This window comes from Nostoc linckia z4 (assembly GCF_002608075.1).
In the GTDB taxonomy this organism is placed as follows: Bacteria; Cyanobacteriota; Cyanobacteriia; order Cyanobacteriales; family Nostocaceae; genus Nostoc; species Nostoc linckia.
The window spans coordinates 57,672-157,694 of record NZ_LAHA01000026.1 but is presented as its reverse complement, the minus strand read 5'-3'; the positions used below and the strand labels follow the sequence as shown (position 1 = coordinate 157,694).

Sequence of the window (100,023 nt, the reverse complement as noted above, 5' to 3'; positions counted from 1 at the left end):
GTATGTAAACGCAATGGAAACCCTCAAGAGGTTGCGGACTTGTTGCGAGGAGTTAAATTAATTCGCCCCGATTTGCGATTACATGGGTTTGGTTTAAAAATGCTAGCTCTAGAGAATACCGAAATTAGGGAACTTCTACACAGCTGTGATTCAATGGCGTGGAGTTATCCTCGCAGATTTCAACCTGTCCCTGAACCGGAGATTCCAGTGGCTCACCGCTACCAGCAGCGTATACACACGGCTGTAACCGATAACGTACAAAATCGCAGACAGCCGCCGCCCACTGCTGGTGCTGGTAATGGGCAGGGCAGAAAGCCCAAGTGGAAATCACCCACCGAATCGGTGCGGATTCCCAAGAAATATATTCCCCGTGTGGTGGAGTTATGCAGGCAGTGGGAAGAGGAATAAAAACGCGTAGGCGCAGCCCGCCGCAGGCATCGCCTTTTTGGTGCAGGAGGGCGATCGCGAAGATTTTGGTTTTAGATAATTTCCAGACTTTCAGCATATTCGCCCTAGCCGGTTTTGTCCTGCCGATCCTTTTTAAAGATTTGTATAATTTTTAGTCTTACCAAATTCAGTACAGACACTCAGCCGGTCAATAATAGGTTTTGCATGAGTTCCGGTTTAACCGTACCACGTGGTTAAACCGGTATATTTTCATGAGCAATTATCAGAGATACTTCTAAAACCCAGTCTTAATAATATTTCCAGTCAGTAAAGACACTTCCGAAATTACATAAAAGAAGAAGATTTACACAAATTTAATTAAGCCATACAACGGATTTATTCACTTCACAAAAATCTAACTTTATGGCAGAGCCAACACTCGCTCAGGTCTTCGGTGAAAATGCCTCTCAAACATCGACTGACCTTATTATCAAAAAATCCGATTTATCGGCGGCAGGCTTAACCGCAGCATCGGAGAATACTGCTGAATCTTTATTCCTGGCTGTTACCTTGACCGCCAAGGAAGGATTGACAGAAGATACCAGGGATACAAATATTGACCAATCAGTCACCCTCACAAACGGTTTTAGCCCTAGTGTTACTACTCGGAATAATTCTATTTACCTGAGAAATACCATCAGTATTGAGGTAGACAAACTGCTAGATGGTGCAGATGTAATCGACCCGGACGACTACTAAAAAATGCAGACATTAACACTACAGCAATTATTTGGTGTTAACGCCGTTCAAACTGCTACTGAATTGGTAATCAAAAAAGCTGATTTAGTAGCAGTTAGTCTAACTCCAGCATCAAATAATCGCGCCGAACAATTATTAGTTGCAATCCTGCTCAAAGCACTAGAGAATTTCCAAGGAAGTATTACTGATGAAGACGGGAATTATGTAACTGACCAAAATAATCTTCCAATAGAGTATGACAATCGAAATCTTTGGGAACTACTGGAAATTATTAAATGGGGTTTGTATGTCCCCGAAAAATATACAGATAGAATACGTCACCAAATAATTATCCATTCATACACCCATGAAGTTTGACCAATATCCTGAACTGACCGAATTAACAGATAATGATTTGTTCTTGGTGTGGGACAAAGAAACGGGGACGTTGCGCCGGATAAAATCATCAACAGCCAAAACTTACGCTGCACCAGCCACGACACCAGTAAAGACTTACAGCCAACTAGTACTCGAAGATCAAAACTGGTCTTACCTTCGATTTAATGAAACATCGGGTACTGCTGCCACAGATGAATCAGGAAATACTAGAAACGGCAATTATCAAGGAGGTTGCATTCTTGGCGTTTCTGGCGCGTTTTCTGATAGCAAAGCCGTAACTTTCAATGGAACAACCGGATATGTTTCCTTTGGTACGAGCATCCCATCTCCTTCACTATTCTGTTTAGAATGCCTTTTTAAAACTTCTAGCACTGGTGGATCTTTATTTGGATTTAGCAGCAATCAGCTAACTGGTGGTGGAAGTTTTGATAAACAATTGTATTTGAGCGCTGGGAAGCTAACAGCAATGGTGTATTCAAGTAGCAATCAAGTGATAACTTCGCCGCTCGCGTATAACAACAATCAATGGCACATTGTTACTTTTAATTGTCTTGGTGGGGCATCTCAGTTGTGGGTAGATGGGTCAATGGTTGCCTCAATGGTTCATGGATTTCCATCACTCTATACAGGATATTGGCATATAGGATATAGCGTCACGGGGGGCTATTTCAGCGGCTCAATTGATGAGCCGTCGATACTTATTAATGCTTCATTGCCCTCACAGCAAATAAAAGCGAGGCACAAGGCTTTTTTAGGATGACATCATTAATGGGGAATGTTTGGTATGTCTTATTGCAATGAGAAAAATCAAGCGATTGTTAGCTACCTCAAAAATAAGAAAATCACCAAATTTAATACTAACCAAGTGCCAATTGAAGTGGAAATTATTAGCAAAAAAGATGGGAGTTATAGATTTTATGGCATCGGAGACGATAGTCTCTTTTATGAATTTATAGCAAGTGGCATAAATCCAGGATACGCCATTAATAGCGGTTTTAATAATCGTGGCGTCACTCCCACGATGAATGGCGTTTTTCTGAAATCGCAATCTTATTATTATGTTTCAGGTTATGGCATTGAAACTTTGGTTGAACCTATTAATGAATGTCAAATAAAAGTTACCACTCCCAGCCAAATTTTTACTGACTCTATAGATTGCCCAGGTGTTTTTGAAGTTTCGTGTGACGATGATTGTCCGACAGGACATCACAAATGTAAGCACAATAAATATCCAGGATATTGCTGTGTGCCGTGTAAAAAAGTGGGGAATCGCATTAAAAATATAGCTTCTAAAGTGAGGGGCTAAATGGCAGAAGTTTGCAAGGATATTGATGCTGGTTTGGCTGCTTTGAATGCTGCCATTAATCGGCTGAATAAAAGGCTGGACAATTTAGAGCGAAAGCAGAATGAATGTTGTGATAACAAAGATAAACCAACAGATTTGTCTGCACTTCTCAAAAGATTAGAGAAAGCTGAAAAAGATATTCTCGAACTCGGTGGAGTTGTAAAAACTGTTATTGATGACATCAAAGATATCTTAGATTCCTTGGGCGAACACAACGAAAACGCTAAGGAGTCTCAAAATATATTTTCAGCTATTGTCAACTTCTTTATCGATGAATAATGACTATATCTCAGCAGATATCACCCAGCGCTTTGAGGGCTTACAAGTTGTCAAAGTACGCCAATGGTCAGCCAGGTAAATTACTTTTAGAGGCTAGAAAAGCAAGAAGAATTACTTCTCAATTCATGTCTAAAAGTGGCGCTAAGGAAGCTGCTAAAAAAATGAAAGCTTTGAAGCAAACTGCCGCAGCCACAAAAAAAGCGTCTGACCTTACCGAAAAGATACACAAAGCTCTATTTTCAAAAATACCTGGCAGTAATTTTTTAGATTCAGCATCAAGAGTTGGGGGAATACTTGGAATTCTATCTGCAATTGGTCTAGTTGCTCTCACTAAATTACAAGAGTTTATTACTGATAGAACATTTGATAATTTAGATGCTATTAGTAATGACTTGACAAAAACTAATCAAATAGCAGTACAGAATGGATTGAAATTGAAGCAGATCCAATCAAAGGTTGATAAGTTTGAGAAGGAGTTAAATATCAATGCTAAAGACTATGCACGGCTAAATAAACAGACGGAGACTATAGGACAGCAAGTAACTGCTGCTAAAAAACAAGCTAATGATGCCCTTTACGAAACTCGTGAAGGGCGAAAAATAGTAACTGGATTAGCTGAAGCCGCGAGAAAGTTAGCTAACGATGCTTTGTATGAAGCCCGCCAAAATAAAGTAAGTATTGAAGCCAGAATCAACGAACAGCGTATTAGTTTTGATGCAAAAATTCAGTCTATCAACGCTCAAATATCGAAGTTTAATAATAGTGTTGGAGACACTTTTCAAAGGTCTGTCAACGCCACAATATCAAAATTGCAATCAGACCTAGCAGCAACGAAAGCCCAGGTATCGGCTAAGCCACAGAATGTTGATACAAATAGCATCACAGCTAATGCTATTGCAGCAGCCAAATCTGTAGTTGCTCCATTGCAATCACAAATAGCGAATACAAACAACATCGTCAATGGACTTCAAGCACAAGTCGCACAAATACCAGTGTTAGCCAATGCTGTAAGCAGTTTGGGTAAAAATCTCAACCTTGTAGATAACAAGGCTGATGCAGCGATGAATGAGGCGCGTAATAAAGGTGTGCCCAACCTTGCGCCAATTCAACAACAGTTGGATGATAAATTCAACCGTTTTGTTGCTGACAATAACAAGGCGTTAGGGATTAGAGACCTACAAATATCCGACCTCAGTAAAGATTTTGATAAAAAACTAGCCGATTTCAATCGACTTAATAACTTGACATCAGAACAGAGATTTCAAGAGTTCAAGAAAGAAAATGATAAAGCTCTGGCAATTCGGGACTTACAACAATCGAATCTATCTAAGGAATTTGACCAAAGATTTGCTGATTTCAAACGTCAAAATGAGTTGACATCTGAACAGCGTTTTGAGGAATTTGAACGTGAAAACAGGCAGTCTTTAGGCTTGTTAAAGGGTGACGTACAACAAATTAACAGGGATATTAACACCACGAAATCAGATATTACAAAAATCGATACAAGATTGAAGGATCAAGAAAAGGTGAACAGTGCAGCATTACCAAAATTAGACCAGATACTTGATAAACTCCCTTTCATTCCGGCATTGTCCGCAGCCGCAATTAGACCAGATATTCCGACAATCCCCCAAATCGAGCAAGCAGCCGCAACAGGAACATGTCGCACTACCCAACCGGGCGGCTGCATGAGGAGAGCTTTGGATGATAATGCAGCGAATATCATAATCAACAACAACACTAACGCAGCCAATCTTTTAAATGCTTACAACGCAGGTGCTAACACTGCACTACTGCAAGGGCAGGCAACAATTCTAGAAAGACTTGGCGCTCAACTCCCCGGAGGTATCGGGGGAAAGCTAGGTCGCCTATCAAAATGGCTGTTACTAGATAGAGTATTGAATATTCTGACTTGGTGGCAAACGCTTCACAATGCAGCGATGTTGAGCAACAACATTGTTCAAACATTGGCATCTGGTGTCAACAATGTCCTGGCATTTATAGGTGTAAAAGATGATGACGATAACCCTATAGATGTAGGGCAAATATTAGGACAAGCTTATACAAGTGCGATTAAATCTGCACTTGGTGAAGAAACATACAACAACCTTAATAAAGCTTTTAACGCCGCTAATCGTATTTATCAATCAGCCGCTAATGTTGCGTTCATCATTCAATCGATTCAACAATCAATCCTAACTGCTTTAGAAGTAATTGGCAGTGGAGTAGCTAAGATTGCTAACGGATTAAAAGCTGCTGGCAAAGTGTTTGATCGTGCATACGAATGGATGAATCCTAATCCTAATTTTGATAATGCATTATTTAGAACCTTAGAAGGCGCTCAGCAAATCGCATCTAATATCGAGCTTGTCAGTCAAACTCCTTTAGATGTTCAGACTTCACTTAACAGCCTCAAAGAAGAACGTGAAAATATGAAACAGGCGCTTAAAGATGGAGAAAATGCACTTAAAGGATTGGGGATTATTGAGTCTGATAACGAGAAAAATTCAGCTACTCAACGGAAAGAAATTTCTGCTGGGCAGGATTTAGAAAACAGTGACAAGTTGGAGGCTGATGACTAATGGCTTTACCTCCAAATTTTGGACATTGGGAACACCTTCAAGACACTATCCGCCGCGAACAGAACAAAGTAGTAGCGCGGTATTTTCGAGATTTGGGCGGCATTGATTGGGAGCCAGATATCAGTGACCCACGAAAAGCATTGAGAACTGCTTGCCGAATCGATGATCAGGATACAGATGTAATGACATTAATTCGACTGTACTTGTTTTATGAGGTATTAGGCTACGGGAAAAAGCGACTGGGTGTTTTTTATGGGATGCCTGCTCTAGATTTTCAGGAGAGCTTTGAAGGCAGACCACAAGTATTTCTATTTTTTTCTCAAGACCGAGCATCTACACCTGATGACTTGACACCAATTACAGCTGAAATTAGTTTTCGCCTAATGGATGAAACCGCAGAATCCATCACTCCAGCGAAAGCCCTCAGCCTAGCCAACAAAATTAAGGCAGAAATGAGCGACGGCGGCAAAGAAATCTATTTCAACAAGGGCAAGAATATCGTCAATTACAATGACCGCAAGCACGGACTAGCACTTCAGATTTACTCCACCAATGAAGCTGAGGGAGAGAAGATGATTAAAAAAATTTTGGCGATTCGCGGTGTAACTTTTGATTCGACCAAACAGAGTGTCTCTGTTCCCAAGCGCAACTCAGAAAACCTCCCCAAAGGTACAACAACGGTATATGGAAAATCTCGCAAAAAACGCCGATGGCGGCCAAATGGACGGGTGATATTCCGTTATGCCTACTTGTATGTACATGGGTTAAACGAGGTTGTACCGTTAGTTGATGCTACCAGCCAATGGGTAGACGCACTAGTCCATATTTAACTAAAGTTGAGTTGCGTTTCGGATCGCGGAACCCTTAAAGGGTTCCATTGTGATGGAAGTACCCCAAACCCAGACTAGGATAGTGGTTGAAGCAATTGACACACCCAATATACACACATGGCTACGGCACAAACGAGAAAACGCACCACGTATCAGGTAGAACTCCCGCAAAACAAGATCGTTCTGGTCAAGGGCATCAAGTCAAGCATCGGAGACATCGCAAGTAGCCTTGGTTATACAGAGGATACAGACGGAGAAGTTCCTCAAGGTAAAACCTTGGTAGGCGAAGGAACGGAAGATGCGTTGCTTAACGGCTGCTTCCCTATTGCAATTTATTACCTCAAAAACAAGCAAAAACGTAGAGCGGTTCTTTTGGTTTCTCCAACCAAAGCTGACACTATAGCTCAGGATTTAAAAACCAAAAAATACGCTGGTTGCAACATTGTTAAGGTTACTCCAGTTCGCCGTCGCAAGTTCACTTACTAAGCCGCAAGTTCATTTACTGACTAGTTTTCAAGTTTCAATTATTAATTATTAATTCAGGAGAATACTCAAATGGCAGCAGGATTTGTTGTTGTTACTTTAGACGATGAGGGCGACCCCGCTGAATATTGGGATGGTACAGCTTTTCAAGCAGATGTTGACCTTGCTGATTTCATCACCACTAAAACAGAAGCTCGATACGTAGCAGGTTCTAATCAAGCTGTCAGAACTGATGTTGACGTAGTTTATAAAGCCGCAACACAAGACATCTCACTGGTTTAATTAATGGACTGGGTTAAAGTCTACGACAAAGCCTTTAATCTGCATACTAACCCAAGACCCCGAATTGTTATTATTCGCTCATTTCAATCACGAATACTGAGCATACAAACTAGTAAATTCGGGTCTTGGGATTATTCATTTATTGGCTGGATTGTGCCAATTCTAAACGCTCCATCTGGAGTTTCCGAAGGTAGGTATACACGTCTTTATTTGGGTAATCAATCCCATATCTTACAACCCCACGATTTAGTGGGGAATTTAGAAATCAAGCCTCGGCTTTGGATTCCCGATCTCACAGTTCGGATCTGGGAACTGCAAGGCTATTCGACCCCTGAGCAAGTTGCTCTCACTAATTTTGAGCGTATTGAGTCTAAAATTGATGGACTAATTAATGAAAGTTGATATTAACAATGCTTTTACCATTGTTTCCTTGTTATTTATGCTGGTTGCTGGCATTTATCGACTAGCACGCATAGAAGCCAGCATTAATGCAAGAATCACTAATGTGCAAACTAATTTGCTAACAGCTATCGATTCTGTTAAGGATGGTCTTGCTGATAAATTGCATATCAATGATAAAAAATTAGATATTCACTTAACCGAATATCAAGGCAGAAACGAGCATTATACCTACTTGATGAATGAATTTGACAAAAAGTTAGGGCATCAAGGAAATAGAATTAAAGACTGGATTGACCAAATCGCTACACACTTACACGAAAAAGGCGGATTTATCATCCGCGATCGCAGACTCTAGACCCAAGCTTTAACTCTCTGGGGATTCACTCTAACAATTAGTCATTGGGCATTGGGCATTGGGGGAAATCTCCATTTCGTCACTTTGGTGGCTGCAATCCTGTAAGTTCGTAGGTCAACTTGTTTCCAGGCTGTTTACGCCCCTGAACATAGCCCTCTTTTCTAAGTCTGTGCAAAGCTGGGTATAAACGATGAAAAGCGATATGCAATGTTTGATGAATTTGCACTGCCCGGAGTGGGCCAGCTTTTAAAAGTAAGTTAAAAATTTCAAATTCATCTTTGTTCATTTGATTCATGAAATGAAATGTTGACCTCTAATGTTAGCTTAGGACTGGCAGACAGCACCTTATTAAATCGTGTGCGGGCAGATGGCTGCCTATCAAGCTTTTTAATTACTCTCTACTAAGCTACAATGCCGTGTTACACGGCAATAGAGAGATTTTGTATGAGCAAGGGTGGCAGAACTTCAACAACCTGGGAAGGCGGTAGTACTTGGCGAAGTGGAAAGACGAAATTGATTCGCGTACCAGAGGCGATCGCGGATGAGGTGATGTGCTGCGCTAGAGCCATCGACGCTGGGAAAGCCGTGTTACACGGCAATAGAGCGGATATAGTCGAAAGCGCGATCGCCCGATATATCGAAATGCGTGGAAAGAATCTTCACCCAAATCAGTATTCTAAGGGCAAGGGGCTTGATACGCGATCGCGTACTTGGGATGAGTTGAGAAGGTTCCAGGAATGGGTCAAGAATCAAGAAAATAAGTAGCATTTCAGTAGCATGAGCAGTGCTGGCACTAACTAAAAACAGGGCATATTACCCTGTTTTAAGTAGCATTTAAGTAGCGGCGAATAAAGAATAAGCTCAAAAGCTTGTAGTGAAAGGATTCAATAAGACTGTTTAATAAAGTTTGTCATATCTTGTAAATCTATTCACTACTGGTTTATTCATTTTTACTTTAGTAACCTTTCCAACATTTTAAAAACCCCACTTTAGTTTAGTGGGGTTTAGCATCAAGTATTCACGATCGTTAATTAGCGATCGCCTTCACAAATTTATCCAACAGGAGGTTAGCCACCTTAGCAATTAACTTGCCTTACAAATGGTTACCAGAGTTATCAGCGGTCGTCTTTAGCATCTAAAAGCCTGGCCGTGGTATCGTTTGTTGGTAGCTTATTTCATTGTGGCGAAATTTCCCGATAAGCTTGCCGACACTGCTCGTAGTTGTCTGGTAAAATCTCGGCATTGCCAAAACATAATTGCTCGTGAGTGGTAATTAAAGTTTCATAAGGCTGGATGGGACTTACAGACGATCGCAATAATTGTAAATATTCTCCATCTGTACGGCTTTTTTTGTGAGGTGCGATGGCTTGCTGATGCAAATGCTGTAACATCGCTAAATAAAGACAACGGCAAGCTTCACGATAGTTAGCTTGGCGATAAAATTGTTGCGATCGCTCCAACAAAAGAGCGATCGATAACTCATTAGATTTATTTTTTACACCTAAATCAGTAAAATTCCCTCTCCTATTCAGCCAAGAATATAAATAGGGGCTAAATTCTCGCCATAACCGCCAAACCACCCAAGCAACAAATAAGCCTAGTATTACCCAAAACAGGAATTTTAGTAACTCACCAACCCAAGGGCTAATGCTCCATCCATCCGGCAAGTCTGGCAAAGACCTTTCCAAGCGGTAAAACTGGTATTCCCACCATTCTCCTACTTGTTGTTGAAATTGAGAAAGCTGCCAATTCCAGTTAGTTTTTTCAAAAGCATCTGTCATATTGGGGAGTGGGGTGATGGGGAGATGGGGCAGGGGGAATAATAACTCGCCAGTCATCAGTCACCAGTCATCAGTCACCAGTCCCCAATTCAATTGAATCTTTTTTTATCATTATCGAGCCAATAACGGCAAGTAGGCTACCGAATGCAAGAAATCCAAGATCCCAAGCTAGTTGATTTGGGCCTGGTTTCACATGATGGATGCCGAGAATTTGATGGTCAATCAATCCTTCAACTACGTCGAATAACCCAGCACCAATAAGTATTGAACCAATAAAGGTTTGTGACGACCAAGGAACATCGTCGCGTCCTCCAGCACGCCAGAGTAGGATTATTCCTGCTACGGTTAACAGCCAATCGAAAGCATGGAATAATCCGTCCCACACCATGTTCAAATCTTCATTAGCAACGTTTGTCAGAGGTCGAATGTTGCTTAACATGTGATGCCACTGGAGTAATTGATGCAGTAAAATTCCATCAACAAATCCTCCAAGACCTAAACCAAGAACGATTCCCGCAATTATTAAGGGTGTCCGTTGATTGAGGGTTGTACTTTTGGCCTCCATCTTTAACCTCAGAAATCGGTTTTTTACCAAAATAGAATTGTTTTGGTCACCATATCTTCTATCCTGAGGCAAGTGCGTAGCTTGCCGCCGAAGGCATCGCTCAAATTAAAATTAGTCAATCTTCGGCTTTAATTTGCATTCCAGCTTGTGCTGGGTCAAAATTTTCAGGAAAATGGGTATTGCGATCGTAGTCTGCTTTTTCCAGGTTTGCTCCTTCGAGGTTGGCTTGATGAAGATTAGCTGACATTAACAACGCTCCCCTTAAATCAGCATTTCTCAAGTTAGCTTCACTCAAATCGGCAAAACTCAAATCAGTTCCCCTGAAATTAGCTCCACTCAAATTCGCTCCACTCAAGTCAGCATAACTGAGGTCAGATCCTCTCAAATTAATATTTTGTAAATCCGCATTACCCAATTCTGCCTTACTAAAGTCTCGTTTTCCTGCTGCATAACTCTCTACAACAGTAGCGGCATTATTAATTGGCTGTTGAGAATTTATTTGAGACATAACAAAAAAGGGTGGGGAGTGTTGACTGTTGACTGATGACTGTTGAGTGATGACTAGTGACTGGCGAGTTATTACTCTCCCCTGCCCTTTTGCCCCTCTGCTCCTCTGCCCAATCTACCTTGTCTCCCCTACCATTTCAATACTTCAATGTTCCTAAATGTAATACATCAGTTCTTTCTGTTGTCGGCTTGTTCTCCGTTCACAAAGGTCTTGAAGTGTATATTTTTCTAGTACGGAGTTAGCAGCTTGACGTGCTTCTTGCCAAACTTCCTGAATTAGCTCAGCTTCTATTGTACTAGGGGGCGGTTCACAAGTGGAAGCAACAGCATCGGAACCTTCCATACAGGTAAAAGCATCCAGCACTGTAATTGTCCTGGGATCTCGTGCTAATACATAGCCGCCTTTGGCTCCGCGTATGCTCTTAATTAAACCTCCACGCCTTAATGTTGCCAAGAGTTGCTCTAAGTAGCGGTTCGGTATGTCTTGCAATGCTGCTATCTCGCGGATTTGCAATGCGTCACCGTTAGGGTAGCAAGTTGCCAACTCTAACAGGGCTAGGAGTGCGTATTCTGATTTGTTAGAGATTACCACAGGCGTAATACTTTAAACTCACACCTAAATATACAAAGTTACTAAATCTATTTCCCTAAGCTATTGCTAAGAAAAACTTGACAATCAACAGATTGTTGACCGGCTAACTCCACTTTAAAGACTTTCTAGCATAAAAACAATTATATTTTTTTTTTAACCCCATAAATAAAAATGATTGATTACAGGGTTTGGGTATTGGGAGTGATGAGTAGAGGGGGAAAGGGAAAAGGGTTTTTATTTTCCCTTTACCCTTTACCCTTTTCCCTACTTCTGCAATAGGGGGGAAAGGGAAAAGGTTAAAGGGAAAAGGGTTTTTATTTGCCCTTTACCCCTTACCCCTTACCCTTTTCCCCACTTCTGCAATAGGGCGGAAAGGGAAAAGGGTTTTTATTTGCCCTTTACCCCTTACCCTTTTCCCCACTTCTGTTACAAGTCTAGTGATGAGTGAGTGTAAATTTTTGTTTAGTAAATACTTCGCCAAGCTTTTACTGTCCCTTTACCAATTTCGCTATCAACAGTTTGACCTCCTTCCAACACTAGTCTGATGTCTAAGTTTTCATCTGGAGCATTTTTCAAGGCAGTGGCTAGTTCTTGGTTAACGACAAACGTGCCTGTTGAACCCTCTAACTGAAAAATTTTTTCCCTGACTTTAATCGAAAGTTTATCTACTTTTTGGGTAGTCACGAATTTCAGGTAATCTGGCCTGGGATACAAACTACCTGCGGTATAGAAAGAAGATTTTACTTGACCAGAATTTACTGTTACGAGTAGTCTAATGCTCTCAGGAGTCCACAAACTAATAACTTGTTTGGAACCGTCGCGGTATAAATAACCACCTAAATAATTGCGGTCAAAAACTCCAAGTAACTCGCCTTCAAAAGGGTCGAGGATTCTCACGGGTTTTGACCAAGGCACATCCATATCTGGAGACAGTCCTACTGATTTGACCAATGGCAAAGTACTTGATGCTTGGCTCAGGTTAGATATCTTTTGAGCGCTGGAAGCAGTGCCAAGTTGCAAAGAAATTGCAGCCAAGCTAGTGATTAAAAGAAGAACTGAAATTGTCGGTGCTAAGTTCATGATGAGCGAGAGATGGAGTTTTTAAATTTAATTTTTAATGACACATTTTTAATCTTGATTTCTTTGTGGTAGCTTTGTTACAACTATTTTAGCTTGTGAATAATCGCATAATTACTATTAATATGGTCTTGATAAGGAATTAGAGTTTATACAAGTGTGAATATATTTGGCGATCGCTATCATCAATAAAGTCTTGATTTTTGATATAAAGATAACAGCAAACATTCCCAAACTAGCCGTGGTTGAACGTAAGCAAGTAAGTACTTACGAGCTTGTTCTAGCTGCTCCATCGCTTGGGCTTGATGCCACTGCTGCCAGTAAAATTGTTGAAGATAATCAACTAACCATAGTTGTGCTTCTGTATCTAAATCTTTATCAATTTTTTTGGCTAATTCTAAAGCATTGCGGTAAGATTTGGGCACTTTTTTCAAATCTTCAACCAATTCAGGGGGAATAGCTTGTAGTTGTTCGTAAGATGCGATCGCACTTCCCGCACTGCCAGCTGCTATATTCAATACTGCCTGATGTTGCAAAATTTCCTGATGACCTGTTTGTGTGAGTACAACAGCTAAAGACTCTCCATCCAAGCGATAAAAAGGAATGCGCTGACAGCGTGACACCAAAGTAGACAACACAGACTCTACTGTCGGTGCAATTAAAATTAACGTTGCTTGTCCCGGTTCTTCTAAAGTTTTTAATAAAGCGTTGGCTGCGGCTTCTGCCATTGTTTGGGCTTCCTCTAGCACTACCACATTCCTTGGGGCTTCTAAAGGCGAGCGACTGAGAAATTCGGTGATTTCTCGAATTTGCTCTAATCGAATTACAGGTGGTGCTTTACGTTTGAGTCCTTTTTCAGCCGCTTGTGCTGCTGTAAATCGTTGTCCTTGGTATTGATAAGTTGGTTGCACCCACAACAAAGCCGGGTGGTTACCTTGACGCAAACGGTTTTGTAAAGCAGTAGTGATTTCCATTCCATCAGAAAATAGCAATTCCACAAAGCACTTGGCTGCTAAACTCCTACCTACACCATCTGGCCCCACAAATAAATAAGCTGGAGCAACCCGGTTTTGTCTAACAGCTTGAGTGAGCAATTCTATGGCTTGCTGTTGTCCTACAAGTGGTGCAAATGGCTTAATAGTCATTGTGAAGAAAGAACAGGGAATAGGGACTTGCAAGTAAAAAAATATTCCATTGCTATTGGTGAGTGTTGACTGTTGACGGTTCACAGTTAACGGTACGCTTTTAGGCTCGTATTCATATCATAAATAAAGTGAAATGCTATTAGAACGCACATTAGTATTGGTAAGTACGGCAAGTACAGCCATCGCCAAAAATAGTAGTTCATGATACCGTAATTTTGTCTGAATATAGAATTCTGTCATCTCGCTAATCATAGAGGAAGTGACAATAGAGACACCCCAAGTCGGCAGTGAACTTCATTATCAACACTTATTACAACCCTTCTTTTGCTCCTTGTCCCCAAATCATATCGTGTCCGATTACAGACCTATCATTTAGACGCCAGGTGAGAATAATAACTCCCCAGTCAACAGTCAACAGTCAACCATCAACAGTCAACAATCAACAGTCAACGCTATTTTCAAGACAGGAGTTTGCTGGAATGTCCACAAAACCAAGTACTCAATTAATTTTGTCAACTTTACTTCCTCATCTGAAAGTAGCAGCAGCCTACGCCCGTTTTATGCAACCAAAAATTGCTGCACTTCCCGCTAAAGAACAAGGAAAAAATTTTTTTGCGGCTGCACTTACCGATGCGGATGTAGCGATTCAAAATCTAGTGGAGGTAGTACTACTGGGTAGTTTTCCAGAGATTCGCTTTTATGGAGAAGAGTATGAAAGTTCTAGAAACACCAAGTATTTTCGTGCTACTGAACTGGGTCTTGAAGGTGATTATTTAGTTACACTCGACCCAATTGATGGCACGAAATTTTACATGGATGGACATTCTAATTATCAAATTATTCTTAGTATTTTAAATGCAGATGATTTTGAGGCAGTGCTGGCAATTTCTCCTGCCCAAAATGTTTATTTTTATGCTTTGAGAGGCGAAGGAACTTTTAAAGGAACGTTGGAAACGAATTTAGAAGGCTGCGTTCCCTTAGAGATTAAATCACCTAAACCTGCTGTATTGTTGGGATGGGGAATGAATGCCATCGCACCTCTATTAAAAGAACGCTATCAAGTAATTGATATTGCCAATGATTATTCTAGTGATATACAAATTCCCAATCTTAATGGCATCCTCACTGGTGATTTGAGTGGAGCAGTAATCAGAGCCGGTAAATTTATTGATGCTGCTGCCCTAGCTTTTTTAGCAAAAGAAGCCGGCTATCTCGTCACTACTCTTGATGGTTCCACTTTGCCGCCACTATATACTTGTAAAAACTACAGTCTCCCTGGATTAATCTTAGCTGCATCAAAATCCATTCATCAACATTTGCTGGAAGCAACTCAAGGTTTAGTTGTGTGAGGATAGGGCATTGGGCATTGGGCAAAAGTGCTTTTTGCACTCTTGTGGTCAAAGGGAATCATGTTAAAGGGGAAAGGGAAAATACCAAACCTTCAGAAGTGGGGAAAAGGTGAGCCAGCGCGGTCTTGGGGGTTTCCCCCATGAGCGACTGGCGAACCCCGAAGGGGTTAAGGGGTAAAGGGGAAAGGGCAAATAAAAACCCTTTTCCCTTTCCCCGCTCTTGTCTCCCATCCCCAACCCCTATTGATGCACTGCTTCAGTTAAAAATGTTTGAATACGATTGACAAATTCTTCGATTTCTGTAATTAACTTAGTTGCAGTTTTATGCTCGTGTTGGAGGGCTTGTTGTTCTAGTTTCTCAACAGCTAGGTACATAGCTGTGGCTCCAATGTTGCTGCTAGCACCTTTGAGGTAATGAGCTTCTCGGACAATTTGTCCAAAATCATAAAGTGCGATCGCACTTTTGACAATCTCTAAACGGGGTTTAATATCTTGAACGAAAATCTGCAAGAGATTTAATTCAAATTGTGTGTCATTATCTGATACTTGATGTAGGTGTTCCCAATTGATTGTTTGGTCAATTTGAGTGTTGTTGATGGGAGAAGCTGTTTGTTCGCCTTCAATTACTATTTGTTGCAAAAGGATGATGTCTGCCCAATGGTCTAGAATTGCGGCTAATTTTTCTTTCAATACTGGCTTGCTTAGATAATCATCCATTCCAGCATTTAAACATTTTTGTTTGTCTTCTTTCATGGCATTAGCTGTCATAGCAATGACCACAGGACGACGACGACTAGCAAATGCACTTTCTTGCCAACGATGAATTTCTCTTGTAGTTTCTAAACCATCCAAAATTGGCATGTGGCAATCCATTAAAATCAAGTCATAAGGAATTTTTTCTAATAATTGTAAAACTTCTTTACCATTAGCAACGACATCAGCTTTATAGCCCAAAGTTTGGAGTTGTTTAAGTGTGACTTTCTGATTGACTAAATTATCTTCAGCTAGCAAAATTCTTAACTTTGATTCAGTGCAAAAATTCGGGTTTGGAGATTCATCAATACGGCAAGAATTGGCAACATTTGAAGTGGTTAGATTTTGGACTTCTTCCCTAGTACCTGGTTCTAATGCTGGCTGAATTTGTAAAATATTGAGGGTCATATCTAAAAGTCGCGAAGCCTTGATGGGTTTGACTAAATAACCAGCAAATCCGATTTTTAAAGCTTGCTGTACTTGATTTCTTTGATTAGTTGAAATGACGATAATTAAAGGTATCTCAGCAGTTGCCGAATTGGCTTTAATCTGTTCTCCTAGTTTGATGCCATCTGTTTCTGGCATTTCCATATCAATTAAGGCAATATTATAGGGATTTCCTTGCTCGCAAGCTTTATGAATAGCTTTGAGTGCTGCGGCTGCGCTGTTGACTCGATCTACTTGCATTCCCCAAGTAGTAGCTTGATTGTGGATCATTTTGCAATTAGTAGAGTTATCGTCTACTACTAAGGCGCGGCAATTAATTAACGGTGGGGACGATTTTAATACAGGCTCAAGTTGGTTGGCGAAAGGTACTTCAAACCAAAACTTAGATCCTTTGCCAATTTGACTTTCTACCCCAATTATTCCTCCCATTAAAGTTACCAGCTGTTTGCAAATGGCTAATCCTAAGCCTGTACCACCATACCTGCGAGTGGTTGAAGCATCGACTTGGGTAAATGGCATAAACAGTCTCGGTTGATCTTCAGGACTAATACCAAGACCTGTGTCTGTAATGGCAAAGTAGATGGTAACTGTGGTGGCGGAAAGGGAACGTAATTGTACTTCCACTACTACTTCACCAACACCGGTAAATTTGATGGCGTTGCTAATTAAATTCATGAGAATTTGCCGCAACCTCCCAGCATCTCCTTGGAGATGGATGGGAACGTTATGTTCAATGAGGGCAGCAATTTCTAATCCTTTATTATGGGCTGAAGGAGCCAATAATTCTAATACTTCTTCAATACAAGTAGATAAGTTAAAATCTAGAGTTTCTAGAGCCATCTCTCCAACTTCTAATTTGGAAAGATCTAAAATTTCATTAATTAAAGTTAATAAAGCTTCTCCACTGATGCGAATTGTTTCAATAAAATCTCGCTGTTCTGGGTCTAAGGGAGTATCTAAAGCTAAACTAGTCATTCCCAATACCGCATTCATAGGAGTACGAATTTCATGACTCATATTGGCTAAAAAAGCACTTTTGGTTTGAGAAGCTAATTCAGCTTGATAACGGGCAATTTCAAGTTCTTGTCGTTGACGAGTTTCTGCTTCTAATAGTTGGGCTTGGGCTATGGCTATACCTACTTGGTCGGCTATTTGGCGTAACAGGAGAGTTTCAAAGTTAGACCATTGATGAGAATAGTCACACTGATGCACTATGAGCAAACCACGAAGTTCTTCTTTGACGAGAATTGGCACAACTAAATTCACTTTCACGCCGAATTGTTGCATTAATTCCAAGTGTTTTTGTTCGAGTTCCAGGAGATCTAAATTAGCCAGCCCTAAAACTCGTCCTTGACGGTACTGTTGGAGATAGTATTGTTGTAAATATTCGGCTTGAAAGTAGGGGGCGGTGGTGTTTTGCTCTTTAATTGCTGGCAAGCCAGAGACTACTGCTTCAATGACGGTGGTTGTGGATTCATCTGGCTGGAGCTGATAAATTAATACTCTGTCAGTTTGGAGGATTTTTTGTACCTCCTTGACAGTAATTTCCAGAATTTCTTCGATTTGCAAAGACTGGCGAATTTTGAGGGTGATTTCAGTAAAAAGTTGCGATCGCAAGTTTTGGCGTTGTAATTCTTCTTCTGCTTGTTTGCGCTGGATAAATTGCCCCACTTGCCTACCAATAAAATTCATGGTTTTCGCTAAGTCTTCGTCTGGTTCCTGGATTTGACGATTAAAGCAGCTAATGACGCCGAGAATTTTGCTATCAGTGCGGAGTGGAAAACCTAAAGCCGCATGTAGTCCTAGTTGAGCTGCGGTTTTAAAGTTAGGGAAATTCAGATCTTTAACCACATCAGCAATCCAAACAGGTTCGGAAGTCAGCCAAACACGTCCAGGTAGCCCGACTCCTGGTGGAAAAGTTGTTTGCTGCTTCAAGGCTACAAAGTCTTGTACTTCTAGAGATGGTTTATGCCAGACATCCAAAAAACGCAGTACATTTGCTTGCTGATCTACCATCCAAATTTCCCCCAAATCCCATCCTAGACTTTCACAAATTCCCTGAAGAATTTGGGGCATAGCTTCGTTAATTGTAGTGGAATTTGCTAAAACATGGGTTGCGGCGTATTGTGCGCTTAAATGTTGTTCAGTTCGTTTGCGCTCAGTAATATCAATACCCGTACAAACAACGTATTCTACAAAACCGTCATCGTTTTTTAAGATGGTATTCGACCAGGTAATTAATCTGTGACTCCCATCTTTCATGAGCCAATAATTTTCGTGTTCTAGAAAACTCTTACCAGTCCGCAGTTCTTCAAAAACTGCTTTCACTGACTCTACTTCTTGAGAAAGTAAAAACAATTTCCAAAAATATTTACCTCTGACTTCGTCGAAGGAATAACCTGTTATTTGCTCGCAAGCTTCATTAAAACGAACAATTTTTCCTTGGGAATCAGTAACTACCACCAAAGCTCCCGCAGTATCCAGGACTGCTGAGATAAAGTTGCGTTCTTGGTTTAAGATTTCTTCTGTGCTTTTACGTTCACAAACTTCACGATAGATTAAATAGTAGACTACAGCCAAAATCAAGAAACTCAAACCAATGGCGATCGCAATTGTCAAAGTTGTTTTCCGAGTCCAAGCTTTTGTAGTTTGTGATAATTGCTGACGCCGCCCTTTTTCTTGGTTCTGGATCTCATAAACCGTTTTATGAATATCGTTCGTGAGATTTTGACCATCATTTGCTAGTAGCACCTGCGATACCGCTTGTAATCCCAGATTCTGGCGCAAATTGATAGTCTGTTTTAGTTGATTCACTTTAGTTGCAACTAAAGATTCAAGGATTAAAATCTGCTTCTGTTCCTGTGGTTCACCTGCGGTTAAATTTTTCAGTTTTATAATTTCTTTGTCTACGTTAGTCAGTGCTTGTTGATAGGCTTTTAAATAAGTTGCTTTTTCAGTCAAGATGTAACCACGCTGCCCAGTCTCAGCGTCCTTTGTCTGTGACAGTACTTTTTCTAAGCTGTTAATTTTCTTATTAAGATTTTTGATGATGCTGCGGTTATTAGTAGATACTTCTGTATTTTGATAAGAGACTGCACCAATGACAACTAAAGTTGCCGATGCTAAAAGAAAGCCCGCCCCAATTGTTTTGAAAAATTGCTTGCGTACTTTCTTCGATGCTTTGCCTTTATCAGCCATAAGTACTAAACTTGCCAAATTACGACGCAATTCTAGTTGCTTCATAACTTGACGACCCAAGGTACGTAATGCTTCTATCTGTTCGGAAGTAAGTTTCCGTGGTATGTAGTCAATGACGCAAAGGGTTCCTAGCGCGTATCCCTCAGCATTAGTTAGAGGTACACCAGCATAAAACCGGATTTTTGGGTTAGAAGTCACCAGTGGATTTGCGGCGAAACGTTCGTCATTTGCCGCATCAGGCACAATCAAAACATCAGGTTGTAGAATCGCATGGGCACAAAACGCCTGGTCTCGATGTGTTTCTGGGATATCCAAACCCACCTGAGCTTTGAACCACTGGCGGTTGATATCAATTAAGCTAATTAAGGCAATTGGAGTCTGACAAATATACGAAGCTAAACGAGTGAGATCGTCAAAGACAGCTTCAGGTTGTGTATCGAGGATTTTGTATTCCAAAAGCATCTCGATTCTCTGTGCTTCGTTATCAGGTAATGGTGCTTTCATCCTTAAGCCTTATCTACGAGGGATTGGGGATTGGGGATTTATGGGGTATGGGGAGAGAAGGGAGACAAGGGAGAAGGGGGAGACAAGGAAGAGGGGGGAGACAAGGAAGAAAAATTGCTACCTTGTCCCCCTTGTTTACCTTAGACTTCTAACAGAAGTGGGGAAAAGGGTAAGGGGTAAAGGGGAAAGGGCAAATAAAAACCCTTTTCCCTTTAACCTTTTCCCTTTCCCCCCTCTTGTCTCCCCATCTCGCCATCTACCTTATATCTCATGCTTCATAACCCATACCCAATTCGATGGACAAACTTTCTTTAATTAATGACAATACTTGAGTTAAAACCGTTAGCGTAATTTCACTGAGTTCAACGTTAGTCCAAAATTAGTCAAATGATTAAGTCGCTGTTGTATTTTTTATGGGCTGGTTTATTTGAAATCACTGGTGGCTATTTGATTTGGTTGTGGTTGCGTGAAGCTAAGCCTTTATGGTACGGGATACTAGGCGGAATTGCTTTAGCTATCTATGGAGTGATTGCAACTTTTCAGCCAGCAAATTTTGCTAGAGTCTATGCGGCTTATGGGGGTGTATTTATTGCAATGACAATGTTTTGGGGTTGGAAGGTAGATGGAGTTAGTCCAGACCGCTACGACTTAATGGGAGCTTGTTTAGCTGTGGTAAGTGTATTAATTATTATGTTTGCACCCCGCAGTTAAGTAATTTTACTAAATTGTTGGCATGATTAGGGTTGGCGAGGAGACGCGGGAATTGTGCAACGCCCAAATTTTGAAATCATTTCGCAATTATGCAATGCTGAAAATAGAAATGTTGAAATTTTCTGAATGCAAATGACATCAGGGCTAAATTAATTTATACAAAAGAAAAAAGATTGGTTTTGACCAGAAGTAGGCACAAGGGACTTGCAAGTCAAAAAATATTTTATTGTTATTGTTGACTGTTGAGTGTTGACTGTTGACGGTTAACAATCAACAGTCAACGTTTATTTTTTGCAGTTCCCCAAAAAACAATATGTCTTTATCTTTCAGGACTTAGGCAAAAATCGCCAAAAAGCTCGAACTATCAAGGTAGATGCCTTCTTTACGAGAGGTTTCCGCCAACGCACAGCGTCTCGTACAGAAGAATTCGTAGAGTGTGCGTAAGTCTTATCTTTAATAGCATTTCACAAAATTTTGAATACATATATATCTACCGTAAGGCAGCACTGCTGTGTTACTTATTATTTTAATGTATAAAATTTAGCAATTAATTACTGCCTTCTAGCGTATGGCTGTTTGCTATTGCTGGTTTACTCTTTGGTGCTTTTAAGTAAAATTATTTATATAAATAGATATTGTATACATAATTACTGAAAAAAGTATCATTCTGTATTTGTGCAAATTATTGAGTAATATCAAGCAAAATTCCTCAGGCTGACAAATTATTGAAATTTTGATTAAACTCTCATAAAATCATCGAAATTATGATACTGTTGTTAACATTTCAAAAAAACTAAATTAGAGTAGCTTTCAAAACAAAAAATCGTATCGAAAGGTACTGAAAATATATTAATCTAATACAAATTTGTTGGTGCTTAGGAACAAAAACAAGTGTTGAAGAAAGTTGTCACAATCGGGGCTATGACCCTGCTATTTTTGGCACAGCCGTTGATGGGTAATGCTTTTGCCCAAACATCAGCAGCCAGCCCACCTGCGGCGGATACCGGTGATACAGCATTTATGTTGATTTCGGCAGCACTCGTGCTGCTAATGACACCGGGATTGGCATTCTTTTATGGTGGATTTGTTCGATCGCGCAATGTCCTAAATACATTGATGATGAGCTTTGTGTTAATGGCGATCGTGGGAGTGACCTGGATTCTCTGGGGTTATAGCCTTGCTTTTGCGCCGGGTTTGCCGTTCATCGGTGGATTGCAGTGGTTGGGATTGAATGGTGTGGGTTTAGAAACAACCGATTATCTCAAAGGTTCAAATCCTGCGGATATTGTTTCTTATGCCGGGACGATTCCCCATCAGGCATTCATGATTTATCAAGCCATGTTTGCCATTATCACCCCAGCCTTAATTTCTGGAGCGATCGCCGAACGCATGAGTTTCCGCGCCTATTGTCTATTTGTACTGCTGTGGTCAACCTTTGTTTACAGTCCCCTAGCTCACATGGTTTGGGCAAAAGGTGGATTCTTAGGTTTGGCTGGGGGTTTGGGTGCCCTCGACTTTGCAGGTGGTACGGTAGTTCACATTAGTTCCGGGGTTTCTGCTTTAGTGGCAGCGATGGTTCTTAAGCCTCGCAAAACCCATCCCGACCGTCTTAGCCCACCACACAACGTTCCTTTTATTTTGCTTGGTGCTGGGTTGCTGTGGTTTGGCTGGTTCGGCTTCAACGCTGGAAGTGCCCTATCCGTTGGTAGTGGAACTTCCGGTAACTTAGTCACAAATCTAGCAACATCAGCCTTCGTCGCCACTAACACAGCGGCGGCGGCGGCGGCTTTAATGTGGCTAATCATGGAAGCAGTTTTAAGGGGTAAACCAACCGCAGTGGGAGCTGCTACAGGAGCCGTTGCTGGTTTGGTGGGTATTACTCCTGCTGCGGGATTTGTGACACCGCTATCAGCAATTTTCATTGGTTTCCTCACAGCCTTTGTTTGCTTCTATGCCATTAGTTTCAAACACAAGCTATTAATCGACGATGCCTTAGACACCTATCCCGTGCATGGCGTTGGTGGTACAGTGGGGGCAATTTTAACAGCCGTATTTGCTACCACTCAAGTCAACGGAGGCGGTAAAGACGGTGTGCTGCGTGGTAATTTTGGGGAATTGGGAATTGAACTAGTAGCAATTGTTGTTGCTTATGTGATTGCTGGTGTTGGTACTTTCATTATTCTCAAAATTATCGATGCTACAGTCGGGCTACGAGTCAAAGAGGAAGCAGAATTGCAAGGTTTGGATATCAACGAACACGGAGAAGAAGGTTATAATTCCGAGTTTGGTGGCGATCGTCCTATTCAATCATAAGTAGGGAGTGGGGAGTTGGGAGTGAGGAGTTATTTACTTTGTCCCCTTGTTTCCCCATATCCGTCACTCCCTCATCTCCTCATTCCCCACCATCCGGGTTGGCGCTAGTGGTCTGCCGTAAGGGCTGGGGAAAAGATAAGGAATTTAAAACCTTTACCCTTTCCCCTTTCCCCTTTCCCCTTTCCCCTTTCCYCTTTCCCCTTTCCCCTTTACCCTTTMCCCTTTACCCTTTTCCCCTTTCCCCTTTCCCCTTTCCCCTTTACCCTTTCCCCTTTCCCCTTTCCCCATTCCCTATTTTCATCAAGGTGATTTTTGAGTACTAGCGTTAAAATCTGATTCAAAATAATTGGTAAATTTCGCTAGTTGTGTCTACTTCTTTTAAAACCTTTCCTATCTGGGCATTTTTCTCGCTGTTAACCAACGGCGTACTACTGTTGGCGGTGGTTCTGCTAATTTGGCAACAGCAGAAATTGACCGCTTTTTTTGGCCTAGAGCAAATGACCGTCAACAACTCACGTCCAGTTGTTACACCTGATTTAGGTCGCCGTCACCAACTCACTTATCAACAGTGGGTAGATATTCTCAAACAAGAAGCTAAAGTAGCTGCCGATCGCCGTCCTGTACACTTAACTATACTTGCGGGTGATTCTTTGAGTTTATGGTTTCCCACTGAATTATTACCCGAAGGTAAAAATTGGCTCAATCAAGGAATTTCTGGCGAAACTAGTCAGGGACTTTTGAAAAGATTGAATATATTTGACCGCACCAAGCCAGAGGCAATTTTTGTGATGATTGGCATTAATGACTTAATTCGGGGGACGAGGGACGAAGTAATTTTAAATAATCACGAGCAAATTATCACTCACCTGCGAAGAGTGCATCCCACAGCTGAAATTGTGGTGCAGTCGATTTTGCCACATGGTGCAGAACAAGCAACTTGGCAAGGACGAGATAAACTTCTGGCGATTACCAATAATCGCATTCGGCGATTAAACGAACGACTGCGAAGCATATCTGCAAAACAAGGTGTAAAATTCCTCGATTTATATCCTCTGTTTACCAACACCAAAGGTAATCTCCGCCAGGAATTTACTACTGATGGCTTACATCTCAATCGTGAAGGCTATATAGTTTGGCGTTCTGCATTGCAGATTTATAGCAATATGGAATTAAAACCTGAACTTCAACGTGTTTCAGGGAAGGATAAGAAGTAATATCTTTGAATACCAGTCTGTATGAATCGCGTCTTAGCGCGAGAGAATAAAAAATAGTGGTTTAAGTAGACGAATCTCATGGATACAAAAGCTTTTAAGCGGACGCTCCAACACTCAGAAAATTACAATCGTAAGGGATTTGGTCATCAAGCAGAAGTTACTAGTCAGTTGCAATCTGAGTATCAAAGTAACTTGATTCAGGAAATTCGCGATCGCAATTACATCCTGCAACGAGGCGATGTCACCATCAGGCTAGCCCAAGCCTTTGGCTTTTGTTGGGGTGTAGAACGTGCTGTGGCCATGGCCTATGAAACCCGTCAACATTTCCCCACAGAAAGCATCTGGATTACTAACGAGATAATTCATAACCCTTCTGTGAATCAGCGGATGCAGGAGATGGAAGTAAAATTTATCCCAGTGGAAGCAAATCAAAAAGACTTTTCTGTTGTTGATACTGGTGATGTAGTCATATTACCAGCTTTTGGGGCTAGCGTTCAAGAAATGCAGATCCTTCACGAAAAAGGCTGCAAAATTGTAGATACAACTTGTCCTTGGGTATCTAAAGTTTGGAATACAGTAGAAAAGCACAAAAAAGTTGATTATACTTCAATTATTCACGGTAAATATAAACATGAAGAAACAGTTGCTACGAGTTCCTTTGCTGGCAAATATTTAATTGTATTGAATTTGTCAGAAGCGGAATATGTTGCTAATTATATTATTAACGGTGGCAACCGTGAAGAATTTTTGCAAAAATTTGCTAAAGCTTGTTCAGCAGGATTCGATCCCGATCGCGATTTAGAAAGAGTTGGCATTGCTAACCAAACTACCATGCTCAAAGGCGAAACCGAACAAATCGGCAAGCTTTTTGAGCGTACTATGTTGCAAAAGTACGGCCCTACAGAATTAAACCAGCATTTCCAAAGCTTCAACACTATTTGCGATGCTACACAAGAACGGCAAGATGCAATGTTGGAGTTAGTAGAAGATAATTTGGATTTAATGGTAGTTATTGGTGGATTTAATTCCTCAAATACTACGCAGCTGCAACAAATTGCCATTGAGAAGAAAATTCCTTCTTATCACATTGACAGCGTTGCACGTATTCAATCAGCAAATTCTATTGAACATAGGCAATTAAATGGACAATTAACCATTACAGAAAACTGGTTACCAGATGGGGAAATTGTTGTGGGAATTACCTCTGGTGCTTCCACGCCAGACAAGGTAGTAGAAGATATCATTGAAAGGATTTTTGCTTTGAAAGCAACAGCAACACTAGTGTAATTTGTAGGAGTATATAGCAGCCTAGTTAAATATAAAATACTCAATAAATAGATACCTGATTTATATATAAAATCGGGTATCTATTTATTAAGTAATGATATCATGTCCCCAGAATTAGTTATGATTTCCACAGCAATTGCACCCCACCCCTTAATCCCCTGGGGAGACAAAGCACAGCTTTGGCTCTTTGGGTTTTTTCGGATTTAATAAGTAATCAAGCGGACATGATATGACTAATGACTAATAACTCAAAATCCTGGCTACGTGCGGGGGATGAGTTAAAAAATCATTAATTAATTTCAAAGGATTCAATCATTTTTTCTGCGGTTGGTAAGAAGCGATCGTAATCGTCTATTGCAGCTGAGTAAGTTATTACATATGCTTGATTCCCTTGTAAAGTCCAAACTTGTAAATTTTTTAAACTATTTTTTCCATCTTTGCCGAGGAAAATTAATTGATTAGCTCGTTTTTTAGCTAAAGTAGTTTCACTGATATTCACAATATTTGCATCAGATAAAGTAGCTTTAACTTCCTTAATAAATAAATCTTGTGATTCCTTCAAAGTACCAGAAAAATCTTCAACAGTTATAGTCAAAATTTCTTGAAAATTATCTTTTTCATTTTCTTTTGGTGATACAAATGTTACTAATTCTTTAGTTATCAAATTTGGTGTTTCTTGAATTTTCCACGTTTCTGGATATTGGATTTTTATGCCATAACTAGAATCTTGATACATCAAAAAATTTTGGCTGGGAGTTTGTAATTGCAATAACCATAGACTGACAGTAGCGACTACTGCGGTTATTCCTGCACTGAGGAAAAATTTTTGTGGTCGTCGAAATTGTGAGTTTTTTTGAATTGTAGTCTCTGGTATTTTCTCGAAGATTTCTAAAGCTTGCAACGCCGATATTGCCGTAGGATAGCGTTGACGAAAGTCATATAGCACCATTGTGTCTATAATTTCTGCTAGCTGCTGGCTTACTTGTACTTGATTGCGCCAATCAATTTCTCCTGTATGCGGGTTTATTGGTAGTCCTTGGTTGCCAAAGTCAGCAGGATTAATTCCTGTCAAAGCTTGGATAGCAATAATTCCCACTGCATAGATATCACTACTCAATTGAGGAGTGCGACTAGCTTGTTCGCTTGGCATATAACCATAAGTACCAATGGCAACTGTAAAACTTGTTTGCCCTTGAGAATTAGCCATTTGAGTAGTAATTTGTTTTACAGCCCCAAAATCAATTAGTACTATTTTGTTATCTGATTGTCTGCGTCGAATATTGGCAGGTTTGAGATCCCGGTGAATCACATTGTGTTGATGGACAAATGCTAAAACCTCCAAAATTTCTTTTAGAAGTTTAATAGTTTCATATTCACTCAATCGCTCGCCTAGAGGAGGTATTTCTTCAATAATGTCATGACCTGGAATAAATTCTTGAACTAAATAAAATTGTTGATTTTCTTGAAAATGAGCCAATAACTGAGGAATTTGGTCATGTTTCCCTAATTTTTCCAGAATTAATGCTTCCTGGTCAAACAAACGTTTAGCTTCCCCTAAAGTATATGCATCAGTAGAGAGTGGTTTAAAATGCTTAACAACACATTGTGGATTCCCCGGTCTTTGAATATCTTGAGCTAAAAAAGTCGTGCCAAATCCCCCTTGTCCCAGTTGGGTGAGAATTTGGTAGCGTCCACCGATGGTTTGGCCCTGCATTAAATTCCCCCTTGCTGCTGGAATTACTCATTCCTAATTTTGTTAATCTTGATTTTTGCACATAATTGAATTGGGCATGGGGCATGGGGCATTGGGCATTGGGCATTGGGCATGGGGCAGAGGGGAAAAACTCATCTCCCCAGCTCCCCACCTCCCCAGCTCCCCACCTCCCTCATCTCCCTTGTCCCCCCTTCTCCCTCATGCCCCATTCACAATTTTTTAAATACTAAATTAAACGAAGATTAGCCTATGAGTTTGAGTCTGTGCATGATTGTGAAAAACGAAGCAGCAACACTGCCCAAATGTCTCAGCAGTGTCAACAAAGTTGTAGATGAAATGGTAGTGTTGGATACAGGCTCAATCGATCGCACTCCTTATGTTGCCCAAGAGTTCGGGGCAAAAGTCCACCATTTTAAATGGTGTGATGATTTCAGTGCTGCTCGCAATGCAGCTTTAAAATATGTGACTGGTGATTGGGTTTTGGTGTTAGATGCTGATGAAACTCTCACGCCAGGAATTGTACCGCTATTGCGAGACACCATCGCTAGAGAAGAATACCTGTTACTCAATCTTGTGCGCCAGGAAATAGGTGCAGAACAATCTCCTTATTCTCTGGTTTCAAGATTATTCCGCAATCATCCAGATATTCGCTTTGACCGTCCTTACCATGCCTTAGTTGATGATAGTGTGGCGGCAATTTTAACCAAAGAACCGCATTGGCAGGTGGGTTATTTACCAGGAGTTGCAATTCTCCACACAGGATATCAAAAAAGCGCGATCGCTCAAAATAATAAATATGCCAAAGCCGCAACAGCGATGGAAGGATTTCTCGCTACTCATCCTGACGATCCCTATGTTTGCAGTAAATTAGGGGCATTGTATCTAGAAACTGGGAAAATTTCCCAAGGAATGGAGTTACTCAGACGAGGATTAAAGCGGATAAACGAAAGTCACGCAGCCGGCGAAGAAAACTACGATATTTTGTACGAACTTCACTATCATTTAGGCATTGCCTACAGTCGCTTAAAAAATTTCCCACAGGCGATTTCTCATTATCAGACAGGAATTAAATTGCCAATTTATCCCATGCTCAAACTAGGAGCATACAACAACCTGGGTAACTTACTCAAAGCCGCAGGAGATTTCAACGGTGCGAAAACTGCCTATATCGCAGCTTTGAAAATCGATCCGAATTTTGTTGCTGGATATTATAACCTGGGGATGACATTTAAAGCTTTGGGTTTATTGACAGATGCGATCGCTTGTTATCAAAATGCCATCGTCTTAAATCCCAACTACGCCGAAGCCTATCAAAATTTAGGCGTAGTCCTGCTAAAAGCCGGCAATCATCAAGAAAGTTTAACAGCATTCAAAAAAGCGATCGCCCTTCATGAAAAGCATAACCCCCAAGAAGCCAAAAGACTAAGCCAAGGGTTGCAAGAGATGGGGGTTATGTAAAGTGGGCATGGGGCATGGGGCATGGGGCATGGGGCATGAGGACAAGGGAGACAAGGGAGACAAGGAGAATCTGAAGTTTCCAGTCACCAGTCATATCATGTCCAGTTAAAGACTTATCATTAGGACTGACGCTCTTATGCGGGGAATTTTTTTGATAAGTGATTAGGCGGACATGATATCACCAGTCACCAGTTCCCAGTCTCCAGTCAATATACCCAATGCCCAATGCCCCATGCCCCATGCCCAATATATTTTTTATCTCTCTTTAGAAATTTGCCATTTGAAAATTGATGTTATAAATTGGTGCTGAAGTTTTAATCAAACATCTAATTGGCAATGAAAACTACACAAATCAGTTCAACAACACAAGAAAATAGACCTACTAAGACTAAAAAACAGTCTTTTCCTGGGATGAATATTGGTAGTCCGAAAGTACCATTCCGCAAATCCAAGAAAATAGTACAGCAGCATGAATTACTGAGTGATTGGCAACACGCAAGTTAATTATTTACTAGTTTCAATTTATTGTGACAAAATTGGTAGCAATTGTTCTGTTGTATTCCATGTCTCACAATCATTCTTCAAATTAGTTGGCGCTGCTGGCTCTGATTCATGCTATTCAAAATAACGCTAACAAAAATAATTACTCCGTTAAGCGTTTTATATTTAATCATGTCTAGCTACTGATTACGTATGGTAAACGGAAATTATGGGTTTGGGTTAGGCATCGAACAAACAAGGCATTGGGTAAGAAAAAATCCCCAATGCCCAATGCCCAATGCCCTATTTTTAAGGCAGGTCTATTGTATGCGCTGTAAACTATCTGAGTGCTTTAACTGAGATAAATTAGCATTACCTGTACAAAATAATACTGTTTTGATTTCGGCGATTAATACTTCAGCTAGTTCGGCTGCTGCTGTCTGTGAAACGGCTGCGGCCTTCAGGAAGGGCATTGCAAAACCGGCGATGTCTGCTCCTAAAGCGATCGCCATTGCTGCATCTAGTCCATGACGCAATCCACCCGAAGCAATTAATGGCACATCAGGGGCAATGGCTCGAATACCGGTAATACACTCTGCTGTCGGTAAACCCCAATCGGCGAATGTCCTCCCCAAGCGACGTTGCAAGGCATTTTCAGCTCGTTCGCTTTCTACCTTCGCCCAGGAAGTACCACCCGCGCCAGCCACATCAATGGCTGTAACTCCAGCATCTAAGAGTTTCTTGGCGATCGCTGCTGAAATGCCATTACCCACTTCCTTGGCAATTACTGGTACTGGCATTTTAGAGCATACCTTAGAAATTTTGTCAATTAAACCTTTAAAATTAATATCACCTTTTGGTTGAATGCACTCTTGTAGGGGGTTAATGTGTAAAATTAAGGCATCAGCTTCCAGGATATCCACTACCCGCAGACATTGATCTAAGCCATATTTATAGTTAAGTTGTACAGCGCCCAAATTGGCAAATAATAAAACATCTGGTGCATACTTGCGGACAGCAAAAGTATCAGCTACCTGTGGTTTTTCCACCGCTACTCGTTGGGAACCGACACCCATTGCAATTTTGTAATGTTGGGCGACTTCAGCCAAGCGCTGATTAATCATTCCCGCTTGTTCAGTTCCTCCAGTCATAGAAGAAATTAACAAAGGTGCGCCCAGGTATTTATCTAAAAAATTTGTACTGATGTCAATTTCGCCATAGTCTACTTCCGGTAAGCAACTATGGGTGAACCGATAGCGTTCTAATCCATTGGTGACTTCATGACATTGAACATCTTCTTCCAAGCAAATGCGAATGTGATCTGCTTTGCGATTTTGAGTTTGTGCAGAGGCGTTAGTAGGAGCGTTCACTGGCGATGGTTATTTGTTTGATTGCGATCGCTATTGTGACATTCTTACAGCCTTAGGTATAGCAGGTAACAGAGACATAAAGAAATTTGTTTTTTGAAAAATAAATAAATTATTTTGCTTAAAGCGTTGACTGTTGAGGGTTCACAGTCAACAGTCAACAATAGCATTTTTACTTAAAAGTCTAAAATGGCGACTGAGAAGTATTAGTGTTGGTGGACTCGCTCCAGCAACCATAACGAGGTTACAGTACCCACATAGTGAGCAGCAATTCCAGTAATGTCTGCCACAGCAACAAAAACATCCATCGGTCGAATAATTCTGTAGGGGTCAGTGATTGCCACACCTGGGGGTTGAGATATAGATTTTGCCACTAGCACTAATATAGTTGAACCAGCACCTAAGAGAGTTAGTAATATTCCTACCAAACTAACAATTATTCCTAAACGGAGGATTTTAGTTGTATCTGGTTTACTAGGATGTAAAGCTGGATTGCGATTTTCTAAAGCTTTGCCTATGTGAGTGTAACGAAAATCCAAATACAGACTAAATAACAACACCACAATTCCGCATACAGCCCAAAATATGCCAACTCCAAGGCCAGCATTCTGTTGATGAATCAAACCACGACCAGTCAAAGCAAACAACAAAGCTAAGACAGAAACCACTCCAATTGCCAATTGCACCCAGAAACTAATCCAGCCCGTCAGCCTAATAGTATTACCAATTCCTCGCGTTTCTGGTACTAGCGAACGCATTTCCGATTCACTTTGCATATCAATTACCGTTGAATTTAATTACCCGATCCCCCTATTGTTCAGAATATTTTCCCCCTTTATTCTGTACCCCCATCTTGAGACAGAATCGGGTTGTTATCTTAGGGAATAGATGAGAAAGGGGAAAGGGGAAAGGGGAAAGGGGAAAGGAGAAAGGGGAAAGGGGAAAGATTTCAAATACATCCTTTACCCCTTACGCCTTAACCTTTTCCCACACCACAAGGGAAGTTCATACTGCTTATCCGAACCGTATTGAGACAAGGGAGACAAGGGACAGTCATCAGTCAACAGTCATCAGTCATCAGTCAACACACCAAATACCAATAATTTAAAATCCTGCCAAACGATGAAAAGTTATCAAACTCCAGGATGATGAGTGCTTAGCAGCTAAATTGACAAAATATCACTATAAAGAGTGATATTTCAGGGATAGATAGGGCTTTTAAAGGATAAGGGGCATGATTAAATCTTGGATGGTAATTGGGGGTGTGGTTTTCTTGGTTGCCTTAGCGGCTAATGCGATTACACCAGGCGATCGCCAGTGGTTCAAGCGCTTACAACGACCGCGATGGCTAACTTTTGAGGGCGCAATTCCAATTATTTGGACTGTAATCTTTATTTGCGGTGCTTGGTCGGCTTATATTGTTTGGGAAAAAGACCCAGGCAGTACTTCAACTTGGTTAATCATGGGTTTATATTTGCTATTAGAAATTGTCACCATTGCCTATACCCCTGTAATGTTCAGGCTTCGTAGCCTCAAAATAGGCACAATTCTCGGCGGCACAGGTTTTCTCATTGGTGCTTTGTTGATGCTTGCTGTATTAAGTATTTCTGGTTGGGCAGCACTGTTACTAGTTCCTTATTTACTCTGGAGTCCCATCGGAACTTATACCACTTGGCAGATGGTTAATCTCAATCCGCAAGATGCCTAAGATTAGCACCAGCGAATGATTAAACCTATCCTCTAAATTGTCAAACTTGCAGTGTATGACTTGACAAAATACACAAAGCAAGAGTGCAGTATGATTTCGTCTTGGATAATTATTGGGGCTGTAACTTTTTTCGTCGCCCTTGGTAGTTTCTTCATCACACCCCGCGATGTTAAATGGTTTTCCCAGTTAAGTCGCCCTCGATGGCTAGTTTTTGAGCCACTAATTCCATTAATCTGGACTGTAATTTTTATTTGTGGTGCAATTTCAGCCAATATTGTCTGGCAAAAAAATCCAGGAGGCGTAATTACTTGGCTATTAATGGCTTTATACCTTTTGGTGGAAGTTATTACCGTCGCTTACATACCCTTAATGCTGAGGTTTCACAGTCTCAAAGTTGGAGAAATTCTCGGAATATTTGGTTTGATTTGTGCCGTTGTCCTTGGTATCTGCATTTTGCCAATTTCTCCACTAGCAGCGCTGTTACTGCTTCCTTATCTAATTTGGACTCCGATTGGGACTTACACCACAGAAGAGTTAAGGGAATTAAATCCCCAAGATGCTTGAAGAAGAATTCAGAATTCAGAATTCAGCAGTCAGAATCAGAAAGTGAGGGATAAGCGCTTATTATTCGCGCAGCCTCCGGCAGGAAAGATTTAGTGTGAGGTTTCACCTTTTATTCAGAGTATGAATTGACATTGTTTCGATATGACTAAACAACAAATCTTGACACGGCAGTCGCTCATGGGGGAAACCCCCAAGACCGAGCTGCCTTGCCTTTGCGCCTTTGCGTGAAACTAATTCATATTTTCAATCAGCAACACCCAAATTTAATTCTGAATTCTGAGTTCTGAGTTCTGAATTCTTTCTACACAAGACGCCCATAACGTGCGGTGACACGATTGACTGGATTCGATTGATTATTCAGCCAAGCCCACATTTGATCGCCATAGGAAAAATGCCACCATTCTTTAGGATTGCGTTGAAATCCGGCTTTTAACATGACATCTCGCAATAGCTGACGGCGAGTATGATATTTTTCTGCTTCTGGATGCTCGCTATTGGCATAATAATCGGGAAGCGATCGCCCTGACATTTCATCAATGGGCGAACCCATATTCACTATTTCCCCACTATCATCTACCAGCGTCACATCCACAGCAGCCCCGGTACTGTGAGGAGGAGGTGTTTTTTCATCAAAACTCGGTACAGCCCAAATTTCATAAACAGCCTGCCAAATTTCTTGGCTTTGGTTTGGTGATAACTCTACCCCAGTCAGTCCCCTTTCTTGTACTGCTTGCGCGAAGCTGTAATCTACCATAAACTGCTGGACTGCGATGGGACGATAGGCATCAAAAATTTGAATGCGCCACTGGGGATGCAACAATTCCAGATAATTTTGTGCTGCAATCAAATTTTCCACAACACTTTGACGGAGATAATAAGGAGAGCGATCGCCATAATTAGCACCTAACTTTTCATAAGGATGGGGAGATTCCACCGCAAACAATTCCAAAGGAATCGCTACTAACGGTTCGCCACACTCAAAAATCGGGATTTGATGATAAGGTCTCATCTAGTCAGCTACACAGAACTTACGGATTTTAACGCCAGCATAACATTGTGCGTAACGATTCTCTTCCTTCTCTGTGTCTTTGCGCCCACCGTACCCTTCTCTTCTCTACGAGACGCTACGCGAACGGTAAGCAAGCTACGCGCAGCGTCTCCCTTAGGAGAAGTTTTGATACCTGCGGCAGCTTCCGCCAACGGCGGAAGCCGCCGCTCAAACTTCTCTCTGCGTGCAATACCATTTTTGTCAATTTTTTAGCTGGGATTATAGGGTTTTTGTTTACTAAAAAGACGGTCTAAAATTTCTGATTTTTGTTCTGAACTGAAGTTTTCATACCAGTTATCAATCTTATCAACTAGTCCGGAATTTTTCAAAATCTCTAAACTATCATTTTGCTGTTCAATTAAAAGTTTTTGTCGATCGCCACGATAAGTCAGCATTTCTGGTTTGTTATCACTCTTACGATTCGTCAACTGCATCAATAACTCCATTGCTACAGTTGGTAGAACACAGCACTTATTTTGGATAAAAAAGCTTAAAGTCATGCTACCCAAACGAATGCGATCGCCATCTTTAAGTTTGATGGGTTCAACAGCAAGTCGCTCATTCACAAATGAGCCATTAGTACTATTAAAATCAATCAAGTAGAAGCCTTCCCCATCAATATATTGAATCGCAGCGTGGCGACGAGACATATAACTATCAGCAACACAAATCCCACTGCTGCGACCACGACCTATTGTCCAGATCCGTTGTGGTTGTCGTAAACTTTGGGTCTGATTGTCGCACAAATTAGTTATTAAATAAACGGCAGTAGTATCGACTATTCCGTTTACATAATATGCTTTCAACTTCTTCGACGATGGTTGATATAGGTTTTCTAGCTGAAGAATCTCCTCTAAAAGACCGCTGTGGTGTTCGTATATCTTGAGAAATACTTGATATAAGGTTAATCTCCGTTCTATTTCCGTTTGTGCAAAGTCAGCCATCATATATAAACCTTGTATAACCTGATTTCGGTTGTGAATATTCTGCTCCAGCCTACAATCAGGGATAATTGTTTTTTAAATTCAGCTACCATTTTAGAATTTCAATGGCTTAAGAAGGTTAAATTTGACAAATTTTATGTATGAAATTCCCTGTTGTTTACGGTCATAAAAATTATGGCTATCTTTAATAAAAAATTATGTGAGGGTTTATTTTTTATTGTAAATAATCCTTTGTTATTTTTAACAGATAAAAATGATAAAGATTTTATAAAGATTGCTGCCATAATTACGCAGTTTTACGTAGATTTTTATTTGAAAAAATTCTACGTAAAAATACGTTAAAAATATCATTTCTAGGTAGAACTTACAGCATATTCCATCTAAATGAGATATACAAGGGTGGTCAGGGTATCTCACAAGATTTAATGTGTCTTTTGTGTATTTTACTTGCTTGTAAACTGCTGTCAGCTCAATACGGTTTGGGGAAAGGGGAAAGGGAAAAGGGGAAAGGGGAAAGGGGAAAGGGGAAAGGGAAAAGGGGAAAGGGGAAAGGGGAAAGGGAAAAGGGGAAAGGGAAAAGGGGAAAGGGGAAAGGGAAAAGGGGAAAGGGAAAAGGGAAAAGGGAAAAGGGGAAAGGTTTCAAATACATCCTTTACCCTTTTCCCCTTAACCTTTTCCCAGACCACAAGGGAAGTTCATACTGCTTATCCGAACCGTATTGGCTGTAAGCTGTCAGGCATTTCAGTTGACTGTGAACCGTCAACGATAACAGGGAGTAGGGAATTGTAGTGAAGAGCCGTGACCCATTGGTGTCAACTTAAGCTCAAACGCTTGTGCTACAGCCGTTTTACCCTACCCTCAATCCCCTCTTTGCCTGCTTTGAGAAGGGTGGTGTGACACCGGATTAATAATCCTCAATTCCCAATCACCGAAATCACAATAAGCCTCGTTTTCCATTGGGGCGTACGGTCATCCAATTTGTTTTTGCTAGTGCTAACTGTTCATCAGAAATTTTGGCATTTGTGAGATTGGCACCACATAAATTAGCTCCTCGGAGATTGGCATTGGTGAGATAAGCATGACTCAGGTCTGCGCCTCGTAGATCTGCCCCTTCTAGATCTGTGTGGTTAAAGTATGCTTTGCTCAAATTGGCATCTTTGAGATTAGCTCTAGTGAGACTGGCTCTACCAAAGTCACTATTGTGGAGGTTAGCTCCCTGGAGATTGGTTTTTTGTAATTGAGCGGAATGAAAATTTGTTCCTGATAAATCAACACCTTGCAGGTTGAGCAAACTTAAGTTGTGTAGGGCAAAATCTCGTCTTCCTTTCATGTAAGCTGTTAGTAAACTTTGGGTATCTAACTTGCGCTCGACTTTAGAATTAGGAATTGGGGAAGCATTAGTACTGCTGCTAGGGAAAGTCATTGATTTGCCGATTCCAGCTGCTTCGGCTTTGGCTCGTCTAGCGCGAATTGCTGCTGCTACCTGTGCTACTCCTCCTGCACTAGTGACGGCCGCAGAAGGATTGCTACATAAAATAGCAGAATCTTCTATCCGGTTGTATGTTCGACCTTTAACTCCAGTATCGGGAGATTTAGTCAGTAATCCTTGTGCTAAGCTGTCTAAGTATGGTTCTATATCTAAAGCTCTGAGAACGTCTGCTGCTGACTGATAACGATTACGTACTGATACCTCTAACATTTTCCGCAATACGTTGGTCAAGTGGTCACTCACTTGTACAAGCTGTTCCCACATCATTTCACCAGTTGTGGGATTGTAATCTAAATCTTTAGGAGTTTTACTAGTTAGCAAATAAATACATGTCACCCCTAGTGCGTAAATATCACTGGCATAGACTGGACGCATGGCCATTTGTTCTGGAGGTGCAAAACCTGGAGTTCCAATAGCATATGCAGTCAAGGCCGTCTGTCCTGATTGATTTGCCGCAGCTTGGGTAACTTGATTTTTGACTGCGCCAAAGTCAATGAGTACCATTCTGGCATCTTGACTACGGCGAATTAAGTTAGCTGGCTTAATATCTCGGTGAATTACCTTTTGCTCGTGGATGTATTGCAGCAATGGCAAAACCTCACTCAAGAATTGCTTGACTCCAGTTTCGGTTAACACACCATTGAGTTTCACCTCTTCCTGTAAGGTATCACCACTGATATATTCTTGAATTAAGTAAAATTGTTCGTGTTCTTCAAAATAGTCGAGCAATCGTGGTACTTGGGGATGATTGCCAATCTTACCTAGAGTTTTGGCTTCTCGCTCAAAAAGTTCTCTGGCCATCTGTAAAACATGTGGCGAGTTGCCAGAGGGGCGTAGTTGTTTGATTACACAACTAGGTTCTCCTGGTAAGACTCGATCCTGGGCTAGAAAAGTTGCTCCAAAGCCACCTTGGCCTAATGGCTTGACTACCTGATAGCGATCGCGCAACAGTAGTCGTGAGCCACAAGACTGACACCTCTGACTATTTACCAAATTTTCCGGATTGCGACAGGTAGGATTTAAGCAGTAGCTCATGCACTGTCAACTCGCTGCACGAAGAATCATTGAGAGTTTTTTATACTCTCCTTTAATTATTGAGATCTCAATCAGCGCTTGCCAGGTAATTTTTGCTGGAAATCCTTTGAAGAGTTTCTAAAGTTTAGATAGGATTACGTACAGCGATCGCCAAAACCAAATAGTTTATTATACCTATATTTGCACATAATACTTGAATTACTTTATACTAATTTGTATTTGAGAATATCTCATTTTATTAAGAACCCGTCCTTAAGGGACGGGGACTATACGGGGCTTTAAACCCCTTGGGTTTTGGAGCCTAAAAGCTACTGTAAATCCACTCCATCAGCCCTGAAGAAACTACTAGCTAGCTTTCATGTTTACACCAATGAGCTGTTCGAGAAGTGCTAAAACATCACTGCGGCTGAGTTTTTCCTTACCATTGGCTAGGGCATCAAGGGTTCCATGTGCCAAAGTCAAGGGAATTTGGCAAAAGTCTAGGGCTGGGCCTGTGGGAAGATTTTTGGTGTAAGCTTCTGCCAAAGCGAGATTGCGCCGCGCATACTCTTGCATATTTGCAGCATTCCAACCTTCTGGAAAAAAGTCTACTCCGCGTCTGAGATCTTCAGTATGATTGCGTAAAATATTAACTGCTTGTAAACCCCGGCCAAACCCAACGGCTTGTGTACGATTTGTTTGTGTTCCATCGTACCAAGTCCATAAGTCTGAAAGTAATAATCCCACTGCACCTGCAACCCCAAAGGTATAACGGTCTAAATCAGATTCAGTGTCAATTTTCCAGTCCATTTCTACCCAATAAGCCATCCGGTCTGCCATTGCAGCAGTACCATCCCAAATTCGAGGTGCAATGGTTTCAGGCGCTAGTAGCGACCATTCTCGAATCCTGAGAGTAACTTCTTCTAAGGAACTTTCATATTCACTAGATCCTGCAAAAAAAGCGTCTAGTGGGAAGCCATCAACTCCAGCCTGTAGTGTTAAACTGATTGTACGTAAGAGTTTTGCCTTAGTAGGGTTGTCTAGTTCTTGATGATCTTCAATTTCATCAATAGCACGCATACACAAATATGCTGATGCTACTGCTTCTTGCAATCCTGGCGGTAAAAGACTAATTGGAATATAAAAAGTTCGACTAGTATCTTTGAGGATTTGCAGAGCATCTCTACGTAAATTCATGTTTTCACTCCCCGCTTGATTTTTACACCACATGAAGTTTGCAGTTTTTTGATGATACTGGATATAGTTTTGACTAAACTTTAAAAACTATAGACTATAAGATAGGCTAGTATTTCATTTGAAAATTAATAGTTTTTGGTGTTGCAATTAACGAAACTCTCAAATTTATCAAAGTCTAGTCTAGTATATAGGTTTTTGGTTACAAAAAAGGTTCAGGTGTGGGTGTATATAGCTATTATGAAGTTTTGAGGGTAAATATAAACAATCATCCTAAGCACTAAAAGATTAAGTGAGAATCGCTACAAAAGTTTTTTGTGTTTGTACACCTTTGATACGTCAACTTACTCCTTTATTTTTTTCAATTAGATATGCAGTAGCGTCACCATAAAAAAAACGAGTACTATGTTGTGGCATCAGGCTCAGCATTCTTTATCCTTCTAATTAATTAGTTTTATTTATAAATACTTACAAGCAATTGATAAATAAAACTGTATTTATTAATACAATTAATTTAGTATAAATAACTATTTTGCTTTACCACAGCTTGAGAGTATCAAGAGTATATGATATAGAAATTAATCCCACTCAAAACTGTTGACATCGCACTGTATCTTTTTTAAACAGCTATATTATTGAGTCGTAAATGATATAAGTAAACACAAATTGCTAGCGGTGAATGAACGATAAAATAAGACTATAAATTAAACAGACCAAAATTAATTACGCAAACTCAAATATACTGAATGTTTAATTGTTTACAAAAACAATTTTAATTAGCAAAATTGATGCCTAAAGGTTGAATTAAGCTAAATAGTGTTAATTTAACTTGGAAGTCATACAGGAGCGATCGCCAAAAAAATCGACTTTTTATACTCAAAGTTAGTGCGTATTTATGAGATAAGAATAAAAAAGTTACCCGAAACCCTGTAGAGACGTAGTATTGCTACGTCTCTACATTGATTGATTTTCGGATATGTCTATCGTGTCGAGTTCAAGACTGATTATTAGGACTGACACAAAGAAAAGTCAGAGTGCAGCTTCGCCAGACACGGAGATTTTTTTGACAAGTGATTAGGCGGACATGATATGAATATTCAATAGACTTCTTGCATAAGTAGGGAAAAGGGGAAGGGGAAAGGGGGAAAGGTTTGGTATTTTCCCTTTCCCCTTGAACCTTTTCCCTTTTCCCACAAGAGTCCAAAAAGCAATGAAAGCAAGAGGTCTAATGTGACCTTTTTATTTGTCTTCCACTGATGCCAACCCATTAATGGCTGGGCCATTAATTACTTTTCCATGAGTATCAAACCGCGAACCGTGACAGGGACAATCCCAGGTCTTTTCTGAGGAATTCCAGGCGACGATACAATTGAGGTGAGTACAGATTGCCGAATGTTCCTGTAGTTTACCGTTTTCGTCTCGATAAGCTGCAACTTTTGTCAAACCACGCCGCACCACCGCACCTGTACCGGCAGGGATTTTTTCTACAGAATCAACATCTCCTGGTGTCAACCAATTTAAATATTGGCTAGCAACGTTGAGATTTTCAGAGATGAAATCACTGACTGTGCCAAGTCTCACCCGTGACGGTTCGTAAAGCTGCGCCCAGGTATTTGTTCGTCCTAAAATCAAATCAGTTAACAATATACCTGCAATTGTACCGTGGGTCATGCCTATACCTGTATCACCAGTGACGATGTAAACGTTTTGTTCGTCAAAGGGGTTTTTGCCTATGTAAGCAATACCATCATCAGAATTCATCACCTGACCCGACCAACGATATAAAACCTCTTGTGCCATTGGAAAGCGTTCTTGCGCCCATATTTGGAGTCTGGCATAGCGGTCATTGGCATCGTTAGCTTGCCCGGTTTTGTGGTCTTCACCGCCAACTATTAATACATCATATTCAGAATCGAGTCGATCTAATCTTACGTAGTGGTAAGGATCGGGGGTATCCCAATAAAGGGCTTTGTAAACAGCATTACGAGGTACTTTCAGACCGATGACAAAAGTCATATATGCAGCTTGCTTAAAGTGCATAGTAGCTAAATTACTGATGGGTGAATTGGTTGCTACTACTACAGCTTCGGCTGTGACAATGTGACCATTGCTGGTTTCCACGCGGGCGGGTAAACCACCTTTGATTTTTTCTACATGAGTGTTGGTAAAAATTCTACCACCACGGCGTTCAATGGCTTTTGCCAGTCCAGCAAGATACTTGAGAGGGTCGAATTGTCCTTGTTGGGGAAAGCGTAGACATACTCCTGTATCAAAATCAGTTAATGGTGCTTTGTTGACTATTTCTACATTAGTGAGTCCCACTCGCTGTGCAGCTTCTAATTCCTGCTGAATTTCATCTGATGAATTGGGGTCTGGTGAAAATAAATAACCATCAAGCCGCTCAAAATCACAGTTAATATTTTCTTGGGTGGCGATCGCCTCTATAGTATTAATTGCTGTTGTATGACTTTCGGCTATCAGTTTTGCGCCTTCTTTACCGTGTATTTCCTCAAGTTCGTAGTAACGTTCGGTTAGCACATTTGATAGGTGTGCTGTTGTGCGTGCAGTTTGACCGCCACCAATTAGGCCATCATCCAGTACGATCACAGACTTACCTTGGCGGGCTAAAATATAAGCAGTTGACATGCCCGCAATCCCAGCACCCACGATGCACACATCTGCATAAGTATTTTCCGTAAGCGCTGGTTGTTGTGGAATTTTTGCGCTTGTCATCCAAATAGAAATAGTTTTACCAGAGTCGTTTTGCATTTTTTGTAGAGTCTCAGGTCTAATTTATCTGCCGGAAATGCCTTTATTAAACTCAGGCTGATCGGAAAATCAAAACTGAAAAATCACAAAAGATATGGTGATTTTTGCTGTTTTGCTTGTATTTATTTATATTTTTAATACTTGGTAGCGAAAATTAAATTAAAGTTTACATTCCAGCTGATTCTTCGGTAAGCTTAGACTATTTTTGATAAACATTGCATCTCCAGGATGACAGACAAAAAAATATACTTTATTGAAGATGCAAGTATGAAAAGAATATATATTTCTAGAAAAAAATTAAATTATTCTGTAATTTTCAGCCTCCATCTCATCCAGCCAAAAGTACGATGGGAAAGTGGGAAAATTGCAGGTAAAAATCACTGTGGACAACTCTAATGTCTGGAGTGATTGTAGAATTTGTAAATAGATGGGCAACAGCACTTTCAAAACGATGACTACTGATTGTCGTTATATAGCCTGATTTTTGAAGTACTTTGATTTGTGACTCTAAATTCTGCAACAAAAAATATGCATAGGGGTAGATGAAAAGTAACTAAAGGGGTAGCATAAAATACAATGGACATAAATGATTAGCCCGTAAGAAATACGGTAATTTATAACGCTAGATAGATGCGGTTAGAGAACACTCAATGTTAAAGATTAACCGCTTGCGGCTGCAAGATATCTTTAAATTTCCTGCAAGTTCATTTGTGGCAAAAATCGCAAGTGCGATAGCCGTTTTGGTTGGTATTTTGGTAATAGTTGGTTGGTGGCTGGGAATTAATGTTCTCAAGGGTGGTTTTCCTGGTAGTCCGGCGACAATGAAATTCAACACAGCGCTGTGCTTTATCTGGTCTGGAATGTCTCTGTGGCTGTTAATTACAGCAAGGAGAACAAGAACAACAGGGGAAAGAACAGTTAAAAATTACCTGTACTTCCCTAGTCTGTTAGTTGCCAAAGTTTGTGCAATAGCTGTGACCACAATTGCTGGACTCACACTTTGTCAATATCTCTTCGGCTGGAATTGTGGTATTGACGAGTTGGTATTTCGTGACTCGCCGACTAGTTTAACGACATCATATCCAGGGCGAATGGGGATGAACACCACAGTGAATTTTTTACTGGTTAGTGTCGCCTTACAGTTTCTGATTTATGGCAAAAATCACCGCAGTTATTGGTACGCCCAAATTCTGGCTTTGATAAGTACTTTGATTTCCTTTCAAGCGCTAATTGGGTATGCCTACAAAGTCAAAGTTCTTTATGGTATTGCCCCTTATACAACATCAATGGCATTACACACAGCGGTGTTGTTCAACATTCTAAGTGTAGGTATTTTGTGGGCGCGGCCAGAACAGGGGTTAATGAGAGTAGTTACAAGTGATAACTATGGCGGCTTACTTGCACGTAGGTTATTGGTTGCGGCGATCGCAGTACCTTTTATATTAGGGTGGGTGATTCTTGAAGGTCAACGGGCAGAAAAATACGACCCAGCTTTTGCAATATCAGTATTTGCCATTGCCTTGATTGTAATTTTTACGGTTTTGATTTGGCAAAGTGCAAGGGTTATTGAACACCTCAGCCATCAACGGGATATCTCCGATAGTCTACGTATACGTATCCAAGAAGCACTCAAAGCCTACGAAGATAAACTGGCAAGCTTTGTGGATGCTAACGTTATCGGCATAGTTTTTGCTGATATTTATGGCGGGATCTATCAGGCAAATGACGAATATTTGAGGATAACTAATTACACGCGGGAAGATTTGTTAGCAGGGAACTTAAGTTGGAGTCAAATCACACCTTTAGAACATCGACACTTAGACCAAGAAGGTATAGCTGAAGCTAAGAAAAACCCTAAAGGTGCTTGTACGCCATATCAGAAAGAATACCTCCGCAAAGATGGTAGCCGAATTCCGGTTTTAGTTGGTTACGTACTGTTGGGAGAAAAACGGGAAGAGTCAGTAGCGTTTATCCTTGATTTGAGCGAACGCAAGCAAGCAGAAGCAGAACAACAAAAATTTGTATCGTTAGTAGAAAATAGCTCTGATTTTATTGGTATTGCCACACTTGAGGGACAATTACTTTATATAAATGATGCCGGTCAAAAGTTGGTGGGGCTTGCAAGCTTAGAACAAGTCAAGCAAAAGACCGTGTTAGATTACGTCATGCCCGCAGACAAAAATCATTTTCAACAATGTATATTGCCCACTGTGCGATCGCAAGGCCGTTGGCAAGGAGAATTCCGCTTCCGACATCTACAAACAGGTGAAGCGATACCAGTTGATTGCAATATCTTCATTGTTACAGAGAATAACACCGGTCAACCAATTGCCCTGGCCACTGTAACTCGCGATATCAGCGAACAAAAACAAGCCAAGGAACAAATCTTAAAATTAAATAAGGATTTACAGCACCGCATCAGTGAATTACAAACTTTGCTAGAGGTAATTCCCATTGGTATCGGCATTGCTGAGGATCGAGAATGCCAAAATATCAAGGTCAACCCTGCTTTTGCTAAGCAGTTAGGCATATCGCCAAATACAAATGCTTCCCTCAGCGCTCCCTTGATTGAAAAACCGACTAACTTTAAAACTTACCGCCAAGGAAGGGAATTATTACCAGAAGAACTTCCCATGCAGTACTCTGCTGCTCATGGCGTGGAAGTTTTAGATTTTGAGGTAGATATAATACATGAAACCGGAAAAATAGTCAATCTTTTAGAGCATGTTGCACCTTTGTTTGACGAAGATGGAAAGACTAGAGGGTGCGTTGGGGCATTTTTGGATATTACAGAACGCAAGCAGGCAGAAGAAGTACTCCGCAATCAGCAAAAATGGCTGGAAGATGTGTTAAATCTGATGCCAAAACCGATGTTGTTTATTGAACCAGGAACAGCACGGGTAATTTTCGCCAATCGCTCTGCTAATGAATTAGCTGGAGGTGAATTTCCTAAAAACGTACCAGCCGCAGAATATCATACAGTCTACCACTACACTGATGCCGCAGGAAATCGCATTCCCAACGAGCAAATGCCCGGAGTGCGGGTAGCCCTTGGGGAACGTCTCGATGGCTTGGAGGTGGACTGGCATACTAGCTCTGGTGTCCGCTCTTTATTGATATTTGCCGATACCTTACCAGCGATGCACGGTCATCCAGCTATCTGTGTTTTAGTGTTCCAAGATATTAGCAACCTCAAGCAGGCAGAAAAAGCGCTTTCCTTGAGTTACCAAAGGTTAAAGTTGCTTTTTGACACAGCCAACGACTTGCTCTCAAGCCAGCAACCAGTGGTATTAATTGATAGTGTTTTCCGAAAACTAAAAGAGCAAATTGGTTTAGATGTTTACTTCAACTATTTGATTGAGGATGACTCTCAAGGAATGCGGTTGGAATCTTACGCCGGCATTCCCCCAGAAGTAGCCAAGGAAATTGAGTGGTTGGCATTTGGCGAAGCAGTTTGTGGTACTGTAGCCCAGCAACGCTTCCCAATACCAATAGAGAATGTGCAGCAATCAACAGACCCGAAAACAGAATTAATTCGTTCTTTAGGCATCACTGCTTATTACTGTTACCCTTTGATAGCACAGGGAAGGCTGTTTGGTACTCTTTCCTTTGGTAGTCGGACTCGGCTGAGTTTCACCGAGAATCAAAAGGGAATGATGCAGGCAGTTTGCGACCAAATAGCGATCGCAATGGAGAGAGCCAGTTTAATTGCATCTTTGCAGCAGCAAACAGAGCAGTTACAACAAGCGAATCGCATGAAAGATGAGTTTCTGGGCATATTATCCCACGAATTGCGATCGCCCCTCAATGCCATCCTTGGTTGGGCACAACTATTGCAACGCAGCAAGCTCAGCGAAGGCCAAATTGCTAAAGGTATGGAAACAATTGAGCGCAACGCTAAAGCCCAAACCCAGCTAATTGAAGACTTGCTAGATATATCGCGGATGAATAGAGGCAAATTACGCCTCAATGTCCGTACTTGTAATTTGGTGTCCGTAATTGAGTCCAGCCTAGATACCGTTAGCTTAGCCGCCCAATCTAAGGAAATCAATTTGCAATTTTCCGTTGTTTCTTCCTTAGAAACCCCATCAAAACAAATAGATAATCAACATTTAAACTGCAAATTCCAAGCCGAAGATTCAGGATTCTTAGTTTCAGGTGATTTTGACCGCTTGCAACAAATTATCTGGAATTTGCTATCCAACGCTATTAAATTCACATCCCCAGGCGGACGGGTAGAGGTGCGATTGTCTGTAGTCAATGACATTAAATGTCCAGGGCAAACCCCCGGCTTACAACAGACAACCGACAAATACGCCCAAATTCAAGTAATTGATACAGGAATTGGCATTAGTGCAGATTTTCTGCCTTACGTCTTTGAACGTTTTCGTCAAGCCGATAGTTCTAGCACCAGAACCTATGGAGGATTAGGACTGGGACTAGCCATCGTGCGTCACTTGGTAGAATTGCACGGTGGTAGCATCCACGCTCATAGCCCCGGCGAACAACAAGGTGCAACATTTACAATCAAGCTACCACTCCTCAAGAGTCAGCCCCTCAACCCCTCAATTCCTCCACCACTTTATCCCCGTGCTGCTGTTTCCCCCTCCCTCCTTGGCGTGCGGGTACTGGTTGTAGATGACCAACTTGATACCCGTGAATTTGTTACCATAGTACTGGAACAGTGTCAAGCAGAAGTTCGAGCAGTAGCATCAGTTCAAGAAGCATTGCAAATAATTCAAGAGTGGAAACCAGATGTATTAGTTAGCGACATTGGTATGCCCCAAGAAGATGGTTACTCATTGATTCGCAAACTGCGATCGCAATCTCCAGAACTAGGAAGAAATATTCCCGCCGCCGCATTGACAGCTTATGCAAGAGCTGAGGACAGAATGCGAGCCATTCAAGAAGGTTATCAGCTACATTTGCCGAAACCAGTTGAGCCGGCTGAATTAGCGACAGTAGTGGCTAGTTTGGTTGGAAGGACTTGAGAAATCAGAATTTAGAATTCAGAATTCAGAATTCAGGAGCAAAGCCACAAATTGGTTTGTAGAGACGTAGCAATGCTACGTCTCTACATCGGGTGGAATGACGAAAAATCAATGAGGGGTGTCAGATTAATTCACCAAAATATTGATACATATACAGTAACCTGTAGGGGCGAACGGCTGTACGCCCTTACCCTTGTATTTGTATCATTGATAAAGTGAAATGGTGTCAGACCTAATTCGCCAGCTGTATCTTGCCAAGGGGAGGGGGTGGGGTAAAACAATTGTGGGGCAAGAGTTTGAGCTTAAGTTGACCGGTCAACAGTCAACACCAATATTTTTCACAACTCAAATAGGATTGCTATATCAACTCCTTTTCAGCTTGTAGCCAATGTTCAACAGACTTATCATCTGGATAGCCGCTTTGTTGCCAGATTTCATAAGCTCTAAAACGGATTTTATTTTCATCTGGGCGATTACTAATAAAATCTTTGCAAGAATTAGTAGTGAAATTATAGGGAGCTTGTCCAAAAAAATTCTGACGACCGAGAATTTCGCGTGTAAAACGGTAACAATTTTGTTTGATTGGGCAATTTTCTCCAGGACACAGAGTCATGTCGTAAGGCATATATAGTAATCCTCTTTGATTTATTAAATTTACGTGTAGCGTGTTGGAGACATCGCTGTTTTAAGGCTAGTTGCGATGGCAAATCTAATATAAGCGGCTCTATATCTAACTGGGAGCATTGGTTTCTGTAAATATACAAAGCAGTAAAACTACTAGCGATCGCATCTTCAACAACAGGCGATGCTTGCGGCGGACTGCGCCAACGCTTTTTTTGCTCGACGGTTTGTATAAAAAGGTGCAACTTCGAGGATAAAAGGTGCAACGTCGAGGATAAAAGGYGCAACGTCGAGGATAAAAGGTGCAACGTCGAGGATAAAAGGTGCAACGTCGAGGATAAAAGGTGCAACGTCGAGGATAAAAGGTGCAACGTCGAGGATAAAAGGTGCAACGTCGAGGATAAAAGGTGCAACGTCGAGGATAAAAGGTGCAATGATGAGGTTTTGAGGTTGAGTTTAGACACGCAGGAGTCGGCGATATTTACAACGGGCTATGCTTACGCGCTAATGCAATCCTTGATACAGGCTACATTATTAATTAGCTCAATTTCTCTGCTGCGCGTCCAAGCAGAAACTTGTCGTCAGGCATCATCTTTCTAAAACCCCAAATGACTAACGAAGAACTGCTGCAAATTATTGAACAAGCTGCCAAAGACAAGGTGACAGAATTAGATCTTTCTGGCAAATATTTAATAACACTACCAGCAGAGATTGGTCAACTTATCAATCTTAGCGAGCTTGACCTGAGATCCAATTTACTGACAACGCTACCAGCAGAGATTGGTCAACTCTCTAACCTCAGCAAACTTTTTCTCAGCAACAATCAACTGACAACGCTACCAGCAGAAATTGGTCAACTCTCCAAACTCAACAAACTTTTTCTCAGCAACAATAAATTGACGATGCTGCCAGCAGAGATTGGTCAACTCTCTAATCTCAGCGTACTTGACCTGAGATCCAACCAACTAACAACGCTACCAGCAAAAATTGGTCTACTCTCCAACTTCAGTGTGCTTTATCTAAGTAAGAATCAACTGACAAAGCTGCCAGCAGAGATTGGTCAACTCTCCAACCTCAGCAAACTTGACTTGAGATCCAATCAGCTAACAAAGCTGCCAGCAGAGATTGGTCTACTCTCCAATCTATGCGTGCTTGACTTGAGTTCCAATCAATTGACAACACTACCAGCAAATATTGGTCAACTCTCCAAACTTAGCGAGTTTGACCTGAGATCCAATCTACTGACAACACTACCAGCAAATATTGGTAAACTCTCCAAACTCAACAAACTTTTTCTCAGCAACAATGAACTGACGACGCTGCCAACAAACATTGGTCAACTTACCAAGCTGAATGTGCTTTTGCTCGACTCTAATCAATTGACAACTCTGCTAGCAGAGATTGGTCTACTCTTCAACCTCACCACGCTTGACCTGAGATCCAATCAACTGAAGAACCTGCCAGCAGAGATTGGCCTACTCTCCAAACTCAGCGAGTTTGATTTGAGATCCAATCAACTGACGAACCTGCCAGCAGAGATTGGTCTACTCTCCAACCTCAGCAAGCTTTTCCTCAGCAATAATCAACTAACGACACTGCCAGCAGAGATTTTTCAACTCTCTAAGTTTAGGGAGCTTTTGCTCAACTCCAATCAACTGAAGACGCTGCCAGCAGAGATTGGTCTACTTAGCAATCTCAGTGTGCTTGACCTCAGCAACAATCAACTGAAGACGCTGCCACCAGAAATTAGTCAACTCTCCAACCTCGACATACTTGAACTTAGCAACAATAATCTAGAATCACTACCACCAGAAATCGAAAGTAAAGGATTGAAAGCAATACTGAACTTTTACCGTCAGCAACAAGAAACCGATCGCCTTTACGAAGCTAAATTACTCATTGTCGGAGAAGCTGGTGCAGGTAAAACTACACTAGCCAAAAAAATTCCTAACCAAAAATATAGATTACAACAAGATGAAAATACCACAGAAGGCATTGATGTTATTCAATGGAAATTCTTGCTTGATAATAATAGAGAATTTCAGGTCAACATTTGGGACTTTGGTGGTCAAGAAATTTACCATGCTACTCACCAATTTTTTCTTACAAAACGCTCTCTTTATGCTGTAGTTGCTGATACTCGCAAAGAAGACACAGATTTTTATTACTGGTTAAATGTCGTTGAATTACTGAGCGATAATAGTCCTTTACTAATTGTAAAAAATGAAAAACAAGACCGCAAACGGGAAGTAAACGAGCGGGAGTTGCGACGCGATTTTAAAAATTTTCAAAAAACACTTACTACAAACCTTGCCACCAATCGCGGTCTGCCAGAAATATTAAAAGAAATTAAACATTATATTAGTAACCTACCCCATGTAGGAACAGAACTACCGAAAACCTGGGTTAAAGTACGGGAAGCTTTAGAACGAGATTCCCGCGAATATATTAGCTTGGAAGAATATCTGAAAATCTGTCAAGAATATGGTTTTACTAAACGGGAAGATAAACTCCAACTCAGTGACTATTTACATGATTTAGGTGTATGTCTTCACTTCCAAGATGATGACTTATTAAGAAAAACTGTGATCCTCAAACCTACTTGGGGTACAGATGCCGTTTACAAAGTGTTAGATAATCCACAAGTCATTCAAAACATGGGTCAATTTAACCGCAGTGATTTAGCCAATATTTGGGATGAAGAAAAATATACTGATATGCAGGCAGAACTCTTGCGGTTAATGATGAAATTTAAATTGTGTTATGAAATACCTAATCGTCTTAATAATTATATTGCACCTCAATTACTCTCTGTCAATCAACCTGATTTCAGTTGGAATGAATCTAATAACTTAATTTTGCGGTATAAATATGACTTCATGCCAAAAGGAATTATTACCCGATTTATCGTCGAAATGCATTCTATAATCGAACAACAAACCCTCGTTTGGAAAACAGGTATTGTTCTTACTAAAGACCAAACCCGTGCCGAAGTGATTGAATATTACTATCAACGAGAAATTAAAATTCGCGTAGCAGGAAAACGCAAGAAAGAATTGCTAGCAGTGATTATTCATGAACTAGAAAAAATCCATAAATCTTACGAACGTCTGCAATATCAAACACTTGTTCCTTGTAACTGTGAAAGCTGTAATGATAGTCAAACGCCTCATTTTTATAGCCGAGATGTATTGTACAAATCTCTGGAAGCGCAGAATTACAAAATTCAATGTCAAAATAGCTTTCGTATGGTAGATATCCAAAGACTTATTGATGATGTTCTATCCACTTCCCACAACCCCCAAATTCCTATGTCCGAACCTATAACTAGAAATCAAGTTTTCATTAGCTATAGTCATCAAGATCAACAGTGGCTTACCAAACTTCAAAAACACCTCAAACCAATGATTCGTAACCAAACTTTTGTTGTCTGGGACGATACTAAAATTTGTCCTGGTGCAAAGTGGCGCGAAGAAATTGAAAAAGCTTTAGCAGCAGCAAAAGTGGCAGTATTGTTAGTTAGTCCCGATTTTTTAGCATCAGATTTTATTGCCGATAATGAGTTACCGCCATTATTAGATGCGGCTGAAGCTGAAGGGCTTACTATTATTTGGATACCTTTGACTTATAGCGGCTATGAAGAAACAGAAATTGAAAAGTATCAATCAGCGCACCCTCCCAATCAACCTTTAAACAGCCTGAACTCTGGACAGGAGGATCGAGCTTGGGTGAATATCTGTAAGAAGATTAAAACCGCAATTCTTGAATGAAAAATAGATACTGAATTATTTTATAGCAATCCGATTTAATTTCTGAACTTATATCATATCCGCATAATTAGTCATGATTCCCACAGCCATTGCACCCCACCCCTTAATCCCCTCCCCGAACTTCGGGGAGGGGAGACAAAGCGTAGCTTTGGCTCTTTGGGGTTTTTCAGGTTTAATAAGTAATCAAGCGGACATGATATTACTCGTGTAAGGAACAGGGAATAAAAACTGTACTGAGTTTTTTTCACCCAATCAAATAGGAGTCCTATATGTTTCCAGTTATTGAAACTATTCCTTTACGTCAAATGGCTTCGGGCGATCGCCTTTTTTTACAACTATACAAATTCATCGGCGCTCAACCAGGTAAAAAGGTTTACATCCAATCTAATTTGCACGGTGCAGAAATCGCTGGTAATGCTGTGATACAGCAGCTAATTGAGTTTTTATTAACAATAAATGATACACATTTAACTGGAGAAATTTGGCTTGTTCCCGTTTGTAATCCAATGGGTACAAACGAACGCGCTCAACATTTTTCTCCTGGGCGTTACTGCGTTTACGAAGCTAAAGACTGGAATCGCATATTTTGGGATTACGAGAAAGAAGCTGATGATTTAGTAGCTTTTACTAAATCTCAACTTCATAATGATCTAGAGGTCGTTCGACAAAATTATCTAACTATAATTAAGCAACAATTCGCAAAAAATTTAGAAAAAATTAATTCTTTTAGTTCTGTGGCCTATACTGAGCTTTTTCGCTACAAATTACAAAGTATCAGTTTAGACGCAGATTATTTAATTGATTTGCATAGCTCTAATAATCAGGGTTTAGACTACATTTATTACTTCCGAAATCGCGAAGAAAGTGCTAAATACTTCCTACTTGATTTGGGAATTTTACTCGATAAATATGATGGTGATGCTTTTGATGAAGCGTTTATCAAACCTTGGCTAGCACTGGAAGCTTGTTTTCAAGATTTGGGTAGAGAAATTAAATTTGATATCGAAGCTTGGACGCTAGAATTGGGAGCAGGAATGCAAATGAACCTTGATTCAGTTGCTAAAGGTGTACGGGGTGTAAAAAATTATTTAGCACAAAAAGGTGTATTAAAAATTCCCAATTTTTCATCTGATACTAAAACTCAGGATATGAATTTTGTATCTAGTGGCAACAGGAAAAAATATTATGCGATCGCTGGTGGTATGATTCAATCAAGAATCCAATTAGGTAGTACTGTTAAAGCGGGAGAAAAGCTCTATAAAATTCTCAGTTTTAATAAAGAAAGTCAGCTACCGACTTTGATTGATGTCTGTGCCGAACAAGATGGATTAGTTTATGATGTTGCAACTAATCAAGCTGTGAATCAAGGTGAATTTGTATTAGGTGTTATTAGTTAGCTATTCAGTTCCCAATTAAAACTAGGACTTACGCAAGAACTCTCTCAAACTCTTATACCTTCGTGCCCTTCTCTGACGAGACGCTGCGCGAATGCGTCCTTTGCGGTTAATTTCTTCATACTTTTGCGTAAGTCCTAAAAACAAAAGACGGCGATTTATCGCGTCTTTAGAATTTTGTATGCCTAGCTAAAAATATTTGGATAAAAACCAAATCATAATACCAGTTCCCAGTAGACAAATAATTCCCGCCAAACCAGCTAGAGGTTTTTTGTTCTTACCTGTGAACCAGTCAGACACTTTACCAGTGTAAGTTATCAGTTCTGCTGTATCTATGGTAGCGATCGCCCACACCCATCCGGCGTGCAATCCCCAAGCTAAACCCAAATTACCACCATCGGCAAATCGCGCCAACACTAACACCATTCCCATCAACCACAATCCAGGGAGTTGGGGTGCAGTTTCCCGTTGCTCCCAAACCAAATGTAACACAGCAAAAATCAAGCTAGAAATGATTGCTGCCAACCAAACTGGATAATCCTGCAATAATTCAGTCAAGAAAAAACCGCGAAAAATTAACTCTTCTATTCCACCCACGAACAAAGCGATGGAGAAAATCGGTAGCAATATTGGTAGTACTAACTTAAGATTGGAGTTTTCAAAAGAACACCAACCTAACCCAAATTCGCCGATAAATACAACAACTAGGCTTAGCACTCCCAAGCCGAAACCGATTGCTAAAGACTTGACAATTGAGAGATTGACAACAAAACCGTAATCTAAAAAAGACCTATTGACTAACGAACTAACTCCCCAGAGAACCAGGGGAGCTAATATGTAAAGTGACACCAACAAAGGTATCTTTTGCTCTGGCTGCAAAAATTTTGTAGGTTGCCAATTGAGCAAGATTCCTAATATTGTTACCAATGGTAACCAACACCCTATCCAGCAAATTAGGAATGCGATCGCTACAACTAGTGCAGGTGCATTTTCCATAAATGCCAGTAAGGCGTTGACCGAAAGCTCAAAAAAATTTGTCAACACAAACAAAAAAACACGATAGACTTCTTGCACTATAGATTTCCTGTTGATTAATCAAGACTCTACCAAACTTACTAACTCCGGCAAGTGGTCTAATCGTATTTTTTAACTCGACAAAATTCTCTCAACAGGGCTACCAGTTTGTTGTTGAGGTAAGGACAAGTCGTCAAGTATTCACCTGAAACTTATCCCTACCACCAGCTTTATTTACTCTTCCTCGTCTAAATCTTCGTCTGATTCGTCGTCAGAGTCTAAATCTGGTGAGGTGAGTTTTTTATCACTTTCACCAAGTTGAATCAAGTGAATATGCTTGTATCCCAACCTAATTTCAAACTCATCTCCAGGCTTTAAGCCCATTGCTTTGGTATAGGTAGCACCAATGACAATTTGGCCATTTTGATGGACACTAACGCGATACGTCGGTTCGCGACCACGACCATCTTTTGGTGCTTCAGGACTAAGAGGAATTCCCCTAGCTGATAGCAAAGCATCATAAAAATCAGTGAGATTGACGCGAACTTGATTATTCTTAGTAACAGTGTAATAGCCGCACTGCTTAGCTCTTTCTCGGCGTGGTAAAGTGGAAAGTTCTTTTACTTTAGCAAGTAACGCTTTTCCGGTTAATGGCGCGGTTGCAGTTTCAGTCATTATGCTCAATTTTTCCTTACTCTCTCCAAATTGATAAACGATGTAGTTTCATGCCAGTATTCGACTTTTTAGCATTCGCATAAAGCTACTTAGGACTTTAGTGTAACGGGTGAATTCCTGCTGAACGGAGCCAAAAGCACTTCTATTATGGTTGTTTACAACCTATTAGAGGTCATAGTTACCAAAGAGATCAATTTTGGTGATTTTACGGTAGTTTTAACCATTATTCGCCATTAGAAAGGAAACTATTTTCTCTTTTGGCGCTACTGTAGGGGTGTAATTTTCAGCCACCTTTACAAAACGGCTAGGTTCTACTACAAATATGTCGTAGATCCAAGAAATAGCAGGTTTTTCACTTTTAGTACTTGCCTTTCTTACCTTTGAGTTGTAGAGATTTCTCTACTCATACTCAAAAGCTGAGGACAGCATAGTATTTCAATAGAGTCCTATGGGTATACACCCTTTTGCCTTAAAAGTAGAGACAAGAAAATTCACGTCTCTACAATACGAATCAACAAAGCAGTAGTAGCCACCTTGATGGGGCTATTGATTCTGGTTTTGTTACTTCGTAATTTTATATTAAATACTAGCATGGACTAATAATAGCAAAATACTTGTTTAATTTTGAATTAAAGTTGCTGGTAAATTTTTATTTAAATCACTGGACTTCAGTCAGAAAAAACCAGTGACGATTTTTCTTCCCCTTGATTGCAAGCACGAGCATTGTCCTATGGCTTTTATAAAAATTGATCTAATTGAGACGAGGAGTTTTGACCAATGAGTGAAGTGCAAGATTTTTTGATTCAGAGGAAGCAAAAAGCAAAAACTCTCACGTATCTGGGTTTTCCGGTGCAAGAACTTTTTTTTGAAAGTCCTGAAAAATTTTTCTGGGTTTATTACCGTCAAGTAAAAAGTGGTCAGAGGATTCTCCACGTCTGTCTATGGGAAGAATAAATCTCTTAACATATGCTTAGCCCTCAATTTTCACCAACATAATGTTGAGCGTGCGCTTTCACACTTCTATATAATCAAAAGATTCTGGCTTTGCCAGTGCTTAACAGATTTTGATAACCAGTTGCTCTGATACAACTTGACATGTATTTAATTTGGATATTATCGCTAGGTAGGAGATGAACAACACTCACTCTTTAGGGAAACCACTTTTGCTTGACACTTCCAAACAGATAAATTAAATGCAAACCAGGAATGACAATTTTGGTGTTTTAGCTCAAAACAGGGCACAAATGTGTTTCATAGCAATCCTATTTGATTTATAAACTACTCATATAGGCAGATAATAGGGAGTAGATTTGTTTACAACTCATTTAGTACTGTTGTATGGCAGTGCTACAAGTAAAAGTTTAATCGTTATCCTGAAACTAGAATCAGTTACTCTTTTATCGTCAGCTTATTAACATCAGGCTTAAAATTCAGGGTAAAAAGAATATGGCTTACTTTTAGCCACTAGCTGCCTTGACTGATGATTTTTAAGGCTGGTGAAGCAATTTTAAAATTTTGGTTAGAAGCAATGGAAGTTATTTTTAAGGTGATTCGACAGCAGCAAAATTCCTCTCCTATTGTGCAAACCTATGTCGTGGAGGCTCAACCAGGTAATACAATCCTCGATTGCCTCAATCATATTAAGTGGGAGCAAGATGGAACTTTAGCATTTCGTAAAAATTGCCGCAATACCATTTGTGGCAGCTGTGCTATGCGAATTAACGGCCGTTCCGCTTTAGCTTGTAAAGAAAATGTCGGCAGTGAACTTGCCAGATTACAACAAATAGCATCATCCCAAAGCAAAGTAAATGCCGTTGCCGAAATCACCATCGCTCCTTTGGGCAACATGCCAGTGATTAAGGATTTAGTTGTAGATATGAGCAGTTTCTGGAACAATCTAGAAGCAGTTGCTCCTTACGTTAGTACCGCAGCTAGACAAATACCAGAAAGAGAATTTTTGCAAACACCCGAAGAGCGATCGCGCCTCGATCAAACTGGTAACTGTATTATGTGCGGTGCTTGTTACTCCGAGTGCAACGCCCGCGAAGTAAATCCAGATTTCGTTGGCCCCCATGCCCTTGCCAAAGCTTATCGCATGGTAGCAGACTCACGAGATAGCAACACCGAAAATCGCTTAGCAAGTTACAACGAAGATACTAAAGGCGTGTGGGGTTGTACCCGTTGTTTGTACTGCGATAGTGTTTGTCCAATGGAAGTTGCACCCCTAGAACAAATCACCAAAATTAAACAAGAAATTCTTGCCGAAAAACAAGCCAGTGACAGCCGTTCAATTCGCCACCGCAAAGTATTAATCGATTTAGTCAAACAAGGTGGCTGGATTGACGAACGTCAATTTGGCTTACAAGTAGTAGGTAATTATTTTCGCGACCTCAAAGGACTACTCAGCCTCGCTCCCTTAGGATTGCGGATGTTATCTAGAGGTAAATTCCCCTTATCATTTGAACCTTCCCAAGGAACACAACAAGTGCGATCGCTCATTGAATCTGTGCAAGAAGAAGAGGGAATGGGGCATAGGGGATGAGGGGCAAGGGAAAAGGGTAAAGGTTAAAGGGTAAAGGGATAAATTTAACCTTTCCCCCTTTCCCTTTCCCCCTTTCCCTTTCCCCATTCCCAATGCCCAATGCCCAATGCCCAATGCCCATTTTTTAACGCGGTTCCTGCGGTATATTCAACGGTCTTCCATAACGGTCATATACTAAAACATCCCACTGGCCGTTGTTACTGGACTCAAAAGCAATTCGATTGCCATCAGCGCTAATTGTGGGGTTGCGGACTTCTGCTTGGAGGTTAGAAGTTAAATTGCGTGATTGGCGTGTTTCGCGGTCGTAGAGAAAAATAGCCGATCGCCCTTGGCGACTAGCTGCAAACACAATAAAACGACCATCTTGGGAAACACTGGGATGATTAGTGATGGTATCAAAGGAATTTAAACCAGGCAAATCAACCAAATCGCGAGTTAGCGTATCAAACATATAAACATCTTGGCTACCCCGGCGATCGCTAACAAAAACAATATATCTCCCAGAGATTTGCGGGTCTAACTCCGAAGAAAAACTATTAAGGCCTCGCCCCCCTGGATCGAAGGGATAACTTAAAATCCGAGGGTAGCCAAAACACCCAGTCAACAAACTTAAGCAGAGAAATGCAGGGATAAAAAGAATACGTTTAATCATAATTGTCATTAGTCATTAGTCATTAGTAATTTGTCAAGAGTTTCCTAACTCCTAACTCCTAACTCCTAACTCCTAACTCCCAATCTCCCAATCTCCCAATCTCCCCACCTCCCCACTCCCCATTCTCTACGGAGGCGTCACAGTTGCACCATTCGGAATATCTAACTCTACATTCGGCCCCCGGTCTAGGACTTCAATATCCCACTGGCCCCGGCTGGCGCTTTCAAAAACAACATAACGTCCATCTGGGCTAATATTGGGCTTTCTGACCCAACCGCGATAGATTGGGGTGAGGATTTGCGACTGTTGGACGGCGCGATCGTAAAGTGCCACTACTGGTCTACCTTGGTCGCTAGTAATATAAGCGATGTAACGCCCTGTGTAGCTCAAGCTAGGACTTTCAGCAATGGTTTCCTGTCGGTTTATCCCTGGTGTAGAAATAAACATTTGCCTTTCCAAATCGTACACCAGTAGCTGCTGATTGCCATTGCGATTTGATACAAACGCTAAAAGACGGCCATTTCCACTCAAAGCAGGTTGCTCCTCGGTGTAGCGACTGTTGAGGGAAGTAGGCCCTATGGGAATATCGTTAGAACCACAAGATACAAGCAAACTTGTAAAACCAAAAACCAGGCTCCAATGAATTGGTCTTTGGAGCCACAATCTAGGCGTTAAATTTTTCACCTCAAGTGTTTTCCATTGCCCCTAAATCTACCTCACACCAGTTCTTTTAAACATCGTCATCAAAATCCGTTGAATTATTTGGCCCTTCATTAGGCTTTTCAATCGGGTTGTATGGTACATATTCAGTTGGGATCGCATCATCATCTTCGCGGGGTCTTCGAGGAGCCGAATCGTTGGCTGGACGCCGCCTTCTTGGTCTGGGAGCAACATCATCCTCGCGGCTTTCTGGTCGCTGGGGCCCATTACTACCACGGCGAGAGGGTTTTCTCACTTCATCACCAGAACTTTCCCAATCATCAACTTCTCTGGATGAAGAACCCCAATTTTCATCTTCAAAGCTTTGAGAAGGACGACTCACTGGACGCCCAGAACTACGCCGCCGGGTTCTATCGCTTGGATTTTGCCTTTCATTATTGTTGCTGTTGCGACGTTCTGAACGACGGGGGGGTTGATCCTCGTAGTAGTCATCACGAGTTGAAATGTCATCTCTGCTAGCGCGAATTCTAGGACGCACGGGCCGTTCTTCCTCGTCCTCATAAGGCAGCGGCTCTAAGTCTGCATCCATCTGAGCTTCATAGTTTTTGCGATTGCGCTTGTACTGATAATTTCCGCTTACCTCTCGCTCATCATCGACAATGGGAGTGTTGCGCTTCGCTTGCTGGGTGGCTATACTTCGTAGTCGAATACTTTCAACCGCAAAAAACACAGTTGTGCCAACTAAAAGCAATTGACCAAATTGGAGAATCGGGTCTAGTCGCCATCCTTGGAAGATGAGAATAAAGCCGCACAACAACCCGACTGCTGCAAAAAAGATATCTTGATCTCGTGACAGTTCCGGGCGGACAGTGCGGAGAAAATACAGTGCTGCCCCAGCCACAGCCAGGAAAATTCCTAGAATACTGGCTGAGTTCGCCCCAAAATTTACCTGAGCCAGAATACTGGCTGAGTTCAGCCCAAAATTTATCATTGCTGTTTTCCCAATATCAAATCTATGTTAGCGAGTCACAATTAAAATCACTACTCTAATTAGTCATCATAATATTGAAGCTTCAAAGCTTCTGACTAAGAAGCTCTGAAGCTGTTCACCGAAAACTGAAAAAATGTTTTCTCAGCTACAAGTCTCCCAATCGCAAAAACTGGCGCTTTTGATGCAATGATTGAAGTAAATAGCTGAGAAATAATCCTTTGTGAGAGCCTATTCGACAATCCGAAGGATTATGAACGCTGAATTTTATCTTTTTGGCTAATGAAAATCAGAGCGCCTGTAACGGGGATCACAACAATTGCAGCACCCCAAAAGAGACTCCAAAGAAAATTTGCTAAAGCGGGCGTCATACTTCTCAACCTTTTTTTACACACTTCATCACTAATTTTAATAGTGTAGTACTTTCTTGAGAAGCCTCTAGGTGGCAACTGCTAAAGTCGAAAATTGTTATTTCTCAAGTAATGCTCAGTAAATTCAGTGCCCAGTTGCTCTCTATTGAAATAAAATTGTAATGAGAGTGCTTTACAAAGCTTCAAATTTGCTGGTGTTAGCGAAGCGCGGCTTGCCGTGCGCCCAAGTGTTTTGTTTATTGACGAGATAGCTGTTTAAACCCATGACTGGTGTTGACTTGACCGCTTGGATTCTCGGCCCCCTATTAGGGCTGATGACATTTTTATTTATATTTCGGATTATTCTCACTTGGTATCCACAAGTCGATCTCAATCGTTTGCCCTTTAATCTAATAGCTTGGCCCACTGAACCATTTTTAATCCCTTTACGAAAACTCGTGCCACCCATCGGCGGAGTGGACATTACCCCCATCATTTGGGTTGGTATTTTTAGCCTGGTGCGAGAAATTCTCCTAGGCCAGCAAGGATTATTAACTATGCTGGCTCATGTGAATTAGATTTGGGGCACAGGGCATGGGGCAAAGGGCATAGCGCAAGGGGCAAAGAAAGATCCCTCCTTTTCCCTTTTCCCTTTCCCCTTTCCCCAAGGCATTGCCATCTCCCCAATCCCCTACCCGTTCATCTCCTGCACAAAATTTGTATACACATTACCCTGCAAAAACTGTGGAGTTTCCATGATTTTCTGGTGGAATCCGATAGTAGTGGGTAATCCAGTAATGGCACATTCCCGTAGGGCGCGTTTCATACGGTTAATAGCAGTAGGACGATCTGACCCCCAAACAATTAACTTGCCAATCAAAGAATCGTAATAAGGGGGAATTTGGTAATCTGTGTAAACGTGGGAATCAATGCGAACACCAGGGCCTCCAGGAGGAAGATAGCCGCTGATCCTCCCCGGAGATGGGCGAAAATCATGATCTGGGTCTTCAGCATTAATTCGACATTCAATGGCATGACCTCGTAAAACTACTTGGTCTTGGGTAAGCTTTAGTCTTTCCCCTTGGGCAACCCGGATTTGTTCGGCAACTAAGTCTACTCCAGTAATCATCTCTGTTACAGGATGTTCTACTTGAATCCGGGTGTTCATTTCCATAAAGTAAAATTTACCGAATCTATCCAAGAGAAACTCGATGGTGCCCGCCCCAGTGTAGTTAATAAATTGGGCCGCTTTCACAGCAGCTTGTCCCATTTTCTCGCGCAAGTCTGGGTCAAGAGCTGGACTCGGAGCCTCTTCCAGTAACTTTTGATTCCGGCGCTGAATAGAGCAATCTCGTTCCCCCAAGTGGATGACATTGCCGTAGTTATCTGCCAAAACTTGAAATTCTATGTGCCGAGGACGTTCAATAAATTTTTCTATGTAAACGCCAGAATTACCAAAAGCTGCTCCTGCTTCTCCTTGGGCTGCTAGGAAAAGTTTGACAAATTCGTCTTCAGAACGCACCAAGCGCATACCCCGGCCACCGCCACCTGCTGTGGCTTTAATCATCACTGGATAGCCGATATCCTTAGCGAGTTGTAATCCCTCTTGCTCGGATTCTACCAACCCATTACTACCGGGTACTGTGGGAACTCCAGCTTTTTGCATGGTTTCTTTGGCAGTGGATTTATCCCCCATCAGCCTGATAGCTTCAGGAGTTGGGCCGATAAAGGCAATGTCATGGGCAGCACAGATTTCTGCAAATTTAGCATTTTCAGCCAAAAACCCATAACCTGGATGAATGGCAGTGGCGTTGCGGGTCAATGCAGCAGCAATGATATTGGGAATATTCAAATAACTCTTACTGCTAGCAGGTTCGCCAATGCAAACCGCTTCATCAGCAAGTTGAACGTGGAGAGCATTACGGTCAACACTGGAGTGAACCGCAACTGTCGCAATTCCCATTTCTTCACAGGCGCGGAGAATGCGAAGCGCGATTTCTCCCCGATTGGCAATTAATATTTTGTCAAACTTCATTTTGGAGTTTCGATATTAGTACCAGTAGATTGACATTTTCTCCCATCTGATGTGCAACAACGCTTTCGCGTTATTTCAAATTATGACAGGAGATTTCCAACCTTCATCTTCACCAAAGTCAAGAATTGGGCTTGCTGCCTCTAGGAGGCTTAACTAGATTAACAACATTGCCGTTGCTAATCTTGGCAAGTTTCCCGAATTAGTTTTTCCCTCAAAAGGCGTCACCTGATAAACGACACCTTTTGTCCCTCATTGTGCCTCTTAACAGTAGCTCTAACCCTTTTAATATCACTTGTGCATCTGCTACATTTCTGTCAGCCAGATACCGCCTTGAGGAAATTTATGAAACCGTACACTGAAATTGAGAACTCATCTTACTATAATTATTTTCTTGTGCTATAGTCTATATTCAGACAACATGCGCGGATGTGGCGGAATTGGTATACGCGCACGCTTGAGGTGCGTGTGGCTTTGCCTTGCGAGTTCGAGTCTCGCCATCCGCATTTTGAATTTATTAATCAAGGGTCAATAGCCAAAGGATTGAAACACCTGAGGTTTTTGACCCTTAAATCGTAAGAGGGCAGAGGGTCAGGGGAGAATAATAACTTCCCACTCATAAGTCACCAGTCAACAGTCAACATACCCCATACCCAATGACTAATGACTAATGACTAATGACTCTATTGTTTTTTATGCTTTTATAGAGATAGGTGAAGTTTTGTAAAAAACATTGACTATTACTTTTACGCCAACGAACAACTTAACACTGCCAGGGGCTTGGCATCGCTTGACTCCGATTTGGCAAGGAGGGGAGGAAGTAATTCAAAAAAGTTTGCCTCACACTCAGCTTGCACCAGCTTGGCAGCTACTACTTTTGGGGGATGGTTCGCCAACACGTCACTTAGAATTGCTGACAGGCGAGCCTACAGAAGTAGATGTCATTGATATGTCATTGATTGGTATGGACTTGGATAATGCTCCTGATTTAATCCAAGCTGTACCAGGGCCGCGATTACGGCGACAGGTATGGCTACGTACTGCTTCTGGTCAGCGATTGGCCTATGCGACTTCTTGGTGGGAAGCCAGCCATGTAGATGAGTATTTGCAAAATCGCTCATTACCTATTTGGGCTAGTTTAGCTCGTCTCCGCACAGAGTTGTATCGCGATGTGCGAGGTATTTATTACGGTTACTCTCCAGCGCTACAGTCAGGTTTTAACGTCAACGGGCCTTTTTGGGGTCGCCACTATCTATTCTGGCATCACGGACAGCCGCTTACCTTGATTTATGAAGTTTTTTCGCCTTATTTAACGAAATATTTGGGCCCTATGCAGTTAAGTGGTGTGAATGCTGAGGTATAGTCGCGAAAAGGCGACAATTTGGGTAATTTGTAGTAGAAACGCAGAATTTTGTGTCTCTACTAAAATATTGCAAATTCCCAGATTGATTTTTAATTATTCAGGACTTACGCAATAACTACGATTTTAGGTTATTACGAGCAAAGCGTACTCCACAGAGAAGCAAGCTACGCGTTGGCGAAGCGTCTCGTAGAGAAGTAATCGCCAAAAACTCTGGGATTGCTGCCCAATACTACGTTCCGGTGGCAATGACAAAATAGTGCTTGCGTAAGCCCTATTATTTGATTTTTGATTTCCAAAAATTAGCAGTTAGTTCTCAGCAAAAATAACATTCGTTTGAGATTTAAATAATACAAGTTAACGAAAATTATAATTCAATAACATATTTGGATTCTAACATCGGTAACCGATACAAGTTACTGAATACTGAATTATTCTAAGTTAGATAAAGTTAAAACCACAGATAGCAGTTGTGTAATTATCAGGAAGTGCAATTTGCTAATGACTTGCAGCTTTGTCAACTTAGTTATATCCTCGAAGTGCCTGAAATAACGAATTGAAGTATCGAAAACTTTCGCAAAGGCATCCGTTTCAAGGAAGCGTTCTGCGAAATTCAACAAAGCGTGTTAAAAAAGGTAACTAACCACTAAAACAGCGTTTTTGAAACAGTACGAAAATTGATTACGGAAATACAATCTATGTCCAGGGTGGAAAAATTTATCGACTTGGCTACCCTAAATAACGAGAAACTTTTTGGTTGACCGTGCTGATTTGAGATTATTGTGGTTTATGCTCCATGCCTTGTGTGTGGAACAAATCCAAAACTTAAAATCCTCAAACTCCTACCTAGAGTAGTCGGGGTCAATCCAAAATCGTTCGACTGAGCGGAGTCGAAGTCTAAAATTTACAATCCAAAATTGATTGACTGAAGCAATCAAGTGAGTAATGAGTTTGCAAGTATAAGGTATTAGGTTTCAATGGCACCGCCTCTTGTGTCTGTTCCCATGAAGAAAAATCAGAAACCGTCTTTGGTGCTGACGCTATCGTCTGCTGGGTTATTAATTGCTGCGGGCAGTGCAGCATACTGGTTACAAAGACAACCATCTTGGAATGATTTGCTAGTAGGTGCAAATATTATTCCTGGTGATGCTTTGTTTGCGGTTTCCTTAACAACAGATCCCCAACAATGGCAGAAATTACGGGAGTTGGGGACAAAAGAAACGCAAGGAGAACTAGATAAAAATTTAGTGCAGTGGCGCGATCGCTTTCTCACCAATAATGGTTACGACTTCCAGAAAGATATTGCTCCTTGGGTAGGCAATAACATTACAATTGCCATTCTCGCACCACAAACAACGAATAAATCTGTCCCTAAACCAGTTACCACCGATGCAGATGTAACTGGGGATCAGCAGTCGATGGTAATGGTATTGCCAGTCAAAAACCCAGAAATAGCAAAAACCATCTTCGCACAACCCAAAAGTCTCAAACAAGGCCAATGGGTTGACCGCACTTATCAAGGAATTGCCATTAAACAAAATCAGGGACAATCAGGAGAAAACTTTTCGGCAGCCTTGTTAGATGGACGTTTCTTGGTGATAACTGATAGTCCTAAAGCCACAGAAAGAACCATTGATGCCTACAAAAATCAAACATCCCTGGTGAACACAGGGGGGTTTGCCGAAAATTTTCCGAAAATCGCCAATAACCAACCTTTTGCTCAATTTTACGTCAACATACCAACAGCAGCCAAAATAGCCGCAGCTTCTCCAAACCGTCCTTTACCTGCTCAAGTTTTAGCTCAACTGCAAAATAACCAAGGTTTAGGGGCAACAATGACCTTAGAGCCAGAAGGAATTCGCTTAAAAGCTGTTTCTTGGCTCAACCCTAATAGTCAACGAGTGTTAGCAGTGGAAAACAAAGCCGGGGGGATGCAAAGCCGCGTACCAGCAGAAACCTTAATGATGCTTTCTGGCGGAAATTTGCAGCGATCGTGGGCAGAATATGTTTTAACATCCCAAGGAAATCCCCTTTCACCGATCGCACCAGAACAACTGCGGAATGGTGTAAAATCTATTACCGACCTCGATTTAGATAAAGATTTACTCAGTTGGATGAAAGGCGAGTTTTCTTTATCACTGATTCCCAATACACCAAAACAAGGTTCACCAGATAATTTTCGTGTCGGTTTACTGTTCATGGTACAGACAAGCGAGCGCAAATCAGCAGAAGCATCCATCAGTAAACTTGATGAAGTAATGTCAAATCAATACCAATTCCAAATCCAACCAGGGAAAGTGGCAAATCAACCTGTTGTTAATTGGATATCACCCTATGGTACGCTAACAGCCACCCACGGCTGGTTAGATGAAAACATCGCCTTTTTTGTAGTGGGCGCTCCCATCACTGATAAAATTCTTCCCAAACCCAACAACACACTAGCTAATACTCTGCCCTTCCAGCAAACAGTTCCAACACAACTGAATCCGACAAACGGTCAATTTTACCTGGATGTAGAACGAACCGCGAAAAATTTTCCCTTACCAACTTTGATTCCCAATCAACAAACTTTGTTAAACGCAACACGCTCAATTGGTATGACATCTGCCGTCAGCGACAGTCGTAGTAATCGTTATGACATTTTCATAGCACTTAAAAAAGTGGGTGGATAGGGGAAGGGGGAAGGGGGAAAGGGGAAAGGGGAAGGGGGAAAGGGGAAAGGGGAAAGGGGAAAGGGTAAAGGAAAGATCCCTCCAATACTGCTTGCGTTTTGCATTTTTAACTCGGCATTGGGGTTGGGGTAAAGGTTAAAGGTTTTTTCTTTCTCTTTTCCCCTTCCCCTTTTGCCTTTTCCCTACCCGAAGGGTTTTGCCCAATGCCCCATTCCCCATTCCCCATTAAGCAGATAGGATCAGAACAGTCAGAATTGATATTTTAAAGAATCCACGGAGAGAAGACTTTATGAATCTGGTTGTACTCCAGAACTGGCTGGACAATGCGTCCTTTGCCGTTTTATTCCTGACGATGCTGGTGTATTGGGGAGGAGCGGCTTTTCCGAATCTGCCTTATCTAGCCGCTTTGGGGACAGCTGGGATGGCGATCGCTAATTTGTGTATGGCTACACTATTAGGGGCACGATGGATAGAAGCGGGTTATTTTCCCCTCAGCAATTTGTATGAATCTTTGTTTTTCTTAACTTGGGGAATTACTACAATTCATCTAATTGCTGAAAGTACTAGCCGTAGCCGCTTGGTTGGAGTTGCTACAGCTCCTGTGGCAATGGGAATTGTGGCTTTTGCTACCCTGACATTACCAGCCCAAATGCAAATGTCGGAGCCTTTGGTACCTGCTTTGAAGTCAAATTGGCTGATGATGCATGTCAGCGTTATGATGTTGAGTTATGCCGCTTTGATGGTAGGTTCATTGTTGGCGATCGCTTTTCTAATTGTGACTCGCGGCCAAAACATCCAACTACAAGGCAGTTCTGTTGGTACTGGTGGCTATCGCAGCAACGGCTACCGCTTACACAAAGCAGGTGAACTGATTTCTGAGCCAGCAGCACCCCCTGTAGAAAATAACGGCTTTGCTCGCTTTGAAAGCAGTAGCAATGGTAACGGTAACGCTAACACTGCTGTTTTGGGTTTAGTCACAACAACCCCAGTCGCAAATCCCAAATCTGAAATCCCAGATTCCGAACCCCTTTCACCCCAACGCCTTAGCCTTGCTGAAACCCTTGATAACATTAGCTATCGCATTATCGGACTAGGATTTCCCCTGCTGACAATTGGCATTATTGCTGGTGGCGTTTGGGCTAATGAAGCCTGGGGTTCTTATTGGAGTTGGGATCCTAAAGAAACTTGGGCGTTAATCACTTGGTTAGTTTTCGCCGCCTACCTCCATGCCAGAATTACTCGTGGTTGGCAAGGCCGTCGTCCAGCAATTTTAGCTGCTACTGGCTTTGTGGTTGTTTGGGTTTGCTATCTGGGTGTAAATCTTTTGGGTAAAGGCTTACATTCTTACGGTTGGTTTTTCTAAAAAACTCGCCAAAATATAGCAATCCTATTTCAGTTGTCAAAAATATCAGTGGTGGCTGTAGTCATCAAGCAAAGCAGATTACAGCCACCAAATCTACAAAATCATCATTTTATTTCGGATGTGCTGCTAAATCTTTGGAAAAGATAGATTTAGTCACAGGAGATTTTTATGATAGATGGATTTGAGATACTAAATCACGATGAAGTTGTGTCTATAGAACCAGACACTTTTAATAAGTTAAACATTGCTAAAACTTTTAAAGTTCGTGATTTGATTGCTGCAATTAAGGATTATATTGGCGCAGAAAATACCAATGAAGCAGATTTGTATACTCAAGGATTAAATTGTGAAGTTTTACAATTTAGCACTCAGGGATGGAAAAAAGGAAAGGTGAGACTGGCTTTAGAATTTTGTCCTGAGGGTTCTGAATCACCACTTGATGAAATTTTTCAAAAGCTCAAACAAGTAGAAAATTAATATCCAATTAGCAAAAGAACCCTGATTTATTAAATAAGTCGGGGTTCTTTGCCTCTTGATGTTTACAAATAATAATAGGACGTGCTGAGTTCGTATCAAAATTAATTAATAAAATAAAGATGTACTAATAACTGAGGAACGGTAAATCCATCATGGTAAATTACGAGCTATCAGTTCGTTTGCCCTCTTCAAAAGAACTACCTGACTCTGACGATACCCCAGTAGATAATCAATTACAAAAATCAATTCCCGATTTACTCAGAAGCGTATTAGCAATGGCTTGGGCAGATAGCATGGATTGGTTTTTTGGTATTCGTATGGGTATTTATTACGATCCAAATTTACCAGCAATAGTCCCAGATGGGTTTTTGAGCTTGGGCGTTGAGCGATTTTATGATGAAAACCTCCGCCCCAGTTATGTGCTTTGGGAAGAAAAGAAACTACCGATATTAGTACTTGAGGTAGTTTCTCACATAGATCGCGGTGAGTATTCAACCAAAAAGGCAGAGTACGCAAGATTGGGGTTTTTGTATTATGTAATTTACAACCCATTTCGTGACGAAAATTCACGTTTAGAAGTTTATAAATTAGTTAATAATGCTTATGAATTTCAAGATGGTAATCCTGTTTGGCTACCAGAAATTGGTTTGGTAATTGGCATCGAACGAGGAACTTATTTAGGCATACCACGGGAGTGGATGTATTGGTATAACCAACAAGGGCAACGGTTTTTAACACCAGAAGAAAAGGAAAAATTTGCAGAACAAAAAGCTCAGCAAGCAGAACAAAAAACTCAATTCTTAGCAGAACTGTTGCGATCGCTCGGCATAGATCCTGATTTAATTTAAAAATATTCTGCTACATTAACAAAGTCCACACTAATAGAAAATCAAGTAATCTATGAATATAAAAGTAGTATTAGAACCAAGCGATGAAGGTGGTTATACAGTTTTCGTTCCTACACTTCCAGGATGTATTAGTGAAGGCGAAACTGTTGATGAAGCGGTAGAAAATATTCGAGAAGCGATACAACTTTACTTGGAACCACTGGAAGAAGAATTGATAATTGAACAGGGAGCCATAGTGAAGGAATTGGTTTTGTGACTAGAGTTCCCAGTTTGTCATACGTTGAGATTATTACAGCTTTAGAGCGAGATGGATGGACGGTTATACGTCAAAGAGGTAGTCACATTAGACTGCAAAAACAAATGCCGGATGAAGTTTTGAAATTGACTGTTCCTGCCCATCGACCAGTCAAACGTACTACACTGGCTAAGATATTAAAACAAGCTCGGATAAACTTAGAACAATTTTTAGATTTGTTGTAGAGTCCCAACATTTAAATATTTTTCTCGTTAGCGATGCCTAGGTTGGGCTGCGCCTACGCTCGGCATAGATCCTGATTTAATCTAAAATCGAGTTCAAAGACTCATCCACGAATATTAAAGCCTCATTACAGCAATTTTCTTATAATGTAATCATATCTCATCTAGCAGAAGTAAAACTATGACTATTGAACAAACAGTTCTACAAACATTCCGAGAATTACCACCAGATAAACAGCAAGAAGTTTTAGATTTTATTCAATTTCTCAAATATAAATTATCAGTTAAAAAACCATTTTCTATATCCGAGCATCAAAAAAATTTAAGAGAAAGTAAAGACATTACTGATTTTTGGTCAGCTTTACAAGACTTTAGACAAAGGGTTGATTTAGAAAGTATTGATGATGAGACTTTTGAAAATCTACGGGATAAATCACCAGGAAGAGAAGTTAATTTATGAGTTTAAATTATTTACTAGATACTAATATTTTGTCAGAGGCTAAACGACCTCATCCCAACGAGAAAGTAATGGAAAAGCTCAGGTTATATAGACAAGAAACAGCCACAGCTATCCTAGTTATCCATGAAATGTTATATGGTTGTTTCCGTCTTCCTATTTCTAAAAAACGTCAAGATATAGAGGATTATATCAACAACGTGATTTTAGCAGAAATCCCTTTATTTGATTACGATCTAAAATCTTCACAATATCATGCTCAGGAAAGAGCTAGATTATCAAAAATTGGTAAAAATACTGGATTTATTGATGGGCAAATTGCGAGTATTGCAGTTACAAATAATTTGATTTTAGTAACGAATAATGTAGCAGATTTTCAAGATTTTGATGGTATAAACATAGAAAATTGGTTCATTAATTAAGATACTGCATTTGCCTTGGACATAACCAATGCGTTCAAATATTTCCAAAGACTGATTGAAAAGTGCGATCGCTTAATCCACTTCCCCTTTATTAGCGTAGAGAATTCCCAGTAGGTGCAACGTCGCCGCTTTGCCTTGGACATTACCAATGCGTTCATTTATTTCCAAAGACTCATTGTAGAGTGCGATCGCTTGATCCACTTCCCCTTTGTTGGCGTAGACATATCCCAGATTGTGCAATGTCTCCGCTTTGCCTTGGATATCACCAATGCGTTCTTTTATTTCCAAAGACTGATTGTAGAGTGCGATCGCTTCATCCACTTCCCCTTTGTTGGCGTAGATCATTCCCAGATTGTTCAAGGTCACTGCTTTACCTTGGACATTACCAATGCGTTCAGTTATTTCCAAAGATTGCTTCAAGAGTGCGATCGCTTGATTCACTTCCCCTTTGCTGGTGTAGAGCATTCCCAGATTGTTCAAGGTCGCTGCTTTGCCTTGAACATCACCAATGCGTTCAGTTATTTCCGAATACTGATTGTAGAGTGTAATCGCTTGATCCACATCCCCTTTGTCGGCGTAGAGAATTCCCAGTTGGTTCAACGTCACCACTTTGCCTTGGACATTTCCAATGCGTTCAAATATTTCCAAAGACTGATTGAAAAGTGCGATCGCTTGATCAACTTCCCCTTTATCGGCATAGATACTTGCTAAATTGTGCAATGTCGCCGCTTTACCTTGGACATTTCCAATACGTTCAGTTATTTCCAAAGACTGATTGAAAAGTGCGATCGCTTTTTCGATATTTCCTTGCTTTGTGTAGAAAATTGCTAGTTGGTACAACGTCGCTGCTTTTCCTCGGAGATCACCAATGAGTTCTTTTAGTTCCAAAGACTGATTGAAAAGTGCGATCGCTTCATCAACTTTCCCTTTGTTGGCGTATATATCTGCCAGTTCGTGCAACATCACCGCTTTGGTTTGGACATCACCGATGCGTTCAGATATTTCCAAAGACTGATTGAAAAGTGCGATCGCTTCATCCACTTCCCCTTTGTTGGCGTAGATATTCCAGACATTGCAACGTCACTGCTTTGGTTTGGACATCCCCAATGCGTTCAGTTATTTCCAAAGATTGATTGAAAAGTGCGATCGCTTGATTAACTTCCCCTTTGATGGCGTAGAGATATCCCAGATTGTTCAACGTCGCCGCTTTGTCTTTGACATTTCCAATGCGTTCTGTTATTTCCAAAGACTGATTGAAAAGTGTGATCGCTTGCTCCACTTCCCCTTTGTTGGCGTAGATATTTGCTATTTTATGCAACGTTAGTGCTTTCCAATAAGCATCACCAATACGTTCAAAAACTTCTAAGCACTGATTGAAAAGTGTGATCGCTTGCTCCACTTCCCCTTTGTTGGCGTAGATATTTGCTATGTTATGCAACATCGCCGCTTTGCCTTGGACATCACCAATGCGTTCAAATATTTCCAAAGACTGATTGTAGAGTGCGATCGCTTTATCCACTTCCCCTTTGTTGGCGTAGATAACTGCCAGATTGTTCAACGTCGCCGCTTTGTCTTTGACATCTCCAATGCGTTCAAATATTTCCAAAGACTGATTGTAGAGTGCGATCGCTTTATCCACTTCCCCTTTGTTGGCGTAGATAACTGCCAGATTGTTCAACGTCGCCGCTTTGTCTTTGACATCTCCAATGCGTTCTTTTATTTCCAAAGACTGATTGTAGAGTGCGATCGCTTCATCCACTTCTCCTTTGCTGGCGTAGATAATTCCCAGACAGTGCAACGTCGCTGCTTTGCCTTGGACATTACCAATGCGTTCATTTATTTCCAAAGACTGATTGTAGAGTGCGATCGCTTCATCCACTTCCCCTTTGCTGGCGTAGATAATTCCCAGATTTTGCAACGTCGTCGCTTTGCCTTGGACATCTCCAATGCGTTCAAATATTTCCAAAGACTGATTGTAGAGTGCGATCGCTTCATCCATTTCCCCTTTGTCGGCGTAGATACCTGCCAGATTGTGCAACGTCGCCGCTTTGCCTTGGACATCTCCAATGCGTTCATCAATTTCAAGGACTTGATTGTAGAGTGCGATCGCATCATCCACTTCCCCTTTGTTGGCTTTCAGTATCCCTAAATAATAATAAATTGATGCTAATTCTTGTTCGTCTTCTGCGGGACAAAGATTTAAAGCTTGTTCGTAATAGTTTAATGCTCGCTCAACCTCACCCATTTGGTGTTCACAAACACCCATTCGTTTAAGAACACTATGGTTTTGAGTAATTTCTAAGGTTGATTTGCATAGGTATATTGCTTCCCGAAATCGACCTTGACGGGACAAGCGGTTCGCCAATGAACTAGCTATTTTTACAGCAATTTCTCCATCCTTTCCCAACAACGCCAAGCGATGAATTTCTAACTTTTGTGCTTCCGTAGAACTTTCCGCCTCCCACCACAGACGATACAAAATTTGTGCAGATTGTTTATACAACTCTTCACCCTTGGGGTTTTCTGGAAACTCTAGCAACGGTGACAAAATCCGGGGAACACGATACAACCTCTCTGTGTTGTTGGTGAGGGTAACTTCCAACAAACCCAAAATTTCAGCGCGTTGAATATGACTTTCCCAACTTGAGATATCCTCACAAATCGGGTCAATAGCAGCTAGAGGAACAGGTAACTCATACACCAACAACTTCCCCAGCATTTGACGCAAAGCTGGAGTTTGCTGCTTCAGCAATTCCTGTACCAAAATATCCTCACGAAATTCCTTTACCCTATCTAGCATTTTTTGCAGAATCATCTCAACTCCCCTCTCGGCTTCCGGCGACTTCGGGGAATTTTGCAAAATCTTATCTAACCATTCCAACAGCCGAGGATTTCCATCAGCTGCTTTTTTGGCACGTTCGGGCAAATCTGGCTGAAATTGCCAACTGCCATTAAACGAATCCAGACGATTATACTTTTTAATTAAATCTGCCCCACCCAAAGCCGCCAGAGGTTCGCGGTACAGACGATGATTCAGTTCCGACAGTGTGAAATTGTAGCGACAGGTAATAATTACCTTGTGGGGAAGTTGGGAATTTTGCATCGCCTTCAGCAACGCCAGCAGTACATCCACAACTTGTGGTTGCAAGACATAAACCCCATTTCGTAATTCCAAATTAGCCTCAAAGTCATCCAGCACAAACACGAAACGCTGTTCTTTGGTATTGAGTCCTTCAGTGAAAAACTTGGTGAGGCGCTGCATCAAGGGTAACTTGCCATTGAGAATTTCATGCCCCCGTTCCGAGGTACATTGTTCGGCAAGGGTTTTCAGCAATTTATCCTCATCCAGTTGCCGAAAGTTCACCAGCCTGTGATAGCCAACCATCCTTTCCAGAAGTCGCGCCGTCACAGTACTCTTACCCACACCCCCCAGTCCGTGAATTAGTACCCCTAATGAAGTGCGAATAGCTTTGAGACAGCGTTGCAAAGTCCGCCGTCTCCCAACAAACTCAGAGGGTTTCGCCACCCGCACCTGTTGGGTATCGGGGTCTAAAAACTGTTCGTAAGCAGGTTCCGGCGCTGAGGGTGGCAAATCTCCCAACACATCCACCAACGCACCCGGACATTCTCCCTGGACATATAACCGTAACAAATGCCAGTCACGCACATTCTGTTTAAACAACTGCTGGTAAGTGCTAGCGAGTGCTTGGGCTAATTCATATCCGGCTGCCAATTTGCCGTAGAGGTGCGCGGCGGCGGCTGTCGCTGTCCGATCTTCCACAGGCCGCCCCCAACTTAAAACCGCCCTCGCCCCTTGTTCGATAAGCGCCTCAGCCATTGAAGGCACAGCCCCTTTATCTGGTGCTTGTCCAGTCCGACACCCAGACAAAAACACCAATTTGGGAAAACGAAACCGGAAGACTTCCGCCAGTTCTGCGGCTGTGGTTTCGTGGCGTTCCCCGATTTCCGTCTCCGTAATAAAATAAGGCGTATTCGGCTCTAAATCTTCTCCCCTCCTCGCTTGCGGGGAGGGGTTGGGGGTGGGGTTCTTTTCCACTTCAGAAGTAATTGACGCATGTCCTGTGAGGTGAAACACATCAAAGTCATTAAAATAGCGACTCCACACCTTACCCAACTCGCTAACGCAACCGCTTTCTTCCACCCGCAAATCTAAATTAAAATCTCGCGTATCTGCTAGAATTCTCGCTTCTTCTTGTTCAAACTCTAACTTTGGTTCCACATCTTCCGGATCGGTTGCCATAAACAATACTCGCAATTGTCGTGCTTCCACAGCAAACGCTTCCGTTTCTTTCTCAATCCAGCGCAGAGGTAACACCACTGGATTAACCCGCTTCACCAAAAAATCCTCACCATCATGCAACACTTCCCAAGGGAGATGTGCCAATTTTTGCCCGGTATCAATGGCAATTACCAACCCCTCACCGCGACAGTTAGCAATTCCCCGACTCAACCAGCGTCCATCCCCATCCAACCAAAAAAATAACTGCTGCCCGATTCCTGGTAAATTGGGCAGCAGTTTATAGTAATCTCGTTCGCCTTGCTGAAGCAAATTAGCGATTTCTGCTAATTGCAGACGACGAGATTCATAGTGCTTTTGTTGAGGTAGCCAATACCTGAGTTCAACTGTTTCTTGCGTACTTTCCCGAAGTTGAATGCGGATAGTTTGCACTTTATTTGCTGAGAGATTTGAGGATTTCCGTGATTTCCTCTATAGTAGCTTCTTCGAGAAAAATCCGGCTGCCAGTGTCAGGGTCAAGAATTACCACATCAAATTGCTTTCCTGGATGGGATTTATGCCATTCTTGATACCATTTGCGGATTTGTTCAGCTAAAGCCGCAGCACCACCAACAATGCCAACAATGGTAGCAATAGCCGCTAAAGTCCCCTCTTTTTGGGTTTGTACTTCGTAGGTTCCCGATATTCCGGGGATTTCTAGCAATGCTGCGGCAGCTGTTGGTGCGTCTTCGCCTTCGATTCCGATTTGAATTTCTGCCATAAGGTTATCTGGGAATTTATATAGTATTTTTATCTCACGCAGAGGCGCAGAGGCGCAGAGAGGATTTCTAAATTATTTATTTTGTGTTACCTAAATTCTCTTTAGAAAACCTCCGCGTACCTTTGCGTTAACCTCCGCGTACCTTTGCGTTGAAAAAAAGTTAAGATTTGAAACGGTATTAGCAATGTAGAAGCATCATTATCAATTACTTTCAGTCCCTTTTTAGCAGGTGAACAATATGGTTCAAACTCCAGTTAAAAAACTAACTTTTGAAGAGTTTCTAGAGCAATACCCTGATGGTGGCATTTACGAACTAATAGATGGAGAGATTATACCAATAGAGGCAACCAGAGCGCATAAGAATGTGGCAAGGTTTTTAATGCTTGCTTTCAATGATGAAATTAGACGCTTGAGACTTGAATATATTGCTGACAAAGATATCATTATTAGGACGTTTACTGATGCTGGGCAAGAACAAGGCAGAAATCCAGATGTGAGCGTAGTTAGTGCATCACTGTGGAACAGTAATGTTTTAGCTTACGGGGCGCTGATTAAGCCGATTCAACTTGCTGTAGAAGTCACCTCAACCAACTGGGATGATGATTACGTTGACAAGCTAGATGAGTATCAACGACTGGGTATTCCTGAGTATTGGATTGTAGATTATTTAGCGATCGCTTCTCGCGCTTATCTCGGTAATCCCAAACTCCCCACGATTTTTGTTTACCAATTAGTTGAGGGTCAATACCAAGTACAAAAGTTTACGGGCAATGACCGTATTATTTCTACTACTTTCCCCGAACTAGCGTTAACTGTTAAACAAGTTGTGGCTGCAAGTCAAATCCAAAAACTATGAGAAGTTCTAAAAATGGTATGGACTCCTCTACATGCAAAAATACATCGCACTATTAAATCGCGTCATTTATTTGAGCGTCAGCAAAGACTATTAGTCGCTGTCTCCGGCGGACAAGATTCTTTGTGTTTAATAAAATTACTTTTAGATTTAAAATCCAAATGGGCATGGAATTTAGGTATTGCTCACTGCGATCATTGCTGGCGTTCTGACTCCCAAGCTAATGCTCATCACGTCGAAAACTTAGCTCAAAGTTGGGGTATATCTTTTTATTTAGAAACAGCCAAGGAACCGATAAATAGTGAAGCTGCTGCACGGGATTGGCGATATCAAGCTTTAAGTGCGATCGCCCAAAAACATAATTATCAATATATAGTTACAGGACACACGGCAAGCGATCGCGCCGAAACTCTCCTCTACAACTTAGTTCGCGGTACTGGTGCTGATGGCTTGCAAGCCCTGACTTGGCAACGTCCCCTAACTACAGGCATTATGATAGTGCGTCCACTTTTAGAAATTACTCGCCCACAAACACAACAATTTTGCCAAGATTTTCAACTACCAGTTTGGGAAGATTCCACTAATCAAGATTTAAAATACGCCCGCAATCGCATCCGCCAAGAACTAATACCATATTTGCGCCAAAATTTCAATCCCCAAGTAGAATCAGCCTTAGCCCAAACAGCAGAACTTCTACAAGCAGAAGTGGAATATTTAGAAAAAGCTGCTCAAAAATTGCGGGAAGAGGCGATGGAATGGGGCATTGGGCATGGGGCATTGGGCATTGGGCATGAAGAAAATACCGTTCCTCTTCGGTTAAATCGTCGGGTGTTGCAGAAAGCACCATTGGCGTTGCAACGTCGAGTGATGCGTCAGGTGTTGCAGGAAGTACTAGCTGATGCACCTGGTTTTGAGCATATTGAAAAATTAACGGCTTTGATTACAGCACCAAATCGATCGCAAACCGATCCATTTCCTGGAGGTGCGATCGCTCAAGTACAAGGCGATTGGATCTGTTTGAAATAGTTAGGAGTTAGGAACTATCTCAGTATAGTAACGATTATAACCAAGACTCTTCAGCAGTTCGGTAACCACAATTTTGTCGGAGCGTATAGTCAAGATTTATGAACGCCAGCGAAATACCTTTCTCATCATAAATATAGCTATACTTGCACCTATTATACCCAATATACTCGATATACCCAAAGCAAAGAATCCAGGAGTTTCTTGATGATAATCAATAACTGTTTTAAGTACTTGATTTGGATTTTTGTCTTTAAGATAATAAATATTCAAGATTAATGAACCTTCACAACCTCCTATAGCTCCAATTAATAATCTAAATGTTTCAATAAATAAATTGGTTTTCCTTATGATAATTAGAGTAGCTATGCCAGCAAATGCTCCTCCCAATAAACATGGTGTAATTAATGTTATGAGAAGTATTAATAACGATTGATTGTCTGGTTCCCACATAACCTAAATTATTCCTGACGAGAAAATTTTTACTACTTCAAAACATTATTGATTATCTACCGCCAAACTTTGCAACAAGCTGCTAGCTTAAAACAAGAAGTTGTTAGTGTTGTTCTTTTTGGATTTTATTAGTGAAACGTGACTCAATTTATTACCAACTTTTTAAACGCTTTCCTGGATTGCTTTTTGAACTGATAGATTACCGTCCTGAGCAGGCAAAGAACTATCGATTTGAGTCCGTTGAGGTGAAAGAAACAGCCTTTCGCATTGATGGGGTCTTTTTACCTCCAGATGGTGCAACATCCAGAATTATCTTTTTTGCAGAAGTTCAATTTCAGAAGGACGAAGCTCTTTATCATCGCTTCTTTACTGAGTCAATGATGTATTTGAACCGGAATCAGTCTCAATATGACGACTGGTATTGTGTGGTAATTTTTCCGTCACGCAATTTGGAACCAAGCGATACCAGAACTCATCGAATATTTTTAAACAGCGACCAAGTGCAGCGTATTTATTTGGATGAGTTAGGCAGTTTTAATCAGCAGCCAATAGGCATCAATTTAATGCAGTTGACAATCGCCTCAGAGAAAGCGATCGCACAACAAGCAAAGCAATTAATTCAGCGGGTACAATTAGAGTCAACAGACGCACTGCCGAAAAACGAAATCATAGATATTATTACCACAATTGCTGTTTATAAGTTTTCGACCTTGAGTAGAGAGGAAGTAGAAGCTATGCTGGGATTGACTTTACAGGAAACAAGAGTTTACCAAGAAGCAAAAGCTGAGGGTCGGGAAGAACGGGAAGCTGAAATACTGAAAGTTACCGTCCCCCTGTTACTAAAAACAGGGATGAGTGTAGAAGAGATTGCTCAACAACTCAATGTTGATGTAGCAGCTGTCAGGCTTGCTGCACAGCAGAATGCCTAGTCACTCGCCTTGAACTAAAGTTCAAGGCTAATAGCTCAAGTTATTCTTAGGAATTTCCAAATAAAAAAATCTCTCACTGTTCAGTGTCAACCGCGAACAGTCAACTGACTTTTCAAGAAGCTAACAATTCTGGTTGAGATATCAAACTTTGGAGAGTTTGGCGGATCTGAGTAATGGCCTGTAACTGATGCTCGCCAGTTTCCTGGAATTTATCTAAAGATTCTCCAATTCCTTGGAGCTTTTGCCGTAAACTATCTAGACAATCTTGAATTGGTTGTAGTGCTTCTTCATAAAGATTGACTCGACCACGACATTGAGCTGTTGCTGTTCTCAGAGACAACAAGTTTTCCTCGATCGCTTTGAGTTCTTGCTGCTTCTCCTCTAAATCGTGGGTTTGATTGTCAATCATTCCTTGAGCTAAATCGATACCAGCACGCATCTGCTCAATTTCACGTTCTAATTTTTGGATTTCCTGTGAATGTTGTTGTCTCTGGGTTTCAATTCGTAACAGAATTGGCTCTAAATTAATTTGATTACCTTCTTTTTCGTCAGCAACAGTATGTCCTTGTCGCCGTAGCAATATATTTTGATGTTGTTTGAGAAAGTTCTGCCGCTGTATCATATTACGGCGTTGTCCCACTAAACTGGAATTTAACATCTGATAGTGGTCGTTTTCATCCCTGAGTTCCAGTTCTAAATTGATGTGGTCTTGGTCAGATGCTTGGTTTAATTTATTTTGCAGTTCTTCTATAGTTTCTTGCTTATATTTCAGTTCTTGTTCTTGTTCGTGAACAAAACTTGCATCTATTTGTAATTTATACTCTAAGTCTTGGACTATCTTTTGTAGTTCATCTAAAGGCATTTTCTGTAAAGCTTCTACATCAACTGGCTGGCCGAGAACCACATCACCAGATGTTGCAGCTAAAGTGTGAATTTGCTGATATAAATCTTCTTGATTGCGTAACTGTTCTTTTAGTATTTGAATATACTCTTGTTTGCTCTTAAGCTCTGCTGTACTGATTTGCAATTGCGCTGTTTGCTGGACTAGGGAATTTTGTCCTTGTTGCCATGCATTTTGGCGATCGCTAAATATTTGTGACAAACGCTCAACTTCTTCATGTTGTTGAACAATAGCAGTTTTTTGTTGCTGGAGTTGTTCCCAGTGGGGACTTAGAATAGCTTGCTGCTTTTCTATCAATTCAAAACCAACATCAAGGTGTTGTTTTACTGTTTCTGTGGGAACAACGCGACTTGATAAGCGATTGAGTAACTCACTCATCGCCCGACTTTGTTCCTCATCCAAAACTGTCCCTTGTTTGAAATCTGCTTGACGCTCTTCTAAGCGACGTTGCTCGCCCCGCAAATGCTCCCAAGCACCTTCCAATTCCTGACGGTTGCGCTCAATTTCCCCTTGTAAGCGTTCAATGTCGCTACGAGATGTATCAACTTCTTGTTTTTGCTGCTCCAATTGTTGCAACTCATCTTCCATGTTTTGCAACTGTTCTAAGCGTGCTTCCATTTCCATTTCACGCCGATTCAACTCTTGCGCCTGAAACGTCAGCGACTGTTTCCACTGATCGATTTCATCTTCCTTGAGCTTAAATTTTTCCAATTGGCGAGAAAAATTCTGCAAAATATTCACTAGCGGCCGCCCTGCTTCTTGAATCCGTTGTACTTGACGATTCGGATTCAGTTCAGCCAGCACTAAAGCGCCATCATTTAATTTGCTTGCTTCCTCAGCAGCAATCACTTCTTCCGACACAGTACTCCAATTCTGGTCAGTTCGCTGACAAGCTAGTAGTTTCAGTTCGGTTTTACCACCACCACTGAGTAAACCACCTTTCTGTTTTTGTACTTCTGCTAAATACAGCACACTGTTAGTCCTTATTGATGCACTTAAAGTTCGTGTTTTGGGATATACCTGAAATAATTCTGTTTAGTTGTCTCACTTAACCAAAGTCGAGGAGGGCAAAACAGACAAAAAAACTATTTATAAACGCGAGATGTTACGTCTTGATACTTAAAGAAGTCCAAAAAATAGATTATTCCAGTTAATGCTTTGACTGTTGACAGTTAACAGTCAACAATCTTCTATGGAATATTTTTTTACTTGGAAGTCCCTTATAGAAGCGACTTGACCGCGCCTTTATATTTTGTACTGATGACAGTGATGATGACTTCCGTGTTAACACTAACTTTGTCTAAATGTATTACGAAAGATTAAGGTTTATAGCTGTGTCGATTTTAGATTTGAGATTTTAGATTTGAGATTAAAAATTACCTCAGTACTCCTTAACTACGGAACGCCACACCTAGCTTGCTTCCACGAAGTGTTACAAACAAGCTATATGCTTCGATGTCAGTGGATCGAAGTCTCCTGAAGTCCGAAAACCCTTCCACTACAGTAGCTCCTTTACAAATCCAAGTCCCCACCCAAAGCGATCTATTTCAATCCACAATCCAAAATCTAAAACCCAAAATCCAAAATTGATTGACATACACAACTCAGAAACGACGTAAACGCCACCATCAGGAGTATTTTTTAACTCAATGCAGGGAAATTTAAATGAAATTGATATTTGCAGTATTTTGCAACTAATTGAGTTGGGACAACGAACTGGGCAACTATGGGTAGAAGCTCATAGCTACTACCATAACCACAAATCTGCTACAGACAAAGCTAGTAAATATCTTCTCAAACAACAGTCTTGGTTCGTTTTTTTCCTCAATGGTCAAATCATCTATTGTCAACAAGGAGAAAGTAGTTTATCGAGGATTAGCGATTATTTACGTCATTACCGAGTTGAGATGCGACTTGCTGACAAACAAATTGCTTCTCTCTCATCAACTGACGCACCAGAATATGCGTATATTTGGGCACTCTTGGAACAAAATATCATCAGCCCCAAAATAGCTGCTAGCATTATCCAGGGTTTGGTACATGAAACCCTATTTGACCTACTGAGCTTACATCAAGGTAACTTCATTTTCCGTCAAGGTACGGCACTTGCCCCGCAACTAAATACTTTTGATATTGCTCCCTTTGTAACCAAAATTACCAAGCAAGTGCAAGAGTGGAAGCAACTTTATCCACACATTCAGTCTCCAGAACAATTACTGGTATTATCTGACAAAGTTCACACACACTCGTCACTACCAGCAGCAACCGTCAATAAGCTACAACATTGGGCTGATGGTAAAAGCTCCCTGCGTCAACTGGCTCGTTATCTCAACAGAGACATTTTGACAGTGGCTAAGGCAATATATCCATACGTACAACAAAGTTGGCTTCAGTTAGTATATTCAGCGAGTAACCAACCGGAGATTCACATAGAAAATTCAGACTTGAATCAAAAAAGCAGAGGGCGGATAGTATGTATTGACGATGCGATCGCCATCGGTGAGACTATAAATTCCATCCTACAAGCACAAGGTTATGAAGCGATCGTTCTGACTAATCCTTTAGAGGCAATAAGTCTGGTTTTTCAACTTCAACCGGATTTAATTTTATGTGATATTGCCATGTCGGAATTGGAAGGATACGAAGTTTGCGCCATGCTGCGACACTCAACAGCATTTCGGCTGACACCGATTGTCATGCTTACTGGTAAAGATGGATTTATCGATCGAGTCAAAGCTAGCATGGTCGGCGCAACAGATTATTTAACAAAGCCATTTACAGACAATGAATTACTTATGGTTGTAGGGAAATATATCAATAACTGATGAAAATGGGCATTGGGTATGGGGTACAAGAATTTTAGATTTTAGATTTTGGATTGAACAATCTAAAATCTAAAATCCAAAATCCAAAATATAAAAAGATCGAAGACTTGTGGATCTACTAAAAGATGAGGTAAAAGATGTTATCACAGAATGAGCCAACCCAGTGAAACCTCAATATCCAGGAAATTAGTGAAAAGCTAAATTTAATTTATACAGTTAATACTTGCGGGGGAATCAGGGAATGTTCCAAATAGGAACGTTACATCAGGAGGTAGATAGACACTTATGAGTACAGTTCTGATTGTCGAAGACAGTATCGCGCAAAGGGAGATGATCACAGACCTCCTGAAAGCAACTGGACTAACAGTCACCCATGCCAGTGACGGATTAGAAGCATTGGAGGCAATTCAAGTAGCACCTCCGGATTTAGTGGTGTTGGATATTGTCATGCCCCGAATGAACGGCTACGAAGTTTGTCGGCGGTTAAAATCCGATCCCAAAACCCAAAATGTCCCTGTGGTTATGTGTTCTTCCAAAGGCGAAGAATTCGATCGCTATTGGGGAATGAAACAAGGTGCAGACGCCTACATTGCCAAACCCTTTCAACCAACAGAGTTGGTAGGAACAGTCAAACAACTGCTGCGAGGATAAGGATAAAAGCAATATGGTCAGCAAACCGGACTTTTTAAGTGGCAGCGGTCAAGATCATTTTCGACCAGAATTACAAGTAGAAAGTCCTGAAGGTGAGTTACATCTGAGGTTTTACATTCCCTCGCATCAGGAGTTTGCACTACAAGCAACTGGCATTCGGGAAGTAATCGAACTAAGTCCTGATAGAATCACCCCGATTCCTAATGCTTCTCCTTTACTTTTGGGTACTCTAAATTTACGAGGTCGAGTTATTTGGGTGGCTGATTTGGGTCAATTTTTAGGTGAACCAAGTGCATTAAACACTGATAAAGCTGAAATTCCAGTAATTGCCATTGAAGAACAAGACACAATAGTGGGTTTAGCAGTGGAGGAAATCGGTGGTATGGACTGGCTGGATGTCCAAAATCTCATGCCACCAAATAGTGTTCCAGATACTATGGCTCCTTTTTTACGTGGCGAGTGGGTATTAGGTGCTAAAAATAATCAGTGTCTACGACTGCTCGATCAAACGGCTATATTACGGAGTGCGCGATGGGCAGGATGAAATTGGAGGAGGAAATGTCAGCAAGTATTGACGATCGCGAGCCAACATATCAACAGGCGATGACCGCCTATGTTCAAAGGAATTATGACGTTGCTGCCACTTTAGTTGACCAAGTGGTGCAAAGTTTACCAGATGACCCAAACTCCCATTTATTAAGGGGTCACATCTACTATGTTTTGCAGCAGTACGATGTTGCAAAACAAGAATATCAACATGTATTAGACTTGACTAACGACCCAGAAATTATTGGTTTTGCCAATAATGGAATTGAAAATATTAATCAATATCTAGAGTCGTTTGGGGGCCAGCTTGATACATCCGCTAGACAAGAACAAATCAATTCTCTAGAGATGTCCGATGCCCTGGCATATAGCGAAGAACAATTGGAAGATTTGTCTGCTAGTGAAGAATTTGACAGCCAAAATCTGGATTTAAACTTTTTTGGTGATGCTCAACAAAGTGTGAATACAGTTGAAGATAATTCTTCCAACAATCCATTCGATATACCCACAGAAGGCACCGTTGCCACAGAAGATATATCAGATTCTTCTATAACTTTTGGCGAAGACCCTTTTGCTTTAAATGAAGAATTAGCAGCACAAGAGGCAAATAGCGACAGCGACAAGGAAGAAACAGAATTAGATTTACCTGCTTTTTGGGAAGAAGATAGCTTCCAACAAGGTCTCGAAGAATCATTAGTGAATAATCATTTTACAGAAAATGAAATAAATTCTACTAACGAAAATTTAGCGATTAACGATCGTCACTACTCCTCAAACTCTACCTCAAATATTAGTACCGATAACAATAATTTTGCTGAGTTTTTGAGCGATTCCCAACCGGAAGATTCTAGTATTGATAGTTTAGAACTCGAACAGCCTCATTTTGCAGATGAAACTGTATTGATTGCTGACAAACAACCGAACAATCGGCTGACAACCAATAACTTAGAATATAATACTCAAGATAATTCATCAAACCACAAATCAAACAATTCGTTGGCACAAAGAGATTTAGACACAGAATCAAAAGCCCCACCAAATTTTTCTGATAATTATTCATCTGGAGAAGATAATTTTATTGCAGATAAAAAGCAGTTTAAATCACTTGAATTCTTAGATAAAAACAGCTTTGATGACGATGAAAGTTTTGATATCCAGGCCTTTGAGTCTGCCTTTGGTTCAGAAAGCTTTGACTCGGATGAAGAGTCAAACAATATAATGAATCGAGAAAATTCTAAGAGCAATATAGAATTTTTAGATGACTTTGAGGAATTTGATGATTTAGGCAATATTCCAGGTTTTGACCTCATTGAAGGAGATGCTGATTTTGTTGATGTGGCAATGCATTCTGCCACAGCAGAAACCGGTAATACTGGACGCGCTCAAATCTTGGATGCTTTTCCAAGTACTACAGCAGATCGGGAAGAGGAACTATTTACCATCACTGGTTCCCACGAACCAGTTCCAGCCTTTACCCAACCGGAGGTCTCCAAGGCAGAACCCAGTGTCAGCGTCGAGCAAGGCTGGTTAGCACCATTAGAAAATGCTCCCATCCAAAGAAAACAATGGTTAATTGCTGGAACTGTGGGTATTGCCTCAGCACTAGTTGTAGCCACAGTCAGCTTTGTAGCCACAACCTTTTCTGTTCCCCAACAAAGAGAAAGCGTGCGGAATACAGGTTGGGCAATGGCACTAGCAGCTGGGCTGACTGGTTTTGCCACCGCAGGTTTCATGGGAAATCTTACACTCAAGCAAATTCGGCGTACAACCAAGGATTTGCAAGCTCAGTTTGATGCTGTAAGTCAGGGAAATCTGAATGCTCAAGCCACGGTGTATTCGGAAGATGAATTGGGGCATTTAGCCAGTGGCTTTAATGAAATGGCGCGAATTATTTTCACCACCACAAATGAAGCCCAACGCAAAGCCGACGAACAAGAGGAAGCCAAGGAAAATCTCCAACGCCAGGTGATTCGGTTGTTGGACGATGTGGAAGGAGCTGCTAGAGGCGATTTAACGGTGCAAGCTGAAGTCACAGCAGACGTACTGGGAGCCGTAGCTGACGCCTTTAACCTGACAATTCAAAACCTGCGGGATATCGTCCAACAGGTAAAAGTGGCAGCCAAGGAAGTGACAAAAGGTGCAACCAACTCCGAAACCTTTGCTAGAGCCTTGTCTAGTGATGCTTTGCGCCAAGCAGAAGAATTGGCTGTAACGCTGAATTCTGTACAGGTAATGACCGACTCGATTCAGCGGGTAGCAGAGGCGGCGCGGGAAGCTGAAACCGTCGCCCGCGATGCCAGCACCATCGCTCTCAAGGGTGGCGAAGCAGTAGAAAATACTGTGGCAGGGATTTTGGAAATTCGCGAAACTGTTGCCGAAACAACTCGCAAAGTGAAGCGGCTGGCGGAATCTTCCCAAGAAATTTCTAAAATTGTGGCGTTGATTTCTCAGATTGCTTCCAGAACAAACCTACTAGCACTCAACGCCAGTATTGAAGCGGCAAGGGCGGGAGAAGCCGGACGCGGGTTTGCAATTGTAGCAGATGAAGTGCGCCAGTTAGCAGACAAATCTGCTAAATCCTTGAAGGAAATTGAACAAATTGTGATGCAAATCCAAAGCGAAACAGGCTCCGTAATGACTGCGATGGAAGAAGGCACACAACAAGTAATTAAAGGCACAAAACTGGCAGAAGAAGCCAAGCGATCGCTAGAAAATATCATTCAAGTGGCAAATCGCATCGATATATTAGTGCGTTCTATTACTAGCGATACTGTGGAACAAACGGAGACATCCCGCGCCGTCGCCCATGTAATGCAATCAGTAGAACTTACAGCCCAAGAAACATCCCAAGAAGCACAGCGAGTTTCTGGTGCCCTACAACACCTGGTAGGTGTATCCCGCGACTTAATCGCCTCCGTGGAACGTTTCCGAGTGGAAACCCTTGAAAGTAGGTAAAAAAGTTAGGAGTTAGGAGTGAGGAGTTAAAAATAAAAACTATAACTTGGAATCAAGTTAGGAGTCAGGAGTTAAAAATAAAAATCACAACTCACAACTCATAACTCACAACTCACAACTCATAACTCATAACTCATAACTCATAACTCACAACTCACAACTCATAACTTTTGCTATGCTGCCGGAACAACAACAGCGGATTTTGGGTTACTTTATTGAAGAAGCCAGGGATCACCTGAATACAATTGAACAGGGGTTGCTGAATCTAGAGAGTACCCTTAACGACCCGGAAATGATTAGCGAAGTCTTCCGGGCGGCTCACTCCATCAAAGGAGGAGCAGCAATGCTTGGATTGACTAGCATCCAGCATACCTCCCACCGTCTGGAAGATTGTTTCAAAGTTCTTAAAGAACATCCGGTTCAGGTTGACGAAAAGTTAGAGTCTTTATTCCTTGGTGTATCTGATACCCTGAAAGCGCTGTTAGAACATTTGAGCGGCCCTTATGGTCTTTCTGAAGAAACAGCTAATACATTGATGTCAGAAACCGAACCTGTGTTTCAGTGGCTCAATGAGCATCTAGAACAACTTGTAGAACAAGGAAATAGTGGAGCAGCTGGTTCATCTGCAAGGGAACAAGGAAGTTCTGTAGAGAATGTTTCCACACTGACAGAACTTTTCCTGCGGCGAGATATTCCTAATTTGACAGAAGAAGGGCATCAGGAATCAGAAATATCTTTTGCTGTAGCACCACAAGAAGTTTTATCTACCGCCAGCAGCAAAGAAAACCGTGATTGGAGTGACTTTCAAACCCAAGTGCTACAAACACTGCGGGAAATGTTGCAACTATTCAAGCAGACAACAACATCTTCAACTCGGCAAAATCTCCAGGAATGCTGTCATCAGTTAGTTAAACTTGGTGAAAGTTGGAATTTATCCAACTGGTGTAGTTTGTGTCAAGCTGCGGCTAATGCGATCGCTAATCCCGAAAATACCTACCTGACTTTAGCAAAAATCGTCATCACCGAAATCAAGCAAGCCCAAGAATTAGTTCTCCAAGGTAAAGAAGCTGAAATTGCAATTAGCGAACAACTAAAAGCACTGTTGACCTTTGCAGAAATTGAGTTGTCAGAAATTACTTCTGATTTAGTGAGCGAACAGTCTCCAGCAAAGTCAAACGCTCAAGAAACTGAGGACGCCCAAGAATTTATCACTAATTTCTCTGAGCCAATTGAACAACTGAATGTAGAAGAATTACAACAAACATCACCAAATCATGGAATTGAGACTAGCTTTAGTTTCACTCCACATGAGGAAGTACATCCAATCAGTAAGAATCTTGACCCCAACGGCCCAGAGGTAGGGATAGCCGAGTTAAATACCCTTGCTGATTTATTTGAAGGCGAGACTCCTGATTTAGACGAACCTTGGCATCAAGAAGAAACTTTAGAAATTACTTCTACCGATGAATTGGGAATTAATTTCAACAACAATGAACCGGAAGATTCTGATGGTGACTTATCAGATTTACTTTCATTTGATGAGGATACCAGTAATGAGCAGCAGACTACAACCACTGCTAAAACAGAAGATTTATCGTTGTTATTTGGTGACAATTTCCTAGACAAAGAAAATTCTGAACTGCGAAATCAACAAATACCTGTTACGAATCTAGAGTTGAGTGATATCAATGAACTAGATTTTAATTTAGATGCAGATTCGGAAGCTATTTTATCAGAATTGACGGAACAAAAAAATCCAGACATTGTTCCAAATACTATTGATGATGATAACGATGTAGTTGCAGATTTATTATCACTGACACTAGACGAACCTGAACTATTGATACCAGGGGAAGTAACTCAACCTGAAAATGATACTTTTGCAAGTATAGAACTATCCAGCAACCAAGATAACACTTTTAATAACTTATTTTTAGAAACTGAAAATAAAAATTGGGTAGAAGAAATTACCCCCAATGACTATGTAGAATTGTCTCAAACAACAGATTTATCTTTAGATAATTTATTTGGTGAGCCAGGAGAACATCCAGTAACACCAAATAACGATTCTGAAATTGGTGATTTATTCGATATAACCTCAATAGATACATCTGAGTTTTCTCCAGTAGAAGATGATTTGAGTAACTTCTGGAGCCAGGAAAATACAGAAGAAAAATCACAAGCAGAACTGGAATATTTGGTTGAAACAAATTTAGAAAATTTATTAGAAGAAAATTTATTTACTGCTAGTAATGATGATATTTTTATTGATAATCAAAATTCCCAATCTGCTGCTATAGATGATTTTGATATAGAAGATTTTCATCTGGATTTAACATTATCATCAGAAGTCGGTGATGATTTATTTGAAGAATCAAAATTAATTAATTCAACTATTCTCCCTGAAATTAACGAAGTAGGAATACTAGAAGAATCAGCCCCGTTGTTTGCATCGGATTCCAGAGACGAGGAAATTCACAGTTCATTGCAACAGCCAGAAACTGTTGATTTCATTCCAGAGTTTACTAATCAGTTGTCAGAGATATCTGCTGTTGATGCTACTCAAAAATCTTCAGATTTAGAACCATTGGAGGAAAATTCCCAACTGCTGTTTGAGGATGTAGCCGTTGATGATTCCACCTACATTCAAATGGAAACTCCAGATGATGTAGTGGCTGAACTCTCAACTCCAGAATTATCCCCAGGACAAACAGATGATTTGTTCGGCTCCTTTGAAGAAAATCCCCAACTACTGTTTGAGGATGTAGCCGTTGATGATTCCACCTACATTCAAATGGAAACTCCAGATGATGTAGTGGCTGAACTCTCAACTCCAGAATTATCCCCAGGACAAACAGATGATTTGTTCGGCTCCTTTGCAGAAAATCCCCAACTACTGTTTGAGGATGTAGCCGTTGATGATTCCACCTACATTCAAATGGAAACTCCAGATGATGTAGTGGCTGAACTCTCAACTCCAGAATTATCCCCAGGACAAACAGATGATTTGTTCGGCTCCTTTGCAGAAAATCCCCAACTGCTGTTTGAGGATGTAGCCGTTGATGATTCCACTTACATTCAAATGGAAACTCCAGATAATGTAGTGGCTGAACTCTCAACTCCAGAATTATCCCCAGGACAAACAGATGATTTGTTCGGCTCCTTTGAAGAAAATCCCCAACTGCTGTTTGAGGATGTAGCCGTTGATGATTCCACTTACATTCAAATGGAAACTCCAGATAATGTAGTGGCTGAACTCTCAACTCCAGAATTATCCCCAGGACAAACAGATGATTTGTTCGGCTCCTTTGCAGAAAATCCCCAACTGCTGTTTGAGGATGTAGTCGTTGATGATTCCACCTACATGCAAATGGAAACTACAGATGATGTGGTGGCTGAACTCTCAACTTTAGAAAATTCAACTTTATTCGACATCGGCTCAGAAGTTTTAGATACTGAAAATAATAATTTAGAAACTACCGTTGAATTTGCAGAAAACAAAAATTTAGAAAATCCAGAAATCGGTTTTATAAATGATTTATTAGCATCAGCAGAAAATCTAGCAACCAATGAATTAACAAAAACAATTATTTCTGAAACTGGAGAAACAGATAGCAACCGAGAAGCGAATTTATTAAATTTAGCAAAGACATCTGAAGCTGCACCAGTGTTAGAGTCAGAAAATGCTGTTGCCGTAACTGAAGAATTGATACAAACACAAACGGTTGAAGAAGTTACTTCAGAAGATGAATTTGCCAACTTGGAAGCATTATTAGGAGAGAAAATAGCACCTCTTGAGAAAACTCAGGAAATGCCAGAAGTGGATTTTGCTGCCCTAGAAGAATTGCTAGGTACAGATAATAATCAAGGGGCTGTATCTAGGGATGTCTCCGACAAACTACGCCAACACCAGCCCTTAACTCAACCAGTCCCAGCAAAAACTCCGCCTCCAGCACCAAGGGTAGATGAATTTAGCGATTTAGAAAAGTTGCTGGCAGAAGCAGATCAAACCATATCACACTCAGCACTAACAAAACCCAACACCACTAAAACTCCACGTCCCTCTACTCGTCGTACTGCCAGATTTGAAGAAACCATGAAAGTTCCAGTTAAGCAACTGGATGATATGAGCAATTTAGTTGGGGAGTTGGTGGTAAATCGCAACACCTTAGAGCAGGATCACGAACGGTTGCGACAATCATTGGATAACTTGTTAATTCAGGTGCAACAACTCTCGGATGTGGGAGCGAGGATGCAAGAGTTATATGAGCGATCGCTTTTGGAAGCTTCTTTGTTAGCCGGACGCAAAGCCAAAGAATCTGGTGTCAATTCCCAAGACTCTAATTCCGACAGAGGTTTTAGCGAGCTAGAAATGGATCGCTTTACTCCCTTCCACACACTCTCCCAGCAGATGATTGAGCGCATTGTCCGAGTGCGTGAGTCTGCTAGTGACATTGATTTTGTCACCGAAGAAACCGAACGAGTCGCAAGGCAATTCCGCCAGGTAACCACCCAGCTACAAGAGGGACTCACAAGAGCGCGAATGGTGCCCTTTGCCCAAACTATCGATCGCTGGCGGCGGGGTGTGCGCGACAACGCCATCAAGTGTGGCAAACAAGTGGAGTTGGTAATTGAAGGTGGCGATACTTTAATTGACAAGATGATTTTAGATCATCTTAGCGATCCATTAACTCACATGCTCAATAATGCGATCGCTCACGGTATTGAAACCCCAGAACAAAGGCAAGCGGCTGGTAAACCACCTGTGGGAATTATTACTATCCGTGCCTTCCACCAAGGTAACCAAACTGTGATTTCTGTAGGGGATGACGGCGCAGGTATCGATCCCGCACGGGTTAAAGCCAAGGCAATCAAAATTGGTATGATTACGGAAGCTCAGGCAAAAACCATGTCTCGCCTGGAAGTCTACGACCTACTATTCCAGTCTGGTTTTAGCATCAAAGACCAGGCAGACGAAATTTCTGGTCGCGGTGTGGGTATGGATGTGGTGCGTTCTGCCATTAGCGAAATTCGCGGTACAGTGAACACCGATTCTGCAATTGGCAAGGGAACCACTTTCACAATTCGTTTGCCACTGACTTTGAGTATTTGTAAAGCTCTGTGTTGTGTCTCTGATAGAGCCAGAATCGCCTTCCCGATGGACGGGGTAGAAGATACCCTCGACATCCCAATGAAAAATATTCAGCATAACGCCAACGGACAATCGTTTATTTCTTGGCGCGATACCCTGCTACCATTCCGACCTTTAAAAGAACTCTTAACCTTTAATCGCCAAATTAGTCGCGGTAACGTGTATGGCGGTAACCGAGATGATGATATGGTTTCTGTGGTTGTGGTGCGATCGGCAAATACTCTAATTGCCCTACAAATTGATTTGGTGTTGAGCGAACAAGAAATCGTAATTAAGCAATTTGAAGGGCCAGCACCTAAACCCATTGGTGTAGCTGGAGCCACAGTTCTCGGTGATGGTCGGATTATGCCCATCGCTGACGTGTTAGAAATCATTGACATCTTCCAAGGACGAATTTCTACACAAATTGGTGGTAGTTCTTGGCAACAAAAAGCTAGTTCCACAGACACCCCAGCTACCAAGATTGACCCGACAGTGCTAATTGTTGATGACTCAATCACAGTGCGAGAATTACTGTCTCTGACCTTCAACAAAGCAGGTTATCGCGTAGAACAAGCGCGTGACGGTCAGGAAGCTTGGGATAAACTCCGCTCCGGTCTGCCTTGCGATATCGTATTTTGCGACATTGAAATGCCCCGTTGCGATGGTCTGGAGTTACTCTCTCGCATTCAGAAAGATTCCAACCTCAACCACCTACCCATTGCGATGCTCACTTCACGAGGTGCAGACAAGCACAGACAAATGGCAGTGCAACTAGGCGCAAGTGGCTACTTTACTAAGCCTTATCTTGAAGAAGCGCTACTAGAAGCCGCATCGCGGATGCTTAAAGGAGAGAAACTCGTTAGTTAAATCAGCCCTCTAGAGACGTTGCAGTGCAACGTCTCTACAACGGTAAATCAAGGGTTTTAGCGTCTAATCCACATAATGCGTAAATTCAGAAATCCATATATCTAGGAATGATACAAATCCAGGTAGGTGTAAGGGCGAACGGTTGTTCGCCCCTACAAGTTCTTGGGTGTGTATCAAGATTTTGCTAAATTGGTATTACTCGCTATTTTTAAGCTAGCTTTTATTTTCAAGCTCGTAATTCACAGTATTTACACGGTCTGAGGTTTTACTTTTTATCTCATATATAGTACAATTGTTCTAAAGGTGAAAATAGCACGTATCGCCCCGGCTTTTGACGGGGCTTTTTGTTTGAGAATAGACCTCTTGCTTTCATTAGACTTCTAAGAGAATTGGGGTAAAGGGTAAGGGGTAAAGGGCAAAGGGCAAATAAAAACCCTTTTCCCTTTAACCTTTTCCCTTTCCCCCCTCTTGCAAAAGTAACTTTTGTAAGAGGTCTATTGCTTTTTGCACTCTTGTGGGAAAAGGGATACATCTTTATTGGGGAAAGGGAAAATACCAAACCTTTCCCCGTTTCACCTTTTCCCGACTTCTCTTAGAAGTCTAATGATTATGTAAAAATTATTTGTAGATTTAAAATAAAACCAGGGAGAACATCTTCACCAGATAAACTTGTGGGAAATTGTAAAACTTCAGGTATTTGATTAGAACGATAAATTTCGACTTGTTTATCTTTAGGATTAATTAACCAACCCAATTGTAAGCCATTTGCTAAGTATTCTTGCATCTTAGTTCGAGTATCTTCTAGATCGTCAGTTTCAGAAATTAGTTCTACGGCAAAATCTGGACACAATGGGAGAAATTTTTTTCTTTGTTGTGGTGTGAGAGCATCCCATTTTTCTCTTCTTATCCACGAAGCATCAGGAGAGCGAGTTGCACCATTAGGAAGTTTAAAACCAGTGGAAGAATCGAAAGCTTTACCTAAATTATTTTTGCTATTCCAAAACCAAAGTTGTCCTAATAAATCAAAATTACGATTACCCGTTTCTCCTCCTGTGGGTGGCATGATTACTAGTTCTCCATGAGATGTTAATTCTAAACGTAAATCTTGGTTTACAGCAATAATCTGTTCAAATTCTTCATCTGTAAACTGGAGATTAGCTGGTAAGTTTAAAGTCAAAACAGTCACGTCGCTTGGCTCCGAATTCAAAATTCAAAACTTGTACTGAGCGCAGCCGAAGTACTCAAAATTCAAAATTCCAGATACCCATAAATAAATAATGGGGTTTGTATCTTTTTTGTTTTTGGTCAATTGCACAATCACTTCATTTGTCATTAGCAAAGAACGAAGGACTATGGCTCATGACGGGCTTAAGCAAATAATCTGCAACTTGGACGCACACTAGCTTAGTACAGCTTTGCATAAGATTGTAGCGAATTGCGGGTTGAAATTTAAACGTATAGGCGCTTCTTTTTTCCGTAGGGTAGGGGCGCAGAGAATTCGCTACGAATTCATGAAATGTTGTACCTAGTATATACTCCAAATCTGCAATGTATGTTTGTAATATGTAAAATAGTATTTTTAATCTGATATTATGTACTCTGAAAAACCCCTCACTTATCCATCCAGTCACAAGAGTAATCAAATCGATAGTTATCACGGTACTGTGGTTACAGATCCCTACCGTTGGTTAGAAAATCCTGATTCCCCAGAAACAAGGGCTTGGATTGAATCACAAAATCAAGTTACTTTTGGCTATTTGGGTGAAATTCCGGCTAGGGAAACAATTAAACAACGCCTGACGAAACTATGGGATTATGAAAAATATAGTATTCCTTTTAAAGAAGGCGAACAATACTTTTATTTTAAAAATGATGGGTTGCAAAATCAAAGTGTCCTCTACACGCTAAAATCTCTGGATGCTGAACCTAGAATTTTACTCGACCCGAATAAATTCTCAGAAGATGGTACTGTTGCGCTTTCGGGATTATCCATTAGCGAGGATGGTAAACTTTTAGCATACGGTATATCTACATCTGGTTCTGATTGGCAAGAGTGGAAAGTCCGTGATATTGAAACTGGAGAAGATTTACAAGACCATTTGAAATGGATTAAGTTTTCTGGTGCATCTTGGACACATGATGGTGAAGGTTTTTTCTATAGTCGCTACGATGAACCGAATGAAAAAACTCAATTAGAAGATGTTAATTTTTATCAAAAACTTTACTATCATCAATTAGGTAAACCCCAGTCAGAAGATACATTAATTTACCATCGCCCCGACCAAAAAGAATGGGGTTTTAGTGGCGGTGTCACTGAAGATGGACGCTATCTCATAATTTCTGTTTGGTCGGGAACTGATTCCAAAAATTTACTATTCTACAAAGATTTGACTAATCCCAATGCTGAAGTTGTAGAATTAATTAACGAATTTGAGGCAGATTACAGCTTTATTGATAATGATGGAAGCGTCTTTTATTTTCGCACAAATTTAAACGCTCCACGGGGAAGATTAATTGCCATTGATACCAAAAAGCCTGCACGAGAAGATTGGCAAGAAATTATTCCCCAGTCAGCAGAAACTTTGGAAAGTGTTAGCATTCTCAATAACCAATTGGTTGCTGATTATTTAAAAGATGCTCACAGCCAAATTAAAATTTTTGACCTTCAAGGTAAAATTATCCGGGAGGTAGAATTACCGGGACTTGGTTCGGTGGGTGGCTTTGGTGGTAAGCGTTACGATACTGAAACTTTTTATAATTTTACTAGCTTTACCATACCAGGGACTATTTATCGCTACGATATGGTAACTGGAAAAAGCGAGGTTTTCCGCGCACCAAAGGTAGATTTTAATCCTGATGATTACGAGACAAAACAAGTTTTTTATGATAGCAAAGATGGTACTAAAGTGCCAATGTTTATCACTCACAAAAAAGGCATTAAATTGGATGGGAATAACCCGACTTATCTTTATGCTTATGGTGGTTTTAATGCTTCCATGACACCTGGTTTTTCTGTGAGTTTGTTGGTGTGGATGGAGATTGGTGGTGTGTATGCAATGGCGAATTTACGCGGTGGTGGCGAGTATGGTGAAGAATGGCATGAAGCGGGAATGAAGGAGAAAAAACAGAATGTCTTCGATGATTTTATTGCCGCAGCTGAGTGGTTAATTGCTAACAAGTATACTAGAACTGATAAACTGGCGATCGCAGGTGGAAGTAACGGCGGTTTATTAGTGGGTGCTTGTATGACCCAGCGTCCCGATTTATTTGGTGCAGCTTTACCAGCAGTCGGCGTTATGGATATGTTGCGATTCCACAAATTTACCATCGGCTGGGCTTGGACTGCTGAATATGGTTCCCCAGATAATCCAGAAGAATTTCCTGCGTTGTATGCTTATTCACCATTGCACAATCTCAAACCAGACACAGCTTACCCTGCAACCTTGATAACCACAGCCGACCACGACGACCGCGTTGTCCCTGCTCATAGTTTCAAATTTGCCGCAGCTTTGCAAGCAAATCACACAGGTGATGCGCCAGTGCTAATTAGAATTGAAACTAAGGCAGGGCATGGAGCAGGTAAACCCACAGCTAAAATTATCGAGGAAGCCGCCGATAAATGGGCTTTTTTGGTGCGTACTTTAGATGTTGAAGTTTAAAAAAACATAATCCCAAAGGCGCAAAGTTTTTTCTTGGCGACTTTGCGCCGCCAGTTGCTACCTTGCGGGTTCTCCGAAGGAGTACAAGTCGGCACCGCCCAACGCACTGGTTCGCCTTTGCGTGAGATTTTATCTGTAACAAGTATTAATTAATAGTTCAGTTAAAATTAAATTAATCACTCTAGCTAAATATTAACTATGAGATGGGAAGAAGTTTGCGAGAACAAACAATTACAAGATTTACCCTTCAAAATCGAATTAAATAAATGGGGTCAAATCGTAATGAGTCCAGTAAAAATTAAACATTCTTTTTATCAAGGCAGAATCCAACGTTTATTAGAATCTTTATTGCATACAGGAGAAGTAATGCCAGAATGTGCTATTAACACATCAGACAGTGTGAAAGTTGCTGATGTTGTCTGGTGTTCAGAGGAACGTTTTACTCAAATTGAAAATGAAATATCAGCGTCTATTGCACCAGAAATTTGTGTAGAAGTTAAATCCAGTAGTAACACTTGGGAAGAAATGGAATTTAAAAAAAATTTGTATTTAGAAGCTCAAGCTGTGGAAGTATGGTTATGTAACGAACAAGGTGAAATGAAGTTTTATAACGAGCAAGGTGAATTAGAGCGATCGTTGTTAGTTCCTAACTTTCCTCAACAAATTAAACGGTAATTAAGGGATAAAACTTTAGTCACGTCGTCCTGCATCTTCTCTAAAATTGCGAATCAAATCTGTAGAGGCTGGTTGTATTCCTGTTTTGGCTTTGACAGTTTCGCTGCGGGCGATAATTCGTTGATGAGCAGCCCATCCCCGGCGGCGTCGCACCTCATTTTCTAAAGCCTCAACTATTAAATCATTAAATGATTCGTTGTCTTGCTTGAGTTTTCTGGCTTTGGCAAGGAGGTCAGATGGAAAACGGATTGTTAGAGTTTCGCGTTCCATAAGAATCAGTGTAACTAGTTTTTTGATAACTTCATTGTCGCCATTCACCGCGCAAAATAGCGAACCATAGTTCATCTACCCAGTCGCCTTTAAACCACAAACTTTTGATAAAGTGTCCTTCGCGCCTCATACCAACTCGCTTTAAAAGTTTAGCGGATGCGATGTTTGCACGATCGCAGTTTGCACGTACACGATGCAGTTTGTATTCTGTAAATAAATATTCGAGTAACTTGGTTACAGCCTCAGTTGCATAGCCTTTACCTTGGTGCGATCGCATTAGCGTGAAGCCAATTTCCGCCTGCCGTCCGTCATCAGCTAAAATGCAAAAGGCGCAGTCGCCAATCATTTCGCCTGTATCCTTCAGTTCAATGGCCACCTGATACCACTCGCCCAATACGCCTGGTGTTGACTGCTTCATTAATTGTATAAATTTCAACGCTTCAACTTCTGAGTAAGGTGTATCCCAACTTTGATACTTCGCCACTTGGGGATCGGAGCGATAGGATAAGAACGTCGCTATGTCGCTATCCTGAAATCCACGTAACACTAACCGTGGTGTTTCCAGCAGGATGGGAACTTGAGACATGAATTAGGATGAAATAATTACTAGTTTATAAAGCTCGAACGATAGGTAGAAAAATCTTTGGCAATAGGACGCTGATTTACTTCCTGGTTTTTGCTTACCGAAATCCAAAATTAAAAATTAGAGGTTGTTGAACTTTGTTAAAACTTGGTATTTCTTCTGAAAATGTTAGGACTTACGCAAAAACTCTCTGAAACTCTTACTTCTTTGTGTCCTACCCTGCGGGAAGCCGCTCCGCGTCTATGCGTCCTTTGCGGTTCGTTTTTCATAATTTTGCGTAAGTCCTGATTGTATTTTGTCAAGCACTCTTTATTTCCCACTGCTTATGAAGCGACGTGCATACATGCTTATTGGATTTTTTCTGAGTCTTCTCCTCACCTTGGTGCCGTTTTCGGGCAACTTTACCATTGCTGCAACACCAACAGCCACCGCACCCGTATCTGCACTCTCATTCACCCAAGGAGTGCAAAAAACGGTATTGGATAATGGTTTAACCGTACTAACCAAAGAAGTTCATACCGCTCCCGTGGTGAGCGTGCAGGTTTGGTATAAAGTCGGTTCCCGCAACGAAGTTAAGGGAGAAAATGGTATTTCCCACCAGCTAGAACATTTGATGTTTAAAGGTACAACCGACCGTCCAGTGCAGTTTGGACGGTTGTTTAGTGCCTTGGGTAGCCAATTCAATGCCTTTACCAGTTATGACGAAACAGCCTATTTTGGCACAGTGCAGCGAGACAGACTCGAAGCATTGCTGACACTAGAAGCCGATCGCATGAAAAATGCTTTAATTAATCCTGAGCAACTCACAAGTGAAAAGCGAGTAGTAATCTCTGAATTACAAGGCTACGAAAATTCACCTGAGTATCGTTTAAATCGGGAAGTCATGCGGAATGCTTTCCCCAGTCGAGCCTATGGTTTACCCGTGGGAGGTACAAAGGCTGATGTCGAGAAATTCACGGTGGAGCAGGTACGGAATTATTACCAAAAATACTACAGTCCAGAAAATTCCACCTTGGTGATTACCGGGGATTTTGCTACACAACCTGTGCTGAAAGTTGTGAAGGAAACTTTTGGTAAGGTATCGCCACAAGCAAAACAAGATGAGGTGCTTGATGGCGCAAGCAAAGCGCTGGATAATTTCTTGACATCTTCCTCTGTTGCTGATGCTTCCCCGGCTACTCCTGCTAATAAAAAAGCACCCATTGTCCTCAAGCAACCTGGAAGTGCAGCATTACTACAAGCACTGTATCCTCTCCCAGATATCAAGCATCCTGATGTGCCAGCAATTGACGTAATGGATGCTGTCCTCACAGGTGGACGTAGTTCTAAGCTTTACCAGGCTTTGGTAGAAACTGGACTCGCTAGTTCAGTTAGTGGTGGTGCTGTGGAACTCATCGAACCAGGTTGGTATCAAATTGATGCTACGGCGGCTCCTGGCCAAGAATTAAGCAAAATTGCCCAGGTACTTGAGGAAACTTTGACAAAATTCCAACAGCAGCCAGTTAGCCCAGAAGAGTTGAAGCGAGCTAAGACGCAACTCCAAGCCTCATATATATTGGGTAACCAGGACATCACCAGTCAGGCCAACCTACTAGGCTATAACCAAACTGTAGCCGGAGATTATCATTTTATTGAAAAGTATCTCGCTGCGATCGCTAAAGTCACCCCAGACCAGATACAAAAAGCAGCAAAAACTTACCTGAATCCCGCTAAACTAACCATCGGCTATTTTGAGCCGACCCAACCAGATGGTCAACCAGGAACTTCCAGCGCTGGTTCTGGGCGCACAGTGGAAAATTTCAGCCCTGGTAAACCAGTAGATCCCGCAGAACTAGCTAAATATCTGCCACCAGCTGAATCAACAACAGATTCCAAAAAACAATCGCTTCCAGAAGAGTTTACCTTGAATAATGGTTTGCGAGTTCTGTTATTGAGCGATCGCAATGTTCCAACCATTAATCTCAGCGGTCAAATTGATGCTGGTACTGAGTTTGACAGCAATCAAAAATCTGGATTAGCAAATCTAACTGCAATCAACTTAATGAATGGAACCCAGACCCAAAATGCTCTCACCCTTGCAAAAACCTTAGAAGACCAAGGAGTGGGTTTAAACTTCAGTGCTAGCCGCGAAGGCGTAAACATCACTGGTGAGGGCTTGTCAACAAACCTGCCTATATTAATTCAAACTCTGGCAGATGTCTTAAAAAATGCCACATTCCCCGCCGACCAGTTAGAACTCAGCCGCCAAAGGGCGCTAACAAGTCTCAAAGTCCAGTTAGATGACCCCAACGGTTTGGGAAGACGGGTATTTCAACAGGCAGTTTACCCCGAAAACCATCCATTCCACAGTTTCCCCACGGAAGAAAGTTTAAAAAGTATTACTCGTGATGATTTGCTTAGGTTCTATCAGACACATTACCGACCAGATACCACAACCATCGCCTTAGTGGGAGACTTCGATGCAGTGAAGGCAAAAGCATTGTTAAATCAAGAATTTGGTAAATGGGAAGCCACTGGAAAGCCACCTGTTCTGAAAGTTCCCTCAGTACCATTACCACAAACCTCGACACAATTAAACCAAGTAATTCCCGGTAAAGCTGAAGCTGTAACTTACATCGGTTACAACGGTATTTCTAGGAAAGACAAGCGTTTCTATGCAGCATTGGTGCTGAATCAAATTTTAGGTGGCGATACCTTATCGAGTCGCTTGGGTACGGAAGTGCGCGATCGCCAGGGTTTAACCTATGGTATTTACAGTGCTTTTGCTGCTGGAGTCAATCCCGGCCCCTTCTTGATTCAAATGCAGACTGCTCCCGGAGATGCCCAAAAAGCGATCGCCAGTACAGTTGCTTTACTCAAACAATTACGCGAACAAGGAGTAACTGAAGCTGAATTAAACACAGCAAAACGCTCAATTACTAACAGTTACCCTGTGGATTTAGCTAATCCAAGTAACGTATCTAGCATCATTTTAGATAATGCTGTCTTAGGACTTTCAAAAACAGAAATTCGAGAATTCCCCCAACAAATTCAAGCAGTTACTATGGCTCAAATCAAACAAGTAATTCAGGATTTAATTCAGCCACAAAATTTGGTAATTGTCACAGCTGGCCCTGGAGATTCTGTACCCAAGGGTAGCTAAAAAAACTTCAACTCGTTCTTTGAGGGAGATGGGGAGAAAATTTCACTCCACATCCCCACCTCTCTCAACGCTTCATGCTAAATCTAAAATGTATTAAGTTAACCAACCCAGATTCAAACTAATGCTAATTTTGTGAGATTTGCTGTTAGAATACCAGCATTCTGCTCAATTAAACGAGACATACAGCTTATGATTACTCAAATGATGGTTCAACCCTCATTCTGGGTAGATTCTGGAATCAAACTCAGTAAAGTTAGGGATATATATTTATTTAAATTTACTGAAGAATTACAGTCTCGACTTGAAGAACTCTCACAGAAGAAAAAAGCCGGATTGCTAACTTCAGAAGAAGAGGCTGAATTGTCAGGCATATTGGAACTCGATAGAATTTTTACCTTGCTCAATGCCAAAATCATTTCTGAGTCATGACAGTTAATGATGCTACTAAAAAATTCGTCAGAGAAAGAGCTAAGTTTCTTTGCGAATACTGTCATTCTTCA

81 protein-coding genes, 1 tRNA gene and 1 pseudogene (1 of these 83 cut by a window edge) are annotated in these 100,023 nt (G+C 41.2%); 52 read left to right on the top strand and 31 right to left on the bottom strand.

Features of this window, described 5'->3' with window-relative positions:
- From VF06_RS42120 to VF06_RS20890, 12 genes are all read left to right on the top strand, one after another.
- Positions 1-408 (top strand): deazapurine DNA modification protein DpdA family protein (locus tag VF06_RS42120; protein ID WP_218964540.1); only part of this gene is annotated, 408 nt, incomplete at its 5' end.
- A gap of 402 nt (positions 409-810) precedes the next feature.
- Positions 811-1,146 (top strand): hypothetical protein, encoded by a 336-nt coding sequence (locus VF06_RS20940; RefSeq protein WP_099068982.1) that lies wholly within the window; start codon positions 811-813, stop codon positions 1,144-1,146.
- Positions 1,147-1,149: 3 nt separating this feature from the next.
- Positions 1,150-1,503 carry a hypothetical protein gene (locus VF06_RS20935; protein WP_099068983.1) on the top strand — a complete coding sequence of 118 codons (354 nt, stop codon included), beginning with the start codon at positions 1,150-1,152 and terminating at the stop codon, positions 1,501-1,503.
- Entirely contained in the window at positions 1,493-2,284 is a 792-nt protein-coding gene (locus tag VF06_RS20930; protein WP_099068984.1) for a laminin G domain-containing protein, read from the top strand. Before VF06_RS20935 ends, VF06_RS20930 begins: the two co-directional genes overlap by 11 nt.
- Positions 2,285-2,308: 24 nt before the next feature.
- Positions 2,309-2,830: a hypothetical protein gene (locus VF06_RS20925; RefSeq protein ID WP_099076462.1), complete on the top strand. Its 522-nt coding sequence runs from the start codon at positions 2,309-2,311 to the stop codon at positions 2,828-2,830.
- Positions 2,831-3,148: a hypothetical protein gene (locus tag VF06_RS20920; protein WP_099068986.1), complete on the top strand. Its 318-nt coding sequence runs from the start codon at positions 2,831-2,833 to the stop codon at positions 3,146-3,148. It abuts the gene before it with no gap.
- Entirely contained in the window at positions 3,148-5,730 is a 2,583-nt protein-coding gene (locus VF06_RS20915) for a hypothetical protein (protein ID WP_099068987.1), read from the top strand. The genes VF06_RS20920 and VF06_RS20915 overlap by 1 nt, the downstream gene beginning before the upstream one ends.
- Positions 5,730-6,560, top strand: coding sequence for a hypothetical protein (locus tag VF06_RS20910; RefSeq protein ID WP_099068988.1), 831 nt, complete (start codon positions 5,730-5,732; stop codon positions 6,558-6,560). The genes VF06_RS20915 and VF06_RS20910 overlap by 1 nt, the downstream gene beginning before the upstream one ends.
- A gap of 117 nt (positions 6,561-6,677) precedes the next feature.
- Positions 6,678-7,046, top strand: a complete 369-nt coding sequence (locus VF06_RS20905; RefSeq protein WP_099068989.1) for a hypothetical protein — start codon at positions 6,678-6,680, stop codon at positions 7,044-7,046.
- A gap of 69 nt (positions 7,047-7,115) precedes the next feature.
- The gene (locus VF06_RS20900; protein ID WP_099068990.1) at positions 7,116-7,325 is read left to right on the top strand and encodes a hypothetical protein; all 210 of its coding nucleotides are present in this window, start codon (positions 7,116-7,118) and stop codon (positions 7,323-7,325) included.
- A 3-nt stretch (positions 7,326-7,328) separates the two neighbouring features.
- On the top strand, positions 7,329-7,727 hold the full coding sequence (locus VF06_RS20895) for a hypothetical protein (protein ID WP_099068991.1): 399 nt from the start codon (positions 7,329-7,331) through the stop codon (positions 7,725-7,727).
- On the top strand, positions 7,717-8,082 hold the full coding sequence (locus VF06_RS20890; protein WP_099068992.1) for a hypothetical protein: 366 nt from the start codon (positions 7,717-7,719) through the stop codon (positions 8,080-8,082). Before VF06_RS20895 ends, VF06_RS20890 begins: the two co-directional genes overlap by 11 nt.
- Before the next feature lie 79 nt (positions 8,083-8,161).
- On the opposite strand, the gene VF06_RS20885 is transcribed toward VF06_RS20890, so the two are convergent.
- On the bottom strand, positions 8,162-8,368 hold the full coding sequence (locus VF06_RS20885) for a helix-turn-helix domain-containing protein (protein WP_180267546.1): 207 nt from the start codon (positions 8,366-8,368) through the stop codon (positions 8,162-8,164).
- A gap of 158 nt (positions 8,369-8,526) precedes the next feature.
- Here VF06_RS20885 and VF06_RS20880 point away from each other — a divergent pair, with 158 nt between their 5' ends.
- Positions 8,527-8,847: a hypothetical protein gene (locus VF06_RS20880; protein WP_099068994.1), complete on the top strand. Its 321-nt coding sequence runs from the start codon at positions 8,527-8,529 to the stop codon at positions 8,845-8,847.
- A 410-nt stretch (positions 8,848-9,257) separates the two neighbouring features.
- On the opposite strand, the gene VF06_RS20875 is transcribed toward VF06_RS20880, so the two are convergent.
- The 6 genes from VF06_RS20875 to VF06_RS20850 form a co-directional block, all read right to left on the bottom strand.
- Positions 9,258-9,863 carry a DUF4129 domain-containing protein gene (locus VF06_RS20875; RefSeq protein WP_099069031.1) on the bottom strand — a complete coding sequence of 202 codons (606 nt, stop codon included), beginning with the start codon at positions 9,861-9,863 and terminating at the stop codon, positions 9,258-9,260.
- 70 nt (positions 9,864-9,933) lie between these two features.
- On the bottom strand, positions 9,934-10,428 hold the full coding sequence (locus VF06_RS20870; protein ID WP_099068995.1) for a DUF2243 domain-containing protein: 495 nt from the start codon (positions 10,426-10,428) through the stop codon (positions 9,934-9,936).
- A gap of 115 nt (positions 10,429-10,543) precedes the next feature.
- Positions 10,544-10,936 carry an Alr5209 family pentapeptide repeat protein gene (locus VF06_RS20865; protein ID WP_099068996.1) on the bottom strand — a complete coding sequence of 131 codons (393 nt, stop codon included), beginning with the start codon at positions 10,934-10,936 and terminating at the stop codon, positions 10,544-10,546.
- Positions 10,937-11,089: 153 nt separating this feature from the next.
- Positions 11,090-11,527: an RrF2 family transcriptional regulator gene (locus VF06_RS20860; protein ID WP_099068997.1), complete on the bottom strand. Its 438-nt coding sequence runs from the start codon at positions 11,525-11,527 to the stop codon at positions 11,090-11,092.
- Between the two features lie 462 nt (positions 11,528-11,989).
- Positions 11,990-12,607 (bottom strand): hypothetical protein, encoded by a 618-nt coding sequence (locus VF06_RS20855; RefSeq protein ID WP_099068998.1) that lies wholly within the window; start codon positions 12,605-12,607, stop codon positions 11,990-11,992.
- Positions 12,608-12,789: 182 nt separating this feature from the next.
- A complete protein-coding gene (locus VF06_RS20850) occupies positions 12,790-13,749 on the bottom strand; it encodes a DNA polymerase III subunit delta' (RefSeq protein ID WP_099068999.1) in 960 nt (319 codons plus the stop codon).
- Positions 13,750-14,228: 479 nt separating this feature from the next.
- Here VF06_RS20850 and VF06_RS20845 point away from each other — a divergent pair, with 479 nt between their 5' ends.
- Positions 14,229-15,098: an inositol monophosphatase family protein gene (locus tag VF06_RS20845; RefSeq protein ID WP_099069000.1), complete on the top strand. Its 870-nt coding sequence runs from the start codon at positions 14,229-14,231 to the stop codon at positions 15,096-15,098.
- Positions 15,099-15,338: 240 nt separating this feature from the next.
- On the opposite strand, the gene VF06_RS20840 is transcribed toward VF06_RS20845, so the two are convergent.
- Positions 15,339-20,000 carry a GAF domain-containing protein gene (locus VF06_RS20840; protein ID WP_099069001.1) on the bottom strand — a complete coding sequence of 1,554 codons (4,662 nt, stop codon included), beginning with the start codon at positions 19,998-20,000 and terminating at the stop codon, positions 15,339-15,341.
- 387 nt (positions 20,001-20,387) lie between these two features.
- On the opposite strand from VF06_RS20840, the gene VF06_RS20835 reads away from it, so the two are divergent.
- The 4 genes from VF06_RS20835 (at position 20,388) to VF06_RS20815 (ending at position 25,525) form a co-directional block, all read left to right on the top strand.
- Positions 20,388-20,711: a YnfA family protein gene (locus tag VF06_RS20835; RefSeq protein WP_099069002.1), complete on the top strand. Its 324-nt coding sequence runs from the start codon at positions 20,388-20,390 to the stop codon at positions 20,709-20,711.
- Between the two features lie 921 nt (positions 20,712-21,632).
- Positions 21,633-23,024, top strand: a complete 1,392-nt coding sequence (locus VF06_RS20830; protein WP_371411483.1) for an ammonium transporter — start codon at positions 21,633-21,635, stop codon at positions 23,022-23,024.
- A 365-nt stretch (positions 23,025-23,389) separates the two neighbouring features.
- Positions 23,390-24,238, top strand: coding sequence for an SGNH/GDSL hydrolase family protein (locus tag VF06_RS20820; protein WP_099069004.1), 849 nt, complete (start codon positions 23,390-23,392; stop codon positions 24,236-24,238).
- Between the two features lie 78 nt (positions 24,239-24,316).
- Positions 24,317-25,525 carry a 4-hydroxy-3-methylbut-2-enyl diphosphate reductase gene (locus VF06_RS20815; RefSeq protein ID WP_099069005.1) on the top strand — a complete coding sequence of 403 codons (1,209 nt, stop codon included), beginning with the start codon at positions 24,317-24,319 and terminating at the stop codon, positions 25,523-25,525.
- A gap of 289 nt (positions 25,526-25,814) precedes the next feature.
- Here the strand turns inward: VF06_RS20815 and VF06_RS20810 are convergent, their stop codons facing one another.
- Complete coding sequence (locus tag VF06_RS20810) at positions 25,815-27,239, bottom strand: serine/threonine-protein kinase (RefSeq protein ID WP_099069006.1); 1,425 nt, start codon at positions 27,237-27,239, stop codon at positions 25,815-25,817.
- Positions 27,240-27,488: 249 nt separating this feature from the next.
- On the opposite strand from VF06_RS20810, the gene VF06_RS20805 reads away from it, so the two are divergent.
- The 3 genes from VF06_RS20805 (at position 27,489) to VF06_RS41055 (ending at position 29,201) form a co-directional block, all read left to right on the top strand.
- Positions 27,489-28,697, top strand: coding sequence for a tetratricopeptide repeat protein (locus tag VF06_RS20805; protein WP_257207666.1), 1,209 nt, complete (start codon positions 27,489-27,491; stop codon positions 28,695-28,697).
- A gap of 172 nt (positions 28,698-28,869) precedes the next feature.
- Positions 28,870-29,007 (top strand): hypothetical protein, encoded by a 138-nt coding sequence (locus VF06_RS41060; RefSeq protein ID WP_180267547.1) that lies wholly within the window; start codon positions 28,870-28,872, stop codon positions 29,005-29,007.
- A gap of 26 nt (positions 29,008-29,033) precedes the next feature.
- Complete coding sequence (locus VF06_RS41055; protein ID WP_180267548.1) at positions 29,034-29,201, top strand: hypothetical protein; 168 nt, start codon at positions 29,034-29,036, stop codon at positions 29,199-29,201.
- A 296-nt stretch (positions 29,202-29,497) separates the two neighbouring features.
- Here the strand turns inward: VF06_RS41055 and fni are convergent, their stop codons facing one another.
- On the bottom strand, positions 29,498-30,547 hold the full coding sequence (fni, locus tag VF06_RS20800) for a type 2 isopentenyl-diphosphate Delta-isomerase (RefSeq protein WP_099069008.1): 1,050 nt from the start codon (positions 30,545-30,547) through the stop codon (positions 29,498-29,500).
- A gap of 203 nt (positions 30,548-30,750) precedes the next feature.
- Positions 30,751-31,320: a DUF3611 family protein gene (locus VF06_RS20795; RefSeq protein WP_099069009.1), complete on the bottom strand. Its 570-nt coding sequence runs from the start codon at positions 31,318-31,320 to the stop codon at positions 30,751-30,753.
- Positions 31,321-31,778: 458 nt separating this feature from the next.
- On the opposite strand from VF06_RS20795, the gene VF06_RS20790 reads away from it, so the two are divergent.
- Positions 31,779-32,252, top strand: a complete 474-nt coding sequence (locus tag VF06_RS20790; RefSeq protein WP_099069010.1) for a TspO/MBR family protein — start codon at positions 31,779-31,781, stop codon at positions 32,250-32,252.
- Positions 32,253-32,342: 90 nt separating this feature from the next.
- Complete coding sequence (locus tag VF06_RS20785) at positions 32,343-32,816, top strand: TspO/MBR family protein (protein ID WP_099069011.1); 474 nt, start codon at positions 32,343-32,345, stop codon at positions 32,814-32,816.
- A 301-nt stretch (positions 32,817-33,117) separates the two neighbouring features.
- Here the strand turns inward: VF06_RS20785 and VF06_RS20780 are convergent, their stop codons facing one another.
- From VF06_RS20780 to VF06_RS20755, 5 genes are all read right to left on the bottom strand, one after another.
- On the bottom strand, positions 33,118-33,825 hold the full coding sequence (locus tag VF06_RS20780; protein WP_099069012.1) for a M15 family metallopeptidase: 708 nt from the start codon (positions 33,823-33,825) through the stop codon (positions 33,118-33,120).
- A gap of 248 nt (positions 33,826-34,073) precedes the next feature.
- Complete coding sequence (locus VF06_RS20775; RefSeq protein WP_099069013.1) at positions 34,074-34,811, bottom strand: FHA domain-containing protein; 738 nt, start codon at positions 34,809-34,811, stop codon at positions 34,074-34,076.
- Positions 34,812-35,742: 931 nt separating this feature from the next.
- Positions 35,743-37,332 (bottom strand): serine/threonine-protein kinase, encoded by a 1,590-nt coding sequence (locus VF06_RS20765; RefSeq protein WP_099069014.1) that lies wholly within the window; start codon positions 37,330-37,332, stop codon positions 35,743-35,745.
- 345 nt (positions 37,333-37,677) lie between these two features.
- On the bottom strand, positions 37,678-38,508 hold the full coding sequence (locus tag VF06_RS20760) for a squalene/phytoene synthase family protein (protein ID WP_099069032.1): 831 nt from the start codon (positions 38,506-38,508) through the stop codon (positions 37,678-37,680).
- Between the two features lie 1,236 nt (positions 38,509-39,744).
- The gene (locus VF06_RS20755; RefSeq protein ID WP_099069015.1) at positions 39,745-41,274 is read right to left on the bottom strand and encodes an FAD-dependent oxidoreductase; all 1,530 of its coding nucleotides are present in this window, start codon (positions 41,272-41,274) and stop codon (positions 39,745-39,747) included.
- Positions 41,275-41,924: 650 nt separating this feature from the next.
- Between VF06_RS20755 and VF06_RS20750 the strand changes: the two genes are divergently transcribed.
- Positions 41,925-46,265, top strand: coding sequence for a hybrid sensor histidine kinase/response regulator (locus VF06_RS20750; RefSeq protein ID WP_099069016.1), 4,341 nt, complete (start codon positions 41,925-41,927; stop codon positions 46,263-46,265).
- Between the two features lie 358 nt (positions 46,266-46,623).
- On the opposite strand, the gene VF06_RS20745 is transcribed toward VF06_RS20750, so the two are convergent.
- Positions 46,624-46,890 carry a DUF2934 domain-containing protein gene (locus VF06_RS20745; protein WP_099069017.1) on the bottom strand — a complete coding sequence of 89 codons (267 nt, stop codon included), beginning with the start codon at positions 46,888-46,890 and terminating at the stop codon, positions 46,624-46,626.
- Positions 46,891-47,494: 604 nt separating this feature from the next.
- On the opposite strand from VF06_RS20745, the gene VF06_RS20740 reads away from it, so the two are divergent.
- Both VF06_RS20740 and VF06_RS20735 read left to right on the top strand, forming a co-directional pair.
- The gene (locus tag VF06_RS20740) at positions 47,495-50,656 is read left to right on the top strand and encodes a COR domain-containing protein (protein WP_099069019.1); all 3,162 of its coding nucleotides are present in this window, start codon (positions 47,495-47,497) and stop codon (positions 50,654-50,656) included.
- A 269-nt stretch (positions 50,657-50,925) separates the two neighbouring features.
- Entirely contained in the window at positions 50,926-52,053 is a 1,128-nt protein-coding gene (locus VF06_RS20735) for a succinylglutamate desuccinylase/aspartoacylase family protein (protein ID WP_099069020.1), read from the top strand.
- 186 nt (positions 52,054-52,239) lie between these two features.
- Here VF06_RS20735 and VF06_RS20730 read toward each other — a convergent pair whose 3' ends face one another.
- Both VF06_RS20730 and VF06_RS20725 read right to left on the bottom strand, forming a co-directional pair.
- Entirely contained in the window at positions 52,240-53,046 is an 807-nt protein-coding gene (locus tag VF06_RS20730; RefSeq protein ID WP_180267551.1) for a CPBP family intramembrane glutamic endopeptidase, read from the bottom strand.
- A gap of 252 nt (positions 53,047-53,298) precedes the next feature.
- Positions 53,299-53,739 carry an AbrB family transcriptional regulator gene (locus VF06_RS20725; RefSeq protein WP_099069021.1) on the bottom strand — a complete coding sequence of 147 codons (441 nt, stop codon included), beginning with the start codon at positions 53,737-53,739 and terminating at the stop codon, positions 53,299-53,301.
- Between the two features lie 777 nt (positions 53,740-54,516).
- On the opposite strand from VF06_RS20725, the gene VF06_RS41045 reads away from it, so the two are divergent.
- Together VF06_RS41045 and VF06_RS20720 are read left to right on the top strand one after the other, a co-directional pair.
- Positions 54,517-54,693, top strand: a complete 177-nt coding sequence (locus VF06_RS41045) for a hypothetical protein (protein WP_180267549.1) — start codon at positions 54,517-54,519, stop codon at positions 54,691-54,693.
- Between the two features lie 574 nt (positions 54,694-55,267).
- On the top strand, positions 55,268-56,281 hold the full coding sequence (locus VF06_RS20720; RefSeq protein WP_180267552.1) for a succinate dehydrogenase/fumarate reductase iron-sulfur subunit: 1,014 nt from the start codon (positions 55,268-55,270) through the stop codon (positions 56,279-56,281).
- Between the two features lie 124 nt (positions 56,282-56,405).
- On the opposite strand, the gene VF06_RS20715 is transcribed toward VF06_RS20720, so the two are convergent.
- The 4 genes from VF06_RS20715 to psbX form a co-directional block, all read right to left on the bottom strand.
- Complete coding sequence (locus VF06_RS20715) at positions 56,406-56,933, bottom strand: TolB family protein (RefSeq protein WP_099069034.1); 528 nt, start codon at positions 56,931-56,933, stop codon at positions 56,406-56,408.
- 126 nt (positions 56,934-57,059) lie between these two features.
- Complete coding sequence (locus tag VF06_RS20710; RefSeq protein ID WP_099069023.1) at positions 57,060-57,617, bottom strand: TolB family protein; 558 nt, start codon at positions 57,615-57,617, stop codon at positions 57,060-57,062.
- Between the two features lie 46 nt (positions 57,618-57,663).
- Positions 57,664-58,584, bottom strand: a complete 921-nt coding sequence (locus VF06_RS20705) for a Ycf66 family protein (protein ID WP_099069024.1) — start codon at positions 58,582-58,584, stop codon at positions 57,664-57,666.
- A 248-nt stretch (positions 58,585-58,832) separates the two neighbouring features.
- Positions 58,833-58,952, bottom strand: coding sequence for a photosystem II reaction center X protein (gene psbX / locus VF06_RS20700; RefSeq protein WP_099069025.1), 120 nt, complete (start codon positions 58,950-58,952; stop codon positions 58,833-58,835).
- Between the two features lie 263 nt (positions 58,953-59,215).
- On the opposite strand from psbX, the gene VF06_RS20695 reads away from it, so the two are divergent.
- A complete protein-coding gene (locus VF06_RS20695; protein WP_099069026.1) occupies positions 59,216-59,509 on the top strand; it encodes a YggT family protein in 294 nt (97 codons plus the stop codon).
- Positions 59,510-59,622: 113 nt separating this feature from the next.
- On the opposite strand, the gene accC is transcribed toward VF06_RS20695, so the two are convergent.
- Entirely contained in the window at positions 59,623-60,966 is a 1,344-nt protein-coding gene (gene accC, locus VF06_RS20690) for an acetyl-CoA carboxylase biotin carboxylase subunit (RefSeq protein WP_099069027.1), read from the bottom strand.
- 422 nt (positions 60,967-61,388) lie between these two features.
- On the opposite strand from accC, the gene VF06_RS20685 reads away from it, so the two are divergent.
- The 10 genes from VF06_RS20685 (at position 61,389) to VF06_RS20635 (ending at position 69,039) form a co-directional block, all read left to right on the top strand.
- A tRNA-Leu gene (locus VF06_RS20685) sits at positions 61,389-61,469 on the top strand.
- A gap of 227 nt (positions 61,470-61,696) precedes the next feature.
- Positions 61,697-62,326 carry a chorismate lyase gene (locus tag VF06_RS20680; RefSeq protein ID WP_099069028.1) on the top strand — a complete coding sequence of 210 codons (630 nt, stop codon included), beginning with the start codon at positions 61,697-61,699 and terminating at the stop codon, positions 62,324-62,326.
- A gap of 974 nt (positions 62,327-63,300) precedes the next feature.
- Complete coding sequence (locus VF06_RS20675) at positions 63,301-64,995, top strand: DUF3352 domain-containing protein (RefSeq protein WP_099073176.1); 1,695 nt, start codon at positions 63,301-63,303, stop codon at positions 64,993-64,995.
- A 289-nt stretch (positions 64,996-65,284) separates the two neighbouring features.
- Positions 65,285-66,358, top strand: a complete 1,074-nt coding sequence (gene ccsB, locus VF06_RS20670; protein ID WP_099067302.1) for a c-type cytochrome biogenesis protein CcsB — start codon at positions 65,285-65,287, stop codon at positions 66,356-66,358.
- Positions 66,359-66,526: 168 nt separating this feature from the next.
- Positions 66,527-66,835 (top strand): KGK domain-containing protein, encoded by a 309-nt coding sequence (locus tag VF06_RS20660; protein ID WP_099067300.1) that lies wholly within the window; start codon positions 66,527-66,529, stop codon positions 66,833-66,835.
- 152 nt (positions 66,836-66,987) lie between these two features.
- Positions 66,988-67,683: a Uma2 family endonuclease gene (locus tag VF06_RS20655; protein ID WP_099067299.1), complete on the top strand. Its 696-nt coding sequence runs from the start codon at positions 66,988-66,990 to the stop codon at positions 67,681-67,683.
- A gap of 52 nt (positions 67,684-67,735) precedes the next feature.
- Complete coding sequence (locus tag VF06_RS20650; RefSeq protein ID WP_099067298.1) at positions 67,736-67,939, top strand: type II toxin-antitoxin system HicB family antitoxin; 204 nt, start codon at positions 67,736-67,738, stop codon at positions 67,937-67,939.
- Positions 67,936-68,163, top strand: a complete 228-nt coding sequence (locus tag VF06_RS20645; protein ID WP_099067297.1) for a type II toxin-antitoxin system HicA family toxin — start codon at positions 67,936-67,938, stop codon at positions 68,161-68,163. Before VF06_RS20650 ends, VF06_RS20645 begins: the two co-directional genes overlap by 4 nt.
- 178 nt (positions 68,164-68,341) lie before the next feature.
- A complete protein-coding gene (locus VF06_RS20640) occupies positions 68,342-68,620 on the top strand; it encodes a DUF2281 domain-containing protein (protein WP_099067296.1) in 279 nt (92 codons plus the stop codon).
- Complete coding sequence (locus VF06_RS20635; RefSeq protein ID WP_099067295.1) at positions 68,617-69,039, top strand: type II toxin-antitoxin system VapC family toxin; 423 nt, start codon at positions 68,617-68,619, stop codon at positions 69,037-69,039. Before VF06_RS20640 ends, VF06_RS20635 begins: the two co-directional genes overlap by 4 nt.
- A gap of 147 nt (positions 69,040-69,186) precedes the next feature.
- Here the strand turns inward: VF06_RS20635 and VF06_RS20625 are convergent.
- Together VF06_RS20625 and VF06_RS20620 are read right to left on the bottom strand one after the other, a co-directional pair.
- Positions 69,187-73,729: pseudogene (locus VF06_RS20625) on the bottom strand (tetratricopeptide repeat protein); the annotation flags it as partial.
- Position 73,730: 1 nt separating this feature from the next.
- Positions 73,731-74,057, bottom strand: a complete 327-nt coding sequence (locus VF06_RS20620) for a hypothetical protein (RefSeq protein ID WP_099067292.1) — start codon at positions 74,055-74,057, stop codon at positions 73,731-73,733.
- A gap of 238 nt (positions 74,058-74,295) precedes the next feature.
- Here VF06_RS20620 and VF06_RS20615 point away from each other — a divergent pair, with 238 nt between their 5' ends.
- Positions 74,296-74,913 carry a Uma2 family endonuclease gene (locus VF06_RS20615; protein WP_099067291.1) on the top strand — a complete coding sequence of 206 codons (618 nt, stop codon included), beginning with the start codon at positions 74,296-74,298 and terminating at the stop codon, positions 74,911-74,913.
- A gap of 12 nt (positions 74,914-74,925) precedes the next feature.
- Complete coding sequence (tilS, locus tag VF06_RS20610; protein ID WP_099067290.1) at positions 74,926-75,936, top strand: tRNA lysidine(34) synthetase TilS; 1,011 nt, start codon at positions 74,926-74,928, stop codon at positions 75,934-75,936.
- A gap of 96 nt (positions 75,937-76,032) precedes the next feature.
- Here tilS and VF06_RS20605 read toward each other — a convergent pair whose 3' ends face one another.
- Positions 76,033-76,386, bottom strand: coding sequence for a hypothetical protein (locus tag VF06_RS20605; RefSeq protein WP_099067289.1), 354 nt, complete (start codon positions 76,384-76,386; stop codon positions 76,033-76,035).
- Between the two features lie 131 nt (positions 76,387-76,517).
- Between VF06_RS20605 and VF06_RS20600 the strand changes: the two genes are divergently transcribed.
- A complete protein-coding gene (locus VF06_RS20600; protein ID WP_099067288.1) occupies positions 76,518-77,315 on the top strand; it encodes an Rpn family recombination-promoting nuclease/putative transposase in 798 nt (265 codons plus the stop codon).
- Between the two features lie 112 nt (positions 77,316-77,427).
- Here the strand turns inward: VF06_RS20600 and hmpF are convergent, their stop codons facing one another.
- Entirely contained in the window at positions 77,428-79,188 is a 1,761-nt protein-coding gene (hmpF, locus tag VF06_RS20595; RefSeq protein ID WP_099067287.1) for a pilus motility taxis protein HmpF, read from the bottom strand.
- 677 nt (positions 79,189-79,865) lie between these two features.
- Here hmpF and VF06_RS20590 point away from each other — a divergent pair.
- The 5 genes from VF06_RS20590 (at position 79,866) to VF06_RS20570 (ending at position 91,194) form a co-directional block, all read left to right on the top strand.
- On the top strand, positions 79,866-81,041 hold the full coding sequence (locus tag VF06_RS20590; protein WP_099067286.1) for a response regulator: 1,176 nt from the start codon (positions 79,866-79,868) through the stop codon (positions 81,039-81,041).
- 285 nt (positions 81,042-81,326) lie between these two features.
- The gene (locus VF06_RS20585) at positions 81,327-81,692 is read left to right on the top strand and encodes a response regulator transcription factor (RefSeq protein ID WP_012412195.1); all 366 of its coding nucleotides are present in this window, start codon (positions 81,327-81,329) and stop codon (positions 81,690-81,692) included.
- 13 nt (positions 81,693-81,705) lie between these two features.
- Positions 81,706-82,236 (top strand): chemotaxis protein CheW, encoded by a 531-nt coding sequence (locus VF06_RS20580; protein ID WP_099067285.1) that lies wholly within the window; start codon positions 81,706-81,708, stop codon positions 82,234-82,236.
- Positions 82,237-82,250: 14 nt separating this feature from the next.
- On the top strand, positions 82,251-85,193 hold the full coding sequence (locus VF06_RS20575) for a methyl-accepting chemotaxis protein (RefSeq protein ID WP_099067306.1): 2,943 nt from the start codon (positions 82,251-82,253) through the stop codon (positions 85,191-85,193).
- Positions 85,194-85,368: 175 nt separating this feature from the next.
- The gene (locus tag VF06_RS20570; protein ID WP_099067284.1) at positions 85,369-91,194 is read left to right on the top strand and encodes a hybrid sensor histidine kinase/response regulator; all 5,826 of its coding nucleotides are present in this window, start codon (positions 85,369-85,371) and stop codon (positions 91,192-91,194) included.
- A 607-nt stretch (positions 91,195-91,801) separates the two neighbouring features.
- Here VF06_RS20570 and VF06_RS20565 read toward each other — a convergent pair.
- A complete protein-coding gene (locus VF06_RS20565; protein ID WP_099067283.1) occupies positions 91,802-92,380 on the bottom strand; it encodes a Uma2 family endonuclease in 579 nt (192 codons plus the stop codon).
- A 406-nt stretch (positions 92,381-92,786) separates the two neighbouring features.
- On the opposite strand from VF06_RS20565, the gene VF06_RS20560 reads away from it, so the two are divergent.
- Together VF06_RS20560 and VF06_RS20555 are read left to right on the top strand one after the other, a co-directional pair.
- A complete protein-coding gene (locus tag VF06_RS20560) occupies positions 92,787-94,853 on the top strand; it encodes a prolyl oligopeptidase family serine peptidase (protein ID WP_099067282.1) in 2,067 nt (688 codons plus the stop codon).
- A gap of 198 nt (positions 94,854-95,051) precedes the next feature.
- A complete protein-coding gene (locus VF06_RS20555) occupies positions 95,052-95,528 on the top strand; it encodes a Uma2 family endonuclease (RefSeq protein ID WP_099067281.1) in 477 nt (158 codons plus the stop codon).
- A 15-nt stretch (positions 95,529-95,543) separates the two neighbouring features.
- Here VF06_RS20555 and VF06_RS20550 read toward each other — a convergent pair whose 3' ends face one another.
- A complete protein-coding gene (locus VF06_RS20550) occupies positions 95,544-95,798 on the bottom strand; it encodes a YlcI/YnfO family protein (protein WP_099067305.1) in 255 nt (84 codons plus the stop codon).
- A gap of 31 nt (positions 95,799-95,829) precedes the next feature.
- Positions 95,830-96,384, bottom strand: a complete 555-nt coding sequence (locus VF06_RS20545) for a GNAT family N-acetyltransferase (RefSeq protein ID WP_099067280.1) — start codon at positions 96,382-96,384, stop codon at positions 95,830-95,832.
- 340 nt (positions 96,385-96,724) lie between these two features.
- On the opposite strand from VF06_RS20545, the gene VF06_RS20540 reads away from it, so the two are divergent.
- From VF06_RS20540 to VF06_RS20530, 3 genes are all read left to right on the top strand, one after another.
- Positions 96,725-99,523 (top strand): M16 family metallopeptidase, encoded by a 2,799-nt coding sequence (locus VF06_RS20540; RefSeq protein WP_244918085.1) that lies wholly within the window; start codon positions 96,725-96,727, stop codon positions 99,521-99,523.
- Positions 99,524-99,712: 189 nt separating this feature from the next.
- Positions 99,713-99,952: a hypothetical protein gene (locus tag VF06_RS20535; protein WP_099067278.1), complete on the top strand. Its 240-nt coding sequence runs from the start codon at positions 99,713-99,715 to the stop codon at positions 99,950-99,952.
- Positions 99,949-100,023 carry the 5' end (the start) of an HNH endonuclease gene (locus VF06_RS20530; RefSeq protein ID WP_099067277.1) on the top strand. The gene runs 375 nt beyond the window's last position, so only the first 75 of its 450 coding nucleotides appear in the window; its start codon is at positions 99,949-99,951; its stop codon lies beyond the right edge, outside the window. Before VF06_RS20535 ends, VF06_RS20530 begins: the two co-directional genes overlap by 4 nt.

Coding starts and splice junctions, on each gene's coding strand:
- VF06_RS20940 (WP_099068982.1), top strand. CDS start 811: ATGGCAGAGCCAACACTCGCTCAGGTCTTCGGTGAAAATGCCTCTCAA.
- VF06_RS20935 (WP_099068983.1), top strand. CDS start 1,150: ATGCAGACATTAACACTACAGCAATTATTTGGTGTTAACGCCGTTCAA.
- VF06_RS20930 (WP_099068984.1), top strand. CDS start 1,493: ATGAAGTTTGACCAATATCCTGAACTGACCGAATTAACAGATAATGAT.
- VF06_RS20925 (WP_099076462.1), top strand. CDS start 2,309: ATGTCTTATTGCAATGAGAAAAATCAAGCGATTGTTAGCTACCTCAAA.
- VF06_RS20920 (WP_099068986.1), top strand. CDS start 2,831: ATGGCAGAAGTTTGCAAGGATATTGATGCTGGTTTGGCTGCTTTGAAT.
- VF06_RS20915 (WP_099068987.1), top strand. CDS start 3,148: ATGACTATATCTCAGCAGATATCACCCAGCGCTTTGAGGGCTTACAAG.
- VF06_RS20910 (WP_099068988.1), top strand. CDS start 5,730: ATGGCTTTACCTCCAAATTTTGGACATTGGGAACACCTTCAAGACACT.
- VF06_RS20905 (WP_099068989.1), top strand. CDS start 6,678: ATGGCTACGGCACAAACGAGAAAACGCACCACGTATCAGGTAGAACTC.
- VF06_RS20900 (WP_099068990.1), top strand. CDS start 7,116: ATGGCAGCAGGATTTGTTGTTGTTACTTTAGACGATGAGGGCGACCCC.
- VF06_RS20895 (WP_099068991.1), top strand. CDS start 7,329: ATGGACTGGGTTAAAGTCTACGACAAAGCCTTTAATCTGCATACTAAC.
- VF06_RS20890 (WP_099068992.1), top strand. CDS start 7,717: ATGAAAGTTGATATTAACAATGCTTTTACCATTGTTTCCTTGTTATTT.
- VF06_RS20885 (WP_180267546.1), bottom strand. CDS start 8,368: ATGAACAAAGATGAATTTGAAATTTTTAACTTACTTTTAAAAGCTGGC.
- VF06_RS20880 (WP_099068994.1), top strand. CDS start 8,527: ATGAGCAAGGGTGGCAGAACTTCAACAACCTGGGAAGGCGGTAGTACT.
- VF06_RS20875 (WP_099069031.1), bottom strand. CDS start 9,863: ATGACAGATGCTTTTGAAAAAACTAACTGGAATTGGCAGCTTTCTCAA.
- VF06_RS20870 (WP_099068995.1), bottom strand. CDS start 10,428: ATGGAGGCCAAAAGTACAACCCTCAATCAACGGACACCCTTAATAATT.
- VF06_RS20865 (WP_099068996.1), bottom strand. CDS start 10,936: ATGTCTCAAATAAATTCTCAACAGCCAATTAATAATGCCGCTACTGTT.
- VF06_RS20855 (WP_099068998.1), bottom strand. CDS start 12,607: ATGAACTTAGCACCGACAATTTCAGTTCTTCTTTTAATCACTAGCTTG.
- VF06_RS20850 (WP_099068999.1), bottom strand. CDS start 13,749: ATGACTATTAAGCCATTTGCACCACTTGTAGGACAACAGCAAGCCATA.
- VF06_RS20845 (WP_099069000.1), top strand. CDS start 14,229: ATGTCCACAAAACCAAGTACTCAATTAATTTTGTCAACTTTACTTCCT.
- VF06_RS20840 (WP_099069001.1), bottom strand. CDS start 20,000: ATGAAAGCACCATTACCTGATAACGAAGCACAGAGAATCGAGATGCTT.
- VF06_RS20835 (WP_099069002.1), top strand. CDS start 20,388: ATGATTAAGTCGCTGTTGTATTTTTTATGGGCTGGTTTATTTGAAATC.
- VF06_RS20830 (WP_371411483.1), top strand. CDS start 21,633: ATGACCCTGCTATTTTTGGCACAGCCGTTGATGGGTAATGCTTTTGCC.
- VF06_RS20815 (WP_099069005.1), top strand. CDS start 24,317: ATGGATACAAAAGCTTTTAAGCGGACGCTCCAACACTCAGAAAATTAC.
- VF06_RS20810 (WP_099069006.1), bottom strand. CDS start 27,239: ATGCAGGGCCAAACCATCGGTGGACGCTACCAAATTCTCACCCAACTG.
- VF06_RS20805 (WP_257207666.1), top strand. CDS start 27,489: ATGAGTTTGAGTCTGTGCATGATTGTGAAAAACGAAGCAGCAACACTG.
- VF06_RS41060 (WP_180267547.1), top strand. CDS start 28,870: ATGATATCACCAGTCACCAGTTCCCAGTCTCCAGTCAATATACCCAAT.
- VF06_RS41055 (WP_180267548.1), top strand. CDS start 29,034: ATGAAAACTACACAAATCAGTTCAACAACACAAGAAAATAGACCTACT.
- VF06_RS20795 (WP_099069009.1), bottom strand. CDS start 31,320: ATGCAAAGTGAATCGGAAATGCGTTCGCTAGTACCAGAAACGCGAGGA.
- VF06_RS20790 (WP_099069010.1), top strand. CDS start 31,779: ATGATTAAATCTTGGATGGTAATTGGGGGTGTGGTTTTCTTGGTTGCC.
- VF06_RS20785 (WP_099069011.1), top strand. CDS start 32,343: ATGATTTCGTCTTGGATAATTATTGGGGCTGTAACTTTTTTCGTCGCC.
- VF06_RS20780 (WP_099069012.1), bottom strand. CDS start 33,825: ATGAGACCTTATCATCAAATCCCGATTTTTGAGTGTGGCGAACCGTTA.
- VF06_RS20775 (WP_099069013.1), bottom strand. CDS start 34,811: ATGATGGCTGACTTTGCACAAACGGAAATAGAACGGAGATTAACCTTA.
- VF06_RS20765 (WP_099069014.1), bottom strand. CDS start 37,332: ATGAGCTACTGCTTAAATCCTACCTGTCGCAATCCGGAAAATTTGGTA.
- VF06_RS20760 (WP_099069032.1), bottom strand. CDS start 38,508: ATGAATTTACGTAGAGATGCTCTGCAAATCCTCAAAGATACTAGTCGA.
- VF06_RS20755 (WP_099069015.1), bottom strand. CDS start 41,274: ATGCAAAACGACTCTGGTAAAACTATTTCTATTTGGATGACAAGCGCA.
- VF06_RS20750 (WP_099069016.1), top strand. CDS start 41,925: ATGTTAAAGATTAACCGCTTGCGGCTGCAAGATATCTTTAAATTTCCT.
- VF06_RS20745 (WP_099069017.1), bottom strand. CDS start 46,890: ATGCCTTACGACATGACTCTGTGTCCTGGAGAAAATTGCCCAATCAAA.
- VF06_RS20740 (WP_099069019.1), top strand. CDS start 47,495: ATGACTAACGAAGAACTGCTGCAAATTATTGAACAAGCTGCCAAAGAC.
- VF06_RS20735 (WP_099069020.1), top strand. CDS start 50,926: ATGTTTCCAGTTATTGAAACTATTCCTTTACGTCAAATGGCTTCGGGC.
- VF06_RS20730 (WP_180267551.1), bottom strand. CDS start 53,046: ATGGAAAATGCACCTGCACTAGTTGTAGCGATCGCATTCCTAATTTGC.
- VF06_RS20725 (WP_099069021.1), bottom strand. CDS start 53,739: ATGACTGAAACTGCAACCGCGCCATTAACCGGAAAAGCGTTACTTGCT.
- VF06_RS41045 (WP_180267549.1), top strand. CDS start 54,517: ATGAGTGAAGTGCAAGATTTTTTGATTCAGAGGAAGCAAAAAGCAAAA.
- VF06_RS20720 (WP_180267552.1), top strand. CDS start 55,268: ATGGAAGTTATTTTTAAGGTGATTCGACAGCAGCAAAATTCCTCTCCT.
- VF06_RS20715 (WP_099069034.1), bottom strand. CDS start 56,933: ATGATTAAACGTATTCTTTTTATCCCTGCATTTCTCTGCTTAAGTTTG.
- VF06_RS20705 (WP_099069024.1), bottom strand. CDS start 58,584: ATGATAAATTTTGGGCTGAACTCAGCCAGTATTCTGGCTCAGGTAAAT.
- psbX (WP_099069025.1), bottom strand. CDS start 58,952: ATGACGCCCGCTTTAGCAAATTTTCTTTGGAGTCTCTTTTGGGGTGCT.
- VF06_RS20695 (WP_099069026.1), top strand. CDS start 59,216: ATGACTGGTGTTGACTTGACCGCTTGGATTCTCGGCCCCCTATTAGGG.
- accC (WP_099069027.1), bottom strand. CDS start 60,966: ATGAAGTTTGACAAAATATTAATTGCCAATCGGGGAGAAATCGCGCTT.
- VF06_RS20675 (WP_099073176.1), top strand. CDS start 63,301: ATGGCACCGCCTCTTGTGTCTGTTCCCATGAAGAAAAATCAGAAACCG.
- ccsB (WP_099067302.1), top strand. CDS start 65,285: ATGAATCTGGTTGTACTCCAGAACTGGCTGGACAATGCGTCCTTTGCC.
- VF06_RS20660 (WP_099067300.1), top strand. CDS start 66,527: ATGATAGATGGATTTGAGATACTAAATCACGATGAAGTTGTGTCTATA.
- VF06_RS20655 (WP_099067299.1), top strand. CDS start 66,988: ATGGTAAATTACGAGCTATCAGTTCGTTTGCCCTCTTCAAAAGAACTA.
- VF06_RS20650 (WP_099067298.1), top strand. CDS start 67,736: ATGAATATAAAAGTAGTATTAGAACCAAGCGATGAAGGTGGTTATACA.
- VF06_RS20640 (WP_099067296.1), top strand. CDS start 68,342: ATGACTATTGAACAAACAGTTCTACAAACATTCCGAGAATTACCACCA.
- VF06_RS20635 (WP_099067295.1), top strand. CDS start 68,617: ATGAGTTTAAATTATTTACTAGATACTAATATTTTGTCAGAGGCTAAA.
- VF06_RS20620 (WP_099067292.1), bottom strand. CDS start 74,057: ATGGCAGAAATTCAAATCGGAATCGAAGGCGAAGACGCACCAACAGCT.
- VF06_RS20615 (WP_099067291.1), top strand. CDS start 74,296: ATGGTTCAAACTCCAGTTAAAAAACTAACTTTTGAAGAGTTTCTAGAG.
- tilS (WP_099067290.1), top strand. CDS start 74,926: ATGGTATGGACTCCTCTACATGCAAAAATACATCGCACTATTAAATCG.
- VF06_RS20605 (WP_099067289.1), bottom strand. CDS start 76,386: ATGTGGGAACCAGACAATCAATCGTTATTAATACTTCTCATAACATTA.
- VF06_RS20590 (WP_099067286.1), top strand. CDS start 79,866: ATGCAGGGAAATTTAAATGAAATTGATATTTGCAGTATTTTGCAACTA.
- VF06_RS20585 (WP_012412195.1), top strand. CDS start 81,327: ATGAGTACAGTTCTGATTGTCGAAGACAGTATCGCGCAAAGGGAGATG.
- VF06_RS20580 (WP_099067285.1), top strand. CDS start 81,706: ATGGTCAGCAAACCGGACTTTTTAAGTGGCAGCGGTCAAGATCATTTT.
- VF06_RS20575 (WP_099067306.1), top strand. CDS start 82,251: ATGTCAGCAAGTATTGACGATCGCGAGCCAACATATCAACAGGCGATG.
- VF06_RS20570 (WP_099067284.1), top strand. CDS start 85,369: ATGCTGCCGGAACAACAACAGCGGATTTTGGGTTACTTTATTGAAGAA.
- VF06_RS20560 (WP_099067282.1), top strand. CDS start 92,787: ATGTACTCTGAAAAACCCCTCACTTATCCATCCAGTCACAAGAGTAAT.
- VF06_RS20555 (WP_099067281.1), top strand. CDS start 95,052: ATGAGATGGGAAGAAGTTTGCGAGAACAAACAATTACAAGATTTACCC.
- VF06_RS20550 (WP_099067305.1), bottom strand. CDS start 95,798: ATGGAACGCGAAACTCTAACAATCCGTTTTCCATCTGACCTCCTTGCC.
- VF06_RS20545 (WP_099067280.1), bottom strand. CDS start 96,384: ATGTCTCAAGTTCCCATCCTGCTGGAAACACCACGGTTAGTGTTACGT.
- VF06_RS20540 (WP_244918085.1), top strand. CDS start 96,725: ATGCTTATTGGATTTTTTCTGAGTCTTCTCCTCACCTTGGTGCCGTTT.
- VF06_RS20535 (WP_099067278.1), top strand. CDS start 99,713: ATGATTACTCAAATGATGGTTCAACCCTCATTCTGGGTAGATTCTGGA.